102 protein-coding genes and 1 tRNA gene (1 of these 103 cut by a window edge) are annotated in these 115,343 nt (G+C 36.3%); 36 read left to right on the top strand and 67 right to left on the bottom strand.

What is annotated here, in order from left to right:
- The 5 genes from B176_RS0107775 to B176_RS0107755 all read right to left on the bottom strand — a co-directional run.
- Positions 1-14: the 5' end (the start) of an asparagine synthetase B family protein gene (locus tag B176_RS0107775; protein ID WP_017258234.1), read on the bottom strand. The gene continues 1,807 nt to the left of window position 1, outside the view; 14 of the gene's 1,821 nt are visible here — the first part of the coding sequence; its start codon is at positions 12-14; its stop codon lies beyond the left edge, outside the window.
- An 18-nt stretch (positions 15-32) separates the two neighbouring features.
- Positions 33-476 (bottom strand): lasso peptide biosynthesis B2 protein, encoded by a 444-nt coding sequence (locus B176_RS0107770; RefSeq protein ID WP_017258233.1) that lies wholly within the window; start codon positions 474-476, stop codon positions 33-35.
- A complete protein-coding gene (locus tag B176_RS0107765) occupies positions 476-751 on the bottom strand; it encodes a PqqD family protein (RefSeq protein WP_017258232.1) in 276 nt (91 codons plus the stop codon). Before B176_RS0107765 ends, B176_RS0107770 begins: the two co-directional genes overlap by 1 nt.
- Positions 752-954: 203 nt before the next feature.
- The gene (locus B176_RS0107760; protein ID WP_017258231.1) at positions 955-1,752 is read right to left on the bottom strand and encodes a DUF4249 family protein; all 798 of its coding nucleotides are present in this window, start codon (positions 1,750-1,752) and stop codon (positions 955-957) included.
- Positions 1,753-1,755: 3 nt separating this feature from the next.
- The gene (locus B176_RS0107755) at positions 1,756-4,095 is read right to left on the bottom strand and encodes a TonB-dependent receptor (protein WP_017258230.1); all 2,340 of its coding nucleotides are present in this window, start codon (positions 4,093-4,095) and stop codon (positions 1,756-1,758) included.
- Between the two features lie 176 nt (positions 4,096-4,271).
- On the opposite strand from B176_RS0107755, the gene B176_RS0107750 reads away from it, so the two are divergent.
- Positions 4,272-4,793: a DUF2911 domain-containing protein gene (locus B176_RS0107750; RefSeq protein WP_017258229.1), complete on the top strand. Its 522-nt coding sequence runs from the start codon at positions 4,272-4,274 to the stop codon at positions 4,791-4,793.
- Between the two features lie 180 nt (positions 4,794-4,973).
- Here the strand turns inward: B176_RS0107750 and B176_RS0107745 are convergent, their stop codons facing one another.
- The 10 genes from B176_RS0107745 to B176_RS0107700 all read right to left on the bottom strand — a co-directional run bounded on the left by B176_RS0107745 (position 4,974) and on the right by B176_RS0107700 (position 15,630).
- Positions 4,974-6,431: a cellulose synthase family protein gene (locus B176_RS0107745; protein ID WP_017258228.1), complete on the bottom strand. Its 1,458-nt coding sequence runs from the start codon at positions 6,429-6,431 to the stop codon at positions 4,974-4,976.
- A gap of 12 nt (positions 6,432-6,443) precedes the next feature.
- A complete protein-coding gene (locus tag B176_RS0107740) occupies positions 6,444-7,148 on the bottom strand; it encodes a glycosyltransferase family 2 protein (RefSeq protein ID WP_017258227.1) in 705 nt (234 codons plus the stop codon).
- Positions 7,148-8,680: a 4Fe-4S binding protein gene (locus B176_RS0107735; protein ID WP_017258226.1), complete on the bottom strand. Its 1,533-nt coding sequence runs from the start codon at positions 8,678-8,680 to the stop codon at positions 7,148-7,150. The genes B176_RS0107740 and B176_RS0107735 overlap by 1 nt, the downstream gene beginning before the upstream one ends.
- 18 nt (positions 8,681-8,698) lie before the next feature.
- Positions 8,699-10,021 carry an NAD(P)/FAD-dependent oxidoreductase gene (locus B176_RS0107730; protein ID WP_017258225.1) on the bottom strand — a complete coding sequence of 441 codons (1,323 nt, stop codon included), beginning with the start codon at positions 10,019-10,021 and terminating at the stop codon, positions 8,699-8,701.
- A 24-nt stretch (positions 10,022-10,045) separates the two neighbouring features.
- Positions 10,046-10,840 (bottom strand): DUF547 domain-containing protein, encoded by a 795-nt coding sequence (locus B176_RS0107725; protein WP_017258224.1) that lies wholly within the window; start codon positions 10,838-10,840, stop codon positions 10,046-10,048.
- Between the two features lie 140 nt (positions 10,841-10,980).
- Entirely contained in the window at positions 10,981-12,285 is a 1,305-nt protein-coding gene (gene murA / locus B176_RS0107720; RefSeq protein ID WP_017258223.1) for a UDP-N-acetylglucosamine 1-carboxyvinyltransferase, read from the bottom strand.
- A gap of 44 nt (positions 12,286-12,329) precedes the next feature.
- A complete protein-coding gene (locus B176_RS0107715; protein ID WP_017258222.1) occupies positions 12,330-13,073 on the bottom strand; it encodes a DUF4290 domain-containing protein in 744 nt (247 codons plus the stop codon).
- Positions 13,074-13,264: 191 nt separating this feature from the next.
- Positions 13,265-13,903, bottom strand: a complete 639-nt coding sequence (locus B176_RS0107710; protein ID WP_017258221.1) for a uridine kinase family protein — start codon at positions 13,901-13,903, stop codon at positions 13,265-13,267.
- Positions 13,893-14,864 (bottom strand): DPBB and LysM peptidoglycan-binding domain-containing protein, encoded by a 972-nt coding sequence (locus B176_RS0107705; protein ID WP_237739812.1) that lies wholly within the window; start codon positions 14,862-14,864, stop codon positions 13,893-13,895. Before B176_RS0107705 ends, B176_RS0107710 begins: the two co-directional genes overlap by 11 nt.
- A 16-nt stretch (positions 14,865-14,880) precedes the next feature.
- Entirely contained in the window at positions 14,881-15,630 is a 750-nt protein-coding gene (locus tag B176_RS0107700) for a DUF4905 domain-containing protein (RefSeq protein ID WP_017258219.1), read from the bottom strand.
- Between the two features lie 20 nt (positions 15,631-15,650).
- Between B176_RS0107700 and B176_RS0107695 the strand changes: the two genes are divergently transcribed.
- The gene (locus tag B176_RS0107695; RefSeq protein WP_017258218.1) at positions 15,651-16,988 is read left to right on the top strand and encodes an NfeD family protein; all 1,338 of its coding nucleotides are present in this window, start codon (positions 15,651-15,653) and stop codon (positions 16,986-16,988) included.
- A gap of 32 nt (positions 16,989-17,020) precedes the next feature.
- The gene (locus tag B176_RS0107690) at positions 17,021-17,503 is read left to right on the top strand and encodes a Dps family protein (RefSeq protein ID WP_017258217.1); all 483 of its coding nucleotides are present in this window, start codon (positions 17,021-17,023) and stop codon (positions 17,501-17,503) included.
- Between the two features lie 80 nt (positions 17,504-17,583).
- Here the strand turns inward: B176_RS0107690 and B176_RS0107685 are convergent, their stop codons facing one another.
- From B176_RS0107685 to ettA, 4 genes are all read right to left on the bottom strand, one after another.
- Positions 17,584-20,388, bottom strand: coding sequence for a TonB-dependent receptor (locus B176_RS0107685; RefSeq protein ID WP_026063222.1), 2,805 nt, complete (start codon positions 20,386-20,388; stop codon positions 17,584-17,586).
- A gap of 62 nt (positions 20,389-20,450) precedes the next feature.
- On the bottom strand, positions 20,451-21,290 hold the full coding sequence (locus B176_RS0107680; RefSeq protein ID WP_017258215.1) for a hypothetical protein: 840 nt from the start codon (positions 21,288-21,290) through the stop codon (positions 20,451-20,453).
- 161 nt (positions 21,291-21,451) lie between these two features.
- Entirely contained in the window at positions 21,452-22,135 is a 684-nt protein-coding gene (locus tag B176_RS0107675; protein WP_017258214.1) for a pseudouridine synthase, read from the bottom strand.
- A gap of 344 nt (positions 22,136-22,479) precedes the next feature.
- The gene (gene ettA, locus B176_RS0107660) at positions 22,480-24,159 is read right to left on the bottom strand and encodes an energy-dependent translational throttle protein EttA (RefSeq protein WP_017258211.1); all 1,680 of its coding nucleotides are present in this window, start codon (positions 24,157-24,159) and stop codon (positions 22,480-22,482) included.
- A 193-nt stretch (positions 24,160-24,352) separates the two neighbouring features.
- Between ettA and B176_RS0107655 the strand changes: the two genes are divergently transcribed.
- Positions 24,353-26,896 carry an ATP-dependent Clp protease ATP-binding subunit gene (locus B176_RS0107655; protein WP_017258210.1) on the top strand — a complete coding sequence of 848 codons (2,544 nt, stop codon included), beginning with the start codon at positions 24,353-24,355 and terminating at the stop codon, positions 26,894-26,896.
- A 317-nt stretch (positions 26,897-27,213) separates the two neighbouring features.
- Positions 27,214-27,681 (top strand): DsrE family protein, encoded by a 468-nt coding sequence (locus B176_RS0107650; RefSeq protein WP_026063221.1) that lies wholly within the window; start codon positions 27,214-27,216, stop codon positions 27,679-27,681.
- 205 nt (positions 27,682-27,886) lie between these two features.
- On the opposite strand, the gene B176_RS0107645 is transcribed toward B176_RS0107650, so the two are convergent.
- The 8 genes from B176_RS0107645 to B176_RS0107610 form a co-directional block, all read right to left on the bottom strand.
- Positions 27,887-28,585: a class I SAM-dependent methyltransferase gene (locus B176_RS0107645; protein ID WP_017258208.1), complete on the bottom strand. Its 699-nt coding sequence runs from the start codon at positions 28,583-28,585 to the stop codon at positions 27,887-27,889.
- Between the two features lie 131 nt (positions 28,586-28,716).
- The gene (locus tag B176_RS19200; protein ID WP_017258207.1) at positions 28,717-29,241 is read right to left on the bottom strand and encodes a DUF3347 domain-containing protein; all 525 of its coding nucleotides are present in this window, start codon (positions 29,239-29,241) and stop codon (positions 28,717-28,719) included.
- Between the two features lie 23 nt (positions 29,242-29,264).
- Complete coding sequence (locus tag B176_RS0107635) at positions 29,265-30,434, bottom strand: efflux RND transporter periplasmic adaptor subunit (RefSeq protein ID WP_017258206.1); 1,170 nt, start codon at positions 30,432-30,434, stop codon at positions 29,265-29,267.
- Complete coding sequence (locus tag B176_RS0107630) at positions 30,431-31,768, bottom strand: HlyD family efflux transporter periplasmic adaptor subunit (protein WP_161603016.1); 1,338 nt, start codon at positions 31,766-31,768, stop codon at positions 30,431-30,433. Before B176_RS0107630 ends, B176_RS0107635 begins: the two co-directional genes overlap by 4 nt.
- Complete coding sequence (locus B176_RS0107625) at positions 31,746-32,993, bottom strand: TolC family protein (RefSeq protein WP_017258204.1); 1,248 nt, start codon at positions 32,991-32,993, stop codon at positions 31,746-31,748. The genes B176_RS0107630 and B176_RS0107625 overlap by 23 nt, the downstream gene beginning before the upstream one ends.
- On the bottom strand, positions 32,980-34,914 hold the full coding sequence (locus tag B176_RS21480; RefSeq protein WP_017258203.1) for an efflux RND transporter permease subunit: 1,935 nt from the start codon (positions 34,912-34,914) through the stop codon (positions 32,980-32,982). Before B176_RS21480 ends, B176_RS0107625 begins: the two co-directional genes overlap by 14 nt.
- A gap of 1 nt (position 34,915) precedes the next feature.
- Positions 34,916-36,199: an efflux RND transporter permease subunit gene (locus B176_RS21475; protein ID WP_017258202.1), complete on the bottom strand. Its 1,284-nt coding sequence runs from the start codon at positions 36,197-36,199 to the stop codon at positions 34,916-34,918.
- Positions 36,200-36,276: 77 nt separating this feature from the next.
- Positions 36,277-36,720: an HYC_CC_PP family protein gene (locus B176_RS0107610; protein WP_017258201.1), complete on the bottom strand. Its 444-nt coding sequence runs from the start codon at positions 36,718-36,720 to the stop codon at positions 36,277-36,279.
- A 137-nt stretch (positions 36,721-36,857) separates the two neighbouring features.
- Between B176_RS0107610 and B176_RS19195 the strand changes: the two genes are divergently transcribed.
- Positions 36,858-37,121 carry a hypothetical protein gene (locus B176_RS19195; protein WP_026063220.1) on the top strand — a complete coding sequence of 88 codons (264 nt, stop codon included), beginning with the start codon at positions 36,858-36,860 and terminating at the stop codon, positions 37,119-37,121.
- Between the two features lies 1 nt (position 37,122).
- Here B176_RS19195 and B176_RS0107600 read toward each other — a convergent pair whose 3' ends face one another.
- On the bottom strand, positions 37,123-38,220 hold the full coding sequence (locus B176_RS0107600) for a mandelate racemase/muconate lactonizing enzyme family protein (RefSeq protein WP_017258199.1): 1,098 nt from the start codon (positions 38,218-38,220) through the stop codon (positions 37,123-37,125).
- Between the two features lie 79 nt (positions 38,221-38,299).
- Here B176_RS0107600 and B176_RS0107595 point away from each other — a divergent pair, with 79 nt between their 5' ends.
- The 4 genes from B176_RS0107595 to B176_RS0107580 all read left to right on the top strand — a co-directional run bounded on the left by B176_RS0107595 (position 38,300) and on the right by B176_RS0107580 (position 42,052).
- Complete coding sequence (locus B176_RS0107595; RefSeq protein WP_017258198.1) at positions 38,300-40,315, top strand: thioredoxin domain-containing protein; 2,016 nt, start codon at positions 38,300-38,302, stop codon at positions 40,313-40,315.
- Between the two features lie 21 nt (positions 40,316-40,336).
- Positions 40,337-40,831, top strand: a complete 495-nt coding sequence (locus tag B176_RS0107590) for an FKBP-type peptidyl-prolyl cis-trans isomerase (protein WP_017258197.1) — start codon at positions 40,337-40,339, stop codon at positions 40,829-40,831.
- A gap of 320 nt (positions 40,832-41,151) precedes the next feature.
- Positions 41,152-41,787, top strand: coding sequence for a peroxiredoxin (locus B176_RS0107585; protein ID WP_026063219.1), 636 nt, complete (start codon positions 41,152-41,154; stop codon positions 41,785-41,787).
- A 70-nt stretch (positions 41,788-41,857) separates the two neighbouring features.
- Positions 41,858-42,052 (top strand): cold-shock protein, encoded by a 195-nt coding sequence (locus B176_RS0107580; RefSeq protein ID WP_017258195.1) that lies wholly within the window; start codon positions 41,858-41,860, stop codon positions 42,050-42,052.
- Positions 42,053-42,384: 332 nt separating this feature from the next.
- On the opposite strand, the gene mqnC is transcribed toward B176_RS0107580, so the two are convergent.
- The 3 genes from mqnC to B176_RS0107565 form a co-directional block, all read right to left on the bottom strand.
- A complete protein-coding gene (mqnC, locus tag B176_RS0107575) occupies positions 42,385-43,509 on the bottom strand; it encodes a cyclic dehypoxanthinyl futalosine synthase (RefSeq protein ID WP_017258194.1) in 1,125 nt (374 codons plus the stop codon).
- Between the two features lie 253 nt (positions 43,510-43,762).
- Positions 43,763-44,236, bottom strand: a complete 474-nt coding sequence (rlmH, locus tag B176_RS0107570; RefSeq protein WP_017258193.1) for a 23S rRNA (pseudouridine(1915)-N(3))-methyltransferase RlmH — start codon at positions 44,234-44,236, stop codon at positions 43,763-43,765.
- A gap of 140 nt (positions 44,237-44,376) precedes the next feature.
- Positions 44,377-44,754: a response regulator gene (locus B176_RS0107565; RefSeq protein WP_026063218.1), complete on the bottom strand. Its 378-nt coding sequence runs from the start codon at positions 44,752-44,754 to the stop codon at positions 44,377-44,379.
- 342 nt (positions 44,755-45,096) lie between these two features.
- On the opposite strand from B176_RS0107565, the gene B176_RS0107560 reads away from it, so the two are divergent.
- The 11 genes from B176_RS0107560 to B176_RS0107510 all read left to right on the top strand — a co-directional run bounded on the left by B176_RS0107560 (position 45,097) and on the right by B176_RS0107510 (position 55,322).
- Positions 45,097-45,690: an OmpA family protein gene (locus tag B176_RS0107560; protein ID WP_017258191.1), complete on the top strand. Its 594-nt coding sequence runs from the start codon at positions 45,097-45,099 to the stop codon at positions 45,688-45,690.
- 73 nt (positions 45,691-45,763) lie between these two features.
- Positions 45,764-47,572 carry a MutS-related protein gene (locus B176_RS0107555; RefSeq protein ID WP_017258190.1) on the top strand — a complete coding sequence of 603 codons (1,809 nt, stop codon included), beginning with the start codon at positions 45,764-45,766 and terminating at the stop codon, positions 47,570-47,572.
- Positions 47,573-47,661: 89 nt separating this feature from the next.
- The gene (locus B176_RS0107550; RefSeq protein ID WP_017258189.1) at positions 47,662-48,162 is read left to right on the top strand and encodes a pyridoxamine 5'-phosphate oxidase family protein; all 501 of its coding nucleotides are present in this window, start codon (positions 47,662-47,664) and stop codon (positions 48,160-48,162) included.
- Positions 48,163-48,199: 37 nt separating this feature from the next.
- On the top strand, positions 48,200-49,009 hold the full coding sequence (locus tag B176_RS0107545) for a hypothetical protein (RefSeq protein WP_017258188.1): 810 nt from the start codon (positions 48,200-48,202) through the stop codon (positions 49,007-49,009).
- Positions 49,002-49,904: a histone deacetylase family protein gene (locus tag B176_RS0107540; RefSeq protein WP_026063217.1), complete on the top strand. Its 903-nt coding sequence runs from the start codon at positions 49,002-49,004 to the stop codon at positions 49,902-49,904. Before B176_RS0107545 ends, B176_RS0107540 begins: the two co-directional genes overlap by 8 nt.
- 3 nt (positions 49,905-49,907) lie before the next feature.
- On the top strand, positions 49,908-50,963 hold the full coding sequence (locus B176_RS0107535) for a nucleoid-associated protein (RefSeq protein WP_017258186.1): 1,056 nt from the start codon (positions 49,908-49,910) through the stop codon (positions 50,961-50,963).
- A 32-nt stretch (positions 50,964-50,995) separates the two neighbouring features.
- Positions 50,996-52,297 carry a hypothetical protein gene (locus B176_RS0107530; RefSeq protein ID WP_017258185.1) on the top strand — a complete coding sequence of 434 codons (1,302 nt, stop codon included), beginning with the start codon at positions 50,996-50,998 and terminating at the stop codon, positions 52,295-52,297.
- Between the two features lie 7 nt (positions 52,298-52,304).
- Entirely contained in the window at positions 52,305-52,850 is a 546-nt protein-coding gene (locus B176_RS0107525; protein WP_017258184.1) for an HD domain-containing protein, read from the top strand.
- Between the two features lie 161 nt (positions 52,851-53,011).
- The gene (locus B176_RS0107520; RefSeq protein WP_017258183.1) at positions 53,012-53,461 is read left to right on the top strand and encodes a hypothetical protein; all 450 of its coding nucleotides are present in this window, start codon (positions 53,012-53,014) and stop codon (positions 53,459-53,461) included.
- Between the two features lie 5 nt (positions 53,462-53,466).
- A complete protein-coding gene (locus tag B176_RS19190; protein WP_017258182.1) occupies positions 53,467-54,003 on the top strand; it encodes a hypothetical protein in 537 nt (178 codons plus the stop codon).
- Between the two features lie 101 nt (positions 54,004-54,104).
- Entirely contained in the window at positions 54,105-55,322 is a 1,218-nt protein-coding gene (locus B176_RS0107510; RefSeq protein WP_017258181.1) for an MFS transporter, read from the top strand.
- Positions 55,323-55,455: 133 nt separating this feature from the next.
- Here B176_RS0107510 and B176_RS0107505 read toward each other — a convergent pair whose 3' ends face one another.
- Entirely contained in the window at positions 55,456-55,950 is a 495-nt protein-coding gene (locus B176_RS0107505) for a YajQ family cyclic di-GMP-binding protein (protein ID WP_017258180.1), read from the bottom strand.
- Between the two features lie 58 nt (positions 55,951-56,008).
- Between B176_RS0107505 and B176_RS20210 the strand changes: the two genes are divergently transcribed.
- From B176_RS20210 to B176_RS0107490, 3 genes are all read left to right on the top strand, one after another.
- Positions 56,009-56,659 carry a hypothetical protein gene (locus B176_RS20210; RefSeq protein ID WP_017258179.1) on the top strand — a complete coding sequence of 217 codons (651 nt, stop codon included), beginning with the start codon at positions 56,009-56,011 and terminating at the stop codon, positions 56,657-56,659.
- A gap of 94 nt (positions 56,660-56,753) precedes the next feature.
- A complete protein-coding gene (gene ppk1, locus B176_RS0107495; protein ID WP_017258178.1) occupies positions 56,754-58,814 on the top strand; it encodes a polyphosphate kinase 1 in 2,061 nt (686 codons plus the stop codon).
- On the top strand, positions 58,811-59,692 hold the full coding sequence (locus B176_RS0107490; protein ID WP_017258177.1) for a Ppx/GppA phosphatase family protein: 882 nt from the start codon (positions 58,811-58,813) through the stop codon (positions 59,690-59,692). Before ppk1 ends, B176_RS0107490 begins: the two co-directional genes overlap by 4 nt.
- 54 nt (positions 59,693-59,746) lie before the next feature.
- On the opposite strand, the gene B176_RS0107485 is transcribed toward B176_RS0107490, so the two are convergent.
- On the bottom strand, positions 59,747-60,859 hold the full coding sequence (locus tag B176_RS0107485; RefSeq protein ID WP_026063215.1) for a trans-sulfuration enzyme family protein: 1,113 nt from the start codon (positions 60,857-60,859) through the stop codon (positions 59,747-59,749).
- Between the two features lie 102 nt (positions 60,860-60,961).
- On the opposite strand from B176_RS0107485, the gene mqnE reads away from it, so the two are divergent.
- The 3 genes from mqnE to B176_RS0107470 are packed head-to-tail and all read left to right on the top strand — an operon-like array spanning position 60,962 to position 63,525.
- On the top strand, positions 60,962-62,155 hold the full coding sequence (mqnE, locus tag B176_RS0107480) for an aminofutalosine synthase MqnE (protein ID WP_017258175.1): 1,194 nt from the start codon (positions 60,962-60,964) through the stop codon (positions 62,153-62,155).
- A gap of 3 nt (positions 62,156-62,158) precedes the next feature.
- Entirely contained in the window at positions 62,159-62,791 is a 633-nt protein-coding gene (locus B176_RS0107475; RefSeq protein WP_017258174.1) for a histidine phosphatase family protein, read from the top strand.
- Positions 62,788-63,525 carry a menaquinone biosynthetic enzyme MqnA/MqnD family protein gene (locus tag B176_RS0107470; protein WP_017258173.1) on the top strand — a complete coding sequence of 246 codons (738 nt, stop codon included), beginning with the start codon at positions 62,788-62,790 and terminating at the stop codon, positions 63,523-63,525. Before B176_RS0107475 ends, B176_RS0107470 begins: the two co-directional genes overlap by 4 nt.
- 236 nt (positions 63,526-63,761) lie before the next feature.
- On the opposite strand, the gene B176_RS0107465 is transcribed toward B176_RS0107470, so the two are convergent.
- From B176_RS0107465 to B176_RS0107455, 3 genes are all read right to left on the bottom strand, one after another.
- Positions 63,762-64,211, bottom strand: coding sequence for a cold-shock protein (locus tag B176_RS0107465; RefSeq protein WP_017258172.1), 450 nt, complete (start codon positions 64,209-64,211; stop codon positions 63,762-63,764).
- A gap of 241 nt (positions 64,212-64,452) precedes the next feature.
- A complete protein-coding gene (locus tag B176_RS0107460) occupies positions 64,453-65,169 on the bottom strand; it encodes a phosphatase PAP2 family protein (RefSeq protein ID WP_017258171.1) in 717 nt (238 codons plus the stop codon).
- A 14-nt stretch (positions 65,170-65,183) separates the two neighbouring features.
- Positions 65,184-66,311, bottom strand: a complete 1,128-nt coding sequence (locus B176_RS0107455; RefSeq protein WP_017258170.1) for a DEAD/DEAH box helicase — start codon at positions 66,309-66,311, stop codon at positions 65,184-65,186.
- A gap of 105 nt (positions 66,312-66,416) precedes the next feature.
- Here B176_RS0107455 and B176_RS0107450 point away from each other — a divergent pair, with 105 nt between their 5' ends.
- Positions 66,417-68,537, top strand: a complete 2,121-nt coding sequence (locus B176_RS0107450; protein WP_017258169.1) for an FUSC family protein — start codon at positions 66,417-66,419, stop codon at positions 68,535-68,537.
- A gap of 68 nt (positions 68,538-68,605) precedes the next feature.
- Here B176_RS0107450 and B176_RS20205 read toward each other — a convergent pair whose 3' ends face one another.
- Entirely contained in the window at positions 68,606-70,381 is a 1,776-nt protein-coding gene (locus B176_RS20205) for an ATP-binding protein (RefSeq protein WP_017258168.1), read from the bottom strand.
- An 87-nt stretch (positions 70,382-70,468) separates the two neighbouring features.
- A complete protein-coding gene (locus B176_RS0107440) occupies positions 70,469-72,304 on the bottom strand; it encodes a DNA topoisomerase 3 (RefSeq protein WP_017258167.1) in 1,836 nt (611 codons plus the stop codon).
- 246 nt (positions 72,305-72,550) lie between these two features.
- Here B176_RS0107440 and B176_RS0107435 point away from each other — a divergent pair, with 246 nt between their 5' ends.
- Complete coding sequence (locus tag B176_RS0107435) at positions 72,551-75,022, top strand: ATP-binding protein (protein WP_017258166.1); 2,472 nt, start codon at positions 72,551-72,553, stop codon at positions 75,020-75,022.
- Here B176_RS0107435 and B176_RS0107430 read toward each other — a convergent pair.
- The 3 genes from B176_RS0107430 to B176_RS0107420 form a co-directional block, all read right to left on the bottom strand.
- The gene (locus B176_RS0107430; protein ID WP_017258165.1) at positions 75,010-76,335 is read right to left on the bottom strand and encodes a sigma-54-dependent transcriptional regulator; all 1,326 of its coding nucleotides are present in this window, start codon (positions 76,333-76,335) and stop codon (positions 75,010-75,012) included. The two genes, B176_RS0107435 and B176_RS0107430, sit on opposite strands and share 13 nt — an antisense overlap.
- Positions 76,336-76,423: 88 nt before the next feature.
- Positions 76,424-76,744, bottom strand: coding sequence for a hypothetical protein (locus B176_RS0107425; protein ID WP_017258164.1), 321 nt, complete (start codon positions 76,742-76,744; stop codon positions 76,424-76,426).
- Positions 76,745-76,798: 54 nt separating this feature from the next.
- Entirely contained in the window at positions 76,799-77,113 is a 315-nt protein-coding gene (locus tag B176_RS0107420; RefSeq protein ID WP_017258163.1) for a hypothetical protein, read from the bottom strand.
- Between the two features lie 209 nt (positions 77,114-77,322).
- Between B176_RS0107420 and yiaK the strand changes: the two genes are divergently transcribed.
- Positions 77,323-78,300 (top strand): 3-dehydro-L-gulonate 2-dehydrogenase, encoded by a 978-nt coding sequence (gene yiaK / locus B176_RS0107415; protein WP_017258162.1) that lies wholly within the window; start codon positions 77,323-77,325, stop codon positions 78,298-78,300.
- On the opposite strand, the gene B176_RS0107410 is transcribed toward yiaK, so the two are convergent.
- From B176_RS0107410 to B176_RS0107400, 3 genes are all read right to left on the bottom strand, one after another.
- Positions 78,297-79,058: a TIGR03915 family putative DNA repair protein gene (locus B176_RS0107410; RefSeq protein WP_017258161.1), complete on the bottom strand. Its 762-nt coding sequence runs from the start codon at positions 79,056-79,058 to the stop codon at positions 78,297-78,299. The two genes, yiaK and B176_RS0107410, sit on opposite strands and share 4 nt — an antisense overlap.
- Positions 79,058-80,317, bottom strand: a complete 1,260-nt coding sequence (locus tag B176_RS0107405; protein WP_017258160.1) for a putative DNA modification/repair radical SAM protein — start codon at positions 80,315-80,317, stop codon at positions 79,058-79,060. Before B176_RS0107405 ends, B176_RS0107410 begins: the two co-directional genes overlap by 1 nt.
- A 136-nt stretch (positions 80,318-80,453) precedes the next feature.
- A complete protein-coding gene (locus tag B176_RS0107400) occupies positions 80,454-80,891 on the bottom strand; it encodes an Hsp20/alpha crystallin family protein (RefSeq protein ID WP_017258159.1) in 438 nt (145 codons plus the stop codon).
- Positions 80,892-81,024: 133 nt separating this feature from the next.
- Between B176_RS0107400 and B176_RS0107395 the strand changes: the two genes are divergently transcribed.
- A complete protein-coding gene (locus B176_RS0107395; protein WP_017258158.1) occupies positions 81,025-81,474 on the top strand; it encodes an acyl-CoA thioesterase in 450 nt (149 codons plus the stop codon).
- Positions 81,475-81,511: 37 nt separating this feature from the next.
- Here B176_RS0107395 and B176_RS0107390 read toward each other — a convergent pair whose 3' ends face one another.
- From B176_RS0107390 to B176_RS0107340, 11 genes are all read right to left on the bottom strand, one after another.
- Positions 81,512-81,904 (bottom strand): MmpS family transport accessory protein, encoded by a 393-nt coding sequence (locus tag B176_RS0107390; RefSeq protein ID WP_017258157.1) that lies wholly within the window; start codon positions 81,902-81,904, stop codon positions 81,512-81,514.
- A gap of 38 nt (positions 81,905-81,942) precedes the next feature.
- Positions 81,943-82,470, bottom strand: a complete 528-nt coding sequence (locus B176_RS0107385; RefSeq protein ID WP_017258156.1) for a hypothetical protein — start codon at positions 82,468-82,470, stop codon at positions 81,943-81,945.
- Positions 82,471-82,644: 174 nt separating this feature from the next.
- A complete protein-coding gene (locus tag B176_RS19175) occupies positions 82,645-84,456 on the bottom strand; it encodes a peptidase associated/transthyretin-like domain-containing protein (RefSeq protein WP_017258155.1) in 1,812 nt (603 codons plus the stop codon).
- 57 nt (positions 84,457-84,513) lie between these two features.
- Positions 84,514-85,461, bottom strand: coding sequence for a FecR family protein (locus tag B176_RS0107375; RefSeq protein ID WP_017258154.1), 948 nt, complete (start codon positions 85,459-85,461; stop codon positions 84,514-84,516).
- A gap of 8 nt (positions 85,462-85,469) precedes the next feature.
- Positions 85,470-86,051, bottom strand: coding sequence for an RNA polymerase sigma-70 factor (locus B176_RS0107370; protein ID WP_017258153.1), 582 nt, complete (start codon positions 86,049-86,051; stop codon positions 85,470-85,472).
- 39 nt (positions 86,052-86,090) lie between these two features.
- Positions 86,091-88,451, bottom strand: a complete 2,361-nt coding sequence (locus B176_RS0107365; RefSeq protein WP_017258152.1) for a TonB-dependent receptor — start codon at positions 88,449-88,451, stop codon at positions 86,091-86,093.
- Between the two features lie 133 nt (positions 88,452-88,584).
- Complete coding sequence (locus B176_RS0107360) at positions 88,585-89,031, bottom strand: GNAT family N-acetyltransferase (RefSeq protein WP_017258151.1); 447 nt, start codon at positions 89,029-89,031, stop codon at positions 88,585-88,587.
- Positions 89,032-89,219: 188 nt separating this feature from the next.
- On the bottom strand, positions 89,220-89,891 hold the full coding sequence (locus B176_RS0107355) for a Crp/Fnr family transcriptional regulator (protein ID WP_017258150.1): 672 nt from the start codon (positions 89,889-89,891) through the stop codon (positions 89,220-89,222).
- A gap of 31 nt (positions 89,892-89,922) precedes the next feature.
- Positions 89,923-90,894 carry an NAD(P)-dependent alcohol dehydrogenase gene (locus B176_RS0107350; RefSeq protein WP_017258149.1) on the bottom strand — a complete coding sequence of 324 codons (972 nt, stop codon included), beginning with the start codon at positions 90,892-90,894 and terminating at the stop codon, positions 89,923-89,925.
- A gap of 75 nt (positions 90,895-90,969) precedes the next feature.
- Positions 90,970-91,797, bottom strand: a complete 828-nt coding sequence (locus B176_RS0107345; protein ID WP_017258148.1) for a DUF4249 domain-containing protein — start codon at positions 91,795-91,797, stop codon at positions 90,970-90,972.
- 4 nt (positions 91,798-91,801) lie between these two features.
- The gene (locus B176_RS0107340) at positions 91,802-94,183 is read right to left on the bottom strand and encodes a TonB-dependent receptor (RefSeq protein WP_017258147.1); all 2,382 of its coding nucleotides are present in this window, start codon (positions 94,181-94,183) and stop codon (positions 91,802-91,804) included.
- A 605-nt stretch (positions 94,184-94,788) separates the two neighbouring features.
- Here B176_RS0107340 and B176_RS20920 point away from each other — a divergent pair.
- Together B176_RS20920 and B176_RS0107330 are read left to right on the top strand one after the other, a co-directional pair.
- Entirely contained in the window at positions 94,789-94,965 is a 177-nt protein-coding gene (locus B176_RS20920) for a hypothetical protein (RefSeq protein ID WP_017258146.1), read from the top strand.
- A gap of 79 nt (positions 94,966-95,044) precedes the next feature.
- Complete coding sequence (locus tag B176_RS0107330; RefSeq protein ID WP_017258145.1) at positions 95,045-96,163, top strand: hypothetical protein; 1,119 nt, start codon at positions 95,045-95,047, stop codon at positions 96,161-96,163.
- Positions 96,164-96,241: 78 nt separating this feature from the next.
- Here B176_RS0107330 and B176_RS0107325 read toward each other — a convergent pair whose 3' ends face one another.
- Together B176_RS0107325 and B176_RS0107320 are read right to left on the bottom strand one after the other, a co-directional pair.
- Positions 96,242-96,784 (bottom strand): DUF5606 family protein, encoded by a 543-nt coding sequence (locus B176_RS0107325; protein ID WP_017258144.1) that lies wholly within the window; start codon positions 96,782-96,784, stop codon positions 96,242-96,244.
- A 10-nt stretch (positions 96,785-96,794) separates the two neighbouring features.
- Complete coding sequence (locus tag B176_RS0107320; protein WP_017258143.1) at positions 96,795-97,256, bottom strand: peptidylprolyl isomerase; 462 nt, start codon at positions 97,254-97,256, stop codon at positions 96,795-96,797.
- 162 nt (positions 97,257-97,418) lie between these two features.
- On the opposite strand from B176_RS0107320, the gene B176_RS0107315 reads away from it, so the two are divergent.
- Complete coding sequence (locus tag B176_RS0107315; protein ID WP_017258141.1) at positions 97,419-98,600, top strand: hypothetical protein; 1,182 nt, start codon at positions 97,419-97,421, stop codon at positions 98,598-98,600.
- 143 nt (positions 98,601-98,743) lie between these two features.
- On the opposite strand, the gene B176_RS0107310 is transcribed toward B176_RS0107315, so the two are convergent.
- From B176_RS0107310 to B176_RS0107290, 5 genes are all read right to left on the bottom strand, one after another.
- Complete coding sequence (locus B176_RS0107310) at positions 98,744-99,820, bottom strand: glycoside hydrolase family 113 (protein ID WP_017258140.1); 1,077 nt, start codon at positions 99,818-99,820, stop codon at positions 98,744-98,746.
- A gap of 16 nt (positions 99,821-99,836) precedes the next feature.
- A complete protein-coding gene (locus tag B176_RS0107305; RefSeq protein ID WP_017258139.1) occupies positions 99,837-100,571 on the bottom strand; it encodes a polyprenol monophosphomannose synthase in 735 nt (244 codons plus the stop codon).
- Between the two features lie 36 nt (positions 100,572-100,607).
- Positions 100,608-102,164 carry a peptide MFS transporter gene (locus tag B176_RS0107300; protein WP_017258138.1) on the bottom strand — a complete coding sequence of 519 codons (1,557 nt, stop codon included), beginning with the start codon at positions 102,162-102,164 and terminating at the stop codon, positions 100,608-100,610.
- Positions 102,165-102,173: 9 nt separating this feature from the next.
- Complete coding sequence (locus tag B176_RS19170; RefSeq protein WP_017258137.1) at positions 102,174-103,553, bottom strand: peptide MFS transporter; 1,380 nt, start codon at positions 103,551-103,553, stop codon at positions 102,174-102,176.
- A gap of 134 nt (positions 103,554-103,687) precedes the next feature.
- Positions 103,688-104,593 (bottom strand): hypothetical protein, encoded by a 906-nt coding sequence (locus B176_RS0107290; protein WP_017258136.1) that lies wholly within the window; start codon positions 104,591-104,593, stop codon positions 103,688-103,690.
- A gap of 399 nt (positions 104,594-104,992) precedes the next feature.
- On the opposite strand from B176_RS0107290, the gene B176_RS0107285 reads away from it, so the two are divergent.
- A complete protein-coding gene (locus tag B176_RS0107285) occupies positions 104,993-106,996 on the top strand; it encodes an HD family phosphohydrolase (protein WP_017258135.1) in 2,004 nt (667 codons plus the stop codon).
- A gap of 82 nt (positions 106,997-107,078) precedes the next feature.
- Positions 107,079-107,165, top strand: a tRNA-Ser gene (locus tag B176_RS0107280).
- Positions 107,166-107,697: 532 nt separating this feature from the next.
- Here the strand turns inward: B176_RS0107280 and B176_RS0107275 are convergent.
- The 5 genes from B176_RS0107275 to B176_RS0107255 form a co-directional block, all read right to left on the bottom strand.
- Positions 107,698-108,759, bottom strand: a complete 1,062-nt coding sequence (locus B176_RS0107275) for a glycosyltransferase family 4 protein (protein WP_017258134.1) — start codon at positions 108,757-108,759, stop codon at positions 107,698-107,700.
- Positions 108,760-108,788: 29 nt separating this feature from the next.
- Complete coding sequence (locus B176_RS0107270) at positions 108,789-110,609, bottom strand: ABC transporter ATP-binding protein (protein WP_017258133.1); 1,821 nt, start codon at positions 110,607-110,609, stop codon at positions 108,789-108,791.
- 39 nt (positions 110,610-110,648) lie between these two features.
- Complete coding sequence (locus B176_RS0107265) at positions 110,649-111,707, bottom strand: glycosyltransferase family 4 protein (protein ID WP_026063208.1); 1,059 nt, start codon at positions 111,705-111,707, stop codon at positions 110,649-110,651.
- 894 nt (positions 111,708-112,601) lie between these two features.
- Positions 112,602-113,915, bottom strand: coding sequence for a polysaccharide lyase 6 family protein (locus B176_RS0107260; RefSeq protein WP_017258131.1), 1,314 nt, complete (start codon positions 113,913-113,915; stop codon positions 112,602-112,604).
- A gap of 5 nt (positions 113,916-113,920) precedes the next feature.
- Positions 113,921-115,120, bottom strand: a complete 1,200-nt coding sequence (locus B176_RS0107255; RefSeq protein WP_017258130.1) for a glycoside hydrolase family 88 protein — start codon at positions 115,118-115,120, stop codon at positions 113,921-113,923.
- Between the last annotated feature and the right edge of the window lie 223 nt (positions 115,121-115,343).

The raw sequence follows: 115,343 nt of genomic DNA, 5'->3' as shown, positions 1-115,343 counted from the left end.
ACGAATCCGCTCATTAAAATTGAAAATTTGGCCTAGCTCTTATTTATTATTTTGAGATAATTTTTGGTTACAGAAATGTGCTCATTGATTGGTTTATTATCAATTTCTAGCCAAGCATGAACATCCAACTTTCCGTTTAATTGTCTCATTCCTATCTTTAGATGAGATAAGATTCCTTTTCTGTTTAAAAGTAAACGTAATATTAAAGACTGTGAAAGGCATCTTCCTTTTAGGTAAGATTGCTGGTTAATTTCGCTAATAATAGTGAAATATCTATCAACAATAATTATTTTTTCTTCTGGGTCTAGTGTTAAGGTGTGTTTTTTAAACACGGACAATAGTTTTTCGGTGGTTTTTAAGCTGGTTGCAAGAAGAATGCCCTCGGTAAATATAGTGAATACTCTTGTCCAAAAAACTAAATTATCTTGAGATCTTAAACATTTATTAACCTTATTTAGCTCATTACTACAATACATTAATTTATTTTGATAAGTTCCGCTTTTATTAGTCCATTTATTATACGCTCCATATCGGTATGAAGCTGTTCAGATGAAACCTCATACTCCCCTTTTATCGCTTCAAATGTTAAAGTATAACTATGATTTTCAGATAATAATTCCCAGATTCTCTTTCCAACTTCTTTAAGTTCATAAAAATGTTCTGTTTTTAGATTAAGTATAACAATATCTTCACCCATTTCTTGAACAACAGCATTTTCGGAAGGAATAATTTTTTTACTTAGAAAACTCATTAGTTTTAATTTTTTGTTTGGGATAGTTTATAAAAGTTTGTTTTTGAATAAAAGCGAAGGTAAAAATTTTGAATATAGTTTAGATTAAATAGATGAGAACATTTATTCTATTTTTAGATTTAAACTTCGTTTTTAGTATTGAAATTCTACATAGTGCAAACAATCATTACAGATCGATGTAAACAAAAGGTTCGGTAGCTTAACTACTGTATCGTTGCCATTTTAACCTCCGTAGTGTGCGCATTAAAATACCCCAAAGCTCCATTATTGAAATTTGAATCGGGATTTGAAGGTGCAGTAGGCGGGCCACCGTTTCCGCTAATCTGCGAAATGGCAAAGAAGTAGCGATAGATGTTCATATCAATACACTGAGACTCTACTTTGATCTCATCTCCAGATTTTAAGTCGTTATCACTATCAAATAGGGTGTTGCTTACATATTTTCCATTATTAAACCGGTCCGAATCTACAAAATAACCTTTCGATGGCTTTTGGTTAACGGTTAAAAGGTAACGGTACTGGTTCTCATATTGAATTGGATCAGCATAATGAACCTTGATATATTTATTTGTTTCTCCAAAAAACGTAACCTCTGCCACAGATATAGAATCTAACAATACTTTTTTTGGCATTGTTGATTTTGCAATGTAAACCTGGTTATTCGCACTTACATTCAGTTCGTAGGTGTTTCCGGGTTTTCCGCGGAAGTTAGTTGAAAGGTAGGTTCCTTCATTATCTGTCAGGGTAAAATTGTAAGTTCTGTTATCTGTTAAATCCTTTAAAGTAATTACAGCATCAGTAACGGGAACTATGGTGTTATCCTCTGTAAAAGGCTTGGTTTGTGTTACTTTAACAACTTGTTGCGAAAAATTATCATTTACGTTGGCCTCAATTACAATAACAGGTTTTGTGTTCTTTAAATCTAGATCAATCACCTTTTCGCAGGCACTAAAAAACACCGATGTAGTAATGGCAAAAAATATAATGTAAAATGCTCTCATGTTTTAAAATTTAAAATTCCAGGTAACTGATGGAATAATGCCAAATAACGAAGTTTGTACCGCTTGTGTTTTTGTAGGATTGTCTGGATTGTCTTTAAAATCAATAGAAAAAGGGTTCTTTCTGTTGTATGCATTATAAATACCGAACGACCAGCTTGATTGGTATTTCCTATTTGGTACAAGCTTAGGTTCTAAAGTTGCCGATAAATCTAAACGGTGATAAGCAGGAGTGCGGTATCCGTTTTTTTCTGAATAATAAAAAACAGTTTCTCCGTTAAGCTGATACTTTCCGCTAGGGTAAGTAACTGCAGTTCCGGTGCTGTAAACAAAAGTGGAAGAAAGCGTCCAGCGTTTACTGGCTTTATAAATACCAACTATTGATAAATCATGCGTACGGTCCTGTTTTGCATTAAACCATTTGCCATCATTGATCTGCGCAAACTGTCTTTCTGTTTTTGCTAAAGTATAACCAATCCAACCGTTAAAATCGCCGAAACGTTTCTTTAAAAACAGTTCAATTCCGTAAGCTCTGCCGTCGCCAAATAACAAATCACCTTCTACATTTTGGTTTCCACGCAAATCAGTACCGTTTCGGTACTCAATTTGGTTTTTCATATCCTTATAATAGATCTCGGTAGAAAACTCGTAGCTATCATTTCGGAAATTGCTAAAATAGCCCAGCGCAAACTGATCAGCAATTTCGGGTTTTACGTTATTGCTGTTCATAATGTATAAATCTGTAGGCGATGTTGCTGTTGAATTAGACATTAAGTGTAAGTTCTGGGTATTGCGGGTAAATGATGCTTTCAAAGATTTGCTTTCCGAAAGCTGATAAGCTGCAGATAGGCGTGGTTCTAGATTGAAATAGTTTTTAACCAGCTCGCCAGATTTATAGGTTTCAGAGCCGGTGATGTCTCCGTTTGTATCGTAGGTTTTAAATGTTCCTGCTCCTAAAGCAGCATAATTACTAAATCTAGCGCCGTAAGCTACATTAAGTTTTTCGCTCACCTTATATTCGTCAGAAAAATAAACTGCCAGTTCTAAGCCTTTTCTGTTCTCAATTTCACTTTCGTTAACGCTTGAAGTTTGGCTGGCTGTTATTTTACCGGGTGTAATGGTATGGTGGATTGCGTTTAAACCAAATTTTATCTCATGGGCATTGTTTGCCGTAAACTGGAAATCCTGTTTCAGGTTAAAATCTTTGATAGACGATTTTACACTAAAATCATTATCCTCCAAAAGACTCTGAATTAAATAGTTGTAGTTACTGTAAATTAAAGAAGTATTGGAAAACAGGCGATTAGAAAATAAATGATTTAACCTTATTGTTCCTGTAGTATTGCCCCAATCAAAGCCAAAGCTGTCTTTTAAGCCTAGTTTGTCTCTGCCAAAATAGCCAGAAAGGTAAAGGATGTTTTTACTGTCTAAGATAAAGTTAACCTTGGCATTTAAGTCGTAAAAATAAAGTCTACTACCCTTAACGCTACTGTCTGAGGAGAAAGCTAGGAAACTATCCGCATACGTTCTTCGACCACTAATCATAAAAGAACTCTTATCTTTTTCAATGGGTCCTTCAACTTTCAACCTTGATGCAATTAAGCCAATTCCACCTTCAATTGTGTAATCTTTCTTGTTGCCATCGTTCATCTTAATATCTAAAACAGACGCTAATCTACCACCGTATTGTGCTGGCATACCACCTTTATAAACCGTAACGTCTTTTATCGCATCAGAATTAAAGGTTGAGAAAAAACCCAATAGGTGAGAGGCGTTATAAACCGGCGCTTCGTCTAACAATATAAGGTTGTGGTCTGTAGAACCGCCTCTAACGTAAAAACCGCTATTGCCTTCGCCGGCGGATTTTATACCGGGTAACAATTGTAGCGTTTTTAAAATATCTCTTTCGCCAAATAATACGGGTATATTGTTTATTTCTTTAACGTTCAGTTTTTGTACGCCCATTAAAGGATTTTCAACATTATTGTTTCGCTTTTCGGCGTTCACAATGACCTCGTTTAGTTGATTTGAGGAAAAAAGTGCTATATTCTGCGTTAAATCTCCAGAAAAACTGATGTTTTTTTTGATTGTTTGATAGCCTACATAACTGTAAATTACTTCGTAAATACCAGCAGGAATGGCTAACGAATAATAGCCATAAGCATTGGTAACAGTACCTAAAGAAGTGGTGCCATTTACCTGAACAGATGCGCCAATTAAGGTTTCTCCCGTTGTTGCATCTTTGATAACTCCATTTAAAATGTTGTTTTTTTGAGCATTTGCTGTTGTAATATTGATAATAAAGCTAGCTATAAAGAGGTAAAAGAATAGGTGTTTAAGATTCATCAATATTTAATATGTTTTGAAATTTTTTTTGCAAAGATAATAAAGCTTAATGCTTAACTTGTATGATAATGCTTAAACATAAAGCTTTCAAAAATGTTTGCTTTGTGTTTTATAATAAAAAACAATCATCAATAAAATTCGTTTAGCTATAAACCCCATTAAAATAAAAACAGATTATGAAAAAACAAATTGCATTTTTTGCCTGTCTATTTATCTTTTTTGCGACTGTAAAAGTAAGTGCGCAAACAGATAAAAGTAATAGACCAAGTCCGCCTGATAAAGTTACAGCGACCATTAAATCAGGCGCAGTTATTACGGTTGATTACAGCCAGCCTTCTGTAAAAGGCAGAACGATTGGTAAAGAAATTGCGCCATTTGGCAAGGTTTGGCGCACCGGAGCTAATGAAGCTACTGTTTTTGAGGTAAGTAAAGCCGTAAAAATTAATGGAAAAGATTTGCCAGCTGGTAAATATGGGCTGTTCACCATTCCCGGAGAAAGTGAGTGGACAATTATTTTTAATAAAACGTGGAAACAGTGGGGAAGCGGTAAATACGCCGAAGCTGACGATGTTTTACGTATTAATGTAAAAGCGAAAACAGCAAAAGATGCGACTGAAAAAATGACTTTTAACGTCGACAAATCTGGCGAAGTTAAGTTGATGTGGGGAAATATAATTGTACCGTTTTCGGTTAAGTAATTGAATATTTTTTGATTATTAGGCTTATGGTTTGTTAAAATCATAAGCCTTTTTTTGTTGGAGGTAATTTCGATTTTATTTGAAAAATATTTCATGGGCGTTTTAACAGGCTATTCGTTCATACTGCTCAAAGCCTTAGCCACAGGGCGGGTATCCACTGCTATACTTAACGCAACAATATTACTTCGTTAAAATTCCTTTTACAGAATAAAAATTCAGTACACAAAATCCTGTAAAAAGCATCAGATGAAAAGGCAACAATCCAAAATCATGGTAATAAAAAGCACCAATAATGCCCGTTAAAAAGTAAAAACATAAAAATACTTCCATATAAAAAGATGCCGGCAGTTTATGCTGAACATAGATGTTGCTCTTGAAATTATCTTTTAGAGTGGTGACATTAAATTTAGGCGTACGTATAAAATCAGACTTAAAATTAAAAACACCCTCTAAAACAGCGATGGTATTATGGAAACTTAAAGCCAATGAAACGGAAAGAAACATTGGAAAAAGTTTTATAAAAGTTCCGTAGTTTTTATGTTTGGAAAGGCTTGCAATGAGATAAAACACCACAATCACCAGAAAACCAATTACATAAACCGTTAAAAACTGAAAATAAATAAGTGGGATTTCCGTATTGTTTTTAATCAGTAATACCGGAATGCTGAGTACGCTGGTTAAGAAAATAAACAGGAAAGCGTAGGAATTTAGTAAGTGCAAACTCGCAAATATCTTTCGTTTTAAACCCACATTGGCTTTCCAAACCTGTGATAGCATTTTTTTAGAAGTTTCTATTGCTCCTTTAGTCCAACGATGTTGCTGTGATTTAAATGCATTTAATGCTACGGGGAGTTCTGCGGGTGTGGTGATCTCTTCAACATATTTGAACTCCCAACCTTTTAGCTGGGCTCGGTAACTTAAATCTAAATCCTCTGTTAAGGTATCATGTTGCCAGCCACCCGCTTCTACAATGCATTTTTTACGCCATATACCAGCGGTTCCATTAAAATTCATAAACAGATGTGCCGAATTTCTTCCGGTCTGCTCTACGGTAAAATGCCCGTCTAAACCAAAACCCTGTACTTGGGTTAACAAAGAGTAATCCTCGTTTATGTGTCCCCATCTACTTTGTACCATCCCAATTTTCGGATTGTTAAAGTAGGGGATAAGCTTGGTTAAAAAATCCGATTCGGGTAAAAAATCAGCATCAAAAATAGCGATAAGTTCACCTTTAGCTTGGTTTAATCCGTTTTGTAACGCACCAGCCTTAAATCCAATATTTTTAGATCTGGTGATTTGCTTGATGTCAAAACCCTGCAGCAGTTTTTCTGCGACAAGCTTTTTTGTAAGAAGCAATGAATCGTCGGTTGAGTCGTCCAAAACCTGAATTTCTAATTTATCTTTTGGGTAATCTAAACTACAAACAGCGTTTAATAGTCTTTCTGTAACATAAAGCTCGTTAAAAAGAGGAAGCTGTATGGTAATTATGGGTAAATCACCCGCGATACTTATTTTTTCGGGTGTAGCTTTTTTTGATTTCAGATAAAAATAAATTAGAAAAGCTTGCCCTAGGCTAAACAGCAGAATTACTGTAAGGGAAATAACGTACAAAACCAATATTGCAATTTGCCAAATCATGTTTTTTATGAATTACAGATTTTTAAAAATTGTCCAGATGATTTTATAGCCAGCCATAATCACGCCCTTTATGGTTCCAGAAACTTTACTTACACCAATCCGTTTTCTGTACTTAACTGGCACTTCCACACATTTTAAATTGAGTTTAGCCGCTTTTACCTGCATCTCCACTGTCCAACCATAGGTTTTGTCCTGCATATTAATCAGCATTAGATTATGCCAGCTAACTGCCCTAAACGGACCTAAATCTGTAAACTTAACTTTGTAGAACCAATCCATTAAATGTGTTGCCAGCCAGTTTCCAAACTCTTGGGGTAAAGTCATAGAGCCACTTTGTTTTACCCCTAAAGCTCTAGAACCTATCACTAAATCGGCTTCGCGGTTGTCAATGGGTGCAATTATCTTGGGAATTTCATCAGGGTAATCGGAATAATCGCCATCTAAAAAAACGATGATATCTTGAGGTTTTGCTTTTGCTTTTAAATATTCAATGCCTTTTAAGCAAGCATTTCCGTAACCAGCAATTGGTGCAAAAACTACTGTTGCTCCCGCGTTTTCTGCCTCAAGCTGTGTATTGTCCTTTGAATTATTGTTTCCAACAATAACTTCCTTAACAATAGATTTTGGAATATCATTGATGACTTTTGCTATCGATTTTTCTTCGTTGTAAGCCGGAATAATTACGTAAATATTCCTGCTTTCTAAATTTTCTACCATTACTGCTCTTCTGGTCTGGTATAAATATCAAACCTACCTTCTTCTGCTAAATTTTCTAATTTTAAAACACCCCTTGGGCAAACTGCCGCACAAACGCCACAACCTACGCAAGATGCTCTGATGATGTTCTCTCCTTTTTGGGCGTAAGCCCTAACGTCGATCCCCATTTCGCAATAGGTGGAGCAATTTCCGCAAGATATGCATTGTGCGCCATTGGTGGTAATTCTAAATCGTGATTTAAACCGTTGCACTAAACCTAAATAAGCTGCGAGCGGACAACCAAATCTGCACCAAACCCTATTTCCCATTAAAGGATAAAAACCCGTTCCAATTGCGCCGGCAAAAACAAAACCAATAGCAAAAGAATAAATTTCTCTAATTGCATACGTATTAATTCCTAAGATGGTAGAAGCGCCTGTAAAGAAGGTGTAGAGTACAGCAGCGGTCATAATTACTGCAAAAACCAAAACACTGTGTACAATCACCCGTTCGTATTTCCAGGCTTTCAAACTTTTATCAGAAAGTTGACGAAACGGATCTCCAAAGGTTTCTGCCAAGCCACCACAGCCACAAACCCAGCTACAATACCATCTTTTTCCGAAAAAGTAAACCATTACAGGTACGCCAACAACAAATAAAAATATTCCCCAGCCCAACATCCAATAACCCAACATTCCGGCAGATAGTAAGCTGTCTAAGCGATAATCAAAAAAGAAGGTATAATCCAATGGCCACATATTTTTAAAATCCATAGCGGGCAACTGCAGTTTGGTTAAAATGTTGGGAATCATAAACGCAAAGGCCAACTGGAAAAATATAACCGAAGTGGTTCGTACCATTTGGTAAGTATTGTGGCGATATTTTACATACATTCTAATACCCATCGTTAACATAATGATGGAGTAAAGGAAGCCGTACAAAAACCAATGACTAGCCTCGCCGCCAGTTAGCGAAAAACTTAAGGGATCCACCAATAAGACCCAATTGCTAATGTAAGCTGGTGCTTTATATAGAAACAGGTAAAATACAACCAAGAAAACGCTAAAGAATATCGCTATAATTCCACGGCTGGTGATGCTTCTTTTAAAAATATCATTGTTTTTTATACCTGCAACAGGATGGATAAATAGATCAGCAACCATATAAATAGCACCGCCTAATGCACTAATTACAAAACAGATATAAAACAACAACATTTGATTGTCTTTAACAAAACCAATGGTGCTGTTTTTTGTAATTGCTAAGGCATAATCAGTGTAAATTACTTTATCCCATTCTTGGTTGTCCTTAAATTTTTGATTGGTTTTATCGAGCGATTTGTTGTAATCTGTGATGAAATCGATTTTGCTATCATAAGTTTTACCGAGCATTTGTTGAATGTTTGGTGCTAATAAAGCTTGATGCGTACTGTCGGTTACAGAAGCTTTAAAGCTTACTTCCGTAAGTTGATATTTGCCTAAACCCAACAGCGATATAAAAATTGCGAAGCAAATTAAAAAGATTGCTAACCCGATTTTTTGAATGATTTTCATATTTTCTGTTTAATCGGATTAAAAAATTAAAAATTTCTTCTTTTTAGCGATTGTTGCTTGATGTTTGGGATGCGCCGTATTAAAGCTTTCTACAATTTTTTTATGGTGATTTTTGTTAAATTCTGCATCAAAAAAACCTTCGTTTAATTGAGCAATACAGTTACTGATATGGTTCCCGTTTCTAATCCACGTATCTGCAACAGTTTGTTTAAAGCGCATCCCAAAAAAATTGAAACCGCTAAGACTTCCATCTGTTTTACTAAAATTTGCCCGCATCCCTATTTTTCCTTTCGGGTGCTCCCAGTAAAAAGTATCTTCTGTAGCAAACGGCTTATTGAACATCAAACCATAAGTTTGGTATTCAATGTCTAAAAACTTGGCCGAATTAAACCAAATTCCCCTTTCGTATTTTGTTTTTTGCCCACAAATGGTTTTAGCCAAAGCTTTTCCCTGCATTTTACCTGTGTACCAAAGCTGTTCAACCGGCGGGTGGTTTTCCTTTGGATTTTTAAACTGCGCACAATCTCCCAATGCATAAACATTTGGAATGTTGGTTTCTAAAAAATCATTTACCAATATTCCTCTATCCGTTTCTAAAGCCGATTCTTTTAAAAAATCAATATTAGGTGTTACACCAGTAGTTAAAGCCACAAACTCACAGTCAATGGTTTTTCCGGTTTTTGTTTTAACTGCTTTTACCCGACCATCGTTATCACCGATTATTTCCTCCAATTCGGTGTTTGGTATTAAATTAATACCGTGTTCTGCAATGTGCCTGCTCACTAACATAGCTTCCTCTATTGGCAGTACGCTATTCCAATAATTGTTTTCTCTAATTAAAAAAGTAACCTCAATACCACGACTATGTAGCATCTCTGCCATTTCAATTCCAATTAAACCGCCACCCACAATTACTGCATGTTTAACGTTTTGGGTATTGGTTTCCATCAGCTCTACATCCTGTTTGCTGTACAAACCTTGCACACCTTTTAAATTTTCTCCGGGCCAGCCAATTTTTTTAGTAACAGAACCTGTAGCAATTACCAGTTTATCGTAAGAAATTTCTTCTCTGTTAGCTGTTTTTAATGTATTGGTATCAAAATCGATAGTATTGATGTAAGCCTTATGAAGGTTGATTCTGTTTTTCTCCCAAAACCAATCTTCATAAGGCTTGGTATGTTGGTATTTCATATGCCCTATGTAAATGTACATTAGCGCAGTGCGGGAAAAAAAATGTTCTGATTCAGCAGAAATAACTAAAATTTCATGGTCACTTTGTTTTCTGATATGTCTGGCTGTGGTAATGCCAGCTATTCCGTTTCCAATAATTACTACTTTCATACTGAGGTTAAGGATTTATCGAATTTATTTTCCATTTAAACTCCAATTATAATCAAGATAGGTGATTTTAGTTTGATTGCTAATTTTAGTTGTAGAATATCTGTTGATAAACTTTACAACACTTCCTTCTGCCTTTACAAAATCTGCTTTATACCAATCAAAAAGTTTTGAGATGGAGGCATTTTTCTCCGTGATTCTATTAAAATCTGGATTAGCTAAAGTTGCTTTTGTGTTTTTAGTTAACATTTCTTGAACATTTGCACCGGTAAAAGCTTTGTTGGATAAGGTTGGGCATGATAGTGCAGCACAGTTTACCGCAAAATGGATTCTTCCGTCAAATAAATCGCCACTTAACAATATTTTTTTTTCGATATCATTTAAAGTAAGTGTTTTTCCTTGAAACTTAAAGGGTAGGGGCTGGTCCCAAACTTTTCCGCCAGCAATTTTAGTAATGGAAGCCACCGGATAATTTCTTACAATTTGGTCTATTGTTAAGGCGTTGTATGCATTAATCCAAAAGGCAATAGCTTCGTTTTTAGAAAGTTTACGGGCATCTACTTTTGTTAAACTTACAATGTAATTTTCTAAAGCGGTCTTATCTTTTACAAATGCTTTATAGTCAACACTTCCTTTGTTAGAAACGTTTGCCTGCAACAGTTTATCAAATGCAGTATGGTTTACCGCAGTCGAGACGTCATCATCAGATTTTTGTGTTTGCACAGATTCTTGAAAACTATTGTTTTTTTTTGTTCCGTTTGCGCAAGCCACTGCTCCCAAGAAAATCAATAAAACGATGGATATATTTTGAAATATTTTCATGCTGTTTTTAAATTATGTGCGTAATGATTTACGACAGAACACGTCTTGTGGTTTTAACGTTTAATTCGGTGAATCGTTTTCTTGTTTGCGGAATAAATCTGTTACAAACAAAAAACTCTCCGTTTTGGAGAGCTTTTAAATTAAATTCTTCTGATGTCTGCGCCTAAAGCTTTTAATCTGGTATCAATATCCTGATAACCTCTTTCAATCTGTTCTATGTTGTGAATGATGCTTCGGCCAGAAGCAGATAATGCGGCAATTAGTAAGGATACACCGGCTCTAATATCTGGCGAGGTCATTTCAATTCCTTTTAACTGATATTTCTTATCTAAACCAATAACGGTTGCTCTGTGTGGATCGCAAAGAATAATCTGTGCACCCATATCAATCAGCTTGTCTACAAAAAACAGACGGCTTTCGAACATTTTTTGGTGGATAAGTACAGAACCCTTCGCTTGTGTTGCTACCACTAAAAGTATGGAAAGTAAATCTGGTGTAAAGCCTGGCCAAGGCGCATCTGCTACGGTTAAAATAGAACCATCAATAAAGGTGTCTATTTCATAATGCTTTTGCGCGGGTATATAAATATCGTCTCCACGTAGCTCAAATTGAATTCCTATACGTCTAAAAACATCTGGAATAATTCCTAATTCCTGGTAACAAACGTCTTTAATCGTGATTTCAGATTCCGTCATGGCTGCTAAACCAATGAAAGAACCAATTTCAATCATATCGGGCAGTAAACGGTGTTCTGTACCACCTAATTCTTTAACACCTTCAATAGTTAACAGGTTAGAACCGATACCAGATATTTTTGCGCCCATGCGGTTAAGCATTTTGCAAAGCTGTTGCAAATAGGGCTCACAAGCTGCGTTATAAATGGTGGTTGTACCTTTAGCCAAAACTGCTGCCATCACAATGTTTGCAGTACCGGTAACAGATGCTTCATCTAATAAAATGAAAGTACCTTTTAATTGGCTAGCATCAATATTGAAAAATCCGGTTTCGGCGTTGTAAATAAATTTAGCACCTAGTTTTTCGAATCCTAAAAAGTGAGTGTCTAAACGTCTTCTTCCAATTTTATCACCACCTGGTTTTGGGATTGCTGCTTTTCCAAACCTGGCCAACAATGGTCCAACAATCATAATGGAACCACGCAAACTGCCACCTTTAGATTTAAAGGTTTGTGACTGGAAAAAATCAAGATTTATATTTGCCGCTTGAAATTCGTAAGTGTCTTTTGAAATTCTTTTGACATTAACACCCAAATCTTGAATTAATTCAATGAGTTTGTTAACATCTTTAATATCGGGAATATTGCTTACGGTTATTTTTTCTGGTGTAAGCAGAACTGCCGAAATAATCTGTAATGCCTCATTTTTAGCTCCTTGAGGGGTAATTTCGCCTTTTAATGGCTTACCTCCACGAATCTCAAATGCATTCATAAAATATGCTGTGTTTTAGGATGATGATGTTAAATAATTGGATATTAATTTGGTCTTCTGCCACCGCCACCGCTGTTGTTATTATTGCTGCTGTAGCTCCTTTGCTGGCGACCTTTATTGTTGTTATTGTTCTGCTGTCTGCCACCGCTTCCACTTCCGCCGTTACTGCGTCCGCCTGTTTTTTGCTGACGACCACCGGTGTTGTTGTTGGTGTTTGGTGGTTTAACCTCCACTTTATTAAGCACAACATTAGTTACATCCAGCTCACCATTTGATAAAGTTGTTAAATCACTCAAAATCTGCTCATCAGCAACGTGGTCTTTATTCCAAACAACGTAAGCCATTTTCATAAAGTTAGCAATAGAATTAGTCATGTGCGCTCTTTTATCAAGCTCAGTAATTGCTAATGCTTTTTTAATCATCATTTCTACGGTATGGCCGTAATGCTTAAACTTGATACGCTTTTGCGGATAACCTAAAGCTTCTGGCTTAAAATTGATTGCCTCAGCCGTGGGAGATGGATATGGCGAATCAACATCAATCTTAAATTTGGAGATAATCTGTAAATGATCCCATAATTTATGTTTAAAATCGGGAACATCTCTTAAATGTGGATTTAAAAAACCCATCATATCTATCACCACTTGGGCGTATCTGTTACGTTCTTCTTTGGTTGGTAGGGCCACAATATACTCTACCATGTTTTGTACATTTCGGCCGTATTCTGCTAAAATGAGTTTTTCTCTTGAGGTATTATAATCAAAAGTTTGTTCTGTTGTATTAACCATTTTTGAAATTTAGCGCTTCTGTGAAGCTTCTTCGTCTTTAAGACAAAATTTGTGCAAATCTAAGTAAACCTTTGTCTTTTTTTATAGGTCTGTATATTTTTGAGGAATATATTTATTAAAATGCTCGGATAAATATAATACATCTTAAGGCAAAAAGCAATTACTCAATCATGTAGCTTGTACTAAGCTTATTATAATGCGAGTTTTTCCTTTAAATCAGATGATATTTTTTCTGTAATTAGTAGCATGTTTTCCAGCTGATTTGTTGAGTTATCAATTACGCTATCACATTTATCACGATAAGGTAGCAAAAACTCATTGTAAGATGGCATTACATGGTTTTCCCATTTGTACATCACGTCATCTTGCGAATAGTTACGTTCAACCAAATCGCGTTTTAACCTGCGCTCTAATGCTATTTCTACGGCTGCATCCATAAATATGCGGTAATCAAAAATAGAATCTATTTTTTGATAGTGATAAATGAATAAACCCTCCAGTATTAAAATTGGAGCAGGTTTGATCTCTAAAATCTTTGGCTTAAGGTGTGGATTATTAAACGTGTACTCTTTTTTATAAACCGTTTTGTAGTTCAATAAATCGAAAACATCGTTTTCAAACTGTTCAACTTCAATACAGCTTGGCAGATCAAAATTGTGAAGCTTGTTTTGCTCGGGAGTCATTTCGCCCTGCTGTATGTAATAATCGTCCTGAGATACCAGACAAATTTCGTCAGCAGCAAAGTGGTTTAAGAAAGCCTTCAGAAAAAATGTTTTTCCAGACCCGCTTCCACCCGCAACACCTAATACATAAGGTTTTTTATTGCTCATTAGGCAAGCCAAAAGTGATGTTTACTAAAAATCTTTTATCTAAAGCACCAATAGCATCAGCACATGATTTTGTAACTACAATAATCACATCCTTTGTGGTTTCGTTTTCGGTGAACCTGCCAACTACCTTTGCAAACACACTTTTGTTAGACATTGGATTTGTTATTTTGATGATTGTTCCAACGGGTGCAACACGGTGTAAAGCATAGCTTTTTGTAGCATCCATGTTGTTGTCGCTAATCCAAACCGCTAAGCCTTTATCATTCATTTCTGTTATACCATATCTGTTTTTTGGTATATCAATACTGTTTTGCGAATCTGTTGAATCCAAATATTTAATCCTATTTGGATTGGTAATCTTTGTTTCTGGCTTCTTTTCTAAAACTACCGGTTTTCCTGCCGCATTTTTCTCAACCGTTGGGTTTAAACTTACTTCCTCACTGCTGATCACTTTTAAGCTTTGGCCAACACTTAGGTTGTTGCTTTTTAACTGATTTAAGAGTTTTAAATCATCAACCCGCATGTTGTATTGACTGGCAATTGCGTAAAGTGTTTCGCCTGGCCCAACCTTATGGATTTTTTCTTTCTTTTTAGGAGACTCTTCTTTTGGAGGAGAGGAGAAAACAACGGGCTTACTAACGTTTTTTTTGCTTGCTTCGGGTTTTGTGGCGGTGGATTTGTTAGCGTTAAAGCTTTGAGAGGTTGGTATTTTAACAACTTCGCCAGGATGCAAGGTTACATTTCCGTTATAGTCCATAATTAAACTAGGACTAATATTATACTTTCTACCTAAAGCGTAATAGGTTTCTTTAGGTTCAATCTTATGTAGAATAACTTTTTTTCCACCTACATTTTCAACCCCTATGGAATCTATTAAACCGCCTGCAAAAACATTTGTTGAGGTAATGATAAACAATAAAAAAAGAAGGCTTTTGTAATTCATGAAATGATAATTATTCATTTTAAAAATTTTGCAATTATACGAAATAACTCACAATTTCAGTCTTGTTTTTGATATAAAACAAATGATTGTGCCACACAAAGAACGTATCAAAACTTATCTTTTGTATCTGCTCGTTTAAAATTTCTGTCATTAAAATCTCACCGTTTTTTTCGACCCTGATGTATTGATCAATTGCTTCGCCTTTTTTTTGGTAATAGGAGCAGATGTTTAAATTGTTGAACGTTAGCAGGTAAGTAGTATCGATGATATCTTTAGCTTCAGTCATGCTAGGTAAAATGATTGTATTGTTTAAACCTCTATAATTAGCTAAATCGCCAACATTTAACTCGCTGAGTTGTTGCCCAGTTTCATAGGCTATCAAACGGTATTTACGAGGTAATATTTTTGTGTCAAAAATGATGATTCCATCATTGCAAAAAAGCTGTGCGCTGATGCTGAAATTTTGCCAAATGATTTTTTTGGTTTGTAAATCGAAAGCGAGCAACCCTTTTTGTACCGGTGAAAAATCAGATTCGTGACCGTTAAAATAAAGAATCCCATCTTTAACTGTATTGATACTCAACTCCCAATCGTCATCAAATTTAAAATTGTGGAGTAAAGTGACCTGATTTTTAAAATCATAAGCGTAAAAAGAAACCTTTTTATCCTTGGTTCTACACTCCCAAACTATTATTTTTTTATTTTCGTCTAAAATAATTTTCCAAATTATCCCTTCGCATTTGGCGGAGTATGCGGGCTTTAGCGTATCTTTATTTGTAACCATTTCTATCAAAACTAACAATTATGAAATTCATTAAGTGTTTGAGCTTGTTTTTTTTACTGAGTAGCTTCAGTTTATTGACCCTTGCACAAACAAAAGTTTATCAACTTTCTTTAAAAGACGAGATTAACCCCGCAGCATGGCGTTCAACACAAAAAGCTTTCGCGGAAGCAAAAGCAAGCGGTGCAACCGTTTTAATTATAGATATGAACACCTATGGCGGGATGTTGGATTATGCCGATTCTATCCGTACAAAAATCTTGAACAGCAAATTAAAAACAATTGTTTACATCGATAATAATGCGGCATCTGCCGGAGCATTGATTTCTATTGCCTGCGATAAAATTTACATGAGCAAAGGTGCAACTATTGGTGCAGCAAGCGTAGTAAATGGGCAAGGCGAGGTTTTGCCAGAAAAATATCAGTCGTACATGCGAGGTTTAATGCGTACCACAGCAGAAAGCAAAGGTAGAGATCCGAAAATTGCGGAAGCTTTTGTGGATCCAGACGTAGCTGTAGAAGGGATTAACCAAAAAGGAAAAGTACTTACTTTAACCACCGCAGAAGCGCTTAAAACTGGTTATTGTGATGGTGAAGCGTCGTCCATTGAAGATGTTTTGCAACAGGAAAATATTTCCAATTATACTAAGGAAGTGCATGTACCAACCTTAACGGATAATATTATAGGCATGCTGACCAACCCAGCGGTAAGTAGCGTTCTTATTCTTTTGATGATTGGCGGTATCTATTTTGAGTTGCAAACGCCTGGAATTGGGTTTGCCTTATTAGTGGCCGTTGTAGCAGGGCTGCTGTTTTTTGCACCTTTATATTTAGAAGGTTTGGCCGACAATTGGGAGATTCTACTTTTTCTTGCGGGTATTGTTCTTTTGGTTTTAGAGATATTCCTTATTCCTGGATTTGGAGTGTTTGGTATAGCAGGCATTATTTGTATGGTGGTAGGTTTGGCTATGAGTTTGGTAATGAATGATTTTTTTGATTTAAGTGTAAGTGGGAGCGAGCGTATTGTGCAGTCTTTTTTAATTGTATTAGGTTCTATTATAGGGTCGATATTTTTGTCGGTGGTTTTTGGTGGTAATATTTTACGCTCCAAAGCTTTTCAAAGGCTTGTGTTGCAGGACGAACAGCAGTCTGACCAAGGTTACCAAGTTACCAAACCTAATTTTGAGCTTTTAGGAAAAAATGGTTTTGCAAAAACAGATTTAAGGCCATCGGGTAAAATTGAAATTGATGGGGAATGGTATCAAGCGGTGTCTAACGATGGCTATATAGAAAATGGAACAGATATTGTTGTATCTAAAATAGAAAACTATAACCTAGTTGTAAAAAAGCTGAACAGTTAAATGCAAACAGGTTTTTTAAACAAAATAATATCATGACCGTAAATAAAATAGGCTTAAAAGACAAACCAGTAATTGAATTAGCAGATCATTTAAATATCCTGTTAGCAAATTATCAGATCCATTATCAAAAAGTTAGAGGTTGCCACTGGAACGTAAAAGGGCACCACTTTTTTGATTTACACGTTAAGTTTGAGGAGTTATACAATAACGCCCAACTTACCATTGACGAATTAGCAGAACGTATTTTAACCTTAGGAAAATCGCCTATGGCTACTTACGCTGACTACATTAAAAACTCAGAAATAAAAGAGATTAAAACAGAAGGCTTATCTGAAGAGAAAATGGTTGAAGCCGTTTTAGAAGATTTTAAACACCTAATTGATTTAGAACGAGAAGTGATTGAGAATGCAACTGAAAACGCGAATGACGAAGGTACAGCTGATATGATTATTGGCTTCTTAAGATTTCAAGAAAAGACCAGCTGGATGTTTAGAGCTTGGTCTGGAAAACACTAACATCTACTTTATTACCTATGATAAAAGAGAGGCTTGTAACAAGCCTCTCTTTTTTTGCTGTAATTCTAGTTTTCAACTTGTTAAAAGAAACTTCCATCACCTCTTCTTCTAATGTTCTGATTCTTTTTACCCACAGCGCCGGTCCATTTTTGTAAGTTCATACTTAAATTAAGCATGACGTAACGGCTATTTGGGTTGGTTGCAATTTCTGTAAAGCCGTTATCAGAAGTAGTTCTGTTGATAAAATTGTTTTGGTTCAACAAATCATAAGCCCTCAGCTGTAAAGCACCTTTATTTTTAAAAACCTTCATCTGTAGCATGGTGTTAATTACAAAAGGGTTATTGGTAACGTTGTTATTGATTCCACTTACGTAATTTTTACTTAGCGCATATCCAAACTGCATATTCTTTAAAAAGTAAATGTTACCATCTAAACTTACCGACCAAATCTGCTGTGTAATGCCATCGGCGATAGAGTAGGAGGTTTTGTTGAAATCGTAGGAGATATACGGGTTAATTTCTAACCAAGTAGTTGGGTTAATTCGCGGACCTAAACTTTCTTTGAAACCCCAAGTATCCGAAGTGGTTTTTACACTATTGCTCATGGCAACTCTTCTATTTTTGTCTATGCTTCCTGTTAAAGAAAGGTTGTATTTACGGTCGCTACTTTGTTTAGAGATACTATAATCTACACTTTGTTTATTATTTCCGTTAATGTTGATATAACGAGTTTCATTTTTAAAACTTCCGTAAACATCTTTTATCGGTACAGTATTGCTACTTACCTGGTTTTCTGTGATCGAAGAATTTACCCGTACGCTATAGTTTAATTTTGAGTTTGCGATATAGTTACTGTACTGCCCAACAACAGAATGGGTAAAGGCTGCTTTTAAATCAGGATTACCCACAATTGGTCTTTGCGGATTTGAAACATCGCGGACAGGTTGTATTTGATCAAAATTAGGTTCGTTCGCATTTCCTCGGTAGTAAACAGCCAACTGGTGTGTACTTGATAAGCGCAATTGGAAACGGGCAATTGGAATCACCTTAAAATAACTTTGATCTGTTTTTGTACCTAAGCTAACTTTTTCGCCCACTAAGGAAGTATTAACGCCTGTTAAGCCTAGAGAAAAACTGTATTTTGATTTATTGTTTCCGTACTTGTAGTTTACAGAATTTCGGTATTGCGTAAAAAAGTAATCGAAGATATTGCTTAAAGAATCTATTACAGATCTATTATTCAGATTGTCGATATTGCTGGTGATTTTGCTGTTGTCATAACCTCTACGCTCTACATTCGCATTAAATTCTAGCCTAGAGAGCTCGCTTAAGGGTTCTGAGTAGGTAAGGCTTGCTCTGTAGTTTTTTTGTAGGTTATTGGTGTTTATTGCTCGGTGGATTGTTGAATCTTTTTCAACATTATTACTTGCACCGTCGTAATATCTAATGAAGTTATTTTGTTCGGATTCGTTGTCGTTTTTTTGACGCCCTATGGTTGCTTCTGCAGAAAACACCCTTCCCGGTTTGCGCAACCATAAATGTTGGTAGGCTACGGTTCCACTTATATTAGGTGTTTTGCCTGTTATTTTGCTGTTGTTTGTTTGATCTTGATGGATAAAACCCGTTTGAAAAGTGCGAGAGGTGTTTTCCGAATCTGTATTGCCTAAAGAAATAGTAGGTCTAAACTGTAAAAAATTAGCGCTGTCAATCGCATACTCTAATTCAAAATTGATGTTGTGCGTTCCACCAAAGTTTTGATTATCTGCATCCCTTTTGGTGAAAGTTTTCTCAACCTGATTGTTTTCTAGGATATTGTTAAACTCAGAATAGCTATTTGTAATGGTGTTGTTGTCGTTATAACGGAAAGCATAATTTGCTAAAAAATCAAGTTTTTTACCAAACTTATCACGGTAGGTAAAAGACGGACGAGTTATTAAGCTGGTACCACCAGAAGCACTTCCACTACCTCCACCACCAAATCCGCCTCCACTTCTCCCGCCACGGTTATTTCCAGAACCTAAGCGCCCCACACTACTGTTGCCTCCTGCAATACCGTTTGGTGTTTGCATAAAAGTTCCATTTGCGGTAAGGGTTTGGTTCATATTGATACGTGTGATATTAGCACTTGCTTCTAATTGATCTAGCGTACCCACGCCAAAGTTCAGTCTCGCCATATTACCGACAGATTTCTCAGTTTTCGTAGTGATGTTTAAGACTTTAGTAGGATCACCGTCTTTTATTCCAGTTCGGGCAGCAGTATTTCCATAGTCATCAACAATTTGTATTTTTTCTACTATTTCTGCTGGCAAGTTTTGTATGGTTGTGGCAACATCACCACCATAAATATCTTTGCCGTTTAATCTCGCTTTTGCTATGGCAGTTCCGTTTACAGTTACAGAACCATCATTCCCAACTTCCATACCTTCCATCTTTTGTAAAAGTTCGTCAACGGTAGCGCCGGCTCTTACCACATAATCACTTGCTCTGTATTCAGTAGTGTCCGTTTTATAAACAATGGATGGTGTGCCATTCACAATCACAGCATCTAACATCCTCGAATCTGTTTTTAGAATAATTGGATCTAGGGTTAACCGAGGAGTTGCGTCGTTATATTTGCCAGAAATTACTTTAGCTACATAGCCAAGCGACCTCACATCCAACGTAAATACCCACGATTTAACGTTTCTAAAAACAAAAACTCCGTCTTCATTGGTGCTTCCTCTTAAGGTATCTGCAGATGAAGTTAGTGTTACGCTAGCGCCAATAACGCCCTGATTTGTGGAATCTTTAACAATTCCACTTACCTGTCTTGTAGGGATAGGCTGTGGTTTTGCAGGTGTAGTTTGTGCGGACGAGTTAAAGTGAACTCCCATAGTAATTAGCATTGTAAACAGGCTCAGAAGCCAAGAAAAGGACTTTGTCATTTTTTATGGTGAAAGAGTTCTAATTATTTAGCTAATGTGTATTTTCCGGAAAAGTCCGTTGGTGTCATTAAATCCTGAAAATCAAAGCCACCTCTTCCTCCACTCGGAGTACCTCCAGCTGGGCGACCACCGCCATTTCCGCCACCTAGTCTGCTTGTATTGTTACCGGAATTTAAATTTCTCATTTGTAAGCCATTTACCTTAACGTTGTAGCCAAATTCTTTATCAGTATCAACTGGTAGCAGGGCTAAAGGAATCGCAATTTCGTAAGTGTAAGTTCCGGTAGCGTTTAGAGTTGCCATGGCTTTAATACTGTATTCGTTATAAATAGAAACTAAGGTATCAGTCACAGTTTTAAAGCCGTGTATTTTAATGTCTTTTGCAGCTTCCAGTTGTCTCTGCCCGAAAGCAAGTTGCATTGAATCTCGTTGTGCCTGCGTCATGGTCTGGTAATTCCCAAAAGATCTTTGGCTACCACCGCCACCCATTGCGCTCCGTCTGCTGTTGCCGGTAATTACGGGGTAGGTTAAGCTGGCCAATTCCGCACTTTTCTTTTTCCCGTCCGCATTGATACTAAATGTAATGCCACCCATTAAAATTTTACGGGTGGTGTTTACCTCGCTCGTTTGGATAATGATGTATATCTTTTTATCATCATTTGCAACAGTATAATGTAGTCCAGTACTTTTATTAAATGCTTTTAAAGGCGTGGTCCAATCATTCGAGTTGCCGTCTACTTTTATTTTGGAGACCAATAAATTGCCCTCTTGCATATCACTTGATTTTTGTGCAGAGACAAGGCTAACATTTAACAATAATCCGGAAATTACCGCACAAGTATATTTTAACGTAATTTTTTTCATACCTAATTTATTAACTAAACAAATCTAAGCTTGCCAAGCAAAATTTAAATTAAATGATACGAGAGCTTAAATAATAGCTACCAAAATCAAAATTAAATAGATTGATGGTTTTTTAAACCTCAGGACCAAGCACTCGTTAAACTTGTTTGAGCCAAAAAGGTTTAAACAGAAAAATCCATTAACTCAAACATCCGCAAAAATTCTGCTTGGAGTTTGGCTTTAAAACGGACTTCTTGTTTAGTGTGGGGATGTATAAATGAAAGTTCCGAGGCATGTAACATCATCGTGTCCATTTGCCAGGTTTCTTTAAAAAGTTTGTTCTGTTTATTGCAGCCGTGTGGTCGGTCTCCAATTATAGGATGATTTATGTGGGCAAAGTGCTTCCTTAATTGATGCATGCGCCCAGTTTCTGGTGCTGCTTCTACCAAGGAATATCGAGAACTACTATGTTTACCCAAAGCAACGGGGATTTCTGCCCGCTGTAAGGTTTTAAAATGCGTAAAAGCTTCTTGCATTACACCGTTTTCCTTTCTTAACGGATAATCAATATCCATTTCATCTGGCGTATGCCCGCGTACAATGGCTAGGTATTTCTTTCTAACTAAGTTGTCTCTAAAAAGAGTTTGCAATAGAACGTTAGTTTCTTTGTTCAAAGCAAAAAGTAGAAGTCCGCCGGTTTTACGGTCTAATCGATGTGCAGGCCACACATTCTGCTCAATCTGATCCCTCAGCATCTGGAGTGCAAACTCTTCCGCATCCCTAGCAATAGGCGATTGATGTACCAACAAGCCGTGTGGTTTATTAATTAAAACTAGGTTTTCGTCTTGATGGATAATTTCTAACATTCCTTGCGAAATAATGAAAATTATTCGGGATTCGGTTTTTTATTTGGTGGTTTTAACGGGCTTTACACTAAATCTTTTTTTTGTACATCCTTCGGCACCGCTCAGGCTTACAAAAAAAAGGATATCGTTGCAATCCCTAACCTGAAATGATCGTTAAAATAATAGTTGCTTCTACAGTTGATATATTTACCGTACCAATAACGAGTGGTGGTTACATACCCGTACCAACCGCAAGAAAAGAAACAACAAAAAAAGCAGGGTCTTTTCTGCGAAAGACCCTGCTTGGACACAAATTCATATGAGATGCTTCCTACTTAATAAGCATGACGATGACTTAGAGAAATCTAAACGATTTTCCTATACTTAATTCTTTTCGGAGCAACATCACCCAAACGTTTCTTCTTATTCTCTTCATAATCCGAATAGTTTCCTTCAAAAAAGTAAACCTGAGAATCGCCTTCAAAAGCTAAAATATGCGTACAAATCCGATCCAAAAACCATCTATCGTGAGAAATCACTACTGCACAACCACCAAAATCTTCTAAAGCTTCTTCTAAAGCTCGTAAAGTATTTACGTCAATATCGTTCGTTGGCTCATCCAGTAATAAAACGTTACTGCCTTCTTTTAAGGTAATAGCTAAATGCACACGGTTTCTTTCTCCACCAGACAATACACCAACTTTCTTCTGTTGATCTGCGCCGTTAAAGTTGAAACGAGAAACGTAAGCCCTAGAATTAGTAACTTTGTTTCCTAGTTGCATACTTTCTAAACCGCCGGTAATATTCTCCCAAACAGATTTATTCGGGTCTAAATCATCGTGACTTTGATCTACATAACCCAACTTAACCGTTTCGCCGACTCTAAAAGTTCCGCTATCTGGTTGGTCTTGGCCAGTGATTAACCGAAATAAAGTGGTTTTACCAGCGCCGTTGGGACCGATGATTCCAACAATTCCAGCTGGAGGTAAAGAGAAATTCAAATTATCAAACAATACTTTATCGCCAAAAGCTTTGGTAACATTGGTTGCTTCAATTACTACATTTCCTAAACGTGGTCCTGGCGGGATGAAGAGCTCTAATCTTTCTTCGCGTTCCTTAGTTTCTTCCGAAGCTAATTTTTCGTAGTTGGATAAGCGAGCTTTAGATTTAGCATGACGAGCTTTCGGCGCCATTTTACTCCATTCCAACTCACGTTCTAAAGTTTTCTGACGCTTGGTTTCTGTTTTTTCTTCCTGAGCTAAGCGTTTTGATTTTTGGTCTAACCAGCTCGAGTAGTTTCCTTTCCAAGGTAAACCTTCGCCACGGTCTAATTCTAAAATCCAACCAGCAACATTATCCAAGAAATACCTATCGTGGGTTACGGCAATCACCGTTCCTGCGTATTGTTGTAAATGTTGTTCTAACCAATCAATAGACTCTGCATCCAAGTGATTCGTAGGCTCATCCAACAATAAAACATCAGGTTCTTGTATTAATAAACGACAAAGTGCCACTCGTCTGCGTTCTCCTCCTGACAATGTGGCTATTTTTGTATCAGGCTCTGGGCAACGTAAAGCATCCATCGCTCTTTCTAGCTTTGTATCTAAACTCCAGCCATCGACTGCGTCAATTTTATCCTGTAATTCACCTTGGCGGTTCATCAGTTTTTCCATCGCATCAGCGTTCTCATAAACCTCAGGTAAACCAAATTTTTCATTGATTTCTTCGTATTCCTTGATGATATCTGTGATTTCTTTTGCGCCTTCCTCAACAATTTCTTTAACAGTTTTTGTAGGATCTAATTGTGGATCTTGAGCTAAATATCCTACAGTATAACCTGGAGCGAAAACTACTTCGCCCTGATAAGCTTTATCTAATCCAGCAATAATTTTTAGTACAGAAGATTTTCCAGAACCGTTCAACCCGATCACGCCAATCTTCGCTCCATAAAAAAAAGAAAGATAAATATTCTTTAACACCTGTTTCTGAGGCGGGTAAATCTTGTTTACGCCTGCCATCGAAAATATAATTTTCTCGTCTGCCATTTTTTCCTTTAAATAATTGCTAATATCGTTTTTTTAGTCAAATTTGGGTAATTAATATCGATTTGGAAACGGATTGATAGTTTTCCACGTAAATGGTAGTATTGTTGATAAATACACACCAAGTCAACTGTTCGGTTTATAAAACAATTTTATACATTGGGACGTTCAACACATTATAGAGAAAGGTTTTATTATGGAAGCTAAATTTTCACCAAGAGTCAAAGACGTAATTTCTTACAGTAGAGAAGAAGCTTTAAGGTTAGGTCACGACTATATTGGCACAGAGCACTTATTACTCGGCTTGATTAGAGAAGGAGATGGAATGGCGATAAAGATTTTAAAATCTTTAGGTGTTGATACTTCTAAACTACGTAGGGCAGTGGAAGACGCTGTAAAAGGCAATTCTGGAACTACGGTTAATTTAGGGAATATCCCATTGACCAAACAGGCAGAAAAAGTTTTAAAAATCACTTACTTAGAGGCGAAAATCTTTAAAAGTGATATTATAGGTACAGAACATTTATTGCTTTCTGTATTGAGAGAAGAAGACAATATTGCTTCACAGATTTTAGCGCAGTTCAATTTGAATTACGAAACTTTTAAAGCAGAAGTGGAACACAATAAAGACGGTTTCAGAGATGAGCCTTCTAACTCTGCAACTGAAGGAGACGATTTTAGAGATGATGACGCTTTCACAGCTCCGAAAAAGGTTTCTGATATCAAATCCAAAACACCGGTTTTAGATAATTTCGGAAGAGATTTAACCAGGATGGCGGAAGACGGAAAGTTGGATCCAATTGTTGGTCGCGAAAAAGAAATTGAGCGTGTTTCTCAGATTTTATCTCGTAGAAAAAAGAACAATCCAATTTTAATTGGTGAGCCGGGTGTGGGTAAATCTGCCATAGCAGAAGGTTTAGCTCTGAGGATTGTACAGCGTAAAGTATCGCGTGTTCTGTTCAATAAAAGAGTAGTTACGCTTGATTTAGCTTCTTTGGTGGCTGGTACAAAATACCGTGGTCAGTTTGAAGAGCGTATGAAAGCCGTGATGAACGAGTTGGAGAAATCTCCAGATGTGATTTTGTTTATTGATGAAATCCATACCATTGTTGGTGCTGGCGGTGCTTCTGGTTCTTTGGATGCGTCCAACATGTTTAAACCAGCTTTGGCAAGAGGAGAAATTCAATGTATTGGTGCAACAACTCTAGATGAATACCGTCAGTACATTGAAAAAGATGGTGCATTGGATCGTCGTTTCCAAAAGGTAATGATTGAGCCTGCAACTCCAGCAGAAACTACAGAGATATTAAACAGAATTAAAGATAAATACGAAGATCACCACGGGGTAACTTATACCGACGAAGCAATTAACGCTTGCGTTAACTTAACTTCTAGATATATTACCGACCGTTTTTTACCTGATAAAGCAATTGACGCTTTAGATGAGGCTGGATCGCGTGTTCACTTAACTAATATTCATGTTCCGCAAGATATCATTGATATTGAGGAGAAGATTGAATTGATAAAAGTTGAGAAAAACCGTGTAGTAAAAAGCCAGAAATACGAGGAAGCAGCAAAGCTAAGGGATACAGAGAAAAACCTTTTAGAAGAGTTAGAGACCGCAAAAGTAGCTTGGGAAGCGGAAACAAAAACAAAACGCTATACCGTTACGGAAGATAATGTTGCTGAAGTGGTTTCCATGATGACTGGTATTCCTTTGCAACGCGTTGGGCAAACTGATAGCGCTAAGCTTTTGAACATGTTCGATAAAATCAATGAGAAAATCATTGGTCAGGATGATGCGATTAAGAAATTAACCAAAGCCATCCAAAGAACAAGAGCAGGGTTAAAAGACCCTAAAAAACCGATTGGTTCTTTCATCTTTTTAGGTCCCACAGGTGTTGGTAAAACTGAATTGGCTAAAGAGTTAGCAAGGTTTATGTTTGATTCTGATGATTCTTTGATTCAGATTGACATGAGTGAATACATGGAGAAATTTGCGGTTTCACGTTTAGTTGGAGCGCCTCCGGGATATGTAGGTTACGAAGAAGGCGGACAATTAACAGAGAAAGTTCGTAGAAAGCCTTATGCAGTAATTTTGTTAGATGAGATTGAAAAAGCGCATCCAGATGTGTTCAATATCTTATTACAAGTTTTGGATGAAGGCCAATTAACAGATTCTTTAGGTCGTAAAGTCGATTTTAGAAATACAATCGTAATTATGACTTCTAATATTGGTGCTCGCCAGTTGAAAGATTTTGGACAAGGAGTTGGTTTTACAACTGCTGCAAAAAGTTCACAAACCGAGAGCCACAGTAGATCAGTAATTGAAGGTGCTTTGAAAAAAGCATTTGCTCCAGAGTTTTTGAATAGGGTAGATGATGTAATTGTTTTCAACTCGCTACAAAAAGAAGAAATCTTCAAAATTATTGATATCGAGCTAAAAGCGTTGTTTGGTAGGGTGCAGACTTTAGGTTATCAGATTAAACTGACTGATGAAGCAAAAGAACATATTGCAGAAAAAGGTTTCGATCCGGCTTTTGGAGCAAGACCGTTGAAGAGAGCAATCCAAAAATTCTTAGAAGATCCAATTGCAGAGGAAATTCTTAAAGGCGAACTATCCGAAGGAGATACAATGGAAGTTGGCTTTGACAAAGAAAAAGAGGAGATTACTATCGTTGCCAAAACTGCTAAGAAAAAGAAGAAAAAAGAAGAAGAGAAGGAAAGTGGTGCTGAGTAAATAAAATTTGATTAATTTTTTAAAAGCTGTTTCGATTTAAAAATTGAAGCAGCTTTTTTTGTTTTTAACGTTGCGTCATCTCGACGATAGGAGAGATCTGCCAGTTCTTGAGTACACCTTAGGATTCAACGTCCGTGGTTTAAAGAAAAGTCGGTTGTCATTACATTATGGATGGAAATATGCAGACTCTCGGTTAATTTAGAAAACAATGACCTACCTTCTTTCAGAAAAAAACAAATATGTCTTTATCTTGGCTTCTTTTTTGGAGTAAATCAGCCAAGGCTATTTTACCTTTTATCACATATTTCAGTTTCAAGATGAGAAAATTATTCCCTTTATTTATTCTATTGTTAGCCTTAGGTGCTTGTAGCCAAAAAATTAAACCATCAGCGGTGGAAGTAGAAAACCAAAAGTTTGAAGGTGCAGTGGCTGGCCGTGAAAATTATTATGCGATTTATCAGTTAGATACCGACGAGCCTAAAACGGTAGAGAAAGCAATCAGAAATATTAATAATGCACTTACCGATCCAAGATTGACAGGGAAAGTTAAGATTGAGATGGTCGCTTTTTCTGCAGGAACTAAGGTAATGTTGAAAGGAAGTATTTACGAGGCGGCTTTGAAAGATTTATTGAAAAAAGGGGTGATTATTGTTCAGTGCAATAATTCTCTGGCAGAGCAAGGGTTAAACCGTAATCAGCTATTATCTTTTATTGGTGTTGTTCCAAGCGGAAACGGGGAACTGATTATTAGAAATGCGCAAGGTTGGGCGATAATTAAGCCGTAGATTTGCCTACACACACAGCCTTGCCTGCCCTCAGCCGGGCAATGGTAGTGACTTTTTTACAGAAAAAAGTAACCAAAAACTGTAGCCTGCGGAATTTGCTATGAAAGGCAGTGGTTTTACTTCTTCATCACAACCGCAAATTCCAAGGGCGAATTAAAGCTTAATAATTAATGTCAGGGCTTTGATTGGATAATACGGAAGCTATTTAGGCGGTTTTAGTCAACCTCCCCAGATAATTATCATTCAAATTTTGGTAAACCACCTGTAATTCCCATCCGCATTCTTTGGCCACTTTTCGCATAGTCCATTCATCAATGTAAAGCCAGGAGAACCATTCCCCTTTTTCGTCTTGGTATTCGTATTGGTAATCGGTTTCGCCATAATAAGGTTCGGCGGTGCGATCCAAATCTTCATATAAATAGGCAACATCCGAGGAATCGAATAAAATTTGCCCACCAGGATTTAAAAGCGTTTCTGCGTGTTTTAAGAAAAGCTTCAAGTCATCAATATAACCACAGAAACCAATGCCATTCATCATCAGCAAAAGCGTATCAAACTTTTCTGCGCTATACTTCATTACATCCGCACAAACCACTTTTTCTACGCCACGTAGCTTCATCACCTCACAGGCACCTTCCGAAATATCAATTGCTGTAACCTCAAAACCTTTTTGTTGCAAACAAAGTGCATGGTTTCCACTACCGGCACCTAAATCTAAAACTTTTCCTTTGCATAAGTTTAAAGCAATGGTTTCCGCTTCGGGCATATCCTTTTCTTCGCGAAAAAACATCGGAATAGGGTAGTCCTCCGCCTCGCCATAATGGTTGTGGAGCAATACTTCCAAATCAGTTTTTCCGTTGTAGAAATCTTTTAATATTGTACCGTAGAGGTCTTTTTGGAACATCTTTTTTGTAAACTGAAGGTTGTAAGTTATAGGTGATAAGTTTTAAGAAGTAGCAAGTATCAAGTAGAAGGTAAAAATTAAGTATCGAGTAGAAGTTTAATGTCTTGTTACTCGATACTAGTTACTTATAGTTACTTAATCTCTTCCTCCACGCTTCCGCAACTCATCATTTTGCTTCCGTAATAAGGATTTTGGATTTTATTTTCGCTTGCCAACCAGTAACCTCCGTTATTGTCATTAGCCATTGGGCAATATTGCTTATAAACCACGCCACTTTCCAATTTAGATTTACGAAAAGTATCAGCTAACTCGTTCGATAAATTGCTAAACTGAGCTCTTTTCGCTGTCAAATCTTTAGCACTAACCATTCCTTTGATAATTTTTGACTCGATACCAGCATCTTTTATCGCTTTTGAAAGCATTTCTGCACCAACTGTAGCTTCCTTATTATCCTCGTTAACCAAAGCGGTTTTTAAGTGAATGTAATGCTGATAAACTTCGTTCACTTTTGCATCGGCAAATTTAGGATTGTTTTGAGCTTGTTCGGCAGAAGTCTTCGTGTTTTCTGCGTTGGTGTTGTTTGCTGACGGATTAGTACAAGCGTAAGCACTGTAAATCATTCCGGTAAGGGCTAAACCCAAGATGTAATTTTTCATTTGATATTTATTTAAGGTTTTAATTAATTGTTCTTTCCTGTTCTTAATTTGTATTCACTTTCTAAAAGATAGGTGCCACTGATCACCAGCTCTTCATTTTTTGTTAAACTGTCTTTTAACAACACGTCATTCTTGTTTTCCGAAGCAATTTCAACAGTTTTACGCACAAACCCATGTTCTTGTTTTACCCAAATGTAAACACCATTTTCTGTACGGATGACTGCGTTAACGGGCAAAGTTAGCGCATCTTTATGAGTATTGCTATTTAATATAACACTCGCTTTCATTCCGGGGAAATATTGCTGATTTGCGTTGGCAATGCTTGTCCGTAAGGTGATAATTTGAGTATTGCTGTTTAATTGGGGACTTAAAAACTCCACTTTTGCTTGATGCTGGTTTCCGTTAATGTTAACCGTTATAGCTGAGCCAATTTTAACAGCCTTCGCTTCTTGCGGATATGAATCTGCTTCTATCCAAACTTTGTCTAGGTTTTCTAAAGTAAAAACCGGTGTTCCCTCGATCAGATATTGTCCTTCGGTAACGGAAATTCCTGTGATTATATCAGTTTTTTGGGCATAAACCGTGATATGCGCCTGTTGCGAATGATTTTTTATACGGTCAACATCGTTGTTGCTTAACCCATACAATTGGAGTTTGCTTTTACTGGCTTCCGCTAGCTTTTTGTAAATACTTTCTGACGGAAATTCTGCTTGTAGCTTTTTGTTTAATAGGTATTCTTTCTGTAAAGCCAATAATTCCTCGCTATAAACTTGATACAAAGGTGTGCCTTTTTTAATGCTTGCGCCGATTTCTTGCTGATAAAGTTTATCCACCCGACCTTTAAAACGGCTGGAAATTACCGAGTTACTTTCTGGATTACTAACCACTCGGGCGTTCAATAGAATAGTGTTTTGGTAAGCACCCAAAACCATTTTCTGCGTTTTGATATTGGCCAACCTAATTTGGTTTTCATCCAAGATGATTTCATCGGTGTCGGTGTCTTGAACTTTTACTAAGTCCATCCCACAAATGGGGCAGGAGCCCGGTTGGTCTTCCACAATCTGCGGATGCATAGGGCAGGTGTATTTTACCTTTTCCGTTGCGTTTTGCGCTTGTTTTTCTTTATTCGAGTTGCCACAAGAAGACAAAAAGAAAGAGACAAGAACTATAATTATACTAATGGTACTTTTCATTTGCTATTAATAAAGCTTTCGCTGTCGATTAAATAACTGGCGTTCGCCGCGATTTCATCGCCACTTGCCAATCCTTTTTTTACTAAAATATTATCACCGGCTTTCGCCGAAACTTGGACTTCCATAGGTTTTAAGCTGTTTTCTATTTTGATATAAACGAGGCTTTTCTCTCCCGATTGATAAACCGCCTGTTGAGGAATCCAAAGTCCGCGGATGGGTGAAGCTGTTGAGGTGGCTTTAGCCAGTTCACCTATTTTATAATGATGCTTTTGGTTGTTAAGCACCACCCGAATTACTTTGTAATTTTGGTTGTTTTTAAAGAAAGGCTGTATAAAATCGACCTTGCTCTTGATGGATTGTCCGTTGATATTTAGATTCAAAGCAGTGCCAACTTTTAGCCATTCACTTTCTAAAGTGTTAGTGTAAAACTCAGCCCATAAGTTGCTATTGTTAAAAACTTTAAATAATAAATCGCCACTGTTTATGTACTGACCTTCTTTAATGTTCAAAGGCGTATTGGCCGACTGAAAACCACCTTCATTACTTGCATCTGGGTTTAATAGATAACCATCATAATTGCTATAAATATTAATGGTGTAATCTGCTTTTCCGCTTTGCAAAATTTGGTTGATTTGTTGAGTAGAAACTCCCAACAAACTCAATTTCGTTTTTGTTTTATTCAGCAAGTCGGTATCATTTTGTGATTTTAAATAAAGCATTTCCTGTTGTATCGCTACCAAATCTTCGCTATAAACTTTGAGTAAAAGTTGTCCTTTTTTTACCGGTTCAAAGTTGTACTTCACAAAACTCTTTTCAATCCTCCCGCTTACCCTTGCCGAAATGCTTTTTACCTGATTGGTGTTATAGGTCACGGTTCCATCCAAAGCAATATCAGGACTGTATAAGACGTCTTTTACCACCATTGTTACTGTGGCGTGTTCCGGATTATTTCCTATCGCTAAAATGCTATCTGCCGAGTGTGTTGCTTGGTGCTGCCCACGGATAGGCGTTAAATCCATCCCACAAATGGGACAGCTTCCCGGTCCATCTTCCACAATCTGCGGATGCATGGAGCAGGTGTATTGCTGATGAGTCTCTGCTTTCTTCGAATCAGAATTACAGGCGGAGACAGAGATTAAAGTAAACAAAAAGATTAGCTTACAGTAGTGAGTATTGAGTAGTGAGTAGTGAGATTTAGCTCGTCTAAAAAAACTATCCTTAGGCCCAAAATTATTCAACCGTTCAAAGCCACCAAGCAAATCTCTTGGTTCTCGATACTTGCTTCTTGATTCCACTAAGCGACCTAAAAGGCTATCGCTCCACATTCTTTTCATATTCCACATACATTTTAAAATAATCGTTATACAAATTGAGGTAATCGATCTGGCTATCATTTATATCCTTCCAGCTATTCAGCACCGCACTTAAATCCGTTTTGTTTTCCTGATAATTGAGCATCATCACTTCATAACTTTTTTGAAAAGAAGGTAAAATATGCTTTTGGTAAGTTTCCAGCTCGGTACTCATGTGCTCCAAATGCTGTTCGTAGCTCTTGATCATCCCTCGGAGTTTGCTCTGCAGGTTGTCTTTTTCCAATTGCATTGAATTTCGTTCAAATTCATTGGCTTTAAGCTTGCTTTTGTAGCTTTTTGCTGACCAAGGAGCTATTGGAATGCTTATGCCTGCCATTAAGGAATATTCGTTCGGCATCATGTTATTGTAGGTAATCATGTGGTCAAATGAAATATTAAAACTCGGTTTGCTCTCGCTCGTAATCATCTTGTTTGCCAGTTGTAGGCTGTTGATTTGCGCTTCGGTTTCTTTCATCACACTTCTATTCGCAACAACCGAATCAATGTCTTCCACTAGATAATGATTCATCACCAAAGCCGTATCAACTTTTATCTGACTGTTATAAGGGTTGTTCATCAATACGTTCAATCTTATTTTTCCGATATGTGCATTAGCAAGTGCGGTAGTCAGTTTGTTGTTAGCTTCATAAATCTTACCGTCTAAACTATAAATTTGTGCTAAGTCAGCTTTGTTATAAGTGTAACGAATGTTGGAAACCTTCTTCAAGGTGGTTAAAATCTCTATGTTTTTATTGATAAAACCTGCTTTCTTTTCTTCCAAAACCACTTCGTAATAGTAGGAGCGAGCCAGCGCTTTCAACTCATTTAAGTTATTGGTTTTTTTAGCTTTGGTAATCGTCGATTGAACGGCTAGGTAAGCTTTTTCACTTTCGCTTTTACTTCGATTTAGGATTTCTTGCTCCGCGCTAATCATCAAAGCACCGCTACGCATATCGCGATCTCTGCTGAAATTATTATAAGGTGTCATGTTTGTTCCTACACCAACCATCGGTGCTTTCCATGCACCGGCACCGGCTACCAGTGCATCTTGCTGTTTTACTTGCTCATCGTAAATTTTAAGTTCGGGATTGTGGATTTCAACGGCTTTTAAAACCGAATCTATCGAGATTACATCCTGCGCAAACAGCCCTAAATGTGCCACCAGCATCAGCGGAAGCGTTATAAATATTTTTTTAATGTACAGCATCTAACACCTCCATTTTTCCAAATTTTTTAAGCTCATATTCTTTGGTCATTAAAAAGATAAGCGGGGTAACTAATAAAATATGTGTGGATGAGGTTAAAACGCCACCAATCATCGGTAAAACGATGGGAACCATCACATCACTCCCAACGCCAGTGCTCCATAAAACGGGAATTAACCCGAATAGTGCCACACAAACGGTCATAATTTTTGGTCGCAAACGTTTAGAAGCTCCCATAATCACATACTCTTTAATGTCTTCTTTGGTGATGGTTTCTCGGCTATTCCCTTTTTCTTTCACCAATTGTTGCATGGCATCATTGAGGTAAATCACCATCACTACACCAGTTTGAACAGCAATTCCAAACAAAGCAATGAAACCGACTGCCACAGCGATAGACAAGTTAACTCCATAGAAATAAACTAATAAAGCTCCGCCAATTAAAGCAAAAGGTATGGTAACCAAGCTTAGGAATGCTTCCCGGATAGAATTGAATGCCAAGTAAAGCGCTAGGAAAATAATCACCAGCACAAAAGGCAAAATGAGCAACAAGGTTTTCTCGCCACGGATTAAATTTTCATATTGTCCGCTCCATTCTACAAAATAACCTTTCGGTAATTTAAGTTCTTTATTAACGTGGTTTCTAGCATCACTTACAGTGCTTCCTAAATCGCGGTCACGCACATTAAACATCACTGCACCTCGTAATAAAGCATTTTCTGAAGTAATCATTGGCGGACCATCAGTGAAAGAAAAGTCAACTACATCAGAAAGCGGAATAATTCCTGCATCTGGCGAACTGATAGGAATTCGCTTTAGTTTAGCAACGCTGTTTCGGTAATCCTCACCCAAACGGACGGAAATTCCAAAACGTTCCCTGCCTTCAATGGTATTGGTAAAAGGCACTCCGCCAATGGCAGATTCTACTACCTCATTAATATCTTTTACCGTTAAACCATAGCGAGTTAAGGCTTCTCTGTTAATGTCAGCATTCAGGTATTTTCCTCCGGTTACAGGTTCTACATAAAGGTCTTTAATACCATCTATTCCCGTTAGTTTTTCTTTGATCTGCTCTTCAACTTTAGCGATTTCTGTTAAATCCTGACCGTAAACTTTAATACCTACATCGGTACGGATTCCGGTAGAAAGCATGTTGATACGGTTGATGATAGGTTGCGTCCATCCGTTAACCACACCAGGGATTTGCAGTTTGGCATCCAGCTCGTCTACAATCTTTTTCTTAGTCATTCCCTCACGCCATTGGCTTTTTGGCTTCAGCTGAATGATGGTTTCAATCATGCTGATCGGAGAGTTGTCCGTGGCAGTATTTGCCCTTCCAGCTTTTCCTAGCACTTGTTCAACTTCTGGCGTTGATTTGATGATTTTATCCTGTACCTGCAAAATTCTTTTGATCTCCGAGTTGGAAACATCTGGCAATGTCACCGGCATAAATAGGATAGATTGTTCATCCAGTGGAGGCATAAACTCTCTTCCTAAGCTAAACAACAATGGAATGCTGATGAGCAAAGCCACAATATTTACCCCGAGGGTAGTTTTTCGGTGCTTTAAACAGGCTTTGATGGTAGGCTCGTAAATACGCTCTAAAAACCTGTTGATGGGATTATGATCGTCGGGTCTGAAATTCCCTTTCATAAAAAAGGAAATTAAAACAGGTGCCAGCGTAATCACCAATAAGGCATCTACTATTAAAATAAAAGTTTTAGTGTAAGCTAAGGGATGAAAGAGTTTTCCTTCTTGTCCGGTTAATAAAAACACAGGCAAAAACGAAGCGATTATGATAACCGTAGAGAAGAAAACCCCGCGAGAAACCTGCTTACAAGCTCTTTCAATAATGGTTAAACGTTCCTGATTATCGAGTTTAACGAAATCCTTTTCGGAACTTTTCTTAAATATATTCTTCATGTTATTCCGATTTAGAGTTTAATTCTGCCTGACGAACAGACAACTGTTTATAAGCGTTCTCCGACATGATGATGCCATTATCCACAATTACCCCAATAGCTAGCGCAATCCCTGTTAAAGACATAATATTTGAACTGATATCGAAAGCATTCAGTAGGATAAAGCTCGCCGCAATGGTAATTGGAATTTGGATAATGATGCTGATGGCACTTCGCCAGTGTAACAGAAAAAGAAAAACTATCAAAGAAACCACAATCATTTCCTCAATGAGTGTATTCCGTACACTGCTGATCGCTTCCTTAATCAATCCGCTTCTGTCATAAACGATGTTGAATTTTACGCCGTCGGGCAAGCCCTTTGCAACTTCTGTCATTTTAGCTTTTACCCGCGTGATGACCTCGTCAGCATTTTCTCCAGAACGCATCACCACAATTCCGCCCACGGCTTCACCTTCGCCGTTTAAATCAAAAATCCCTAAACGGCTATCGCCCACCATTTGCACATTGGCGATGTCTTTTATTTTAATAGGGATGGACTGGTTGGTTTGAATGGCCAGATTTTCGATTTCTTGGATAGATTTGAGGTAACCCGATGTTTTAATGATATAACCCATATCGCTGAGCTCGAATTTTCGCCCTCCAGCTTCGTTGTTATTGTTGTTTACAGCATCCATCACTTGGTTGATTCCAAGTTTGAAATAGCTCAGTTTATTAGGGTCAATGCTAATTTGATATTGCTTTTGGAAACCACCGAAAGAAGCAATTTCACTTACGCCATCCACATTTTGCAAGGCAAACTTTACGTACCAATCTTGTAAAGCCCGCTGTTCACCCAAATCCATCCCTTGGGTATCTAAAGTGTACCATAGGATATGTCCAACGCCTGTTCCGTCTGGACCTAAAGTAGGAGCGACACCTGTTGGCAACGTATTGTTGACCGTACTCAGTTTCTCCAAAACGCGAGAGCGAGCCCAGTAAGGGTCAACATTATCTTTAAAAATCACGTAGATAAAGCTCATCCCAAACATAGAGTTTGCCCTTACGTATTTCACTTTCGGTATGCCCTGCAAACCGGTAACTAACGGATAGGTAATTTGGTCTTCAATAATCTGGGGGCTTCTGCCTTCCCACTCGGTGAAAACAATCACTTGGTTTTCGGATAAATCTGGAATAGCATCGATTTTATTGGTTTGTACGGCAAAAACGCCAAATCCAAAAATCACAACTGCTACTAAAAGCACCAGAAATCTATTTCGAAGTGATAATGAAATCAGTTTCTCAATCATCAATAAAAAAAATAAATAAAAAATGGATTAGCTTGAAATAGTCAAGCTTTAGAATTTAAAGGGAAGAAAGGGAAATTCTAATTACGGAATTGCTGTAGCAAGATGTACAAACCTTGCTTTAATAAAGGGAATAAAGATATTTCTGCACCCTCGTCTTTTTCTTTTTCACAGTCTTGGTTATTATTAAACAGACTGATGAAATAATGGTTGATAAAAGTAAAGGTTTTAGCAAATAGCGATTGGTCTTTTTCTTTTGCGACAGAAATTTTGGCATCCGTTTTTGCAACGATATGCGTGTTTTGGCAGCAGTTGTCTATTTCTTTAATAGAGGTGGTTTTTGAATCTAGGTCGCAATTTTCTTTTGCAGTAGTAGATTCCATACCACAATTGTGGTTGTTTTGGTTAAATGAAACGTTTTGTAAATCGCCAGCGCAATAGTGTAAGTTCACAGCCATCCCAGATGAGGTGATAAATACCATCATAGAAAGCAACAAAACTATACCTGACTTAATTTTTTTCATTCTTCACAAAATTAAAATATTTTTATGTAAAAGCCTAAAACAATAAAAATGTTACTTTATGATGTTTAATGTCTACTGTATTGGTTCAAAAATGTTTTTGTTTATATTGGAACAGTTTAAAAATTAGTCAATTTACTATGTTAACCCCAAATCAACATAACGATTCAGAGAAAACTAGGCTATTAAGTTTACTGTCCGAAGTGCGTAAGCTCCAAAAAGATATGGGTGGCTATATTGAGCATTATTACCATACCGAGGATACGATCATCATTAAATTAACCAATGGTGTTTTAAAAATTAAAGAAGCTTTTATAGAACAATATCCCAATGCAGACACAAAGCTTGACATTCCAGAAATAAAGCGACTAGCCGAAAGTTTTATAGTTTCTACGATTGTTTGACTTATATAACAAACATTTCACAATTTTTTAAATAATCTTCATTCACATCTGCACCAATTCCAGTTGTTTGCGGCAAAGTCATTTCGTAATTATGATAGCCCAAACCACCAACTATCGGGTCAACCAAATGTCCAAGTAAGCTAGTGTCTAAATCAAAATGATTGATTTTTTTGCAGGCAAAAGCAAAATGTAAACAAGCTGTTGCCGCTAAACGACTTTCCAGCATTCCGCCAATCATACAGGGGATATTATTCATCGTAGCTGTGTGGTAGATTTTTAATGCCTCGTTTATCCCACCAGATTTTGCCAATTTAATATTTATCATATCGCAGGCATTATTGTTAATCAAACGTCTGGCGTCGTGGTGATTATAACAACTTTCGTCAGCCATAATTTTAATGGGCGAACGTTTAACCAGCTCCGGTAATTCATCATCGAACCATGTACGCATAGGTTGCTCGCAAAAATCTATCTTATATTTATTGAGCTCGTTTAAACCTAATAAAGCTTCCTCAAAGGTCCAGCCTTGGTTTGCGTCTAACCGCAGTCGCGTTTTATCACCAATAACTTCTCTAATTTTAGCTACTCGTTTTAAATCATCTGTTAAGTTTTTACCTAGCTTTATTTTAATAATAGTGGCTCCATTCTTTACAAAATCTTTGGCTTTTGTTGCCATTATTTCGGGTTCATCAATCCCTACAGTAATATCCGTTAATGCTTTTCTTATCTCGCCTCCTAAAAACTGATACAGCGGAAGCTTTGCATGTTTCGCAGCGATATCATACAAAGCCATATCAAAAGCACTTTTACAAGTCGAGTTGAAAGCCGTAAATGCATTCAATTCTGCTAATCGTTTATCAATAGCCAATGGATCTTTGCCTATCCAAAGCTTTGCGAAATCCTGAGCCATTTTTAACATGGTCTCTTGCGTTTCACCCACAATCATTGGGAAAGCAGATGATTCACCGACTCCAATTATACCTTCGTTTGTGTAAACTCTAATGAAAAGGTTTTGGGCAAAGTCCATGGTTCCTGTTGCAATGGCGAATGGCTCCATAGGAATACTAAAGCGATAAATGTGGATATGGCTAATTTTCATAAACTAAATTTAGTATTTTTTTCAAAATATCGTGACAATTCGCAATTCTAGAAAACCCATCTTTACAAAAAACAAAAACATGGCAAATCAACTCAAAAACTCATCCTCTCCATACCTGCTACAACACGCAAATAACCCCGTTAATTGGCATCCTTGGGGTAAAGAAGCGTTGGACAAAGCCAAAGCGGAAAAAAAGCTCATATTGGTGAGTATCGGTTATTCGGCTTGCCATTGGTGCCATGTAATGGAGCATGAAAGTTTTGAAAGTGAGGAAGTCGCCCAACTAATGAACCGTTTTTTTGTGTGTATAAAGATTGATAGAGAGGAACGTCCCGATATTGACCAGATTTACATGACCGCAGTGCAGTTAATGACTGGAAGCGGAGGCTGGCCCTTAAACTGTTTCTGTTTACCAGATCAACGTCCTATTTACGGTGGAACTTATTTTCCTAAAAAAGATTGGATGAATCTGTTAACTAATTTAGCGCATTTTTATGACACCAAACCCGATGAAGCCGAAGGATATGCCGTAAAACTGACCGAAGGAATCAAACAGTCTGAATTACTAACGCTGGTTACCACAGAAAGAGATTTTACCAAAGAAGATTTATCGGAGATTTTGGAGCCTTGGAAAATGTTATTTGACTTTACAGAAGGCGGACATAACCGAGCACCTAAATTTCCAATGCCCAATAATTGGAGCTTTTTAATGGAAGCTGCTCATTTGTTAAAAGATGAAGCAGCGCATGTAATTGTGCGCTTAACGCTAGATAAAATGGCTGCAGGTGGAATTTACGATCATCTGCGTGGTGGTTTTTCTCGGTATTCCGTGGATGGAAAATGGCACATTCCGCATTTTGAAAAGATGCTTTATGATAACGGACAGTTAATGTCGCTTTTTGCGGATGCTTATAAATGGTGCGGAGAAGAACGCTATAAAGAAGTGGTTTATGAAACCTTTGATTGGCTGAAAGCAGAGATGACCTCGCCTGAAGGAGGGTTCTACTCGGCGTTGGACGCAGACAGTGAAGGCGTAGAGGGTAAATTTTATACTTGGGATAAAAAAGAAATCGATGAAATTTTAGGGGAAGATGCTTTATTGTTCAATACCTTTTATGAAGTAAGTGAAGATGGCAATTGGGAAGAGGAGCACATCAACAATTTGTGGGTCAGGAAAGAGAAAGCAGATGTTGCAAATGCTTTTAACATCAGCGAAGCAACACTGGCTAACAAACTGGCGCAAGCAAAAGAAAAACTACTAACTGTTAGGAATAAAAGGATTCATCCTGGTTTGGATGATAAAATTCTGACTTCGTGGAATAGCTTGATGCTAAGCGGTTTGTGCAATGCTTATCAGGCTTTTGCCGATGAACAGTTTTTGGAATTGGCTTTGGAAAACATCAAGTTTTTAGAAGAAAAAATAGTAAAGCCTAAGGGTGGTTTATATCGCAATTATAAAAATGGTAAAGCGACTATTAACGGCTTTTTAGATGACTACGCTTTATTTATCCAGGCGCTGATCAATATTTACGAAATAACTTTTGACGAAGCAAAATTGCAACAAGCCAGAGAACTAACAGATTTTGTGTTGGATCATTTCAGAGATGACGAATCGGGAATGTTTTTTTATACTTCTGATGAGGATGAAGCTTTGATTGCCAGAAAGTATGAAGTATTGGATAACGTAATTCCAGCTTCAAACTCCGTAATGGCTCATAACTTAAAGAAACTTTCTTTGCTTTTTGATAACCAACGCTATCACAATATATATAAGCACATGCTGAAAACTGTAGCTCCAAATATCAAAAGCTACGCTTCTGGCTATTCCAATTGGGCATCGTTGTTGCTGCAAGAAGTGACAGGAAGCTTCGAAATTGCAATTACGGGCGATGATTTTGCTGAAAAACGTAAAGAATTAGAAAAACTTTACATTCCTAACAAGATTATTTTGGGAGGTAAGCAAGGAAATTTACCTTTGTTGCAAGACAAGTTTGTTGGCGAAACCAGAATTTTTGTTTGTAAAGATAAAAGCTGTAGGCTGCCGGTGAGCGATGTGAGTGAAGCAATTAAACAAATTTTTGAACAGAAGCCATAAGGGTTTCGCAATTACCAACACATGAAGATTGATAATAACCACGTAGTATCATTAACCTATGATTTACACGTAACAGAAAACGAAGAAAAAAAACACGTAGAAAGTGCAACAACAGAAAATCCATTGGTATTTCTTTACGGAGTAGGGATGATGTTGCCAAAGTTTGAAGAGCATTTAACAGGTTTATCAACTGGCGATAATTATGCATTTACATTAAGTGCTGCAGATGGTTACGGTGAATATGATGAAAAAGCTGTTGCTCCACTTCCAAAAGATATGTTTGGGGATCAACCTTTACCAGAAGTTGGCGCTATTTTACCTTTACAGGATAATAACGGTGGACAATTCCAAGGTAGGGTAGTCTCTATTGCAGAAGATGCTGTTTTGGTTGATTTGAATCACCCAATGGCCGGCCACATATTACATTTTAACGGAACTATTCAAGATGTTAGACCAGCAACTCAAGAAGAGTTGGATCACGGTCACGTACATGGTGAAGGTGGTCACCAGCACTAATATTATTTGATCTTACGAAGAGCATCTTCCCAAACGGAAGGTGCTTTTTTGTTTCGAATGTTTTCTACCACCCCGCCATGTCGAGGATACGAGACATCTCACTGGCGAGGTTTGCGTATAATACGTAACACCTGTTTGTGTGATGTTTCACTATCGTTCAACATGACGAAACGTTAAGTTAATCCTCACGTAAATCAAAAAAAGAACCCTAAGGTTAACAAACAATTCCTTTTTTATGTCATAATTTGTTATTTATCAACAATGTTTTGGTAAATAAATAAATCTCTACTAATTTAGTAGAGTAAAATTTAAAATAAATAATTATGTTAAGATTAGGAGACGTTGCACCAAATTTTAAAGTGAAAACCTCATCTGGTGAAGTGGATTTTTATGAATATTTAGGAGACAGCTGGGGCGTATTATTTTCGCATCCTGCAGATTATACTCCTGTTTGTACAACTGAGTTAGGTAGAACTGCGCAATTAAAGCCAGAGTTTGACAAAAGAAATGTTAAAGTAATGGCATTGAGTGTTGATTCGGTTGAATCTCACCAAGGTTGGATTAAGGATATTAACGAAACACAAAATTGTGTGGTTAATTTTCCAATCATTGCTGATGAGAGTAAAGAAGTTGCAGAAGCTTATGGTATGATGCACCCAAATGCATCAGCTACGTTTACTGTGAGGTCCTTATTTATAATTGCGCCAGACAAAACCGTTAAATTGATTATTTCTTACCCTGCATCTACCGGAAGAAACTTTGATGAGATTATTCGTGTTATTGATTCATTGCAGTTAACTGCTTACCATAGTGTAGCTACTCCTGCAGATTGGAAAGACGGAGAAGACGTAGTAGTGTCTCCAGCTATTAAAACGGAAGACATCGCGGCAAAATTTCCGAAAGGATTTACGGAGATAAAGCCATATTTAAGAATGACTCCGCAGCCAAATAAATAATTTGCACTGTAGTTAATTTAAAAAATATTTTATATTTGGGTTATATTATAATTCTAAATATCAATATTTTATGAAAAACGGTACCGTTAAATGGTTTAATGCCCAAAAAGGTTTTGGTTTTATTATTTACGAGGGTAAAGACATCTTTGTACATTTTAAAGATGTTGAAGGTGGTGTAAATGCTATCAAAGACAATGACGAGGTAGAATTTGAAGTTGCTGACGGTCAAAAAGGCCCGCAAGCAGTGAATGTAAAGAAGATATAATCAAATTATCAAAAGGGGATCAAAAACCGGTTCAAGAAATTGAGCCGGTTTTTTTGTGGACTTTAATTATACCTGATTATGGATGTGATTTTACAGAAAGATTTAGATAGCGTTGATTGATTGAGGAATACTCCCGAAACCTCTCTTTATAACTAAAAATTTAAAAAGAACCGGACGTTGCAATTCTGCATGCATCAATTAACTAAAATATAACCGTAAACAGGAATGTTTCTGTTTAATTCCGATATGCAACATTCTATAATACCCAGTCTTTATTTTACCTATCAGCCAACTTGGTTTACTTAAATACTAAGCATCCTAAAATCCAATCCTTAATAATCAATCTCCTGTTGCGCCAACTCTTTTACGTCTGTTCGCCATTCATAACGTTGCGTACGTAACTGAGGCTCAAAGCCAGCGTCTTTTATAGAATCTTGTATACCGTTAGATGTGAAACGATGGGGAGCGCCTGCAGCACTTACAACATTTTCTTCAATCATGATAGATCCAAAATCGTTTGCGCCAGCGTGTAAACAGATTTGAGCAACCTGCTTGCCAACCGTTAGCCAAGAAGCTTGTATGTTTTTAATGTTTGGTAACATAATACGGCTAAGAGCAATCATTCTAATGTATTCGTCGCCACTTACGTTATTGGTAATTCCACGTACTTTTTTAAGCAAGGTTCCGTCGTCCTGAAAAGGCCAAGGAATAAATGCAATAAAGCCGTAATTTCCTTCCGGTTTTTCGCTTTGAACTTCACGAATCCAAATCAAATGCTCAAAACGTTCTTCTATAGTTTCGATATGTCCGAACATCATGGTTGCAGAAGTTGGTATATTAAGCTGATGTGCAGCTCTCATTACATCTAACCACTCCTGCCCGCCACATTTCCCTTTAGAGATCAACCTGCGCACACGGTCGTTCAAAATTTCTGCACCAGCCCCAGGAAGTGAATCTAAACCAGCTTCTTGCAATGCTTTAAGCACCTCATAGTGACTCCTATTTTCCAGTTTTGCAACGTGAGCAATCTCTGGCGGCCCTAATGCGTGAAGTTTAATAGTTGGGTATAATGATTTAAGTTCCTTAAATAAATCTGCGTAAAACTTAAGTCCTAAATCTGGGTGGTGTCCACCCTGCAAAAGCAATTGGTCACCTCCAAATTTTATGGTTTCTTCTATCTTTATTTTATAACTTTCAATATCTGTGATGTAGCTTTCGTCATGCCCTGGTCTTCTGTAAAAATTACAGAATTTGCAGTTTGCAATGCAAACGTTCGTAGTATTTACATTCCTATCAATTTGCCAAGTTACTTTTCCATGTGGAACCTGAATTTTTCTTAGCTCATTGGCAACGTACATTAACTCCGGAGTAGAAGCGTTATGATAGAGGTAAAGGCCTTCCTCTAAAGTTAAAAACTCAAAGTTGAGTGCCCTATTTAATAGCTCAGGAATATTCATAGCCAAAAATACAGCTAATTTTTAATTTTGTTTGTTTTGCTTGGGTACATTTTAAAATGCTGACTTAGTTTTGATTTTAAAACGCTTGAGTTGTTAAGGTAGGAGGAGCGTAAATGCCAAATTTAAACGTATTGTGCGATAACCAGAAACACCAAACTCACCACAATAGCCAATATCCAAAACAATCGGTTTTCGTTGTTCTTGTTTCCACCTTTAAAGGAGTAATGTCTTTTATTGCCAAATAAATCCATTTTTATTCGTGGTGATAAGGTTCGCCTTTTAATATGGTAAATGCTCGGTAAACTTGTTCTGCAAAAAACAGCCTAATCATCTGATGAGAAAACGTCATACGGGATAACGACAATTTATAATGTGCTCTTTGGTAAATAGAATTATCAAAACCATAAGGTCCGCCAATTAAAAACACCAAATTCGGTACGCTTCCAATCATTTTTTTGTTCAGCAAATCTGCAAAATGCATTGAGCTCAGTTCCACGCCACGTTCGTCTAAAACAATTACTTCATCAGTGGAATTAATATGTTTAAAAAACAGCTCTGCTTCTTTAGCTTTTTGCTCGTCTTGACTTAAATTTTTGGTTTTTTTTAAATCGGGAATAATTTTGATCTCAAATTTAATATAATGCTTTAAACGGTTGAGGTACTTGCCAATTCCTTCAATAATGTAGGCATCATCTGTTTTTCCTATAGCTATTAAAGTAATTTTCATTGCGTTGCTGATTATGAACGAAGCTTAAAAATATTTAGTTTTCCGCAGGCTTGGTTTCGGTTGGGATATAAATAGGTTATCAAACAAAAAATGACAAGAATATATCTCGCTTTTTTGTAAAGATCTAAGAAAGTCGGAGTTTAACTAACAGTGGTGTCTCTAGATTCTAAAGCGCTTTTTACAGCTTCTAAAATCACATTAGGGTAAATTGGCTTGTTTATAAAATCATAAGCCCCCATACGTATTAACTCTGCAGCCAAATTAGTATCACCAAAACCACTCACAATAATCACAATCAGCTCTGGATAATCAGACTTTATACGTCTTAAAATTTCTCTTCCGTTGGTGTCCTCTAACCTGAAATCACTCAATACCAAATCAAAGCTTTCGTTTTCTAAATACTCAAAAGCTGTGGCACCACTTTCCGCAATAACAGTTTGATATCCGTTTTTTGTTAGAAATTTAGACATGATTAAGCATATTCCAATCTCGTCGTCTATAATTAAAATCTTCTGCATAATGGATTAGCCAAAATCTAAATATTTTACAATTCTTAATCAATAAAAGTAACTAATTATTTCAAAGGTTTAAAACAGATTTCTAAATATTTTCACTTGAATCCATTTTTCTGTGTTTTTCGACCAAATTGGCTCTTATAAGTATCCAGAACTCGCTTTTAATGAAAAAAATAATCAGCCCAATCTTTTTAAAAAGATTTAATTTGTTATTGTTCTTGCCGACTAAAACGGTTTGAATTTACAGATTATTATACTGTTGGAAATTATTAAGCATTAGATTTACTATTTCCATATTTTGGTGTTATAATTGCACTTATTTGAATTATATCAATAAATAAAATCATGATCAAAGTAAATTTTAAAACCATTGTTCTTGCATTAAGTTTGTCGCTTGTTGCCCTATTTTACTCTTCTTGTAAGTCTAAAAAGCCAGTAGTTAAACCTCAAGAAGAAATTGTTGAAGTTGCGCCACCTGCAAAACCAGCAGAGCCTGTTAAAGAGGTTGATACTGATGGAGACGGAGTGCCAGATTCAATAGATGAATGTCCCGAGGTTAAAGGCGACGCATCAAACAACGGTTGCCCCAAAGAAGAAATGAAGGTTTACGATTATAAGAACATTCAATTTGAATTTAATTCATCAGTACTAAAAACATCTTCATACGCAGTTTTAGAAACAATAGCTCAACAAATTAAAACCTCCGGAAAAACTAAATTTTTAGTGAACGGACACTCGTCTGCCGAAGGTACAGAACAAAGGAACATGGCACTTTCTGTTGATAGAGCTAATGCGGTTAAAGCGTACTTAGTAAACAACGGAGTTGCATCTAGCCGTTTAATTACCAAAGGATATGGAGAGGCACAGCCTGTTGCTGATAATGCTACCGAAAGTGGAAGAGTTTTAAACCGTAGAGTTGAAATAACTCCCGAAAAATAAAACAAACATTTTATTTTATACTTTTATAACCGTTGGATCAATCTCCAGCGGTTTTTTTTATCCCATTTTTATCATGATTCATCAACCAATAGATCAGCAATCTTTAAAACAACAATTACAACTTGAAATAGATGGCTTAAAGCGTAAAATAAATCTTTATTCGTACTTACGTTTGGGTGTATTTGCGCTTGCTGTATTACTAGCTTATTTGTTTTTTAACGATGGATTAATAGCATTGGCTATCATTGGTTTTTTGATGATTGTCGCATTTTTAATCTTGATAAAAAAGCAGGTCAATTTTCAGAATATTTATGATTTTACCCGCACAAAGCTTGAGCTCACAGAAAATGAAATTCAACTTAGATTAGGTGGAGTGAATATTTATCCAAACGGAAGTGAATATCAGAATCCGCAACACGCTTATACCGATGATTTGGATATATTTGGCGATTTTTCACTGTTTGCATACATTAACAGAAGTGTAACTAAAAGTGGTAAAACAACCTTGGCTTCATGGTTAAAAAAGGCATCAACTAAAAATATAATTGAAGGTAGGCAAAACGCTATAAAAGAGCTAACTAATTATTTTTCGGAGCTATTAAATTTTAGAGCTAGATTATTCAAATTAGATACCAACCAAGCCATAAGAATTGAAGCTTTCTTTCTAGATTATCTACCAAAAAATATTGATTTTATTTCTTCAAAACCAATCACCATCGGAGTAACGGCACTCACCGTTTTAAATGTTGTTTTATTGTTTCTAGCGATATTTATAGGAGGTATATTTTGGAGTCTTTTAGGGTTTGGTTTACTGTTTAGTGGAGTGTTTTATTTTATGTACAAAGCAAAAATAGATCACCTGCATGAAAATATTGGAAGTAGTGTTGATGTATTAAAGGGTTATGCTCCCAACATCAAGTGGATTGAAGAAGTAACTTGGACGAGCGAGTTATTAAAGGAAAAACAGCAGTCGATTTTAACCAAACAGCCTCTTCATTTACAAATTGCTGAGCTGGCTAAGATCTTGAACTCATTAAACGCCAGACTTAATCCAATTGTGGGGATATTTTTAAACCTATTTTTTCAGTGGGATTTGCGCTGTTTACAGCGATTAGCAAAGTGGGAGCAGACCAATAAAACAAACGTTATTAAAGGTATTGCGCTTATTGGCGATTTTGAAGCGTTAATAACTTTCGCAACTTTAAATATGAATCATCCAGCTTGGACGGTTCCTAACATTAAAGAAAGCTACTGTTTTTCTGCAGAAGAGCTTATGCATCCTTTAATAAAGCCAGAACACAGCGTTTCTAATAACTTTCATTTAGCACAAAACATTACAATAGATGTAATTACAGGTTCAAATATGGCAGGAAAATCTACGTTTTTACGTAGCGTGGGTACCAATATGGTGCTTGCTTTCGCAGGTGCAAATGTTTGCGCTCAACATTTTGAATCCTCTATCTTTAATTTGATCAGTTACATGCGAATCAAAGATTCACTAGCAAGTCAAACTTCAACCTTTAAGGCAGAGATTGATCGTTTAAAAATGATTTTGGACCATACAAAAGCAGACAGATATGCATTCGTTTTGGTCGATGAAATGCTGAGAGGCACAAACAGCAGAGATAAATACTTAGGCTCTAAAGTTTTTATAAAAGCACTAATTAAACAAGGAACACCCGGATTTATAGCCACTCATGATTTACAGATTGCGGAATTGGAATCGGACTTTCCAAAACAGCTGAGAAACTTCCATTTTGACATCCAAATTAAGGATGAGGAAATGTATTTTGACTACAAGATTAAAAACGGCGAATGTAAAACTTTTAACGCCTCTATTCTGTTAAGTGCAATAGGTTTAAACATTAACGAATCGGTTTAAAGCGACCAGTTTCTCTGTTTTTATCAAGATAAATAACCTCATCAATCTGGCAGTTTTTTTGTTAATTAGAGATTGCTATAATCATAGAAATGAACAATAAATCAAAAAAAATAGACAAGCTAAGAACGTTGATTAATGAAGTAAACGTTGCAATGCTCAACTCTTTAAAGGCGAATGGAGAATTTTATAGTCGCCCGATGAACACGATGGAGCTTGATGACGATGCAAATCTATACTTCTTTTCTGACGAACATACACCCGATGAGCATGATGTCGCGATCAATAATAACGTATCTGTAACCTACACCAACCCAGAAAACAATACGTACATCGCTTTAAGCGGAAGGCTATACTTGGCTCATGATCAGGATAAAATTGAGCAACTTTGGATACCCGCAATGAAAGCATGGTTCCCGAAAGGCAAAACCGATCCTCGCCTCACACTAATTAGGGTTGAGGTATTAAAAGCAGAGTATTGGGATAGTTCTGCAAGTGATATGGTTGTGCTTTTTAACCTCATAAAGGCTATTGTTAAAGGCGAAACCTATAGCGAAGGTAATCATGAAGAGATAGATTTCAAGAAATCGTAAAAAAAAGAAAACTCAACATTTGAAACATAAAAACAACATGAAAAAAGTAAAAATCTTGGCGACGCTAAATCTTTTGATTTATGTAATTGCATTTGCAGTTTCTAATTTAAGTCAGCTTGGAATATTTGGTGGAGGTACAAATAAGGATATTTCTGACAAGTATGACACCGTTTTTACACCGGCAGGTTTAACATTTGCTATTTGGGGCGTGATATATCTTTCTTTATTTGGCTTTGCGATTTACCATCTCGTTAGGGCATACAAGGATGACATCCATGCTGACGCAAATCAGGATATCCTAAAAATAGGAAATCTCTTTATCATCAATAACATAGCAACCACTTTCTGGGTTTTCGCTTTCACGTACGAATACCTTTTTACGTCCATGTTGCTCATTATCATTCAGCTGATTACTTTGATCAAAATCTTTATTAATCTTAATCTTTTTGATAACGATAAAACATTCACTAATAAGCTGTTGACGCAGTTTCCTTTAACCATTTACTTCGCTTGGTTATGCGTGGCCAACATCGCTAATATTTCTGTTTACCTAGTTTCAAAAAATTGGGACGGCTTCGGAATCGATCCTAGTACTTGGGCAATGCTGATGATCGTGATAACTGTGTTACTATCGATTTTTATAATCACTGTAAAGAAAAACCCATTTTTTGGCTTGGTGGTAGTTTGGGCACTTTACGGCATTGTTTTAAAAAGAACAGCCGTTGACGAAACAGTTTTCGCTAATGTAATTTTAACTGCCTGGATTGGTTTTGGAATAGTGGCTGTATTAACTGTATTTCAATGGTACAAAATAGCAACCTATAAGAAACATCAGTTGAATGCTTAAAATCGCGTTCGATCCCATTTACGCTCATCCTTTACCAGTTGGTCATCGTTTCCCGATGTTGAAGTACGAATTAATTCCGTTACAGCTAAAACACGAGGGAATAATCATTGACGAAAACTTGTTTTCACCGGCGATCTGTGCCGAAGAATGGGTTTTACTAACCCACGATGCAGATTACTGGCAGAAACTAAAAAACATAAACCTTAGTTACCAAGAAGAAAAGCGCACAGGTTTTCCGCTAAGTGCTAAATTGATAGAAAGAGAACTGCGGATTGTCAAAGGCACAATTGACGGTTGTGACCATGCCATTGCAAACGGCGTTGCTTTTAACGTAGCAGGCGGAACACACCACGCTGGCAGTAACTGGGGCGAAGGTTTTTGTTTGTTGAACGACCAAGCAATAGCTTGTAATTATTTGCTAGCTAATAAATTAGCTTCTTCTATTTTAATTATTGATTTAGATGTTCATCAAGGAAATGGAACGGCTCAAATTTTCGAAAACAACCCAAACGTTTTTACTTTTTCCGTCCACGGAGCTAATAACTTTCCTTTCAGAAAAGAGAAATCTGATTTGGATATTCCTTTGCCAGATGGGGTTGGGGATGAAACGTACTTAGCGCTTCTGGCTCAACAACTTCCGCAATTATTTGATCAGGTTAAACCCGATTTTGTGTTTTTTCTTTCTGGAGTTGATGTGCTGGAAACAGATAAATTAGGTAAACTTGCACTCAGTTTAAAAGGATGTCAGCAAAGAGATCAAATGGTTTTTGAAGCATGTTATCAACGTAAAATACCTGTACAGGTGAGTATGGGAGGTGGTTATTCTGCCGATATAAAACTTATTGTTAATGCACATTGCAACACTTTTAAAACGGCACACCAAATTTATTTTTAAAACATGATTACATCATTTGAAGCATCGTTAAATCAGATATCGGTACATAAAGTAGGCAATAAAGCGCAAGACGAATACATGGTTTTATCTGAACAGCCTTTGGGTATTGAAGATGAAATGCTTAAAAACCTGTTGATGACCTATTTTCTGAAGCCATTCGAAAAAGTAAACGAGGTTTATCGATTTACACATGCCACAGATGATCTGGCGCTGAACGAAATTTACCACTTCGCAAAAAAAGCTTTCGAAAGTGGAAGCAATTTCCACGACATCAGTCAGCAGATTACCCGCCATCTATACGATGTTTCTACGCATCCAAAAATCAAGGCAGGAGAGGTCTATATCGTCAATTTCGAGTCGGTACAAATTGAAGGCGAACTGCATAAAGCTATCGGTATCTTTAAATCAGAAACCAAAGAAACGTACCTAAAAGTGTACCCAGATGCTGGAGGTTTTTCTTTAAGTTATGAGCAGGAAGCTATTAATATACAGAAACTTGACAAAGGTTGCTTAATCATTAATACCGAAGCAGAAGAAGGTTATAAAGTGCTTGTGATTGATCAAACCAATAAAAGTGGTGAAGCGGTTTATTGGAAGGATGACTTTTTAAAACTTAAAATCCGTAACGACAGTTTTAACCAAACACACAATGTTTTAGGGCTTTATAAAAACTTTGTAACCGAAAAGATAAGTGAAGACTTTGAAATCTCTAAACCCGATAAAATTGATTTGCTCAACAAATCAATGAAGTATTTTAAAGAAAAGGAGAAGTTTGATCTAGAGGAATTTTCTGATGAAGTTATAGGGAATGAAGTGGCTTCTAAATCCTTTAAAAACATGATGAGCAGTTACGAACAAGAGTTCGATACACCTTTAAGTGGTGGTTTTGATATCTCATCACAAGCTGTTAAAAAACAGAACGCTAACTATAAAACCGTTTTAAAACTAGATAAAAACTTCCATGTTTACATTCATGGTGATAGAAGTATGCTAGAGCAAGGTTTTGACGATATAAAAGGTAAAAACTACATTACACTGTTTTACGATAAGGAAGCTTAAATGAAAGCGTAATTTATTCTTAAATTTGCCCCATGTTATTAGAAACACTCGATACCCGTCGTAAGGCATTAACCATAAATTTAGATCAAAATATATACGGCACATTCGCCGAAATAGGTGCAGGGCAAGAGGTAGCAAGAAATTTCTTCACCGCAGGTGCGGCTTCAGGAACCATTGCTAAAACCATGTCGGCTTATGATATGACTTTTAGCAACGAAATTTACGGCGCCGAAGAATCTGGTCGGTATGTTTCTAAATCTCGATTAGAAAAAATGCTAAACCACGAGTTCGAACTTTTGTGCGAGCGTTTACATGGCGTAAAGTACGAAGAACGGAAGTTTTTTTCCTTTGCAGATACGGTAACAACCTTAAATTATAACAAGTCTAATGATCCTCATGGTTGGCTGGGTATTAAATTTCAGTTAGAAGCAGGCGGACCAGCTAATGAGATTATTTTCCACGTTAGATTATTGGATAGTGATGCTACTTTGCAACAAAATATCCTAGGAATTTTGGGCGTAAACCTAGTTTATACAGCATTTTTCCATCATCGAAATACCCAAATGATGATTGAATCTTTGGCTGATAATTTAAGTCCGGGATCTGTAGAGATTGATTTAATTAACGTGAAAGGTCCTGCTTTTGGAAACGTGAGCGAGGTTTTGGTCAATCTTTATTTGATACAGAAAGGTTTTTCCCCAGCGGCGGTTTTTATCCCGGAAATAGGAGTGGTGCAAGCCAAAGATCTAATGTACAAAAAGCATATCATGATTCTGCGTACGCGTTTTAATCAAAAAGCCAAACCAGATTTCGACCTTTTTACTCATGCAGTAACGCAATACAAGTTTCACATGGGGATTAAGGATGTAGATTCGCTAAGTATGGCCGAACTTACGCTAAACAACATGATGGAAACCGCTTCTTTGGAAGACACTGAGTTGTTGCAGCGGGTTTCCAAACGGGCATCAGATATATTAGAAATGGGGCATGCGGTAATTATCTCCAACTTTAACCGACATAATAACTTGGCCAAATACTTGGCTAAATGCAAGCCACAAAGTGTGGGGATTACCACCAGTATTGCAAATCTAAAACACATTTTCCTTTCCGAAAATTACGGAAGCACTTATACCAACGAGCTTTTGGCTTATGTGAGCGACCTGTTTAGTGGCAATGTTAAACTGCTAACTTTTCCTTACAGAGACATTAAAAATAAAAAGATGGTCACTTCTAAAAACCTAGAAGTATCGCCCGAAGCTAAACCGCTTTTTGATTTCTTATTGTTGAATAAGTATATTGTTGATATAGAGGATATTGAGTGGGAGTATAATTGATAATCCAATGCAACATAACAACCTTTTAAAACAACTAGCTTTCATAAAAGAAATTGATAAGTTAAAGTACATTCAACGGAAAACCAGGTTGTTCAACAGCGACAGACACGAGAATGACGCTGAACATAGTTGGCATTTGGCCATGATGACGATTGTATTGGCAACACACTCAAACAAACAGATAGATGTGCTTAAGGTTTTGAAAATGGTTCTCATCCATGACATTGTAGAAATTGATGCTGGTGATACTTTTATTTATGATACCGTAAAAAACCATACAAATACTGCAGAAGAACTTACCGCAGCAAAACGAATTTTCGGACTTTTACCCAAAGAACAAGCGGACGAATTTTTAGCAATTTGGGAGGAGTTTGAAGAAGGAATCACAGATGATGCAAAGTTTGCTAAGTCAATGGATCGATTTGAACCTTTGCTTCAAAACACTTCAAATAATGGGGGCACTTGGGCAGAATTTAATGTGCCCTATCAAAAAGTTTACGATAAGAAAAAAGCAATTAAAGAGGGCTCTACCACAATTTGGAACTATGAATAAAGCTTGATAAACGAAAGTGTAGATAAAGGTTTTTTAATGAAAGAGGTGGATTAATGGCAAACAAAAAACCGTTAAAAACATCAGTTTAACAATACAACTTACCACTTAAAAAAAACAGTAATTTAAGCCACGCATTTGATAAAAAACAATGCTAACCACTTATGAAAATACACCTTACGGTCTTGTATTTAGTGACATTAGCGCTGGTTTTAAGTTCTTGTGCAACTATTCTTAACTCCCGAAAAACAACACTCAACGTATATACAAACCAACCCACACAACTAATTGTTGCTAACGACACTTTAAAAAACACCATTACCAGCCGAACGATAACCGTTGACAGAAACAAAAACGAGTTAAAAATGGTGATTTTCAACGATAGCTTGCAGAAAACTTTAAATATAAAACCGTTCAGTTCTTTGGCTTATTGGGCCAACCTCGGCTTTTATTACGGAATCGGAATGCTGATAGACCGAAACAACCCAAAGCGTTACGGATATCCCAAAATGGTGTATGTAGATCTCGAAGACAATAGAAACGAGTACTTAATTTATATACCCATCAACAGCGTACATGATAATTATTTGAACATTTTAAAATTCACGCCTTAAAACTGTTGGGAATAACTAATCCTGCTTTTGAGCTAAGTTATGAACGAAGAACTGGGCAAAGTTTTTCTACACAACTTATGGTCTCTTACTTGCTACCGCGAACAGTTTGGGACTTTAACAGACCAACTATTATAAACATGAACGGGTTTAGAACTGCGTTAGAAGAAAAATTATACTTTAAAAAATCGGCACCGTTTGGACCGTACCTCGGTTTAGAATTTGATTATTTAACGAGCAGGTACGACGATATCAGAACCTTTAGCACTAGTTACTCTCACCCAGACCAAGTAAGCATAAAAAAAGAAAATTATAGTCTAAATTTTAAGTTTGGTTATCAATTAATAATTAACCGACTTTCTTTTGATTGTTTTATGGGGTTTGGACTGCGATACAAGAACGTTAAGCACTTAAGCACAACCATCACCAACGGCAGCGATGATCGAGAACCACGATATTTCAATATGTTTTACAACTACAGCCGCGAAGGGAAATACACCGTATTAAGTATGCCTCTAAATGTACGGGTAGGGTGGACGTTTTGAGATTTCGATAATAAAATCAAACCATTTGGATCGTCATTTTTTTACATTCTATACAAATCCAAGAAGCTCAATCTTTTTAACTTTGCACAACAAAATCCAGCATGCAGATTAAAAGCGCTTTCAGATCATTTTCCAACCATAATTTTACGTTGTTTTTTTCTGGTCAGCTCGTTTCTAGAATTGGGATGTGGATGCAACGAACAGCTGTTATTTGGTTGATTTACAGTATTACTGACAGTGTGTTTATGGTAGGCGTTGCTACTTTTGCAGAGCAATTTCCTTCCTTTTTGTTTTCAATACGCGGAGGAATAATAGCAGATAAATACAATAAGTACAAAGTTTTAATGATTACGCAGATTCTATCTGCACTGCAAGCGGTGGTGTTAACTATTCTGGCATTTTCTGGCAATTATAACATTACACTTATTCTTTTGTTAAGTGCTTTTTTAGGAGTTGTAAACGCTTACGATATCCCAGTGAGGCAATCTATGATTAACGATATTATTGATAATCGGGAAGATTTATCTAATGCAGTGGCTTTAAACTCCACATTAAATAACCTTGCCCGACTGGCTGGCCCGGCTTTAGCTGGGTTTGTGTTGGCTAAATTTGGCGCAGATTATTGCTTTTTAGCCAACTCGGTGAGCTTTATCGCTGTAATAGGAGCAATTATGGCCATGCATTTACCTCAATATAAAAACCAGGCTTTAAAAAACGAAACTACCGCCAAAACTAATTTTAAAGATGGATGGAATTATCTATTAAAACATCCAGAAATCTCCTATCCTTTAATGATTGCAGCTTTATCCAGCTTATTGGTGCTTCCTTATATCACACTTTTGCCTGTTTATGCAAAAGATATTTTTAAAGGAGGTGCTTCCATATTTGGATGGCTAAACAGCGCAATAGGTATTGGAGCTTTTGTGGGTGCTTTTTACTTGGCTTCCTTAACTAATGTAGCTAATTTCAGAAGAATTCTATTGGTTAACTCCATTATTCTAGGCATCAGTTTACTCTGTTTTGCATATTCAAGCAATCTTTATGTATCGTTGTTTTTTATATTGATAAGTGGGTTTAGTGCAATTATGCAGTCTTCTACCGTGATGACTATTATCCAAAGCGAAAGTGAACCAAAATACCGAGGAAGAATGATCAGTTTTGTAGCGATGGCATTATTCGGAATGTTGCCCTTAGGTAGTTTGTTTGTTGGCTATATTGAACCTATCATCGGAACAACGCATACACTTTTTATAGAAGGCATCGCTGGAATCATTATTGGAATAGCCTTTTATACGAAATTACTCTTAAATAAACTTTAATGAGTGAATGACAGAGTTTTGAATGAATGGCTATCGAAATAAAGTTTGTTCCAAAACTCACTATTTAATCCTCAATCAAATCCCTAATTAACTAAACAAGCCTAACCACCTAACAAACTAAAAACCTAACAAACTAGTTTCTCATATTAATATACTGCAAAGGCTGTCCAAAATCTTCCGTTCTACACAAGGCAATCACAGCCTGTAAATCATCTAGTTTTTTACCGGTAACCCGAACTTGATCTTCCATAATGGAAGCCTGCACCTTTAAACCAGAATCCTTAATTTTCTTCACTACTTTTTTGGCCGCTGTTTGATCAATTCCTTCTTTAACCACAATATCTTTTTTAATCATGTTGCCAGTAACAGAGATATAAGGTTTTTCAAAATCTAAAGCTTTTGGGTCTAAATTCTGCTTTACAAACCTGGAGATAATTGAATCTGTAATAGCTTTCAACCGCATATCATCTTCGGTAACAATCGTTAACACGTTTGTTTTTTTGTCTAATTCTACCGTACTTTTAGAAGTACTAAAATCATAACGGTTCAAAATTTCTTTTTTAGCGTTATTAACGGCATTATCTAACGTTTGGGCGTCTATTTTACTTACGATATCAAAAGAAGGCATGTTTGGAATGTTATTTGTTATATTAAAAAAAATAAAGATAAATCTAAAATTTTAAACCATGGCAACCAAATCTCAGAAAACAAAAGCACCAGAAAAAGGAGTTAGAAAAGCAACCGAGAAACTCGAAATCAGTTTAAGAAAAAAAATAAAAGATTTTGTACTTAGCTTAGGACATGATGCTGAAGAAATTGGCGATGAAATCAAAAAAACTAGTAAAGTTTTAGCGAAAAGATTAAACCGAAAGTTAAAAGAAGCAAAAAGCACCATCAATAAAAAAGTTGATAAAGTTAAAACAACCAAAAAAGAGCTTATTAAAAAAGCAGATTCGAAAGCAGATAAAGTTGTTGAAAAAGCAAAAAAAGAAAATAAAAAGTTAGCTAGAAAAGCAGCGTCTGTTAAAACTATTGATGTTTTACCTGCTTTAAAGAAAGAAATAAAGAAAGAGGTTAAGAAAGCCACTGCTACTGCTAAAACTGTTGCTAAAAAAAAAGCGCCAGTAAAAGCTAGCATCGTTAAACCTCCTGTTGCAAAAAAGAAGGTTGCTGCTAAAGAAACACCAGTTGATAACCAGCAAAATCCACATCCAGAAACGCCAGCTCCTAAAAAGCGTCAACCGGTGGTTAATAGAACTCCAAAATCTGACCCTAAACCACACAACACGGATTTACCGTTAGAAGCTGGACCAAGAAATAAGTACAAAAGAGGATAAATTTCAATTGTTAATATTAAGTTAATAATTAATTGGTCGTATTTTACCACTTTTGATGTTCCGGATCAATTATCCGGAACTTCTTTTTATTTAGATGAATAAAGAAAAACCGCCTTTACTTAACAGAGAAATCAGTTGGTTGTATTTTAATGCTCGAGTTTTGCAAGAAGCTGCTGATCAATCTGTACCCTTAATTGAGCGTATAAAGTTCTTGGCAATTTTCTCCTCAAACCTCGATGAGTTTTACCGTGTAAGAGTTGCGACATTGAACCGGCTGGTTACGGTAGTGAGCAAAACCAAAGATGAGTTAGGTTTTAATCCCAAGAAAATCCTTAACCAAATCAAAAACATCGTTGTAAAGCAAGAAAAAAAATTCAATCTCTTATACGAGCAGATTATTAAAGAACTTGCAGAAAACAAGATTTTTATTTTGAACGACCAGCAGCTTAATGTAAGCAGAGGTATGTTTGTAAAAAAACACTTTCGCGATAAAATACTGCCTGCAATTGTTCCGATTATTATAGATGACCATAAACCTTTTCCAGAACTCCGAGACCGTGTAATCTATTTTTTGGTTAAACTGAGCCAAATCGATAGTAAAAAGAAATGCAAATATGCGCTGATAGAAATACCGGCCACGCTCGAACGTTTTTTGATTTTACCCGATACTCACGACTTAAAATTCATTATTCTTTTAGATGATGTAATCCGCTATTGTTTAGACGAAATATTTTTCGTTTTCGATTATAATAGGGTAGAAGCATACTCTTTACAGGTAACGCGTGATGCCGAATTAGATTTAGATACCAACGTTAGCGATAGATTTATAGAGGCGCTCTCCAAAAGTTTACAGAAGCGTAAAAAGGGAAAGCCAATGCGTCTGCTTTATGATAGCAGCATGCCTATTGAGTTACTAAATTTAGTTGTCAACAAGCTTAACCTGCATTCAGAAAGTCTAATTCCAGGCAATAAATATCACAATTTCAAAGATTTTATTGCTTTCCCCAGCATAGGGTCAGATTTGTTGCGGTATAAAACCATTGTACCGCTTCCGGTAAAAGAACTGAGTGTAAATAAAGGAATGCTGGAGTTGATTAAGAAGAAAGATTACCTGGTAAACTTACCTTATCAGTCTTTCGACTACATTATCCATTTTCTTAGAGAAGCGGCAATTGACCCTCACGTAACTACCATACACATTACACTCTATCGTTTAGCAGAAAACTCAAGAATTATCAATGCCTTGATAAATGCAGCTAGAAACGGTAAAAAAGTGGTTTGTTTAGTAGAACTGAAAGCAAGATTTGATGAACAGGCTAATATTTACTGGACAGGTAAGTTAGAAGAAGAGGGTGTTAACGTAAATTACGGAATCACAGGTTATAAAGTGCATACCAAAATATGCATGGTTACCCGTACAGAAAAAGGAAAAAATACCTATTATGCAAATTTAGCAACGGGTAATTACAATGAAAAAACGGCAAAGCTCTATTGTGACCATAGTTTATTTACGGCACATCCTGGTATTACCAAAGATTTAAGCAAGCTATTCCGCAATATTGAAAACAAAAAAATATCCAAAGATTATGAGCATTTAATTGTTTCGCCAACAGAAACCCGTGAAAAACTGTTCGCTTTTATCGACCGAGAAATTAAAAACGCTAAAGCTAAAAAGAATGCGTACATGATTTTGAAAATGAATTCTTTGGCGGATGAAAAAACCATTAAAAAGCTGTATGATGCCAGTAATGCAGGGGTTCAAATTAAATTGATTATTAGAGGAATGTGCTGTTTAATACCCTCTCAGAAAGGTTTTAGCGAAAATATACAAGTGATTTCTATCATCGATAAGTTTTTAGAACACGCCCGTATCTGGATTTTTGGTAACAATGGCAAAGAAGAAGTGTATTTGCTTTCCGCGGATTTGATGACCCGTAACCTTGATCACCGAATTGAGGTTGGTTTCCCGATTTATGATCCAGTTATCAGACAAGAAATTAAGGAAATGATGGAAATTCAGTTGATGGATAATACCAAAGCTAGAGAGGTCAATAGCCTGAATAATAATAAATACCATAAAACCGGAGTAAAAGTGCCGTACCGTACACAGATTGACACCTATAATTATTTAAAAAACAAAATTCAACAAAATTGACATACGCAGCCATAGATATTGGTTCTAACGCCATCCGACTACTAATTGCATCTATTTTAAATGATAATGGGAAAACCACTTTCAAAAAAACTACGCTAATTCGAGTTCCTTTGAGATTAGGAGATAATGCTTTTGTGGAACACAGAATATCCGAACAAAAATCGGAAGAGCTAATCAAAACCATGAGCGCTTTTAAAAACCTGATGGATGTTTACCATGTGGAGGATTATATGGCCTGCGCAACATCAGCTTTGCGTGAGGCACAAAATGGTCCAGATCTGGTGAAAATTATCAAAGAAAAAGTTGGAATAAACTTGGAGATTGTTGAGGGACAAAGAGAAGCAAATATCATTTACTCTAGCCATATAGACCAGTCTTTTGATTACGATAAAGACTATCTTTATATAGATGTTGGTGGTGGTAGTACCGAATTATCTATTTTTCATGAAGGCAAACCCGTAGCTTCTAAATCATTTAATTTAGGAACCATTAGAATCTTAGATCATCAGGATAAAGCGGAGACTTGGGAGGATTTAAGGCATTGGATTAATACAGAAACCAAAAATTACAAGCATTTAATTGGAATTGGCACCGGCGGAAACATCAATAAGCTTTTTAGATTAGCTGGAGAAAAAGAAGGTAAACCAATGAGTATTCAAAAACTCGAGGCTCAGTCCGATTTTTTAAATGCACACTCCTTAGAAGAACGTATTGTTAAATTAGGTTTAAACCAAGACAGGGCAGACGTAATTATCCCAGCTTGTCATATCTTTTTAACCGTGATGAAAACAGCTGGTATCAAACAAATTCACGTTCCTAAAGTTGGTATGGTAGATGGAATCATCAACCTGTTGATAGAAAAGAATTTTAAGGATTAGGTTTAAAATCAATCAGGCGGATTAAAAACATCCAACTGATTGATTTATAAAAGATTATAGAACCGCGTCTAAATCAGCAATTAAATCATCAATATGCTCTAAGCCAACAGAAACCCTTAATAAATTCTTAGGCGTTTTCGTATCGGGTCCTTCAACCGAGTAACGGTGTTCAATCAAACTCTCTACACCGCCTAAACTGGTAGCCTGCGTAAATATCTTTAACGAATTAACTACGCTGTGCGCTTTTTCTTCACCATCTTTCAATAAAAAGGATAACATCCCGCCAAAAGAAAGCATCTGCTTTTGTGCTAGTTCATGTTGTGGATGTGATTTTAAACCTGGATAAAAAACAGCTTCCACAGCCGGATGATTTTCTAAATAATTAGCTAGCATTGTAGCATTTTCAACATGGCCACGCATACGGTAAGGCAAAGTTTTAATTCCTCTGGTCACCAAATAACAATCAAAAGGAGAGGGGATTGCACCACCATAACTTTGTACAATTCTTATCTTTTTCCATAAATCAGTATCTTCTTTGGTGATTAAAGCGCCTCCAGACACATCGCTGTGGCCATTTAAAAATTTCGTCGTAGAATGCATTACCATATCAGCACCTAAATCCAAAGGTTTCTGGCAAATAGGAGAAGCAAAAGTATTATCAATTACAAAAGTAATTTGATGTTCCTTAGCGATATGAGCTATGGCCCCGATATCGCAAAGTTTCATTAATGGATTCGATGGCGTTTCCGCCCAAATCAGTTTTGTTTCGCGTTTAATCGTGTTAAAAATGAGTTCAACGTCTGTAAAATCAATAAAATCAAAAGTTAAAATACCTTTGAACATTAATTTTAATTGATTGCGTAATCCATGGTACATATCATCTGGGCAAATGATATGACTACCTGGTTCTAAAGCTTGAAAAACCGACATCCCCGCGGCATTACCAGACGCAAACGCACAAGCATCAACTCCGTTTTCTAACTTCGTTAATACCGACTCAAGCGCTTGTCTATTAGGGTTTTCTGCTCTTGAATACATATAGCCACCCGGATAATCGCCTTGCGGCCCTCGTAAAAACGTGGTCGAAAGGGTTATAGGTTGTACAACAGCGCCAGTGCTTTTGTCAGATTCATTTCCGGCGTGGATGGCTAATGTTTCAATTTTCATTTTTTTTGATTTATCCAAAACTAATACATTCACACTTGTTTTACATTATTTAAACCTAATTAAATGGGCTTTTTGCTATTTTTGACAAAATTCTAATAGATAATGAATTCAACCCATCAGATTGAGACTTTATTAGCCGATAAAAATTTAAGTGATAACCATAGAGCCATCGCCCAAAAGGTAAAAAACGGAGAACGTATCACTTTCGACGAAGGTGTTTATTTATTCGAAAAGGGAGAGCTCTCATACCTTGGTGTTTTAGCAAATTACATCAGAGAAAAACGTCATGGAGATCATACGTATTTCAATAGAAATTTCCACATAGAACCTACCAATCTTTGCGTTTACGATTGCAAATTTTGCTCGTATTCTGTTTTAATCAAAGAACGAAGTGATGGCTGGGAATACTCTATAGATGAGATGCTTAACATTGTAAAATCTTATGATAATCAACCCGTAACAGAAGCGCATATTGTTGGTGGAGTTTTACCACAATACGATTTAGAATTTTATTCCAGCTTGTTCTCTGCAATTAAAAAACATCGCCCCGAGTTGCATGTAAAAGCTTTGACGCCTGTAGAGTATCATTACATATTTAAAAAGGCGAAAGTTGATTACGCAACCGGGATGAAAATGATGAAGGAAGCGGGCTTAGAATCTATGCCAGGCGGAGGCGCAGAAATTTTTGATCCAGAAATTAGAAATAAAATAGCCAAAGACAAGTGTAATGCCGAGCAATGGCTACAGATACATGAAGAATGGCATAAGTTAGGAATGCGCTCAAACGCAACCATGCTTTACGGTCATATCGAAAACTTTACGCATCGTGTAGATCATTTGGAACAATTAAGGCAACTGCAGGATAAAACTGGTGGTTTCCAAACTTTTATTCCTTTAAAGTTCAGAAACAAAGACAACCAAATGTCTGATGTGCCAGAATCATCTGTGGTGGAAGATTTAAGAAATTATGCCATATCACGTATTTACCTTGACAATTTCGATCATATTAAGGCTTATTGGGCAATGATCAGTCGTAACACCGCACAGCTGTCCTTAAGTTTTGGTGTGGATGATATTGATGGTACTTTAGACGATACCACCAAGATTTATAGCATGGCTGGGGCCGAAGAACAGCATCCCGCAATGAGCACAAAGGATTTGGTGAAACTGATAAAAGCAGTTGGCAGAAGACCGATTGAACGAGATACACTTTATAATGTAGTTACAGATTTTCAGGATGTGGAGTTTGAAGACGATATAAAACCGAGATATTACGCATTACCTGTCTTAAAATAATTCATGAGCGACACACAGATTAAAAGATTATACATCATCAGACACGGTGAAACAGAATTAAACAAACAAAAAATTGTACAGGGACGCGGGATAGATGCAGATTTAAACGATACAGGAAGGGCACAAGCCGAAGCATTTTATCAATATTACAAGGATGTTCCGTTTGATAAAGTGTATACCTCCAAACTGAAAAGAACCCACCAGACCGTAATTAAATTTATAAAAAGCGGGCTTCCTTGGGAGCAATTAGCAGGTTTGGATGAGGTTGCTTGGGGAAATTATGAAGGTGAGAAACATTCGCCAGAATTGGATATAAACTTCACAAAACTTATTACATCGTGGGCATCTGGAGATTATGACAATAAAGCTGTAGGAGGGGAGAGCCCAAATGAGGTTCACGTTAGGCAAGTGGAGGCAATGGATAAAATTCTATCACATCAAAACGAAAAAACTGTGCTTATCTGTATGCATGGCAGAGCTTTACGATTATTAATGTGTGGCTTAATTAACCAACCGTTCAAAAACATGGACGAGTTTCCACATCAAAATACATCTTTGTATGTTTTAGATTATAATGGTAAAGATTTCGCAATAGAAGAGTTCAACAGCTTAGCGCATTTACAACAACAATTATGATTAAGATTTCGGCAGTAAGCTATACCAACACCATTCCGTTTATATATGGTTTACAGCACCATAATGTTAAAAAAAGTATTGATTTAAGTTTAGATATCCCTGCAGTTTGTGCAGAGAAATTGATAGAAGATAAAGTAGATATTGGTTTAATTCCCGTTGCGGCTATTTTAGATTTACCAGAAGCTCATATCATTTCCGATTATTGCATTGGTGCGAATGGAGCGGTAAATTCCGTTTTTATTTTTAGCAATTGCCCAATTAAAGATATTAAATATCTACAGTTAGATCCACAATCTAAATCATCAAACAACTTAGCAATGGTTTTATTGAAAAACCATTGGAAAGTAGAGCCTGAGTTTGTTTATAAAGCAAAAGAATACGGACGTTCTCCGCATCCTAAAACAGCTTTTGTACAAATTGGCGACCGTACTTTTGGTAAAATCGATAAGCATTCTTATGTATATGACTTAGCCAAGGTTTGGAAAGATTTTACAGGCTTAGAATTTGTTTTTGCGGCCTGGGTAAGCAATAAAAAACTCAACGAGACTTTTATCAGTCAACTAAATGAAGCCTTAAAGTTTGGTTTGGATAATCGTTTAAAGATTTTCGAAAACATGGAAATGCGCTCGGATTTTGATTTGGTTGATTATCTGATGCACAAAATTGATTATCGTTTGACGGCAAGCAAGAAAGAAGCACTGACTTTATTTCACAAGTTGATGAAAGAACTTTAAAGTCGGTTGCTTTAAATCTCAATATTATTTACGTCCAATAAAGCAAAAGAGGATGTTATCTCAAATCTTACTTAACATAATATTAATTATAAGACAAGTATTACATATAAGATATTATGGCTATTTAGAGAACTTGAATGTTTTTTATAAGTTATTCCCAGACAGATTTGCGCAGAAATACGGGTGGTAAAATAAATCTTCCTAGAAAGTTTGTTCTAGGAAGATTTATAATAATATTATATTCTTTTAACGTTGACTGCGTTCATTCCTTTAAGACCTTTTTCAAGCTCAAAGCTCACTTTATCACCTTCACGAACTTCTTCGGTTAAACCGTTAACATGCACAAAGTATTTTTCTTGTGTACCGTCTTCACGGATAAATCCAAAGCCTTTTTGGTCGTTAAAGAAATCTATTTTTCCTTTTTTAGGAAGTGTTAAATCTTCAGCTTCTTGCTTTGGAACACCAATTTCAATTGTACTTGCGTCAATCTCTTTTTTCTTACGAATTGGATCTGGTGGTGTATCTGTGATGTTGCCATATTCATCCACATAAGCCATCATGTTTTCTAAACTACCGCCCGGAGAACTTTCCTTACGCTCTTCTTTCTTTTGCTGTTTTTCTTGTCTCTTTTTTAAACGCTTTTTTTCATTCTCTTTTTTACTGAAAGTTTCTTGTGATCTACCCATTGATTATTTTTGTTTTTTTAAAATCTATTTTCCATCAAAGCATAAAATCAAGCTAATGAAATTCAATTTGTCTATTGATATTGTCAATAATGAAATTGAAAGGAATTGCAAATAAGCGAGATTTAAAACACCAATAATCATGGTTTTGGTTGCTTCAACCGATTTAAAAATTTCGCTAAAGGATTTGAAATGCTTTTGAATTTTACAAAGATAGCATTTTAACACGATATTAATAATATTGTCATGGTAAATTATTGCTTTCCGTTAATTTGATTTTACTCAGGGTAATAAGGTTCAAAATTAGTATACAGAACATTAACCAGCCCAAGCCTGCAATATAACCCGCTAAAATATCAGATGGGTAATGCACACCTAAGTAAACCCTACTAACGCCAATTAACCCCGTAATAAGTATACAAAGCAAAATGATTCCATACTTTAACCATGTTTTTTTAATCAGGATAAAACTTAAGTAAACAATAAATCCATAAAAAGTAATGGCGCTCATGGCGTGGCCACTCGGGAAACTGTAAAATTCCGCGAATACCAAATGCCCAGCTTCTGGCGGACGTTGCCTTTCAATCGTGTTTTTTAATATTATATTTAAACCCGATGATAACAAAAGAACAATCGTAATCTCTAACGATAAACGCCAGTTTTTTCTGATAACGAAAAAAATCGTTAAGATTGGGATAATTAATAAATAGCCGACTAAATTACCTATAAAAGTGGCGCTCAGCATAATCTGACTTATCACTGGACTTCTAAAAGCTACGATATTATTGATTATAACGTTATCAAAAACCTTTAAGTCATCTTCAGCAAGCTCTTCCGTTAACCCATAAAAACAAATTATTGCAGCCATCATCAATACAGATGCTATAATAATAGTACTGAATTCCGGAACTAACTTGTAATCGTTAATATAGGTTTTAAAAAGTTCTCTGTATTTTTTCAAATAAAAAGCGGTATTTATATGGACTCTATCTTTTCAAAATTAATTTTCAAATCACGTTCCAAATCAGCAATCTTATTAAGCTCTGATGGCGCAACAAAGGCAATTGAGAAACCTTCTCGCCCTGCCCTTGCAGTTCTACCACTTCTGTGTGTATAATACTCCAGCTGATCTGGTAATTGATAATGCAATACGTAAGCCAGATTATCAACATCAATACCTCTAGCAGAGATATCCGTAGCTATTAAAATCTGTAATCTTTTAGATTTAAACAAACGCATCACACGATCCCTGTCTCGCTGACCCAAATCACCATGAATAGCTTCGGCTTTAATATTTTTGGTTTGTAATTGCTTTTCTAAAGTTTGTGTCCCAGCTTTGGTTCTACAAAAAATAATTCCTCGCTTCTCCCCTTGCGCTTTCAGAAATCTAGACAGCACATCAACTTTATCCTTAATATCAGCGATTAGATATTTATGCGAAATAGCCTCGTTAACAACATTATCTTTTGAAACCGTTACTGTAAAAGCATCATCGTCCATAAATTCATCGATAATTTCTTTTAAAGCGATAGGCATTGTGGCAGAAAACAACCACGTATTGCTCTTTTTAGAATTTGTATAGCCTAAAATCTTGTCGACATCGGCTTTAAATCCCATACTTAGCATCTCATCGGCCTCGTCTAACACAACGGTTTTTACGTTTTCTAAATTGATGGCGTTACGCTCTAACAAATCTATCAATCTACCTGGCGTAGATACTACAATGTGTGTTGCTCTGCGTAACCTACTGATCTGTAAATCAATTTTTTCTCCGCCGTAAACTGCTTCTGTAAAAATCTTTTTATCAGCATATTTGGTGAATTTAAAAAGCTGTTTTGCAATCTGTTGGGCAAGTTCTCTAGTTGGGCTGATAATTAAAGCCTGTATTTGCTTTAAATCTGGATTTACTTGTTGTAAAATAGGTAAACCGAATGCTACAGTTTTACCGGTACCTGTCTGTGCCTGTCCAATAAAGTCTTTTCCTTCTGCCTGTAATAAAAAAGGAATCGCTTTTTGCTGAATCTCAGTAGGTATTTGTATGTTGTTTTCTGTTAACGCTTTGATGAATTGCTCATCAATGCCCAGTTCTTGGAAATTACTCAATGTTATATATTTTAAAACACAAAGGTATTAAATAAAAATAGCTTAGTTTTTAATTAAAATCGAACAGGGCTTTATTATAAAAATGGCTTATTTTTACATTAGTTTATGAAAAAAACAAACCCTATTGATGATTTTAGAAATTTCATGTTCACCCAGTACTTTTCTGATGGCGTTAAAGTCACTTTAGGCGTACTTCTCCCCTCTTTGGCTTTTTTTCAATTCGGCATGATTGAAACAGGCATCACACTTTCTTTAGGTGCGCTCTGTGTAAGTATTGCCGATACACCTGGGCCGTGGTTGCACCGTAAAAATGGGATGCTGGTATGCAGTCTTTTTATTTTTTTTACTGCACTTTTAACGGTATCTATAAATACCAACGTTTATTTTGTAGCCGTAGAGATTTTTCTCTTGTGTTTTTTGTTTTCGATGTTTTACCTCTACGGAAGCAGGGCCGCATCTGTTGGTACGGCCGCCTTATTGATTATGGCTTTGGGTATCATCCCTGGAAAAACGTCTATAAAACCTTTTGAACATTCGTTTTTAGTATTAGGTGGTGGTATCTGGTATTTTTTATTGAGTACACTTTTCTCTACCCTTAGGCCTTATCGCTATGCCCAGCACACATTGGGCGAAAGTATTAGCGAAGTTGGTAAGTATATGCGCTTAAGAGCAAGGTTTTACGGCAATGAAGTTTCTGTGGAAGATAACTTTAAAGCTTTGGTTGACCAGCAGGTTAAAGTGAGCGAACTGCAGGATAACGTTAGGGATGCTTTGTTTAAAACGCGAGAACTGATGAACGAATCAACAAATGCTGGGCGTTTAATGGTTCAGATGTTTGTGGATACGGTAGATATTTTTGAGCAGACTATGGCTACCCATAACGATTACAACTCGATTAGAGATAGGTTTAGTGGTTTAGATATATTACCGGCATTTGCCATTACGATAGAAAAAGTTGCAGATGAAATTGAATACATTGGCTTCTGCCTTATTCATCAACAGAAACCTACTGAGAGGTATCTTTCAATAAGTGATTTAGATAAACTTAAAGCAAAGATCGATGAATTGGAACAGCAAGGCAATTCGATGTTGATTCTGAAAAAGATTTTAATCAATCTTAGAAATATCTACAATAAAACAGCAGATATTGCTAATTACTTTGATAAGGAAACGATGGTAACAAAGCGAAATACTGCAGAGCTATCACGGTTTGTAAGTCACCAAAGCTTTGATTGGAAGATTTTTAAAAATAATTTAAATTTCGATTCTGGCATTTTTAAATACTCTTTAAGACTTGCTATTATATGTTTAGTAGGTTTTTTTGTTGGTAAGCTATTTTCTTTAGGACATCACAGCTATTGGATTATTTTAACCATTCTAGTGATTATGAAACCTGGTTTTAGTAGCACAAAGCAACGGAATTACGAACGGGTAATTGGAACCGTTATAGGCGGTATTTTAGGCGCCCTAATTCTGATGATTGTAAAAGATGAAACTGCAAGATTTGTGATTTTGCTTGCATTTATGTTAGCAACATATAGCATTATTAGAATAAAGTATGTGTTAGGTGTAATATTTATGACACCGTTTATACTCATTCTCTTCAGTTTTCTTAATGCTGCAAATAACACTACAGAAATTGCCAGTGAGCGTATCATTGATACTTTGATTGGTTCATTTTTAGCGATTGTATCTAGCTATATTTTGTTTCCAGATTGGGAATCAACACAGTTTAAGCAGTTTTTACCTAAAATGATTAAAGCTAATCTTAACTATTTCGAACATATTATTTTGCGGCAGTCTTTATTACCAACCAGTGTTACCGAATATAAACTAGCCCGCAAAAACGTTTACGTAAATACAGCCAATTTAGCTGGTGCTTTTCAGCGGATGATGCAGGAACCCAAAAGCAAACAACACCATATCAAAGAAATTCACAAGTTTGTGGTACTTAACCATATTTTGTCTTCTTATTTGGCAAATCTTTCTGCAAATTTCAATGAAAGCTCGTCCACAATAAATTCTGAACAATTAAAACTGATTAGAAAAACACGTTTTTATTTGGAGGAAGCGATAGAAAAGATAGATAGCAAAACTGATGGCAGTACGCAAACGAAATTGCACATTCATTTATCTGATAAAGAAAACGACTCACAGGTTACTGAACAGCTAGAATTGATCACCAATTTATCTGCAGAGATATCAAAAATAAGTGAGAAGATATAATTAGAAACATTGTAAAAGGTTTAATGGAGTATGTGCCAAAAAAAATAGTTTGGCGAATCAAAATCCAGTTATTTAAGTGGGTAAAAGCCTCTTATTTTATGGTACATTTCATTTGCATCAAAAGGTTTGTAAATATAATCTGCCATTCCACAAGCGTTAACTTCTGCTAAAATCTCCTTAGAAATTGATGCTGTGAACGCGATAATAACTGTATCCTTATTTACACTTTCTTTATCGTTTTTGATTGTTTTAGAAGCCAAATAGCCATCTACAAGAGGCATATGTAAATCCATCAATATAATATCAAACTTACGTTCACTGGCCATCTCAATAGCTTGCTGTCCGTTTTCGGCAAAGGCCGGTTCATTTTTCCACTTAGAAAAAACCTTTTTGACCAATACCCTATTCATCAAGTTATCTTCTGCAACCAAAATTTTCAGGTCGCTAATATCCTTATCAACAATAATTTCTAAACTAGGTCTTGTAGTTACCTTCTCTAGTTTTGGATGGTATTTAAAGGCTATGTCAAACCAAAATGTTGAGCCTTGTTGCATCTCGCTCTGCAAATTAATTTGACTTTTAAAAAGCGTTAGCAATTGTTTAACTATAGATAAACCCAAGCCGGTACCTCCGAAACCTCGGGTAATGCTATTGGATGCTTGGCTAAAAGGCTCAAAAATAACCGACTGTTTATCCTTACTAATTCCTATTCCGCTGTCTTTGATAAGGAAACGGATGGTTATTTTATCTGCTTGTTTTTTGAGAATTTCTAACTTTAAAACTACCTCGCCAACGGAAGTAAATTTTATCGCATTACCTACTAGATTATAAACAATTTGAGTGATCCGTGTTGGGTCCGTCAAAACATCATAATTATCTATTTCTTCATCTATCTCCAATTTTAAATCAATATGCTTATCTGCTGCTTGAAAATGTAAGCCCGAACAAGCAGTACGAAGTAGTTTAGATAAATCAACGTTAATGGTTTCTAAAGATAGTTTTGAAGATTCTAGTTTGTTATAATCAAGAATGTCATTGATGATATTTAGAAGTGTGTTGGCAGAAAACTTTAAATCTCTCAGATTCTCTGCTTGGTGCGGTTCGTAACGATCTGCGAGTAATAAGTCTGTGGTGCCAATTACGGTATTCAAAGGCGTCCGTAACTCATGAGACATCGTAGAAAGAAAATTAGATTTAACATTTGCTCCATCATTTGCTTTTTGAATTGCAATTTTGAGTTGGATATTTAAATCTTCTTTTTCACTTAACGTTTTCACGAATGATTCGTAAAATAAGTATGGAATATAAATTATGGTTATAAAGTTAATAAACACAATAATTTCGTAGCCAGGTGAGGCCAGTGCACCTAAACCGCCCGTACTACTAAAATCGTAACCGAGAGCCAAGGAAACAAGAACAGGGATGGTTACTAATAGAGAATAAAAAATCCCGAACCGAGAGTTGAGTATATAAAAGCTGGATAAAATTATTGTAAATACAAACTGTACCGTAATAAGATTAACGGACTTTGCAGTTAAAAACAAATTGGTATAAACCAATACCAACCCCACTACAATGATTGTGTGTGTTATGGGTCTAAAAGGTATGATTTTTTTTAGAAAGCAATAGAAAAGTATAATGTAAACAAATACATATGCTAATCCCCTTACAAACTGAATATACTGGTCAAAATAAGCAGCCACACTAATGGCTATTGTACCTTTGATAAAGGTCAATATAAACACGGTGAAAAGTATCTTGTGTTTAGCTTTTAAAAAAGAATCTTCCTGATCTTCAAATAAATCATTTAAAGAAAAATTAAACAACGAAATCTTTGATTTCATAAAACAAAATATAGGCTTTTAACTTAACCAAAAATGAATACCCATGTTTTACGTTAACGTTAAACTAAAAGTTTTAATTATTTACAGTTAACCTTCCTTTAATACAGTATACAAACTGCTTCCGGCAGCTAATAATTCTTGCGTAATGTTCTTTGTGTACTCTGTAATTTCGGCTTTAAAATCTTTTACCGATGCGCCCGATCGAATTTCTTCTAATCTTTTTTCCCACTGCCCAGTTAATTCAGCTTGTGCAATTTTTTTGTTTTTAACCACATCATAAACCGCTAAACCTTTTTTGCTAGGTACAAGGTTTTTCTTCTCTCGCCCAATATATTCTCGTTTGATCAAGGTTTCAATGATAGACGCTCTGGTTGCAGGAGTTCCTAATCCACTTTCTTTCATTGCGTATCTAAGTTCTTCATCTTCAATATCTTTTCCGCATGTTTCTAAAGCTTTAAGTAAAGTTGCTTCCGTAAATAATGGTTTGGGTTTGGTTTGTTTTTCTAATACCGCTTTATTGGTAATTGCTAAACTTTCGCCTTTGGTAACTTTTGGCAAAGTAGCATTATCATCGTCTTTCTTCTCCTCGTCGTTATCGTTAAAAACAGAACGCCAACCAGCAGATCGAATCACGGTTCCGTTGGCAACAAAATCAGAACCCGAGTTGATGGTGATTTTGGTAGTATCTTTTAAACACTCTTGATGAAACGCTTCTAGCATTCGCCCTACAACCATATCGTAAACCGCTTGTCGGTCTGATGATAATTGCCCTGCAGGCTCGCCGGTAGGTAAAACGGCGTGATGGTCTGTTACCTTTTTTGCATTTACACTCCTTTTATTGAGTTTATTCTCCATTAAAAAGGCTGCATCTTTCCCAAATAATGGATGATTGGTAAATTTTGAAATCAACCCAGGAACGGTCGCATAAACATCGTCACCAATAAAACGGCTACCAGTACGCGGATAAGTCACTAATTTGCTTTCATACAAATTTTGTAAAATTCCAAGTGTTTGATCAGCAGTGTAGCCTTTCTTTTTATTTGCTTCTTGCTGTAAACTGCTTAAATCATGTAACAAAGGTGGAGTTTCTTTTTTTGCCTTCGCTTCTACATTTACAATCAAACCACCTTGTTGATGTCCGCTAGCCAAATCTAAAACCTGCGATAAAACGGCTTCTGCTGCTTCCCTACTCTTAAAATTCTTGGGAGAAATTGCCCTGAATAAGCTTTCTTCTTTTTTTAACTGGATAGCAACTTGGAAATAAATCTCAGGAATAAAATTTTTTGTTTCTATATAACGACTGCAGATCATAGCTAAAGTGGGTGTTTGCACTCTGCCTAAAGATAGAACCGATCTATTTCCTGCAGAAATACTTAAAGCCTGCGTGGCATTCATCCCAACCAACCAATCAGATTCTGATCTGCAATGCGCAGAATTGAATAGCGTATCATAATCGGTACCTGGTTTTAAATTCCTGAAGCCTTCTTTAATGGCTTGATCCGTTTGCGAAGAGATCCAAAGTCGGCGAAATGGCTTTTTACATTTCAAATAATAGTAGATATACCTAAAAATAAGCTCTCCCTCCCGCCCCGCATCGGTTGCTACAATAATCTCTGTACATTCATCAAAAAGATATTTAATTACATCTAACTGTTTCCTAACCGCAGGGTCCTCAACCACACCATCTTTTGTTTTTATTTTTCTAACAGCCAGCTTAAACTTTTGCGGTAGCATGGGTAAATTTTGCTTTTTCCAGCCGTAGAAACCATAATCTTGCGGTGGTGCTAACTGTAGTAAATGACCAAAGGCCCAGGTAAACGAATAACCTTTTCCTTCGATATAACCTACTTTCTTATTAGTTGCTCCAAACACTTTGGCTAACTCACGAGCAACTGATGGCTTTTCGGCAATAATTACTTTCATTTATATTTAAATAGGATATTCTTAATTTTATAAAGCTATTTTTAGTTGAAACGACTTCTAAATTAGGCTATTTTTTCGCGTAACACATCCCAAAATCTGCTAAAAGAACTAACAATTATCAACCTTTAAATTTTGGATTATTTAACCTGCTGAAAATCAATAGTTATTTCCCCGGTTTATCGACAGGGCAAACTTTGGTATGATAATTTCTGTTAAGCACCTAAAAAGAGGTTTTATTATTTTAAGATGCGGAATCGTTATCGGTTTAATATAAAGGGCGATTTATTAAGAGCCACAAAGGGAAAAATTATTTTCGGTTTTCTGATGGCGATTTTAGCACTAATTGCTGCCTGGGGAGTAAGTAAACTTGTATTTGATGAGATTATTGAAACTGTAGACCAAGTTTCCAAGCCCGATAGTAAATTAGTTTTGGTAAACCGTATCTTCAACAGTGTATCCAGACTGGACCAAAAGCAAAAGTATTTAGCCATTGAAAAAGATGGCGACAATGCCTTTATCAGCGAAACAAGAGCAATAAAACTGAGTTTGGATACTTTAAGGAGATTATATGCAAGGGATAGTGCACAGCTACAACGTATAAAATCTATTGAAAAACTATTGGGTAAAAGAGACCAGCAGTTTATACTTTATTTAACCGTTAGAGATAGCTTGCTCAATACCAATTCTTTTTCTAAAGAAATTGAAAAATTAAACTCAATTTTTGCAGAAAGAGCCTTCCTTTCTGATAGCGCCATTTACACTACCGAAAGTAAAACTTCAACTACTACATTAAAAGACGACGGAAAATCGGGCTTTTTCAATAAAATATTTGGTAAAAGAAAATCAGATTCGTACAAAGTTGTTAGCGAAGAATTAAAGATAAAAAAAGACACCCTGGATCAATTTGTTGAGGATAGTATTTTACGGAATATGGAAAGCTCGCTCAACAAAATTAAAAATAAGCAAAAGCTAAAGAGCAATAAATTTATAGCAAAAGAACGTAGCCTTGCCAATGCATCTAATACGCTTACGCAGCAAATGCTTCAGGTTTTGGAAGAAGTACGCAACGAAGCATTAATGCAGGTAACTAAAAAAGGTATTACTGCCAGAACTATAGTAAATAAAGGGATTAACCAAATCACTATTATTTTGATTGTGTTTTTTATACTGACGGTTTTTTTGAGTTATTTTATTTTAAGAGATATTGGCAAAAGCAATCGATATAGACAAGCATTAGAGAAAGCTAAAGAGCTTGCGGATTATAATGCCAGAGCTAAGCAGCGTTTTTTATCAAACATGAGTCACGAAATCCGCACTCCTTTACAGTCAATAGTTGGTTATTCGGAAATTATTCAAAAAACAGCTGAACCAGATAAAAAAGCAGTGGACGCCATCCATTTTTCTGCTACTCACCTACTGTATATTATTAACGAGATATTAGATTATAGCAGAATTGCGTCGGGGAAATTTAATCTTAAAAGCGAAGTATTTGACCCCGAGGATTTAATTAACGAGGTGTTGCTTATCTTAAAGCCTCTTGCTTTAGAAAAAAACTTAGCTTTAATAGCAGAAGTTAACCTCAACAAGCAACTATGGCTCAAAGGCGATGCTTTTAGGCTCAAACAGATTTTATACAACCTTTTGGGAAATGCCATCAAGTTTACCAATGCTGGGAGTGTAAAACTATCTGTTGATGTTGTGAAAACTTTAGAAAAAGCAGTGTTGAATTTAAAAATTATTGATACAGGAATTGGTATCAACGAAGTTAATTTAGCCAGTATTTTTGAGGAGTTTGATAACGGAAACCATACCGAAAACTTAAATTTTAACAGTACCGGTTTAGGTTTAAGTATTGTGAAACAATTGGTTGATTTGCATGATGGCGAAATAACTGTAGAAAGTAAACTTGGACAAGGTTCTACTTTTGAGCTTCGGCTTAATTATGAAGCTGTTGCAATGGACAACGTTAAGCTTATTAGCCCACCAATAGCATCGATAAAGAAATATACCAACAAAAAGGTTTGGATTGTTGACGATGATCAGTTGATTTTAGATTTATGCGGTCTAATATTAACGCAGAACCATGTTGTTTATCAAACCTTTAACAAACCTAAAGATTTGTTGGAAAATCCATTACCGCCCGATTTAGGTTATGTTTTAATGGATATGCGAATGCCCGAAATAGATGGCTTGGCTCTTTTTAAACTCGTTAAAGAAAAAGTACCTAGCAATGTTAAGTTTTATGCTATTACAGCCCAAGTTCTGCCTGCGGAGCAACAACAAATATTAAACACGGGTTTTAATGGTATTATTAACAAACCGTTTACTTCAGAAAACCTGTTAAACATTCTGATAGACTGCACTGCCGAGTTTGAAAACTTCAATACCGAAAGCCTTAGAAAAATGACCTTTGGAGATCAAAATCAATTGATAAAAATACTAAAACGTTTTGTAGAAGACTCTTCGAGCGATATTGAATTATTACAAGCGGAAATCATCAACCGCGACTTTAATCTTTGTAGGTTGATTGTACACCGATTAGCTGGCAGAACGGGACAAATTGGTTATAAAGGGCTGGCTCATCAATTCAGAAAAACCGAGCAAATGCTGCAGAACGAACAATCTTTTACAGAAGATTTAATTGCAATAATTACAGAACAGGTACAGCAATTAAAACAGTTTACAGATTATCTGAAAGAAAACAATTATTCGATCTGATAGCGTTCCATTTTAGCGTAAAGCGTTTTTCTATCGATATTCAGCAATTTGGCCGTTTTAGATTTGTTGTATTTTGTCTTTTTTAAAGTTTCCTCAATCAGTGCCTTTTCGTTCACTTCATTTATCGCCTTTAAATCAGACCCGGAAGCAATAATTGAGGGTTCATTAACAGCAAACACCATTTCATCTGGTAGCGCCTCAATTTCTGCAGTTTCTGTGGGGCTTAGTAAAACCATTCTTTTAATTACGTTAGAAAGTTCACGTAAATTACCTGGCCATTCATAATCAAACAAAACCTTTTTTACTTCCTTAGATAAGTGTTTCACACTCCTATCCAACTCTTTGTTAGATTGTTGTATAAAATAATTGATAAAAAGCTTTAGGTCATCACCACGCTCGCGTAAGGCGGGCAATTGTATTTTAAACTGGTTTAAGCGGTGGTATAAATCATCTCTAAAATCTCCGTTAATGATACTATTCTGCAAATCGTCGTTGGTAGCCGTAATAATCCGTACATCAATTTCGATTGTTTTAATAGCGCCTAAAGGCTGTATAATGCGTTCCTGCAAAGCCCTAAGTAGTTTTACTTGTACTTCATAGCTTAAGTTTCCAACTTCATCTAAAAATAAAGTTCCGCCTTTCGCAAGTTCAAACTGTCCTTTCTTATCCGCCAAAGCCCCTGTAAACGCACCTTTTACATGTCCGAATAACTCGCTAATGGCTAAGTCTTTAGATAACGAACCGCAATCAATCGCTATAAATGGTTTATCTTTTCTTTTGCTTTGCAGATGAAGCAATCGGGCGATGTGTTCTTTTCCTGTTCCGCTTTCGCCTTGAATAATTACCGACATCTCTGTTGGTGCTACCAAATCCAAATGCTGGTAAATCTTTTTGGAGGCCTCACTTTCTCCTTTAATATAATCTTTCTCAATTGAAGGATTTTTTTGTCGTTCCTTCTGTGCTAAAGCATTCTTTATCGTCAATAATAATTCATCAGGGTTTACGGGTTTTAAAATATAATCAAAAGCGCCCAGTTGAATTGATTTTACAGCGGTTTTAACATCGTTAAAGCTCGTCATCATAATTACAGGAACGTTTATGGCATTTTCCCGCAAATACTTCAAAACCTCTAAACCTGTACCGTCTGGCAGTCTGTAATCAACTAATACCAACTGAAAATTATTTTGAGCTAAAACTTTAAGCGCAGGTTGGACTTTAGCCTGGCAAGTAACTGCATAGTTATGCTTGGCTAAAAATCCTTCCAAAAGTTCCGAAAACGAAGTATCGTCTTCAATAATTAAAGTTTTGAGCATATTACAAACATAAAAAAAGCCAGATAAAATCTGGCTTTTCGCACACTAATAAAGAAATTTTAAGGTTAATCTTTACTGTATTTTCTGATTAAGAAGCTGGAGTTCCGTCTGCATTGATTTTTACAGATCCTTTTTCTTCTTCTTTAGTAACATTGATCTGATAATATTCTTTTCCGTTTTCTTTCACTAAAAATGCTTCGGTAGCAGTCCAAGCTTTATAAGCATCCGATGTTAAGGTTGTTTTTACCGCATCTGGTAATGCTGTTAGTTCAACTTTTGTTGATGAACTATCTTGCGCTGGAGCTTCTGTTGCTTGTGCCGGAGCTTCGCTATTTGTTGGCTCGCTGTTTTGTGCAAATGCTACTGTTGATAACGCAGCTATGGCTGCTGATAAAATGAACTTTTTCATGATATGTGTTTTTAAATTAATAGATATTAAGTAAATTGATTTTTGATTTAATTGTTAAGAAGCTGGAGTTCCGTCTACATTAATTTTTACAGATCCCTTTTCTTCTTCTTTAGTAACATTGATCTGGTAATATTCTTTACCATTTTCTTTTACTAGGTAAGCTTCAGTAGCTGTCCATGCTTTGTAGGCATCAGATGTTAAGGTTGTTTTTACCGCTTCTGGCAGTGCGGTTAATTCAACTTTTGTTGATGTTGTACTATCTTGTGCCGCGGTTGCTGTTGCCTGTTCTGGAGCTTGTGTTTCATTGGTTTGAGCAAATGCTACAGTTGTTAAGGCTATTATTGCTGCTGATAAAATGAACTTTTTCATAATGATGTGCTTTTAATTTTAAATTATTTATTGAATTATATTATCCCTATTAAGGATAACAGTGCCAAACCGAGAGCAAAAACACATTCATTTATAAATCAGCTGGTTAATGATTTTTCATTTATTTCCAATTGTGGAGTTTCTCCACACAATGCCCATTAGTTAAACAATTATTATATTTGAGTTCCCTAAACATATCTACTAGGAAAATGCAGAGAATAAACTATCAAACACTATTTGTTGAATTAGAACGAGTTTTATTAAATCGTGGTTTTGCCAAAGACAAGGCAAAAGCTTGCGCCGAAATTTTCACTAATAACAGTAGAGATGGGGTTTATTCGCATGGTTTAAACAGATTCCCTGTATTTGTAAATTATATTGATGATGGTTTTATTAATATTGATGCCCAGCCGACCTTGGTAAATAGCTTTGGCGTAATTGAACAGTGGGATGGAAATTTAGGCCCAGGAGTTTTAAACGCTCAATTTTGCATGCAAAGAGCTATTGAGCTGGCAAAAAAGAACGGTATGGGTTGCGTTGCTTTAAAAAACACCAATCACTGGATGCGTGGTGGTGCTTACGGCTGGCAAGCGGCAGAAGCAAACTGTATCGGCATTAATTTCACAAATACCATCGGTATTATGCCTCCTTGGGGTTCTGATGTTGCTACTATCGGAAACAATCCTTTAATTATTGCGGTGCCACATAAAAACGGACATATCGTTTTGGATATGGCTATGGCGCAGTTTTCTTATGGAAAATTACAGGAATATGAATTAAAGGGCAATGAACTTCCGTTTTATGGCGGCTATGACACCGAAGGGAACCTAACTAAAAATCCAAAAAGTATTAGAGAAACCAAACGCCCGTTACCCGCCGGTATGTGGAAAGGATCTGGTTTAGCAATCATGTTAGATTTGTTAGCTAGTATTTTAAGTGGCGGAAAAACTACAGCCGCAATAACGGAAAGCGGAAAAGAAAAAAACATTTCTCAGGTTTATATATGTTTAGATATGAATTTGTACCCGAATGCGGGAAATATAGCAGATGAAATACTAACGTACACTAAGCAACATAAACAAGGGGTTAGGTATCCGGGAGAGCAGACTTTGAAAGTTAGAGAAGAAAATATGCTTCAAGGAATTCCGGTTGACGAAACCATGTGGAGAAAAGTAAAAAGTCTTTAAAAAGGTTGTTTTTCAGTTAAATACTTCCAATATCGTTTTGGCACATGCTGAATATGCAATCGCGTATTTTTGCGGGCTTTAATATTTGTTTTATCAAAATAAGTACGCCACAGGTTTTGATATAAATCTTCATCGTTACCCAGCATTTCTAAATCTTTGGTTTTATCACTAAAGTCCATCTCAACAGTTTCTACTGTTTGGAGATTATAAAACAGGCCATATTGTCTTTTTTGATCAAAAATCAACCATTTTTGATCCTGATAGCGTTGTGCAAAATGCTTAGCAATAATTGGCATTACATTAAAATCAGGTTCTATTTCTGCAAAGTAAATCTGGTCGGTAATTAGCCTAAAGCGTACAAAAGCTTCCATACGATGCTTTTCTCTGCCTACCTGCTTGGTGTATCTTTCTAGCTTCAGCACAGATTGGTTTGTCATATTACTTAAAACCTTCTTTTCGGGATTTGCTATAGCATATTTAATTACCTCTAAAATTGGTCGCTCACAATGCTCATCTTCTGTTAAAAGACTATAAATAATTTGATGAATTCCCTTTTCACCCAATAGCATTTTTAGTTTTTTAAATACCCGTTCAGCTTTTTTAGGGTCCGTAATTACACGGTGCAAACCATAAAAAAGTGCAGGCTTTTCTAGCGCTTCCTTCCTGATTTCGGCTTTTTCTATTTTGTACTCATACACTTCGAAAACAGCAGTGAAAAAACCATCTAAACTATGGTCATAAGTTAAAAGTGTAATCATTAAAAAAGGCTTAATTGTGCCGAATAATGTGTCTGATATTTGCTTTTTACCGTTCCTAGGATAATATCTTTTAAATTATGTTGCTGCAATAAATTGGTCTTGATGAATGAATTTGCAAAGCTGATGAAGTGCTGTGCCCGGTTTACAGCTACCCCCATTTTCTGTAAATGCTGTAAATTAAGCTTAGTAAACTTCCGTCCTTCCACAATTTTCCACGCCGACTTCACTCCTACTCCAGGAATTCTTAATATGGCATGGAAATCCGCAGTTTGTATATTAAGCGGAAAAAAATCAAGGTTTCTCAAGGCCCAGCCCAGTTTTGGATCTACGTCCAGTTCCAAAAATGGTTTTTTAACATCTAGGATCTCATCTGCTCTAAAGCCGTAAAATCGCATCAACCAATCTGCTTGGTAAAGCCTGTTTTCTCTAAGCATTGGCACTTGAGATTGTAAAGATGGTAAACGAGCATCCTGCGAAACAGGAATATAGCCCGAATAATAAACCCTTTTTAAATTAAAATCTTTATAAAAATCGTTAGCCGTGTGAATAATTTGTAAATCAGTTTCTGGTGTAGCCCCGATAATCATCTGTGTACTCTGTCCGCCGGGGGCAAACTTTGGTGATTTTTTAAAACGCCTCTTTTCATCCTGATATAGAATGATTTCGTTTTTCACAAAGGTCATCGGATTAATCATATCCTGCCTGTTTTTATCCGGAGCAAGTAACTTTAAGCCTTCAACGGTCGGTAGTTCTAAGTTAACACTCAGTCGGTCTGCATATAAACCGGCTTCTTTCATCAGCTCGTCTGTTGCACCCGGGATACTTTTTAGGTGAATATAACCGTTGAAATTTTGCTCTAATCGCAGTTTTTTGGCTACAGCTACCAAACGCTCCATCGTGGTATTGGCATCTTTAAAAATCCCCGAACTCAAAAACAAGCCTTCAATATAATTACGGCGGTAAAAATTAATGGTGAGGTCAACAACTTCTTGCACAGTAAAAGCCGCTCTTTTAATATCATTGCTTTTTCTAGTTACACAATAAGCACAATCGTAAATACAAACGTTGGTCAACAGAATTTTCAAGAGCGAAACACAACGGCCGTCTTCTGTATAGGAATGGCAAATGCCCATCCCGCTTGCATCACCAAGGCCTTTGTTTTTATTTTTACGGTTGCTTCCGCTTGACGAACAGGAAACATCGTACTTTGCGGCATCGGCCAAAATAGAGAGCTTCTCATTTATTCTTTCAAAATTCATCAAACAAAATTACTAAAATAATTAGCTAATTAAAACTAAATAAATTAGTAAAAATAAATTGAAGCCTAATTTATGGATTATAAAAAAAGCCTGAAATTTTACTTTCAGGCTCTTATCAAACACTCAAAAAAAAAACTTACTTAATTTCAATTTGTCTTGTTAAAACTTTGGCTTCTTCTTTTTTAGGGATGTTCACTTGCAAAACACCACTTTCATAAGTCGCTTCAATTTTACCATAATCCACTAATTCGGGTAAGTTAAAAGATCTAGAAAAAGCGTGGTAACTAAACTCTCGTTTATTGAACTTTTTACCATCTTCTTTAACCTCATTATTCACCTCGGCAGAAATAGTTAAAACATCTTTTTCTAAAGCTATTTTAAAATCTTCTTTCTTTAAACCAGGTGCTGCCAAGTCTAACGTGTAAGCATGTTCAGTTTCGGAAACGTTTACCGCAGGTACTTGGTGCGATGGTTTGTGAGCTGGATATCCATCGTTAAAAAACGAATCAAACAGTTCATTAAAAGTTGAGTAGCCGTTTGCTCTCTTTTGGTCGTTAAATTTCACTAAAGTCATTTTTATATCCTCCTATTTGTTAATTTTACTTGATATTTGCTATTGAACAAGGAGAATACCAATACATAAAAAGGATGTTTTAGATGACTTTATGTCTTGATTTATAAAAAAATAACGACAAAATTTCCGATTTATGGATTTAAATGATATAATTAAGCATTACAAGTATAAAGTTGAGATTCCGATTAGATTTTCGGATATGGATATGTTTGGGCATGCAAACAATGCTGTTTACCTTACTTATTTCGAACAGGCCCGCTCGAATTATTGGCGAGAAATCATCAATTGGGACTGGAAAAAAACAGGAATTATTGTAGCAAAAGCCCAGGTAGATTATGTACGTCCAATTGTGTTGGAAGAAAAGATTTTTGCTTACGTAAAAACTAGTCGCTTGGGAAACAGCAGTTGGGATATTGAATATATTTTGGTTTGCGAAAAAGAAGATGGCTCACTTTCTTTACGAACGATGGGTAAAACCGTACAGGTTGCAATTAATTACGAAACCAACAAGCCAACCCCAATTCCAAAAAATGAACGTGATTTAATGAAAAATTACGACAATATCTGGCTTAACGAGGTTTAGGCTAGTTGGTTTTTAGTTAAGTGGTTAGTTTTAATAGCTACTTAAAAGTATAATCCAATCCGGCAATAATAGCAGATCCATTAGATTGTACTACTGCCGATTGTTCTTTTTTTACAACTCCACCAATAAAAATTTTGGTGGTAATTGTTTTACCTGGAGTTGCGCCGATTACGGCCGAATTGATTATTACTTTCGCAATTCCCGCTTGTACCACAATTTCTTTTGACCAAGGTAAAGCGGTTGGTGCTTCGTTTGCTCCAGAACCAGAACCGGTAATATACGTAGCATCAAAAGTACCTGTTGCATTTCCGGTTATTTCGTACTTCACATTCCGGCTGTCACTATTTGAATCATCATCTTTACTGCAGGAATTTAGGGTGCTTAAACCAACGGTACAGAATAAGGCTAATTTTACAATTGAATTTTTCATAGGTGTTTATTTTATGTTAATAAGTGAAAATTTTAAATCTAAAACTTGAAAGCCACCCCTAACCTTGCATTGGTAGAGCCAATGTCTCCCAGTTCTAAAAAACCACCAATTTTGTCAGTGAAATAATATTTGCCACCAATGTGAACACCGATAAAAAGGCCACTTCCATACTTGCTACTTAAAGAGCCACTGAAATCGTCTTTCCAAGAAAATATACGATATCCAACGGACGGACCGCCATATAGATCTATTTTTTGACTTGAAATTTTTAATAAATTATTGAAATAATAAGAACCTCTCAGCGCTAGATAAATTGCGGTGAATTTCAAATCTGTTCCGCTCGAACTAAAATCTGTAGCCAGATAATCGAAATTTGCACCTACACTGATGTTTTCATGAATGCCCTTTTCAAACGACACTCCAAAAGGAACACCGCTGTCATAAAAGGAGTTAATACCAATCCCAATATTTAATAAGTTATCAGTTTTGTTAAACCCTCCATTTTGGGCTTGAACGTTGAATGCGAAAAATAGTAATACAAGTGAAATTTTTAATTGTTTTTTCATTGGATATTTTAATTATTGTTTTGAGGTTGAAATTATGGTGTGTCGATGTTTAATTAACAGATACAAAGCTATGTTCTGAAATATAGAAATCCATTAACTTAAGTTAAGAAATGAGCTGGTAACGAGTTAAACACCATAAACTTGATGAACTTGTGTTAAGAAATAAAGCAGCTATTAAAAAAGCCTAATCCCAGCTTCAAATCCTATCCATCCTTTTACCTTGTTGCTATAACTGTGGTAAGCTAAACCCCTGTTTAATATTGGATAGCTGTAGTTTTTAAACTTATTGGTTTGGTTGGTAAAATAAACGTTATAATAAGGGCCAGCAAACAGCGCTAAACCTTTAATTAACTGTAATTGTACATTAGTTCCTGCCTTAACTAATGAACTGCTATGCTTCCATGAACCTAAATAAAGCTGATCATAACTCATCTGCGCACCTATTGCCAACTTTTTGCTCAATACAAAATCATGGCCCATGGCTACTCCAAAACTAAAAACTTTTGCCGTATCAGATAGGTTGTACCCAGCCCTAATTGCAGTATATAGTTTTGCATTTCCCGTAATTAAAGCAAGATTAACGTTGGTAACCTCATTGCTTGAAATTGCTAATTTGTGATAGCCGTTTTTAGATAAATTCAGCAATCCCAAACTTACTCCTTCTAATGTGTCAGCAATATTCACTAAACCCATCTGAAAGCCCTTTAACTTCTTTGTATAATTTACAATTCCAGCCAATTGACCACCTTTTAAACTATCCACAGATACATTGTAGATTCCTGCCATTTGCCAGCCATTTACTGGTTTAATAGTGGTATTGCCAATTCCTGCAAATTGAGCTCCTTTTAATCCTTTAACACTTACATTAACAATACCTGCCAGTTGCGTCCCTTTGACTTGTTTACCACTTAAATTTGCGATACCTGCCATCTGTGTCCCATTCAGCGTCCCTTTATTGGCATTCACAATACCTGCCATTTGCACTCCCGAAAAATTAGATTTTACCGCATTAAATATGCCCGCTCCTTGAAAAGCCTGAACGCTATCTAACACCACATTTCCAATACCGGCCAATTGCACACCATCAACCGTCCCTCCTACCGTATTGATTAAGCCAGCTCCCTGAAAATTCTTTACATTATATTTATTCACGTTAAACAACCCGGCCAATTCTACCCCGTTAACTCCGGCAGAATATCCTGCCAAAGCATTTAAAGAAACCGTATTCACCATTTGTGAGTTGTAAAAACCATGCGTACTTAAACCCGGAATAAAAGAAACCTGAACCGGGCTTTGACTAAAAAAACCGGCTAAGTTTATATTTTGCACTCTTTGCCTAGAGGAAACAAATACTTTTCCGAAATAAGTAGCGATAACTCCGTTGCCCGGCTGAAAGCCATATTGGGCTGAGTCGTTTCTGCCGACTGTTACTGCAGGTAACATGGTAACTGTAATTTCTTTATACTGATCCTTAGTTACGGTTAACCTAATGGCTTGGTTATTTGTTTTTATTTTGAGCTTAAAATAACCTTGATGATCCGTTAGTGTGCTTTTTAACAATTGCTTATCATATACACTGGCATCTTTTATTTTAAGCCCATTTGCATTGTCAATAATATAACCCGAAACCACGTATTTACGACCTAGTGGTTCTGATTTTTCTGGAATTAACGATAAACTATTGGGACAGGGCCTTAAAACCACATAATTAGAAGCCTCTTTATATTCGAAATTTCCGTTTAGTAAGGAGTCTAAAATATCTTGTACCATCATATTATATGCTTTTAAGCTTACCAAGCTGTCTTTTGGTAAAATGCTGGTGTTGTATGAGAAAGTAAATTCGCCCTTTTTACTGAGTTCTTGTAAAACGTTTTGTAAATGTTCGTTTTGCGCATTGATAGTGATACGTTTTGCTAAATTATTTTGGGCATAAGTGGCTGGAGTAACGCTATAAATTGCTACTAATAATAATATATTTTTTAACATCTTCTTAAGGTTTAAGGTATTAGGCAGAAGGATTAAGGTTTGAACTGATTTTTTAGTTTATTTTATGATAATGAGATTGTTTTCCTTGACGATTTGAAGATGAAAAGTTTCTTCTAAAACCCTTAGGATTTGATCCAAAGATTCATTTTTAAAGGTGCTAGTGAGTTGTAGATTCTTTAATTCATCATTCTCAATCACAATTTTAACCGCGTACGCTTCGTTTAAAACCTCTACAACTCGCCATAAAGGTGTTCCGTTAGCTACAAAGGTTTTAGTGAAATAATAGTTATACAACTGGTCGGGAACTGGTTCTTTTTTTAGTTTTAAATTTTGATGATGTGCGGTGACTCTTTCCCCTGGTTGCAAGCTGATTTCGTCATTTTTCTGGTTCACCTTCACTGTTCCGGTAGCCACAATTACTTCCGTTTCTTCTGCTCCGCATTTCACATTAAAAGAAGTCCCCACTACCCTAACCGTAATGTCTTTGGTTTGGATGATAAAGGGTTTTTCTTTATTAGGAGTTACCGTAAAAAACGCTTCTCCCTTAGTGAGAAAAATTTCTCTTTTTTCTCCCTTAAACTGTTCCGGATACCTTAAAGTAGAATATTTATTAAGTTTAACTTCAGACCCATCTGGCAAAATAACGGTATCTGTTGCTGTGGCAGTTGTTATAGTCATCATTTCTGGGGTTTTGAAATGTTGGTAGCCAAACCAGCAACTTGTACTTACCAAAACCAATGAAGCGGCAATTTTAAGCCAATTGAATCTATTTATTTTTGATTGAACTGCTTTTCTTTCATCAGCTTTAGCTTTAAATTTTTCCCAAGCTAGGTCTTCATCTTCTAAATGTTGTGCGTCTAAGTTTTTGCTGGTATCCCAAATCAATTGCATTTCTTCAAAATACTTTTGATGTTTTGCATCAGCAGCTAGCCAATTCTTAATCTCTATATTTTCAGCCTCAGAGCTTTCTCCCAATAAAAATTTAATTATCTTTTCGTCTGTCATCTCCGTGGTTATTTTAATATAAAAATTGAGTTGATGAGGCCTATCATTACGGGTAAAAACTCCACCAATTTTAAGCGCATTAAGCGAAGCGCTTTCCCCATCTGGTTTTCTACCGTTTTAATGGATATACCCAATTCTGCTGCTATTTCGCGGTAACGCAATTCGTCAAAACGGCTCATCTGAAAAATAGTACGGCATTGTTGAGGCAATTTGTTCAATGCTTTTTGTAGCTGTTCCTCTAACTGTTTCATTTTGATGTGATTTTCGGCATTGTCGGTTTCATCTTTCATGCTGTACAAAGTGTGCTGTTGATGTGAACGCTTAACTTTTTCATGCCTTAACCAGTTTAAGCTTTCGTGGTAAACTGATTTATATAGGTAACTGCCGATGAGAGCATCTTGTGGTAATTTTTCTCTCTTCTCCCAAATTTTTAGAAAAACATTTTGTACCATTTCTTCGGCAATATCTAAATCGTTCAAAATAGTATATGCATAGTTTTGCAATGCCTTAAAATATTGCTTAAATACTTTCTCAAATACCAGCTCGTTACCAGTATTAATTTGATAGATTAGGTTTATTTCAGCTTTCAAAAATTTTGCTTTTAAGTTTCAAATATAATTTTTTACCTCCTAAAACTCTAAGCGATAGTTCAATACGGGAATAACACCTCCTAAATTGTTCTTTTTTAAATTTTTGGTATCTAAATCATAATAGTAACCCAGATTGTTTACCCGGTTTAACAGGTTCTGTGCATCAATAAAAAAAGTATGCGAAACTTTGGCTCTGTTTATTCGATAACTACTAGAAAAATCGACTCTAAAGTAAGGATCAGCGGTAAGCGTATTTACTTTCTTTTCGTCATTTACCTGTTCTTGTCGGGCTCTTGACGCTTCCAATAAAATTGGGGTGTACTTTCTTCCTCCGGTATAGATCACTTTTCCGTTTACACCAAAAATATTCTTTCCGTTTTTACCGGCCTGCCATTCTTTTCCTGCTACAAAATTACCCATGATATGGCTGTTAAAAGTGGTGTTGAATTCCTTTCCAGCTAAGTTTTTATACTTGGAGTCGAAAATTGAAGTGGTGATTAGGAAGTAATAACCTTTGTTTAGCGACCTTTCTAAAGTTAACTCTAAACCATAGTTTCTGCCGGTTCCTTGGTTTACCAAAGGGCTGTAATCTGTGGCGAAAATTGCACCTATGCTAGACGCATTTATCGTAGAGAAATTATAGTTTGGGTTGTTTGAAACCGGCACTTTATAAAGGTGTTGATAGTAAGTTTCTGCCTTAAATTTCAAAGTCTCGCCCAAAATCTTCTCGTAAGCCAGAACAACCTCGGCAGAACGTGTCGGTTTTAATTTTTTGGCGCTGTAGTAAGCTGATGATGTTAATTCATCATTTGCAAAATAATAGGCTAAAGGTTCTAATCGGCTGTAAGCCCCCACACCTAAAGAAATTTGCTGATCGGGTTTTACCCACCAATTTAAGCTTAAGCGTGGTTCAACGTAAAAATTACTGCTGTAGCTAAAGTAATTGGTATGCACACCTACGTTAAAACTCAATTGCTCGCTAACATTATGTTTCCACTGGCTATACGCATCTATTGAACTGGCATTGCCCTTTTTGTTTAATACCTCATTTAAAGCCTGTTTTTGGTAATTATATTCTAAACCTTTCAAATTATAATCCAAAAAAGAAGCTGTTACCCCGCTGCGGATGGTATTATTGGCGTTAGGGTTATAATTTAACTGACCACTATAACGGATTGCACCATTTTTATAATCGTTTCTGCTGTAAATATCGGTGTCATAATTTTGTCTAAGGGTGTCAACTTTATCCGTATTCTGGCTTTTTGAATAAACCACGGTGTTTTTTAAAAACATTTTATCGTTCAAGATTAATACATGTTTTAAACCTGCGTTTCCCGAATTAAAGGTGAATTTCTGATCGGCATAATCATTTCTTTCCTTCCATTTTGTATGGTCTCTTATTGCTTTATCCTCAACTTTGCTGTTCCCTCCTATTCCAAATAAAGAGAAAGTACCTACCTTTTTAGTTGGAAAAACAAAGTTGTAGGAAACATCTTGATAAATGGGGATGCCCACATCGGAAAGAGAAAGCCCTATCTTATCTAACAAAGCTAAAGAAGAGTAGCGGTAGCTGAATAAGTAAGAAGATTTTCCGCCTTTTTTAAATGGACCTTCTAATGATGTTGCTGCCCCAAGTACGCCTAGCATCAAAGAATATTCGCTTTTGTCGGTATTTCCTTTTCTAAACTGTAAATCAAATGCACCAGAAATGGTATTTCCAAACTCAGACGGAGTGCCTCCGGTATAAAAATCAGAAGTACCAATCACGTTCGAATTTATCATGCTGATGGCTCCTCCTGCGGCACCTTCATCTGCAAAATGATTGGGGTTGAAAATCTCTATGCCTTCTAATCGCCACAAAACAGACTTGGGGGCATTTCCCCTAATCACAATATTATTGTCATCTTCGGCAGCGGCAACTCCGGCGAAACTTTGCGCCATACGGGCAGGATCGAACAAAGCGGCAGCATATCTACTGGTTTCTTCCACAGAAAAAGACCGCGAACTAACACTAGCCATCGGGTTTAATGCACTTTTGTTTTTTGCACTGTAAACCACAACTTCGCTTAAACTGTTTAACTGTTCTTCCAATTCGATATTGATTTCTAAATCTTTTCCAGAACTCAGCAGCACTTCTGCTATTACCGTTTTTTGGTAGCCAATAATTGCAGCTTCTAAGTTGTGTCTTCCAACAGTTACATCCACAAAACGAAAGCGACCGTCGGCATCTGTAACGGTGTATTTAGGTGGATTTAAAGAATTAATGCTCACAGTAACACCAGGCAAGGGTAGTTTAGACTGTTTATCTGTGATGATTCCTTTGATGATGGTATGGTTTTGCGCAACAAGCTTTGACGCAAAGAATATCCAAAAAAATAATAAAAGTTTAAAATGTTTCATTTGTTATCAATGGTTTAAAAGATTTTTATCCTTCTTTTAATTGATAACACGCTTAGTTCATTTTACCCCTACCTTCAGTTCAATTTATTTTATTGATTTAAAAAAAAAGACCATTTACGCTTTGAAACAACATTTAACACATCTGACTTGCTGTCCAAGCTTCATATGTCATTTCAAATTTAATTTCCTTTTGTCCGTTTGTGCCAACTTTTGTCCACCCCGCTTTGCTGTAGAACTGCTCTGCCCGTGTGTCAAACTCTGTCCCTAACCAAACTGTGGCTTTAGTCTGTGTAAAATACCAATCTAACATCGTTTTATGTAATTGTTTTCCAATACCTTTTCCTTCAAATTTTGGATGTAAAAATAATGCCCAAATGTTATTTTCTTTTAAATCAACAATTGCAAAACCCACAATTTGACTATCAATTTCAGATACCCAGCCTTTTCCTTTTACTGTTATAAAGTTTTCGCAATCAACATCAGTTACCAAATTAGGATTAGATAATGTGTTTTGGTTAACAGAATTTCTTATGATTTGAATTTGCTTTATATCTTCTGTTTTAGCTTCTCTGATAACCATGGTTTAATTTGTTTATTTATTTTAAATCTTTTACAGTTTATAAGATACTTTGGAAATGGTTAGTTTATTGTTGGTCATTTTTTTCAATCCCAAGGGGGTTTTCGGGTTGGAAATTTGCCTAAATTTCAGCAGAAAGGTTTCAGAAAAATACTTCATTCACCATATCGCTAATCGATAAACTTCCTTATCTAAACTGCAACTTTATTTGCACTAAAGTCATTTTTCGATAATCTTTTACGGATGCGGCTTAAAGACTGCGGTGTTAACCCGAGATAGCTTGCAATTTGATACTGTGGAACACGCTGTAACAAATCTGGCCGATTTGTAGCGAAATTAATATAGCGTTGTTCTGGCGAAGCAATTTTAAAATCATCAAATTCAGCTTTTTGCTTTACCACTAATTCTTCAGAATAAGCCCTACATAGTTTTTCGAAACGCGGAAACTTCTTCATGATAATCGCTTCATCTTCGGCAGTGCTCACATTTACTAAACAATCCTCCAAACAATCTAAATAATGTTCCGCTGGTTTATTGGTTACCAAACAACTTGGTGTAAAATAATCTTTCTCTGTGTAAAAAGCATTTACCTTCTCTTCTCCATCTACCAAATAATAACTGCGCAAACAGCCCTTAACAACATAATAACTCACTTTCGAGAGTTGACCTTTTTTTAACAATATGGCGCCTTTTTTATATTGGCGAAAAACGTGTAAATCAGTAATTACTTGCCATTCTTCTTCGGAAAAGTTCATCACACTAAACATTTCGTTTAGGTATTGATTTTTTAGAAGTTCTACGTCTTTTAAATTCATCGAACAAACGGTTCCATATAAATTGGTATTTAGCTGTATCTTATACATAGAATTAAAACAGCGTGTGTAAATATATCCACTAATTTAAAATTTCCAAAACCACGTTGCCAACTTTTTGTCCGCTATCGACATAAGTGTAAATCTCTACAATATCATCAAGGTTTCGGTAGCTATCAATCACTGGTTTAAACATTCCGTTTTCTACCAAATCTTTTAAAAAGCCGATATCTTCTTTCGATAAGTCTGGAGGAATTGGAAACAATACTTTTTTTCTACTTTTCAACGCCCAATGTTTTAAAGCCAAAAATATATTTTGTCCGTTTTTCCCCAATTCAGTAGAAATGTAAATCCCGTTTTTATTGAGAAGAGGTTTGCAAGCTCCAAATGAAGTTTTACCAACCGCATCAAAAACAAAATCATAGGTATCCTTGAATTTTGTAAAGTCTGACTGCTGGTAATCTATCACTTTTGTAGCACCTAATGTTTTTACAAGTTCCACGTTTTTAGTGTCACAAACTGCGTTAATATTAGCACCAAAATAGTTTAAAAGCTGTACTGCCGAAGAGCCAATAGCACCCGTAGCACCATAAACCAATACATTTTGACCGGGTTTTACCTTTGCAACTCTAATAATATTTAAAGCGTAATGGGCACCTTCTGTTATGGCCGCCGCATCGTGTAAACTAATATTTTTTGGCGCAACGGCTACCGCTGCTTTGTAAGAAATAGTAGCATACTCTGCATGACCGCCGAAGGTTTTATCGTTATAGCCAAAGACCTTATCTCCTATTTTAAAACCCAAAACGTTTTTTCCGATACTTTCTACCACACCAGAAAACTCACAACCCAAAATTTGGTTTTTAGGTTTTAACAAGCCACTAAAAAAACGGGAAACAAAATATTCGGCACTTCTAAAGCCAGAATCTGTTCTGTTTACGGTTGATGCATAAACTTTTAACAGTAGCTCTTCATCATTGGGTTGGGGTTTAGAAACTTCTGCAAGGCTTGCAACATTAGGTGGACCGTATTTTTTATGGATAATGGCTTTCATTATTTAGTTTTATTTAGCACAAGCGATTATCGATATTTCTTGCACTTTTAATCAATATTTTTAATTCACAAGCACCTATTTCACGGTATACGTTAAAATATCCGTTTCTGATACACTAAAATATCCTAAGCAGAAATTGCTTTCATTACTTTGGTTAACCACGTTTCCTCTTATAGCAGATGATGGTGTTGGCTGGAAAGGTCCACCTCCGCCACCACTGGCAGTAGCTGTAAGTTTTTTCATATAGTCGAAATATCTTTCAGAAATTCCGTTCAGTTTAATTTCAATAGCGTCATCTTTTTTAAGCTTATCACTTCCATAGAGTCCAAACCCTTTCTTTCCATCAAAAAACTGGTCATGAAATACCTCGAAACTCGGAAAAGCAGAGGTCGAAGTTACAAACCTCACTAAATAAAAATTATTTTGAGCAATAGGGTCTTGAAAGTTCACTTTTATCCCATATTCGTCTCTATTTATTCCCAAATCTGACCTTTGCTCTACATTTTCAATCGGGCTAACCGACGTTAGTTTTTCTTGAGCTTTATAAGTTTCTCCCTTATAAACAATGGTAAGTGTATAATTTTCGCCAATTACGGGTGAAAAATTGGCACAAGTGTATTTCCCTTTTGTAGCAGTTTCTTCCAAAAACTCAAATTTGGTATTGGTGCTGTTGTTAATATAAACTATTGCATCAGATACTTTGGGAATTTCTTGACTATAATAACTAGTAGTAGTGCTTAAAAAAACTGATTGGCTTTTGCCGTTAGTGCCTTTTACCCAACTTAAAGTAGCGTCAACAACTAAACGAGATGGTTCTGTGCTTAATTTAACATCAATTACTTTTTCGCAACTGCTAAATATTAAAATGCAAAACAACATCAACAAAAAATATTTATTTTTCATAATCTTAGAATTTGAAATTATATGTAAAACTGGGTACAGCGCCGAAAATAGACAGTCGTTTTGCTTCGTTTTTGCCAGTTTCAACGTTCTGTGCAAAAGCAATTGCTGAAGCGTTTTGTCGGTTGTAGATATTATAAATACTAAAAACCCACTCGCCTTGCCAGTTCCTTTGTTTTTTTGGTTTTGGGGTATAAGTTCCAGAAACATCCAAATGATGGTATAAAGGCAAATTATTTTTATTACGTAAACCGTAATTTGGAATATCTATGTCTTGATATTTATATTTACTTTGTGGATACGTAACCGGTTGCCCAGATTGCAGGCTGAAAATCGATCCAAAACGCCATCTATCATTCCATTTATAAGTGGTTGTAATGGCTACATTATGCAGTTTATCTGATGCTGATTTGTACCAAGCTCCGTTATTAATTCCTATTTCTAATGCTGTTCTGCCTGGTGTTTGTTGTTCAGATCTAGATAAGGTGTAGGAAACCCAACCTGTTAATCTACCTACGTTTTTCCGCAACATCAGTTCCAAGCCGTACGATCTTGCAATTCCGTTTAAAACTACTTGCTCTATCGCTTTGTTGGCTATAAAATCCGTTCCGTCAATATAATCTACCTTGTTGTTTATGTGTTTATAAAAACTCTCTACCTCTAAAGAATAATCATCTTCTTTGAAATTTTGAAAATAACCGATGGCATATTGATCTAATGTTTGAGGTTTTAAAAACTGATCGCTTGGTGCCCAAATATCTAAAGGAGTGGGCGATTGCGTATTGCTGATCAAATGCAAATACTGCGTCATCCGGTTATAACTGGTTTTTATAGAATGGTCATCATCTAAAGCGTAAGAAATTGCTAGCCGAGGTTCCAAGTTGTTGAAACTGGCTATGGTTTCATTATTTTTATAATTTTTTACGCCTGTAGGTGTGGCTTTTTCGTAGATTTTTAAGTCGTTATTAAACTTAACAGCTTCATTATTGGCATAAGTCAATACATCTTTTTGTCCCATTCGGTAAAATAAACTATAGCGCAGTCCGTAATTTACAGATAGTTTCTTAGATACATTTTGCTCAACATCCAAGTAAACAGCTGGTTCTATAGCATACTTTTTAGCCAACTGCTCTTTATTAAATTGTGATGTTGATGTTGTTGGATCTATAGTTCGGGGGTTAAAATTATAATGCTGAGCGTTAAGTCCGTAGGTGAGTTTTAAATTATTATTGATGTAATGTTTAAAATCGTACTTTAAATTTAGATTCTTAATGCCGCTAGACCATTTAAACTCGGCAAGGCCAATCTCTAAACCGAAATAGTAATCGCTATAAATCACCGAAAGGTTAGAGAATAACTTGTTGTTAAAAAGCCTGTTCCAACGAACATTAAATACAGAGTTGCCGTAAATATTTACAAAATCTTTGTTCAGGTTAAAAACATCGCGTCCAAAGTATCCTGATAAATAAAGACTGTTTTTTAGATTGATTTTATAGCTGATCTTTGTATTTAAATCATAAAAATAGGCAGAACTTTTAATATCTGTAAGCTTTAAAAACAAGTGGGCATAAGAGCTCCTTCCGGCAATCAGAAAAGAACCTTTTCCTTGGTTAACTGGCCCTTCTGCCATTAACCTGCTAGAAACCAATCCAATGCCGCCACTAAATTTTAAATCGTTTTTGTTACCTTCTTTCTGGTAAATATCTAAAACCGATGATAAGCGCCCACCGAAGCGAGCAGGGATACCACCCTTGTAAAGTTTGATATCATTAATGGCATCGGCATTAAAAACAGAAAAGAAGCCGAATAGGTGCGATGAGTTGTAAATGGTGGCTTCATCTAAAAGAATCAGATTTTGATCTGCTCCTCCGCCTCTCACATTAAAACCCGATTGTCCCTCGCCTGCATTGGTAACTCCGGGCAATTGTAGGATAGATTTTATCACATCAACCTCGCCTAAAACCACGGGCATCTGTTTAATTTCCCTGGCGGATAGTTTGTTGATGCTCATTTCCGGTCTTCGTATTTCTGCGATACTTTTATCGCTATTTACCACCACTTCTGCTAAAGTTTGTTGGTTAGCTACCAATGAGAAATCCTTTTTCACACTCTGTGCAAGTGGAAGCGAAAACTCTTGGCTTACGAAACCTATATACCCGATATTGAGTGTATAGTTGCCTTTTGGTACGGTTAAAGAGTAAAACCCATATTCGTTGGTAGTGGTTCCACTTTTAATTTCTTTAATATAAACGCTTACGCCTATTAAAGATTCTGACGAGGACTTATCTGTTATTATACCGCTTACTGTTACTTTTTCTTGGGCCAATAAAGCGCTAGATAAAAGCAGCAGAAAAACGACTAGTTTAAATTTTACTGAAATTTGTGTCATTGATTATCTTTGTTTTTGATGCGACAAATTTAGGCAGATACGGTACTCAAATAATTACCTTAAGTTAAGAAATGAACGCTCCTGCTTTTACAACTTTGATTATAAATTTCGCTCTATAGAGTAACAGCAACTTTGTTTTTATTAAATAAATGACTTTTGCGATTTTAATTTCACAAACGTGTTCAAACAATATTGTAACAACTTAATTTTTACGTCTGGCGTAACTTTAAAGCTCCAAAAAATCATTATTAACTTACTCAACGAGCTAATAATAATGTGAACTAGGGGCGTTAATTATGATTACACAGCATAAAATCTGTAAAATCAAAAGTAGATTAGCACCTTTAATAAGGCAAAATGATGTTAAACATAGCTTTATTCGGTTTCTTTTTGATTAATTTTTATGCAGTTGCTTTACAGATTTACCTCAGTTAAAACACATTGAAGAAAACACGAAATTGTAGATTGTAAAAAAAACAAAATAATTCAAAAGGAATTTTTTGAAATTAAAATTTCCTTATATTTTTGTCTTACAGCAACACACAAAAAAATATTTTTTATTAGATTCTAAAAAGCATTAAATTAGGAACATAAAAGTAACCAAAATGGCAAAACAAACTAAACCAACCAAAAGCACTAAGCCTGTAGATACAGATGAAGATGATGCGTCTTTTGATGATCCAAAATTAAAAAGTAAGTTTTCTGAGGAGGATGAAGACGATTTCGATTTGCCAATGGATGATCTTGACGAATTAAGTTACGATGACGATGATGATTTTTAAATCATTATTAATATAGCTAATTTAGAAGCATTCAAAAACAATTGGATGCTTTTTTTATATCCAAAACATTATAATATATATGACAATTTTAGAGGTTGATTCTCCAAAAACAAAAAAAGATTTTTTAGATGTTGCCCGCATAATTTATAAGAATGATGATGTTTGGGTTTGCCCATTAGATAAAGATATAAACGCTGTATTTGATCCATCTAAAAACAGTTTCCACAGCCATGGAAAAGCTAAAAGATGGATTTTATTAGACGATAACAAAAAGCTAATAGGAAGGATTGCTGCCTTTATAAATGATAAAAAAGCAAATACTTTTGATGTACCTACCGGAGGAATTGGTTTTGTGGAATGTATAGATAATGGCGAAGCTTTTAAATCACTATTTGATACCGCAAAAGATTGGCTAAAGCAGAACGGTATGCAAGCCATGCAAGGACCGATAAACTTTGGTGAGAACGATACTTTTTGGGGATTACTGATTGAAGGCTACACGCATCCATCATACGGAATGAATTATAACAAGCCTTATTATCACCAACATTTTAAGGATTACGGTTTTGAGACCGACTACGAACAGATGACCAACCATTTGGATCTGCATAAAGAGTTTCCAGAACGCTTCACTAAAATTGCCAACTGGGTTTCTAACAAACCAGGTTATACTTTTGAACCTTTAGATCCAAAGAACTTTGCCAAGTTTGCTGAGGATTTTATGGAAATTTATAACGACGGCTGGAAGAACTTCGCGAACTTTGTACCTATTAAGCTAGCTACTGTTATGGAGAGCTTTGAGCAGATGAAGTTGATCATGGATCCCAAATTGATTTGGTTTGCTTATATAAACGGTGAACCAGCATCATTTGTGGTGATGTTGCCCGATGCTAACCTGATGATTAAACCTTTAAACGGAAAGCTTGATTTAATAGGAAAGCTAAAGTTTATGTATAGAAAAATAAGGGGCGTAAATCGGATGCGGGCCATTGTGATGGGAACCAAAGAAAAATTCCAGAAACATGGTTTAGAGTCGGCGATATTTATAAAACTTAAAGAATATGTTATACCAAAAAACCAATACAATGAATTGGAGCTTTCATGGGTTGGCGATTTTAACGATAAAATGCTAGCTATCCACAGCGCCACCGGTTCTGTTTTTGGTAAAAGACACGCAACTTTAAAATGTATGTTTTAAAACTATAATGGTGTTAAAAACAAAAAAGCTTCCTAGAATTTACGCTAGGAAGCTTTTTTTATGTGGTTATGTTTTTACTTATGGATTTTTGCTTCCACCAGCCTTTTTAGTTGCTACTGATTTAGTGTTGGTTTTAACATTTTTAGGCTTTGCTGTTTGAACCGTATCCTGTTTTGATACTCTTGGAGCTTCCTTTTTAGTCTCACCTTTTTCGTCAGTAGCTTCTTCAGTTTTTGGTTCTGCTTCTGTAAAGATCGGTAAATCTTTTATAATATGAAACCAGCTTACAATCTTTTTAATATCAGAAGAGTAAACCTTTTGCTCATCGTGATCTGGAGCAACTTCAAAAAAGAAAGTTCTTAAAACTTTACCATCAGCTTTAGCATCAGGAACGTTTTTAGCATCTGCCATCTTAGCAAAAACATCTTTAAGCCTTAAATCGTCATTCTCGCCGTAAACAGTAATATCTTCTAAAGAAGCTAGTTTAGCAGTAGAAATATTCACAATCGTTTTAGTTTTTTGATCGTCTAAGCTTTCTAAGATATAACCAGATTTATTTTGGCCAATTAATTTGTGCAATCCGGGCTTACCAGATACCGCAACAATTCCTGTTAAATTCATATGTTATTTATTAATCTTCAATTAGGTCAATACTGATAATTTTATCGCCTTGTTTAATCGCATCAACAACGTCAACGTTTTCAACTACTTTACCAAAGCAAGTATGGTTTCTGTCTAAATGTGCAGTGTTTGATCTGCTGTGGCAAACAAAAAACTGTGAACCGCCAGTATTTCTACCTGCATGTGCCATTGATAAAACTCCTCTATCATGGTATTGGTTTTCGCCATCTAATTCGCAGTCAATTTGGTAACCTGGGCCACCAGAACCTGCTTTATAAGCTGTAGCTTCTTCTTTAGAAAAAGGACAACCACCTTGAATCACAAAATCAGGAATAACACGGTGAAAAGTTAAACCATTATAAAAACCTTCTTTAGCTAGTTTTTTAAAATTTTCAACAGTTTTAGGGGCGTCATTATCGTAAAACTCAACAGTCATGTCGCCTTTTGCAGTTTTTATTATTGCTTTGCTCATCTTTAATTATTTTGTTAAGAGGTGCAAAATTAACAAAATTTTTTGCCCAGCTAAACGTTTTCATGCTTTATCCTTATTTTTAAAAAAATGAAAGCAAAATATATATTATTATTCCTCTTTTTTTTATCGATAAAAACCTTTGCATCCTCCATTTTAATACCAATGGATGAAGAACAAAGGAATCATTTAAAGGCCTACGGAATTGCATTTTACACCTTAAAAAACAATTTAGAAGTCGATTGGCTTTTAAATTACAAAGGTGGAAGCTTTTTGATTGCATATAATCAAAAAATAGAATCGGAACTTAAAATAAGAGGTGTTAGCTACGACGTGTTACCAGATGCAAAGGTTAACGCCATCCTTACCCAGATTAGCCAGGCAGAAGTGAATATGGATATTGTAAAGCTGGAGAAAGCACCTAAAATTGCGGTTTATTCGCCAAAGAGCAAATTACCATGGGATGATGCCGTGACATTGGTACTAACTTACGCCGAAATCCCATACGATGTAGTTTACGATGAAGAAGTAATTAGCGGAAAACTGCCAGAGTATGATTGGTTGCATTTGCACCACGAAGATTTCACTGGTCAATACGGTAGGTTTTGGGCCAATTATAGAAACGCCAGCTGGTACCAAGAAGATGTGCGTAACCAAGAAGCTATGGCAAAAAAGCTAGGTTTTAATAAGGTTTCTTTAATGAAACTGGCGGTAGCTCAAAAAATGCGGGATTTTTGTGCGGGTGGCGGTTTTTTGTTTGCCATGTGTTCGGGTACGGATAGTTTTGATATCGCTTTGACCGCAGCCGGAATTGACATATGCGAACGTATGTTTGATGGTGACGCCGCAGACCCACAAGCGCAATCTAAGTTGGATTATACAAAATCCTTTGCCTTTCAAAATTTTAAACTGGATTTAAACCCCATGAATTACGAGTTTTCGGATATTGATGTTACACAGACCAGACAAGTAGATAGAACCCGAGATTATTTTACACTTTTTGATTTTTCTGCAAAATGGGATGTGGTACCTACCATGCTTACCCAAAACCACGAAAAGGTAATTAAAGGCTTTATGGGGCAAACAACCGCTTTTGCATCTCCCTTATTAAAACCCGACGTTTTGGTGATGGGCGAACTAAAATCTGCAAGTGAAGCAAGATACATTCATGGACAATACGGCAAAGGGCAATGGACTTTTTATGGTGGCCACGATCCAGAGGATTATCAACATTTGGTGGGCGACCCTCCTACCGATTTAAGTCTGTACCCAAACTCGCCAGGTTATCGCTTGATCTTGAACAATATTTTGTTTCCGGCCGCTAAAAAGAAAAAACAGAAGACTTAGGAGTGATTTTGGGAAGTAAATAAGTAAAAAGTGTCAAGTAATAAGTAGAAAGTAATAGGTAATAAGTATAAAGTAGAAAGTGTCAACTACCGAATATAGGTTATTAGGATATGTGATTTAAAGGGCCACTTCGTTTGTAGCTATTACCGGTTAATGGTAGTTTCATAATATTTTTTCATCATTAACTCGGCTGCTTTGTTTTGCGGAGTCCAGTCATGGTTTTTTGTGGAATCCATTCTTCTGAACGAGCTGTACCACTTCCAAGCAAAGCCTCCGGCAAACCAGTCCTCTTTCCAAAAGGTTTGGTACAAAGCATCATAAGCAATGGCTTGCGCCTGATTATTGATTGGCGCCTGCTCATTTTCTTTTTCCCAAGAACGCCATGCAGCTTGATCCATACTTCTGTAACCATATTCGGTAAAAAGAATAGGTTTTCCTTTTTCGGCACTAAATGCACTTAAGCTTTTTCTAATTGGTTTCCACGATTTTAGCAACTCATCAACTGTTGGGCTTTTTGAATCAGAAAGTGGAAAATAAGCGCTTATGCCGATAAAATCCAGATCCTCCCAAAAAGAAACTGCTTCATAATCATCCCAATTTGCACAGTAGGTTAATTTTCCTTTGTAAATCTCACGTACTTCTTTGATTAGGCTTTTCCAGAAAACCGGACGATTTTTAACAGCTGTTCTATACTCTGTACCTAAACAAATCATTTCAATTTTTTCGTCGATAGCAATCTGTGTAAGCAACAAAATGTAGTTTCTGTAATCGTTTTCCCAAGTTTTCCACTCGGCTTCAGATTGTAGGTTAAAATCGCCAATCCATCCGTTCTGTAGCCAAACATGTGGCTTAAGCATTACTTTTAATCCAGCTTGGTGGGCTTGTTTGGCATTTTCTTTAATTCCAGCAGGTGATTCTCCCCAATATTGATACCCATAATCATAAGTTACTTTATTGCTCCCTGCTTTTGTAAACGCATAAGGCACCAATGCTACCCAATTACAGTTCACGCTTATTAAATCATTGGTCCATTCATTACTTATTGCTTTTGGTGGCGCAACAAAGTTTACTCCGTTTACTTTATCGGAAGCTTGTATTTTAATTTTTTTTATCGGAAGTCTTTTATTTCTAGCGCTAGATTCGGAATAATTACAAGCGGTAAAACAAGTGAGTCCGAACAACAAAAAATTGAGAAACAATAAGTTGAAAAGGCTCTTCATGTTGTAAAAAGAATTATTAGGTAGGCTTTTCGTACTTCCGAAACCAGCTTCTCATCTTAAGTTCAATAACACCTAAAAAAGCTTCTCTAAAAATACTTGTACTCATTTTGGATGTTCCCTCGGTTCTATCGGTAAAAATGATGGGAACTTCTACCACTTTAAAACCATGTTTAATAGCGGTAAACTTCATTTCGATTTGAAAGGCATAACCAACAAATTTTATTTTATCCAAGCGGATGGTCTGTAATACCATACTTCTGTAGCATTTAAAACCTGCTGTTGCATCCTGAATATCAATTCCGGTAATAAACCTTACGTAAACCGAGGCGAAATAAGACATCAATACCCTTCCCATTGGCCAGTTAACCACATTTACGCCTTTAATATAACGAGAGCCAATAGCTAAATCAGCGCCATCTGCGCAAGCTTGTCGAAGCTTCAATAAATCTTCTGGATTATGTGAGAAATCCGCATCCATCTCAAAAATATAGGCGTAATTATGCGCTAAAGCCCATTTAAACCCGTGAATATAAGCAGTACCTAAACCAAGTTTGCCCTTACGTTCTTCTATATAAAGGTGACCGTCGTATTCTCCCTGGAGTTTTTTGACAATCGAAGCAGTTCCATCGGGCGATCCATCATCAATGATTAAAATATGGAAAGCGTGATGTAGAGAGAATACTTTACGTATAATTTTCTCTATGTTTTCTTTCTCGTTATAGGTTGGAATGATGACTAAGCTATCCGGCACTTGATGATTTTTTTATGAGGGTGCAAGGTAGTGTTTTTAGTGAATACCATGCATCCATTTATTCAATTTTGGAGTTAACAACAATAGTACAGCAGCAAACGCACCCACCACAAATACGCCCCAAATTAAATAGGTTTGTGTGTAATTGAGCAAAGTTTCTTGTGCGCTTAACACTTTTCCGTTGCCTTCTGCTGCGGTTAATGTGCCAATAATTCCGGCTAGTTTATTTCCTAATGAAATAGATAAAAACCAAGCTCCCATTACAAAACCAACAATTTTAACTGGCGATAACTTGGTGATCATTGATAAACCTACCGGTGATAAACAAAGCTCTCCAATGGTTACTAAAAGGTAAAGTAAGGCTAAAAATACCATTGGCACCAGTCCATCCGCATTAGCGAAAAATTTAGCGCCTAATACAATTACCAAAAAACCAGCTGCTAAAAAAGCCAAACCCAAAACAAATTTCATAGAGGTACGTGGTTCTTTACCTTTACTGCGCAGTTTAATCCAAATCCAAGAAAACAATGGTGCCAATACCATGATATAAAATGGGTTAAAACTGGTAAATAAAGAAGAAGGAATAATTCCGCCGCCAATACTACGGTCGATATTTCTTTCTGCAAAAAGGGTTAATGAACCACCTGCTTGCTCAAACAATGCCCAGAAAATAGCATGGAAAAAGAACAGGACAATAACAACCAACAAACGCTGACCTTCCACCTTATCGGGATTTCTTAGGGCTTCATATAGCAAATAACCCACGATTATAGCACTAATGGAAAGCATTAACGTACTCATTAACTCATTTTGATTCAGCAATAAAGCACAAACAGGGATCATAATTAATGTACCTATGTAAACAATGGCTTCCCAAGATAAACCCAAGGGTTTGGCAGGTTTTAAGGTAATTACTTCTGGCTTTAAACCAGTGCCTTTAAACACTTTACCACTCAATATAAAAACAATTACTCCAACAGCCATTCCAATGCCAGCCAAGCCGAAACCATAATGCCAACTAATCTGCTCACCAACGTATCCGCAGGTTAAAGTTGCTAAGAAGGCACCAATGTTAACACCCATGTAAAAAATGGTGAAAGCACCATCTTTACGGGGATCATTTGCATCGTAAAAAGTACCTAAAAAACTAGAGATATTTGGTTTAAAGAAACTGTTACCCACAATAATCAAGGCTAAAGACATAAAGAACAAAGTGTTACTGCCTTCAAAAGCTAGGGTAAAATGCCCCAGCATCATTAATATACCGCCTAGTACAATGGCTTTTCTAAAACCGAAGATTTTATCGGCTACTAAGCCTCCAATTACTGGGAATAGGTAGACCATTGCTGTATAAGAACCGTAGATGCTTAAAGCTTTAATATCAGCACCTTCCATGCCTTTAAAAAGTACTTTAACCATATAAAGCGTTAATAAAGCCCGCATTCCGTAGTAGCTGAAGCGCTCCCACATTTCGGCAAAAAACAATATAAAAAGTGCTTTAGGGTGCGTTTTTCTGTTTGAAATGATGACAAAGGGAACCCAGATTAAAACGAAAATCCAGCCAATGATTAAGGTCCATTTTGCGATATCCATAGTGTAAAATTATACGGTTTCTATTTGTTCGGTATTTTTTAAAGGATTGTTTATTTGATCTGGAACTGCGTCTTCTGCACCGTGGGCCAATCTTTTCAAAGGCTTTATGATCAATAACACCAATAATCCAAAAATGGTACAGAAAATAGCAATACCAGTAAATATCTCTAATTCGCCCGCAGTTTGTGAATACTCACCTACCCAGCCCGAAACATAATTTCCCATTCCGGTTGCTGCAAAATAGGCACCCATCATTAACGAAGCATACTTTAGCGGTGCCAGCTTGGTAATAAAAGACAATGCAACCGGAGAAGCGCAAAGTTCGCCAATGGTGTGGAACATATAAGCTAAAACCAACCAATACATGGCAGACGAGCCATCAGCTTGAAACTGCATAGATGCCGCACTCATAAAAAAGAAACCCCATCCCATAATAATGGTACCTATTGCCATTTTAAATATCGATGATGATTCTTTACCTTTCTTTTTACGTTTGTACCAGAATGCGGCTACTGCAGACCCTAAAGTAATGATGAAAAAAGAATTAACAGATTGAAACCAAGGTGCGGGAATTTCGAAATTAATAAACGAGAGCATGCGGTTTGTTTTTTCATCGGCATATAAGTTCATTAAACCGCCTGCCTGTTCAAAAGCGCCCCAAAACACAATAATCATGATAAATGATAGAAACATCACAATCATACGGTCTTTTTCGATTTTTGTAAGTGGATTTTTAGCCGCTAACCTTTCAGATTCTGGTAAAGACGCGGTAGCTTCTCCTACGCCGACCAAATGTTTTTGGCCAAGCATAAAAACCAATTGACCAATTGCCATTCCAATTCCGGCTAAACCGAAACCAAAATGCCATCCGAAATTTACACCTACCGAGCCTACTAAAACACCTGCTATTAAGGCGCCAATATTTATCCCTATATAAAATATGGTAAAAGCTTTATCTCTTCTGTCATCATTTTGCGCATACAAACCACCAACCATGGTAGATATGTTTGGTTTTAAGCAACCAACGCCAGCAACAATTAAACACAAACCTAGGTAAAATGCCCACTCGGCCCGAATGGCCAAAATTCCATGACCCGCTACCAATAACCAACCACCTAACATCACGGTCTTTTTTTGACCTAAAAGCTTATCGGCTAAAATTCCACCGGGGATAGACGCGATGTAGACCAATGCCGTATAAGTACCATATAAACTTAAAGCTTCAACTTTTGACCAGCCGAAACCTGGATTTACACCACTTGCAGAGGCTACTAAAAACAAAACCAGTAAAGCCCGCATTCCGTAGTAACTAAACCTTTCCCAAAGTTCGGTGAAAAACAAAATATACAAGCCCATAGGATGCCCAAATAGCTCTTTTCTATTATCCATATATTTATAATTAGTTTTTATTGATTGAGGTTAGATTTTCTTAATATCAATAATAGATATTTTTTCTTTTAATTAAATATCATCAAGTAAATTTATATTATTTGTTATGGATTTATTACAAAAAATAAAACGTTTTAATTGTTGAGAGCCGGTGCTGTATTTTGCTTGTCTTTAGAAGGATCAATAAAAAATTCGTCGGCCTCGTCTGGCAAATTGGTGAGCTTTAGGTTGTCCTGAAAAATCCATTTTCCTTGCTTAAACTTTAAACCGTCATAAGATAAATCTGGGGCGTAAAATTCTGTCATACCTTCTGATTTTTTATCTGGTGCAACCAGATGATCAAAAACAATCATATTTTCGTCTTTTACGTACCTAAGTAACATGGATGCATTTTTCACATAATCAAAGGTCATCCGGTTTACAAACTGCTTGGATTTAGGTTTTGATTCTAATACTGCCGAGCCAAAAATCGGCTTACCATCGATAAATTTCAGGGTTTCTATTACTTTACTTGAAGACAGACTGTTTTTCCCTTTCCAGCCTAGCAATATAAAATAAGGGTCTTTTATACCGGCAACTGGTATAATCTGATAATAAACAGCACCCAACCATTTCTTCGTTTCAAGAGTGGCATCTTCCAAACCAGTAAGTTTAGTTAAGCTTTGTGTATTATCTAACAAAGGATAAAGTTCTAATTGGTTCGGGTTGTTAACTTGGATGGCTCCAAAATACCGGTAACTGCCATCGTCTGATTGTGTAAACCAGGTGATTATTCTGAATTTGTTATCGTCGGCTTTTTTTATTGCAACAAAATCGCTTAGATTTTTAAAAGAATAATAGAAAGAGTTTTTCTCTTTTAAAGCCTCTACCAAGGTTTTAATGAACTTGTAATTGGCTTGTATCCTATTTTCTTCCACAGAATCTCGGGCAATTACAATCCCGAGGTTTTTTAGAGAATCTTCGTAAACCGAGAGCTTATTTTGGGCGAAAGAATAACTTGCTTGTAATACAAATATTAATAGGATGATGTTTTTTTTCATTCGGGGTATTAACACAGGTTTTCAATTACAGTTCAACGCCGTATAATTAGCATTGAAATTTTTATTGACTTCGAATTTAACATTATTTTGTGGAAGCGCATAAATTATGATAAGTAGCAGGAACCTGTTTTACTTCGATCTTTTTTGCGTTAACGATGGAAGTGGCATCCTTTTTTTGCTTCGGCTTTGTGTTTAAGGTTAAAAAAGATACAACGTACAGCGTGTTTAAACGCCCAAACTAATAAAGCCTTTTTAATAAGTTGTAAAACGTAAAACACTCGATAAATAATTTATCTTTAAATTTGAATAAAATTTTAGATTTATTAAGTGGCTGATATCAACAGAAATTCCCATAAAATTATTTACAGAAAATACACTTCTGTGATTAAATATGTCCTGATGGCGCTCTGCGTTGTTATTATAACCGCAGTATTGCCTAAACATGCCAAGTTTAAATATGAATTTGAGAAGGGAAACGTTTGGTTACATGAAGATTTAGTATCGCCCTTTAATTTCCCGATAAGAAAAACTACCGATGAGATCAAGAAGGATAAAGAAAGTATTTTAAAATCCATTTTACCAGTTTATGAGTTGAATGAAAAGGTTTTTGATGATCAATCTCTACAATATCAGACAGATTTTGAGGCCAAATGGCGAAATACTGGTTTAAAAGATGATGCGCTAAAAGCTAAGAATTTCGACGTTGGATTTAAAGTATTGGAAAGTGTTTACAAGCAGGGCGTTATAGGATTAAATAAAAGATACCAGCGAGATGGTGAGCAGTATATAATTTCATTATTAAGAGGAGGCGTAGAAACCCAAGTAAGTACCACTACACTGTTAACGCAAACCACGGCGGTAGCTAAGGTAGCAGATGAACTGGTGAATGATAAAAACATTCAGTCGGACCTATTGCTTGCTGTACTTAAAGATCGGATTACCCCGAACATAATTTATAACGAATCATTTACTGAGAAAATTGAAAAGCAGGCGCTGGAAAACTTGTCTTCTACCCGAGGAATGGTGCAAAAAGGCGAGTTGATTGTAAGTAAAGAAAGTACGGTTTCTGAGGAAATATACCAGAAACTGGAGTCGTTACGGCTTACTTATGAGGAAAGCATTACTACACCAAGTGACCGCAAGCTGACCTTATTTGGTCAGTTTATTTTGGTGGGAATGGTGATTTGTCTTTTGATGGTGTTCTTGAATCTTTTTAGGAAAGATATTTTTAACGATAACCGCCAGATTTCTTTGATTTTAATGGTGGTAACAGGGATGTTGGTGTCTTTATCATGGGCTATAAACATCAAATTGCCCAGCTTATATTATATTCCGTTCTGTATTGTCCCTATTATCATTAGGATTTTATTTGATACGCGTTTGGCAATGAACATCCATTTATTGGTGGTGCTGATTGCGAGTTTCTTTTTACCAAACAGTTTTGAGTTTGCTTTTTTACAGATTACAGCCGGTATGGTTGCTATTTATAGCATTAAAAATTTGGTGCGTAGAGAACAGTTTTTAATATCGGCACTATTGATATTGGTGAATTATTTTGTGGCATATTTGGGCATTTCGTTGATTAGAGAAGGAACTATTGCTGCCATAGAATGGGCTAAATTTTGGCCTTTTGTTTTTAGTGTTCTGTTAAGTTTATTGGCTTATCCCTTAATTTATTTGTTTGAGAAACTGTTTGGAATTACTTCTGATATCAGCTTGATAGAGCTTACCAATACCAACTCTCCGCTATTGCGTGAACTTGCATTTAAAGCACCCGGTACTTTCCAACATTCTTTACAGGTTGCAAATTTGGCAGAATCTGCTATTTTTAAAATCGGTGGAAATGCTTTATTAGTGAGAGCTGGCGCACTGTATCATGATATCGGTAAAATGGATAATCCCCAGTTTTTTATTGAGAATCAAAATAAGGGCTTAAATCCGCATGATAAATTACCTTACGAGGAAAGTGCACAGATTATTATTCGCCATGTGATTAACGGGATTGAAATGGCTCGTAGAAACAATTTACCAGAGGTAATTATCGATTTTTTACGTACGCACCACGGGAACACCCGAGTTGATTATTTTTACCAGTCGTTTTTAAAAAATTTCCCCGAAAAAATTGTAGACGAGAATACTTTTAGATACCCGGGCCCTATTCCTTTTACTAAAGAAACCGCAGTTTTAATGCTTGCCGATTCTGTAGAAGCAGCCTCAAGAAGTTTAAAAGAACCTGACGCAGAAAGTATAAATAGCCTAGTTGAACGCATAATTGACTATAAATTGGAGCAGAACCAATTAAATGATAGTAATATTACTTTGAAAGAAATCGAGACTATCAAGCTGATTTTTAAGACGATGCTGATGGGCATCTATCATGTGCGTGTGGAATATTTAAAATAGTTTGAAAATTTATTTTCGTAGCTGCAAAGGATTACTATATTTGCAGACCCTTAGACAATCGGTTAGCCGATAATTAAGGATTGGAGAGATGCCTGAGTGGCCGAAAGGAACAGTTTGCTAAACTGTCGTACTGGCAACGGTACCCTGGGTTCGAATCCCAGTCTCTCCGCAGATATTCATATCATACTTTATCAAAAGCCTGCAGATCAAATGATTGCAGGCTTTTCTGTTTTAGATGTACGATCAAATTATTCTCATCTTAAATGAGCTTAATCGAGAGTATTTTTTTCTGGAAAAAATGACTCTTGATTGAACAGTCAAGAGATTGAATATAAACCCGTTCAATTAATGAGTAGCTTGATTTTGGTTAGTTGCAAAACTATTTTTTTTGAACTTTAATTGGGATACAGCATTCTTGAAAAGTTAGTAGACAATAAATCTGACTCGGAATGGCTAGAAGAAATCGATACCATCTGGTTTGGGAGAATATCGAAAATAAAACTATTTTCAATTTTTCTATTTCACAATTCACATCATGGTATCCAAATATCGTCTAGCATCTAATTTAAGAGTTCACAAAAAAAAACTTTTAAATTAAATCTTGGGTTAGAAAATCAGGACTCCGTCCGAAGAAAAAAAACTTGAAATAAGCTCCGTTACAAATCCACCACAAAACATATTCTATTTCCCTTTGAACGATACTAAGTCAAGTCCATTGTTTTTCTATACAAATCCAAATACTCATCCACATTCTTTTGATAGTTAAATTTCGATGAATATTCCATTGCCCGTATAGATTTTTCTTCGTTATGTTGTTTGATACCGTTTAAAACAACGTCTTTCATCAACTCTGGAGTAAAATCATCCCAATAAGAAACATGTTCACCGCCAATTTCCGGCAAACAGGTTAAGGTTGAAACAACAACATGCTTACCATACTGTAAAGCTTCAATTACAGGCAGTCCAAAACCTTCACATATAGAAGGGAAAAAAAATGTCTCACAGTTTTTGTATAGCCATGCTTTTTCGCTATTATCAATAACCCCAGAAACAAATACATTTTGCAATTCTTCTGACCTCTTCTTCATATATTGCCCGTATTCTCCTGAATAATTGCCACAGATATAAAGATCATACTCCGGCATCAGCTCCATCATATCAAGTAAAACATGAAAGTTTTTCTTTTTTAACACCTCGCCAATTGTAAAAAAGAACGGACGTTTTTTATTGACAAAATAGGGTGCTTTAGACGATATCGAAGGTAAATATTCAACGCCGTTATAGATTACCTTAACTACTTCTTTATCAATGTTTAGATGTTTTTCCAGATCGTCTAATACATAATAAGAAATTGTAGAAATGGTATGCGCCCTTCTTACTTTCTTATTAATCCGATTTAGATCTACTCGAGCCTCATGCACATCTTTTTCATATACAAAGTTAAGATCATGGATGGTTAATAACTGCTTTTGGAAGCGACTGATTTTATAAGGAGAATGTTGATGTATAGAATGCCACAAATCATAGTTAGAGTATAGCTTATAAAACTTTTTCCGCCACTTGGACATGGTTACATACTTAACCTTATCGCCAAAATAGCCTTCAAAATTATTTGGCACTAAAAAATAGAAAGTAAAAGGTTCATTTTGCAGCTCTCTTTTAACCAGTTCGAGTGCAAAATTTAAAGAAACTTGTCCCAACCCGCAGTGGACATTCTGTAAAGCAGATAAATCAATTAAAACGGATTTATTTATTTTAATCATATTAAGATAGAAAATATTTTAGCTGAATTTTAATCGCTGAATGTTTGCATGTCAATCAACTTCTTATAAAGCCCATTACGCTTAATCAGCTCAATGTGCGACCCACGCTCTAAAATTTTTCCCGATTCTAACACAATAATCTGATCTGCTTTCTGTATCGTACTCAGTCTATGTGCAATAATAAGCGTAGTTCTATTTTTCATAAGGTTGTTTAAGGCATCTTGCACCAACTTTTCCGATTCCGTATCTAAGGCAGATGTGGCTTCGTCTAAAAGCATAATCGGAGGATTATTAAGTACCGCTCTTGCGATGCTAATTCTTTGCTTCTGGCCTCCCGATAACCTCACTCCCCTATCTCCCGTATTTGTTTGATAACCATCGTCCGAACTCATTATAAACTCATGAGCGTTTGCAATTTTAGCAGCGGTTTCTACTGCTGAATGAGAGGCATCTGTTTTGCCAAAAGCAATATTGTTGAAGATAGTATCATTAAAAAGAATTGACTCTTGATTAACAAAGCCCAAATGTGCTCTCAAAGAATCCATAGTTAAATGATGGATAGGAATGCCATCTATTAAAACCTCACCTTTTTGAGGCACTATAAAACGAGGTATTAAATCCATTAAAGTAGATTTCCCACCTCCAGAAGGACCAACAAGTGCAATAGTTTTACCCCTTGGAATCACTAAATTGATATCATCTAAAATCAACCGCTCTCCATAGCTGAAAGAAACATTTTTTAATTCTATAGCGGTGTCAAAAGAATTGAGCGTAACTGCGTTTGCCTCGTCTTTAATTTCGGGTTTCATACTGATCAGATCAAGGATACGCTCACCGGCCGCAAGTCCTATATTTATCCCGGTAAATGAATCAGAAATAGCTTTTGCAGGTCTGGTTAACTGAGAAAAGATACCAATATATGCGATAAACTCTGCTGCTGTTAGTTCCGAAGTACCGTTTAATACCATTCCTCCGCCGTAAAGCACTATAAAAGTCACCATTAAAACCCCTAAAAACTCGGAAACCGGTGAGGCTAATTGTTGCTTTCTGGCAATCTTTTTACCAAACTCCGAAAAGTTTTCATTTTCCTGATTAAACTTCTGTTTGATGAAAGGGGTTGCATTAAAAGCCTTAATTATTTTAACCCCAGACAATGCCTCTTCAAGGTAACTCACCATTACACCAAAAGAAGCCTGAGATCCTGACGCTTGTGCTTTCAAACTCTTCACCAACCTTGCAATAAACAAAGCCGAAATAGGAATAAATAGAATGGAAAAAAATGTAAGTTCACGAGAAATACTAAATAATGCTACTAAATAAGCGATTAACTGAAACGGTTCTCTAAAAACTACCTGTAAAGTTCCTGTAACGGTAAATTGTACAACTTGTACATCGTTAGTGATTTTTGAGATAATATCTCCTTTCCGCTCGCTATTAAAAAAACCAAGGTGCATATCCATCACGTTTTCAAACACCGCTTTTCTAATATTTAAAAGGGTATGGATCCGCAGGTTTTCCATTATTCTTTGCGAGAAATACTTGAAAACATTACTGAGCAAAACAGAAATAATGATGATGACACATATGAACTTTAAGGCACCATAAGTACCATAAACCTGATTTATCTGCTGTGCATAATAATTAAAGTTATCTAAAAGGTTCCAAAAGCTTTCCGGTTTTTCTTCAATGACCTTAGCGTCTGTGGCATTGAATAAAAAAGTTAACAGTGGTACAAGAAGAGCTAGGTTTAAGGTATTAAAAACAACTGCTAAAAATGTGGTGATGATATAGGGTATAGCAAATTTTTCAATTGGTTTGGCAAAAGATAATAAGCGGAAATAAGTTTTCATTAACTTGAAAAAGGATAAAAATAAATAAGGTAATTTTAATTAGTGGATAAGTTCATTATAAACTTTTAAGTACTCATCGGCTGCTTTTTCCCATGTAAATTTATTGGCTTGCTTAAAAATTTCATCATGCAGATTAGAGTTCTCAAAATCATTTAAACCGGTATCTAAAGTATGTGCCATTTCTTGTGGGTCAAAAGAGTCAAGATAATAAGCCACCTCTCCTCCAATTTCTGGTAGTGAAGTATGTTTAGATAAAAATACTGGCTTACTGAAGCTCATTGCTTCGATCACAGGTAAGCCAAAACCTTCTGCAAGTGAAGGAAAAAAGAAAGCACTGCAGTTCTTATACAACCATATTTTCTCCTCTTCAGAAACTGGGCCTAAAAGTTTTACCCGATCTGCAACACCCCATTTCTGCGCCAATTCTAAAATTAAACTCACGTATTTTTTACAAGAAAAATTTCCTGCAATGACCAGATCAAAATCATTATATCTCATCATAGGTACCAACACATGGAAATTTTTCTTGGGCAGTACGGTTCCTATTGTAAAAAGAAAAGGCCTTTTAACGTCTCTTGCGTTTTCAAAATTAGCGGGTAAGCTTAAATCTAAAGCCCCTCCGTTATAAATTACCTTAATGGTTTTGCCCTTTAAATCAAAATTATTTTCTATATCCCTCTTTACATATTCTGAAATGGTTGTTACCACCTGGGCTCGGGTTATATTATTCTGAATTTTAGAAATCTCCATCTTAATTTTATCAGCCTGATCTTTTTTCTCAATCAAAAAATTAAGATCATGAATGGTTAAAATCAATTTTGGTTTATTTGAGGATGGTATATATCGAGATACTTGGTTGGTTGTATGACAAATATCGAATTGTTTGAAATTAGGTTTCAGTAGCTTATGCCACGTTTTTTGTATAAAATATTTTGGATTATGGCCAAAGATATATTCATCTTTTGCTGGCACATAAAAAGTTAAATCCTGAGCGTCAGATTTTCTTTTCAACAGTGTTGAGCCAAGTTTGGAACAAAATGTATGTAAACCAGTATTGGGGTATTTTAAACGTTCAAGGTCTATTAAAATATTACTCATAATCATCCACACTCTTTTTATAAGCCCCATACTGTGTTTCTTACTAAATTGATACAAAGTTTTAAAAAAAACTTTGTATCAATAGTTCGATTATCCGTAATTCAGTTTTTCCTCTTAAAAATAACCTGCCTTGGTTAGTATTTAGCCTTTTTGGGTTCTTTCTAAGACGATCCGAAAATGTAATCGAAAAATATTTGCGCAATCACATATTTTCATATTTTTTTTTGAAACCAAATGACAGCAAATAAGAAAATATGAAGACGAGGCGGAATGTATTTCAGGCAATTGCCGATTCTAAAAGGCGGGCAATTATCTTGCTATTAATTGTTGGTTCAATGACACCAAATGTGATAGCAGAAAATTTTGATTCCGGCAGGAACAAATTCTCCGGATGAAAGCAAAGCAATTCGAGATACCGGAATAGCCATATCTAACTGAGTATAATTGTTTATGGATTCATTTGATTGATTAATTGTTACACTCTGACAGCCTCTGTTTTTCATTTCAAGTGTAATCCCGCTATACCCGTAGCGTCCCTTATGCGCATTGTATATGTCATTTATATCTTTCTTGGCAACTTCATGTTCGCCCGGGCAACAATCCCTTTGCGCCTTGATAAATGATTTTGGTCAACCCATTTCCTTATCAGCGATGTTGATAAATCCCATTTTCTTGATAAGGAACCGATAGAGTTTCCATGTAGATTATCCTTTATAATCTATAACCCAAATTCTGCGTTTTGATTCCTGTTTTTTGCCATAAAAATGCCCCAAATAGTGTCTAATTTTTTGGGGGCAGTCTAAAAATGCAGGCTTTTTTTTAGATGTATGGTCAAATTGTTCAAGTATTCTCGGATCAAGCGCAAAAATACAGTTTTACCTCATAAAAACCATATTACTTAACCTGTACCTCAAAATTTTCCTTACGCCAGTTTGGACCAATTTTTTCAATCATCCAAAACGGAGTTTTTTCTTTCCCCCTTACCTGATAAATTCCATCTGATTTGACCAAATCTTCTTTAAGACTCTCAAAGCCTGCTATTAAATCCGTTCCTTTTTCCTTATTGTTTTTTACGATACTATTTTCTAGTTTTTCGTTATAAACAATAAGCTTGGGTGTGTTTACAACAATATTTTCTTCTAAGATAACACCTATTGGAGGCATTACTCTTATACTGTCTTTACCAGAACCTATTTCAATCGCTACTGCGCAATTTACAATCACGTTGTCGGTAATAACAGCATTTTTCACCTGCCAATATTTAATCAGTTCGGGGTTTTTATAAGCGTTCATCAAAGAAATAGCAGCTCTTAGCCCGGTGCCTTTTATACCGTATAAATAATTGTTATATACTTTGTGATTCTCACCAATAACCCTAATACCGCCGGTGTTTTTGATATAGTTACCTATGAAATAATTGTTCGAAGCTTCAGAATTGTTGCCGTGGCGGAAGGTTAGCGTACCTACACACTCATAAAACAAGTTATTTAAAACCTTATTATAACAAGATTTAATAGAAACAGTTTCTGTTTCACCATTGCAACTATCAAAAATATTATTTTCTACCGTGGCGTATGAATCATGCATAGACCATTCACTGGTTCCAATTCTGATAATTTCTCCCCCATTTGCTTTTAAATCTGGGCGTGGACCAAAATAATTATGGTCTATCTGCGTGTAATTTGGTTTGTCAGACAACCAAACTACCAATACAGGCTCTTGATGTGCTTTACCCGAAAAAGCGCAATGATCTACTTGACCACGCGTCCCAAAAAGTGAGACCCATGTATAATGGAAATCTTTATCAGGATGATTATAATCAATAATACTGGAATTGGTGAGCCTGCAGTTATTGGAGGTTTTTGTAAACGTAACCACTGCGTCCTTCTCAGAATAACCATCGGCAAAGGCCAGGCCGTCCACTATCAGATAATCACCATCGATCTTTAGGGTGGAGTTCCCCGAAGAGACCACTTTACCGGGGTTCTCCGTTGTCAGCGTGATCGGTTGTTGTGCTGTTCCTTTTCCCCTGAAAACGATCTGCTGGTTCTTCCAGTCACCTGCTTTCATAATCACCTTATCACCCGGAACAAGCTTTAGGGCCGAGATTTCCTGTGCGCTTGCAACCCTGTAATCTTTGGCGTTTGCACCGATTACAAACAGCATACCTAAGGCTGTAAGTTTTGTGTTCTTTAAAAACTGTCTCATATCTTCTATTGGATTACGGGTTGGTTGTTCTTTAATCGGTTTGACCTGGTCAGTGCTTCCAGATAATAGTAATCAGCATAGCTCAACGGCTCGTCAACTTCGGAGTTATGGGGCTTGGAACCGGTGCTGTGCAGCAGGATAAAGCCTCTGTTCGCTCCTATCGGCGAGGTATAGGATGTACTCAGGCTATACAGGATTTTCTCTGCTTTTTCAAGATAATCGTTCTTCTCTTCTGTGTAGGTGCTCAGCTCAAACAGGGCCGATGAAATCAGCGCTGCCGCGGATGCATCACGGGGCTCGTCTGGAATGTTCGGCGCATCAAAATCCCAGTAGGGTACTAAGTCTGATGGCATATTTCTGTTATTGAACAGAAATTTAGCAATATTCTGCGCCTGCAGAAGGTACTTTGGATCTTTTGTCTCGCGGTAGCACATGGTATAGCCATAAATTGCCCAGGCCTGTCCCCTAGCCCAGGCGGATGCATCGCTATAGCCCTGATGGGTATTCTTCTTTTCCACCGCTCCAGTTTCCGGGTCATAATCTACCACATGCCAGGTACTGAAATCTTTTCGGAAGTGGTTCTTCATGGTGGTGTTCGCATGTGCAACGGCTATTTTGTAGAAACTGGAATCACCGGACAGTTTTGTGGCCTCAAACAGCAGTTCCAGGTTCAGCATATTGTCGATGATCACCGGAAAATCCCATTTATCACTGTTGTGGTCCCAGCTGCGGATCGCTCCTACCTTTGGGCTGAACCGTGTTGACAGTGTTCTTGCAGCCTGTATAACCACTGCTTTGTCATGCTGGTTTTTGTTCAGGCGGTAGGCATTGCCGAAACTGCAGTACACCTTAAAGCCCATATCGTGGGTCTTTCCGTTGAATTTCTCCTGCTCAATCTTTGAAGTAAACTTAATAGCTTCTTGTTTCCATTTATCATTTTTCGTCAACTCGTACAGATACCATAATTCTCCGGGAAAGAAACCGCTGGTCCAGTCTTTGGAGGCGACCAGTTTTAGTTTACCATCTTCTAAAGTCCGTGGAGAAACCAAGGTGCCGTTTTTGTTGTTGGCTTTTGCAATTTCCTGGAGCATCAGCGTGGTCTGTTTTTCTGCCTGATTTACTTCTTTTTTGAAGTGGAGTTTTTGGGAGCAACTGCTGAGGGTTATTGCTATTAATGTTAGTAAGGATAGGATTGTATTTCTCATAGTATTGTTTTTTTTAACCACAGAGGACGCGGAGGTCACAGAGCTGGGCTGGTTGTATCTTTTTGTTTAGTTTTTCCTTTGTTTGCTATGTGGTCATCATCTGATTCATTACAGGTACAGTAACGGATATTTGATCGGTAAATTTCTAATTACTTCTTCAACCTTAGGTTGGTGCTCCAGACTTTTCCAGGTGCTGAACCATTTCTGGTCTTTATAGGCATTA

This window comes from Pedobacter arcticus A12, assembly GCF_000302595.1.
Classification (GTDB): Bacteria; Bacteroidota; Bacteroidia; order Sphingobacteriales; family Sphingobacteriaceae; genus Pseudopedobacter; species Pseudopedobacter arcticus.
Note: the sequence above shows the minus strand (reverse complement) of the source record. Positions and strands in the feature narration are given on the sequence as shown.

Coding starts and splice junctions, on each gene's coding strand:
- B176_RS0107770 (WP_017258233.1), bottom strand. CDS start 476: ATGTATTGTAGTAATGAGCTAAATAAGGTTAATAAATGTTTAAGATCT.
- B176_RS0107765 (WP_017258232.1), bottom strand. CDS start 751: ATGAGTTTTCTAAGTAAAAAAATTATTCCTTCCGAAAATGCTGTTGTT.
- B176_RS0107760 (WP_017258231.1), bottom strand. CDS start 1,752: ATGAGAGCATTTTACATTATATTTTTTGCCATTACTACATCGGTGTTT.
- B176_RS0107755 (WP_017258230.1), bottom strand. CDS start 4,095: ATGAATCTTAAACACCTATTCTTTTACCTCTTTATAGCTAGCTTTATT.
- B176_RS0107750 (WP_017258229.1), top strand. CDS start 4,272: ATGAAAAAACAAATTGCATTTTTTGCCTGTCTATTTATCTTTTTTGCG.
- B176_RS0107745 (WP_017258228.1), bottom strand. CDS start 6,431: ATGATTTGGCAAATTGCAATATTGGTTTTGTACGTTATTTCCCTTACA.
- B176_RS0107740 (WP_017258227.1), bottom strand. CDS start 7,148: ATGGTAGAAAATTTAGAAAGCAGGAATATTTACGTAATTATTCCGGCT.
- B176_RS0107735 (WP_017258226.1), bottom strand. CDS start 8,680: ATGAAAATCATTCAAAAAATCGGGTTAGCAATCTTTTTAATTTGCTTC.
- B176_RS0107730 (WP_017258225.1), bottom strand. CDS start 10,021: ATGAAAGTAGTAATTATTGGAAACGGAATAGCTGGCATTACCACAGCC.
- B176_RS0107725 (WP_017258224.1), bottom strand. CDS start 10,840: ATGAAAATATTTCAAAATATATCCATCGTTTTATTGATTTTCTTGGGA.
- murA (WP_017258223.1), bottom strand. CDS start 12,285: ATGAATGCATTTGAGATTCGTGGAGGTAAGCCATTAAAAGGCGAAATT.
- B176_RS0107715 (WP_017258222.1), bottom strand. CDS start 13,073: ATGGTTAATACAACAGAACAAACTTTTGATTATAATACCTCAAGAGAA.
- B176_RS0107710 (WP_017258221.1), bottom strand. CDS start 13,903: ATGAGCAATAAAAAACCTTATGTATTAGGTGTTGCGGGTGGAAGCGGG.
- B176_RS0107705 (WP_237739812.1), bottom strand. CDS start 14,864: ATGAATAATTATCATTTCATGAATTACAAAAGCCTTCTTTTTTTATTG.
- B176_RS0107700 (WP_017258219.1), bottom strand. CDS start 15,630: ATGGTTACAAATAAAGATACGCTAAAGCCCGCATACTCCGCCAAATGC.
- B176_RS0107695 (WP_017258218.1), top strand. CDS start 15,651: ATGAAATTCATTAAGTGTTTGAGCTTGTTTTTTTTACTGAGTAGCTTC.
- B176_RS0107690 (WP_017258217.1), top strand. CDS start 17,021: ATGACCGTAAATAAAATAGGCTTAAAAGACAAACCAGTAATTGAATTA.
- B176_RS0107685 (WP_026063222.1), bottom strand. CDS start 20,388: ATGCTAATTACTATGGGAGTTCACTTTAACTCGTCCGCACAAACTACA.
- B176_RS0107680 (WP_017258215.1), bottom strand. CDS start 21,290: ATGAAAAAAATTACGTTAAAATATACTTGTGCGGTAATTTCCGGATTA.
- B176_RS0107675 (WP_017258214.1), bottom strand. CDS start 22,135: ATGTTAGAAATTATCCATCAAGACGAAAACCTAGTTTTAATTAATAAA.
- ettA (WP_017258211.1), bottom strand. CDS start 24,159: ATGGCAGACGAGAAAATTATATTTTCGATGGCAGGCGTAAACAAGATT.
- B176_RS0107655 (WP_017258210.1), top strand. CDS start 24,353: ATGGAAGCTAAATTTTCACCAAGAGTCAAAGACGTAATTTCTTACAGT.
- B176_RS0107650 (WP_026063221.1), top strand. CDS start 27,214: ATGAGAAAATTATTCCCTTTATTTATTCTATTGTTAGCCTTAGGTGCT.
- B176_RS0107645 (WP_017258208.1), bottom strand. CDS start 28,585: ATGTTCCAAAAAGACCTCTACGGTACAATATTAAAAGATTTCTACAAC.
- B176_RS19200 (WP_017258207.1), bottom strand. CDS start 29,241: ATGAAAAATTACATCTTGGGTTTAGCCCTTACCGGAATGATTTACAGT.
- B176_RS0107635 (WP_017258206.1), bottom strand. CDS start 30,434: ATGAAAAGTACCATTAGTATAATTATAGTTCTTGTCTCTTTCTTTTTG.
- B176_RS0107630 (WP_161603016.1), bottom strand. CDS start 31,768: ATGAAAAGAATGTGGAGCGATAGCCTTTTAGGTCGCTTAGTGGAATCA.
- B176_RS0107625 (WP_017258204.1), bottom strand. CDS start 32,993: ATGCTGTACATTAAAAAAATATTTATAACGCTTCCGCTGATGCTGGTG.
- B176_RS21480 (WP_017258203.1), bottom strand. CDS start 34,914: ATGAAGAATATATTTAAGAAAAGTTCCGAAAAGGATTTCGTTAAACTC.
- B176_RS21475 (WP_017258202.1), bottom strand. CDS start 36,199: ATGATTGAGAAACTGATTTCATTATCACTTCGAAATAGATTTCTGGTG.
- B176_RS0107610 (WP_017258201.1), bottom strand. CDS start 36,720: ATGAAAAAAATTAAGTCAGGTATAGTTTTGTTGCTTTCTATGATGGTA.
- B176_RS19195 (WP_026063220.1), top strand. CDS start 36,858: ATGTTAACCCCAAATCAACATAACGATTCAGAGAAAACTAGGCTATTA.
- B176_RS0107600 (WP_017258199.1), bottom strand. CDS start 38,220: ATGAAAATTAGCCATATCCACATTTATCGCTTTAGTATTCCTATGGAG.
- B176_RS0107595 (WP_017258198.1), top strand. CDS start 38,300: ATGGCAAATCAACTCAAAAACTCATCCTCTCCATACCTGCTACAACAC.
- B176_RS0107590 (WP_017258197.1), top strand. CDS start 40,337: ATGAAGATTGATAATAACCACGTAGTATCATTAACCTATGATTTACAC.
- B176_RS0107580 (WP_017258195.1), top strand. CDS start 41,858: ATGAAAAACGGTACCGTTAAATGGTTTAATGCCCAAAAAGGTTTTGGT.
- mqnC (WP_017258194.1), bottom strand. CDS start 43,509: ATGAATATTCCTGAGCTATTAAATAGGGCACTCAACTTTGAGTTTTTA.
- rlmH (WP_017258193.1), bottom strand. CDS start 44,236: ATGAAAATTACTTTAATAGCTATAGGAAAAACAGATGATGCCTACATT.
- B176_RS0107565 (WP_026063218.1), bottom strand. CDS start 44,754: ATGCAGAAGATTTTAATTATAGACGACGAGATTGGAATATGCTTAATC.
- B176_RS0107560 (WP_017258191.1), top strand. CDS start 45,097: ATGATCAAAGTAAATTTTAAAACCATTGTTCTTGCATTAAGTTTGTCG.
- B176_RS0107555 (WP_017258190.1), top strand. CDS start 45,764: ATGATTCATCAACCAATAGATCAGCAATCTTTAAAACAACAATTACAA.
- B176_RS0107550 (WP_017258189.1), top strand. CDS start 47,662: ATGAACAATAAATCAAAAAAAATAGACAAGCTAAGAACGTTGATTAAT.
- B176_RS0107545 (WP_017258188.1), top strand. CDS start 48,200: ATGAAAAAAGTAAAAATCTTGGCGACGCTAAATCTTTTGATTTATGTA.
- B176_RS0107540 (WP_026063217.1), top strand. CDS start 49,002: ATGCTTAAAATCGCGTTCGATCCCATTTACGCTCATCCTTTACCAGTT.
- B176_RS0107535 (WP_017258186.1), top strand. CDS start 49,908: ATGATTACATCATTTGAAGCATCGTTAAATCAGATATCGGTACATAAA.
- B176_RS0107530 (WP_017258185.1), top strand. CDS start 50,996: ATGTTATTAGAAACACTCGATACCCGTCGTAAGGCATTAACCATAAAT.
- B176_RS0107525 (WP_017258184.1), top strand. CDS start 52,305: ATGCAACATAACAACCTTTTAAAACAACTAGCTTTCATAAAAGAAATT.
- B176_RS0107520 (WP_017258183.1), top strand. CDS start 53,012: ATGAAAATACACCTTACGGTCTTGTATTTAGTGACATTAGCGCTGGTT.
- B176_RS0107510 (WP_017258181.1), top strand. CDS start 54,105: ATGCAGATTAAAAGCGCTTTCAGATCATTTTCCAACCATAATTTTACG.
- B176_RS0107505 (WP_017258180.1), bottom strand. CDS start 55,950: ATGCCTTCTTTTGATATCGTAAGTAAAATAGACGCCCAAACGTTAGAT.
- B176_RS20210 (WP_017258179.1), top strand. CDS start 56,009: ATGGCAACCAAATCTCAGAAAACAAAAGCACCAGAAAAAGGAGTTAGA.
- ppk1 (WP_017258178.1), top strand. CDS start 56,754: ATGAATAAAGAAAAACCGCCTTTACTTAACAGAGAAATCAGTTGGTTG.
- B176_RS0107485 (WP_026063215.1), bottom strand. CDS start 60,859: ATGAAAATTGAAACATTAGCCATCCACGCCGGAAATGAATCTGACAAA.
- mqnE (WP_017258175.1), top strand. CDS start 60,962: ATGAATTCAACCCATCAGATTGAGACTTTATTAGCCGATAAAAATTTA.
- B176_RS0107475 (WP_017258174.1), top strand. CDS start 62,159: ATGAGCGACACACAGATTAAAAGATTATACATCATCAGACACGGTGAA.
- B176_RS0107470 (WP_017258173.1), top strand. CDS start 62,788: ATGATTAAGATTTCGGCAGTAAGCTATACCAACACCATTCCGTTTATA.
- B176_RS0107465 (WP_017258172.1), bottom strand. CDS start 64,211: ATGGGTAGATCACAAGAAACTTTCAGTAAAAAAGAGAATGAAAAAAAG.
- B176_RS0107450 (WP_017258169.1), top strand. CDS start 66,417: ATGAAAAAAACAAACCCTATTGATGATTTTAGAAATTTCATGTTCACC.
- B176_RS20205 (WP_017258168.1), bottom strand. CDS start 70,381: ATGAAATCAAAGATTTCGTTGTTTAATTTTTCTTTAAATGATTTATTT.
- B176_RS0107440 (WP_017258167.1), bottom strand. CDS start 72,304: ATGAAAGTAATTATTGCCGAAAAGCCATCAGTTGCTCGTGAGTTAGCC.
- B176_RS0107435 (WP_017258166.1), top strand. CDS start 72,551: ATGCGGAATCGTTATCGGTTTAATATAAAGGGCGATTTATTAAGAGCC.
- B176_RS0107430 (WP_017258165.1), bottom strand. CDS start 76,335: ATGCTCAAAACTTTAATTATTGAAGACGATACTTCGTTTTCGGAACTT.
- B176_RS0107425 (WP_017258164.1), bottom strand. CDS start 76,744: ATGAAAAAGTTCATTTTATCAGCAGCCATAGCTGCGTTATCAACAGTA.
- B176_RS0107420 (WP_017258163.1), bottom strand. CDS start 77,113: ATGAAAAAGTTCATTTTATCAGCAGCAATAATAGCCTTAACAACTGTA.
- yiaK (WP_017258162.1), top strand. CDS start 77,323: ATGCAGAGAATAAACTATCAAACACTATTTGTTGAATTAGAACGAGTT.
- B176_RS0107410 (WP_017258161.1), bottom strand. CDS start 79,058: ATGATTACACTTTTAACTTATGACCATAGTTTAGATGGTTTTTTCACT.
- B176_RS0107405 (WP_017258160.1), bottom strand. CDS start 80,317: ATGAATTTTGAAAGAATAAATGAGAAGCTCTCTATTTTGGCCGATGCC.
- B176_RS0107400 (WP_017258159.1), bottom strand. CDS start 80,891: ATGACTTTAGTGAAATTTAACGACCAAAAGAGAGCAAACGGCTACTCA.
- B176_RS0107395 (WP_017258158.1), top strand. CDS start 81,025: ATGGATTTAAATGATATAATTAAGCATTACAAGTATAAAGTTGAGATT.
- B176_RS0107390 (WP_017258157.1), bottom strand. CDS start 81,904: ATGAAAAATTCAATTGTAAAATTAGCCTTATTCTGTACCGTTGGTTTA.
- B176_RS0107385 (WP_017258156.1), bottom strand. CDS start 82,470: ATGAAAAAACAATTAAAAATTTCACTTGTATTACTATTTTTCGCATTC.
- B176_RS19175 (WP_017258155.1), bottom strand. CDS start 84,456: ATGTTAAAAAATATATTATTATTAGTAGCAATTTATAGCGTTACTCCA.
- B176_RS0107375 (WP_017258154.1), bottom strand. CDS start 85,461: ATGACAGACGAAAAGATAATTAAATTTTTATTGGGAGAAAGCTCTGAG.
- B176_RS0107365 (WP_017258152.1), bottom strand. CDS start 88,451: ATGAAACATTTTAAACTTTTATTATTTTTTTGGATATTCTTTGCGTCA.
- B176_RS0107360 (WP_017258151.1), bottom strand. CDS start 89,031: ATGGTTATCAGAGAAGCTAAAACAGAAGATATAAAGCAAATTCAAATC.
- B176_RS0107355 (WP_017258150.1), bottom strand. CDS start 89,891: ATGTATAAGATACAGCTAAATACCAATTTATATGGAACCGTTTGTTCG.
- B176_RS0107350 (WP_017258149.1), bottom strand. CDS start 90,894: ATGAAAGCCATTATCCATAAAAAATACGGTCCACCTAATGTTGCAAGC.
- B176_RS0107345 (WP_017258148.1), bottom strand. CDS start 91,797: ATGAAAAATAAATATTTTTTGTTGATGTTGTTTTGCATTTTAATATTT.
- B176_RS0107340 (WP_017258147.1), bottom strand. CDS start 94,183: ATGACACAAATTTCAGTAAAATTTAAACTAGTCGTTTTTCTGCTGCTT.
- B176_RS20920 (WP_017258146.1), top strand. CDS start 94,789: ATGGCAAAACAAACTAAACCAACCAAAAGCACTAAGCCTGTAGATACA.
- B176_RS0107330 (WP_017258145.1), top strand. CDS start 95,045: ATGACAATTTTAGAGGTTGATTCTCCAAAAACAAAAAAAGATTTTTTA.
- B176_RS0107325 (WP_017258144.1), bottom strand. CDS start 96,784: ATGAATTTAACAGGAATTGTTGCGGTATCTGGTAAGCCCGGATTGCAC.
- B176_RS0107320 (WP_017258143.1), bottom strand. CDS start 97,256: ATGAGCAAAGCAATAATAAAAACTGCAAAAGGCGACATGACTGTTGAG.
- B176_RS0107315 (WP_017258141.1), top strand. CDS start 97,419: ATGGATGAAGAACAAAGGAATCATTTAAAGGCCTACGGAATTGCATTT.
- B176_RS0107310 (WP_017258140.1), bottom strand. CDS start 99,820: ATGAAGAGCCTTTTCAACTTATTGTTTCTCAATTTTTTGTTGTTCGGA.
- B176_RS0107300 (WP_017258138.1), bottom strand. CDS start 102,164: ATGGATATCGCAAAATGGACCTTAATCATTGGCTGGATTTTCGTTTTA.
- B176_RS19170 (WP_017258137.1), bottom strand. CDS start 103,553: ATGGATAATAGAAAAGAGCTATTTGGGCATCCTATGGGCTTGTATATT.
- B176_RS0107290 (WP_017258136.1), bottom strand. CDS start 104,593: ATGAAAAAAAACATCATCCTATTAATATTTGTATTACAAGCAAGTTAT.
- B176_RS0107285 (WP_017258135.1), top strand. CDS start 104,993: ATGGCGCTCTGCGTTGTTATTATAACCGCAGTATTGCCTAAACATGCC.
- B176_RS0107275 (WP_017258134.1), bottom strand. CDS start 108,759: ATGATTAAAATAAATAAATCCGTTTTAATTGATTTATCTGCTTTACAG.
- B176_RS0107270 (WP_017258133.1), bottom strand. CDS start 110,609: ATGAAAACTTATTTCCGCTTATTATCTTTTGCCAAACCAATTGAAAAA.
- B176_RS0107265 (WP_026063208.1), bottom strand. CDS start 111,707: ATGAGTAATATTTTAATAGACCTTGAACGTTTAAAATACCCCAATACT.
- B176_RS0107260 (WP_017258131.1), bottom strand. CDS start 113,915: ATGAGACAGTTTTTAAAGAACACAAAACTTACAGCCTTAGGTATGCTG.
- B176_RS0107255 (WP_017258130.1), bottom strand. CDS start 115,120: ATGAGAAATACAATCCTATCCTTACTAACATTAATAGCAATAACCCTC.